108 protein-coding genes, 1 pseudogene and 1 other annotated feature (1 of these 110 running past the window's edge) are annotated in these 115343 nt (G+C 27.9%); of the genes and pseudogenes, 36 read left to right on the top strand and 73 right to left on the bottom strand.

The window, feature by feature from the left end; genetic code table 11:
- The 3 genes from KGF48_RS08880 to KGF48_RS08865 form a co-directional block, all read left to right on the top strand.
- Positions 1–40: the end of a LytR/AlgR family response regulator transcription factor gene (locus KGF48_RS08880; RefSeq protein ID WP_227841033.1), read on the top strand. It extends 671 nt beyond the left edge of the window; the window shows 40 of its 711 coding nt (coding positions 672–711); its start codon lies off the left edge, out of view; it ends in the stop codon at positions 38–40.
- Between the two features lie 20 nt (positions 41–60).
- Complete coding sequence (locus tag KGF48_RS20635) at positions 61–1395, top strand: GHKL domain-containing protein (RefSeq protein ID WP_413894792.1); 1335 nt, start codon at positions 61–63, stop codon at positions 1393–1395.
- A gap of 295 nt (positions 1396–1690) precedes the next feature.
- Positions 1691–2074: a GNAT family N-acetyltransferase gene (locus KGF48_RS08865; RefSeq protein WP_227841030.1), complete on the top strand. Its 384-nt coding sequence runs from the start codon at positions 1691–1693 to the stop codon at positions 2072–2074.
- 252 nt (positions 2075–2326) lie between these two features.
- Here KGF48_RS08865 and KGF48_RS08860 read toward each other — a convergent pair whose 3' ends face one another.
- The 11 genes from KGF48_RS08860 to KGF48_RS08810 form a co-directional block, all read right to left on the bottom strand.
- Entirely contained in the window at positions 2327–2896 is a 570-nt protein-coding gene (locus KGF48_RS08860; protein WP_227841029.1) for a GrpB family protein, read from the bottom strand.
- Between the two features lie 110 nt (positions 2897–3006).
- Positions 3007–3735: a HEAT repeat domain-containing protein gene (locus KGF48_RS08855; RefSeq protein WP_227862028.1), complete on the bottom strand. Its 729-nt coding sequence runs from the start codon at positions 3733–3735 to the stop codon at positions 3007–3009.
- 86 nt (positions 3736–3821) lie between these two features.
- Positions 3822–4376, bottom strand: coding sequence for an aminoglycoside 6-adenylyltransferase (locus KGF48_RS08850; RefSeq protein ID WP_227867939.1), 555 nt, complete (start codon positions 4374–4376; stop codon positions 3822–3824).
- Positions 4377–4530: 154 nt separating this feature from the next.
- Positions 4531–4869, bottom strand: coding sequence for a winged helix-turn-helix transcriptional regulator (locus tag KGF48_RS08845; protein ID WP_227867938.1), 339 nt, complete (start codon positions 4867–4869; stop codon positions 4531–4533).
- A gap of 460 nt (positions 4870–5329) precedes the next feature.
- The gene (locus KGF48_RS08840) at positions 5330–6688 is read right to left on the bottom strand and encodes an ATP-binding protein (RefSeq protein WP_413894791.1); all 1359 of its coding nucleotides are present in this window, start codon (positions 6686–6688) and stop codon (positions 5330–5332) included.
- A 127-nt stretch (positions 6689–6815) separates the two neighbouring features.
- On the bottom strand, positions 6816–7508 hold the full coding sequence (locus tag KGF48_RS08835; RefSeq protein WP_227841026.1) for a response regulator transcription factor: 693 nt from the start codon (positions 7506–7508) through the stop codon (positions 6816–6818).
- 113 nt (positions 7509–7621) lie between these two features.
- Entirely contained in the window at positions 7622–8389 is a 768-nt protein-coding gene (locus tag KGF48_RS08830; RefSeq protein WP_227841025.1) for a lantibiotic immunity ABC transporter MutG family permease subunit, read from the bottom strand.
- Positions 8386–9156, bottom strand: a complete 771-nt coding sequence (locus KGF48_RS08825) for a lantibiotic immunity ABC transporter MutE/EpiE family permease subunit (RefSeq protein WP_227841024.1) — start codon at positions 9154–9156, stop codon at positions 8386–8388. Before KGF48_RS08825 ends, KGF48_RS08830 begins: the two co-directional genes overlap by 4 nt.
- Position 9157: 1 nt before the next feature.
- Positions 9158–9856 (bottom strand): lantibiotic protection ABC transporter ATP-binding protein, encoded by a 699-nt coding sequence (locus tag KGF48_RS08820; RefSeq protein ID WP_227867937.1) that lies wholly within the window; start codon positions 9854–9856, stop codon positions 9158–9160.
- A gap of 387 nt (positions 9857–10243) precedes the next feature.
- Positions 10244–10771 carry an IbrB-like domain-containing protein gene (locus tag KGF48_RS08815; protein WP_227828789.1) on the bottom strand — a complete coding sequence of 176 codons (528 nt, stop codon included), beginning with the start codon at positions 10769–10771 and terminating at the stop codon, positions 10244–10246.
- Positions 10768–12102 (bottom strand): DUF3440 domain-containing protein, encoded by a 1335-nt coding sequence (locus KGF48_RS08810; protein WP_227841019.1) that lies wholly within the window; start codon positions 12100–12102, stop codon positions 10768–10770. Before KGF48_RS08810 ends, KGF48_RS08815 begins: the two co-directional genes overlap by 4 nt.
- Positions 12103–12738: 636 nt before the next feature.
- Here KGF48_RS08810 and KGF48_RS08805 point away from each other — a divergent pair.
- The 4 genes from KGF48_RS08805 to KGF48_RS08790 all read left to right on the top strand — a co-directional run bounded on the left by KGF48_RS08805 (position 12739) and on the right by KGF48_RS08790 (position 15337).
- Positions 12739–13458, top strand: a complete 720-nt coding sequence (locus tag KGF48_RS08805; RefSeq protein ID WP_227841522.1) for a CPBP family intramembrane glutamic endopeptidase — start codon at positions 12739–12741, stop codon at positions 13456–13458.
- A gap of 330 nt (positions 13459–13788) precedes the next feature.
- The gene (locus KGF48_RS20630; RefSeq protein WP_227840420.1) at positions 13789–13998 is read left to right on the top strand and encodes a Type 1 glutamine amidotransferase-like domain-containing protein; all 210 of its coding nucleotides are present in this window, start codon (positions 13789–13791) and stop codon (positions 13996–13998) included.
- Between the two features lie 155 nt (positions 13999–14153).
- Positions 14154–14783, top strand: coding sequence for a TetR/AcrR family transcriptional regulator (locus KGF48_RS08795; protein WP_227840403.1), 630 nt, complete (start codon positions 14154–14156; stop codon positions 14781–14783).
- A gap of 152 nt (positions 14784–14935) precedes the next feature.
- Entirely contained in the window at positions 14936–15337 is a 402-nt protein-coding gene (locus tag KGF48_RS08790) for an FMN-binding protein (RefSeq protein WP_227840404.1), read from the top strand.
- Positions 15338–15466: 129 nt separating this feature from the next.
- Here KGF48_RS08790 and KGF48_RS08785 read toward each other — a convergent pair whose 3' ends face one another.
- Entirely contained in the window at positions 15467–15628 is a 162-nt protein-coding gene (locus KGF48_RS08785; RefSeq protein WP_227433577.1) for a type I toxin-antitoxin system toxin, read from the bottom strand.
- A gap of 731 nt (positions 15629–16359) precedes the next feature.
- On the opposite strand from KGF48_RS08785, the gene KGF48_RS08780 reads away from it, so the two are divergent.
- Positions 16360–16758 (top strand): DUF6110 family protein, encoded by a 399-nt coding sequence (locus tag KGF48_RS08780; RefSeq protein WP_227840405.1) that lies wholly within the window; start codon positions 16360–16362, stop codon positions 16756–16758.
- A gap of 86 nt (positions 16759–16844) precedes the next feature.
- Positions 16845–18944, top strand: coding sequence for a heavy metal translocating P-type ATPase (locus tag KGF48_RS08775; RefSeq protein WP_227840406.1), 2100 nt, complete (start codon positions 16845–16847; stop codon positions 18942–18944).
- Between the two features lie 308 nt (positions 18945–19252).
- On the opposite strand, the gene KGF48_RS08770 is transcribed toward KGF48_RS08775, so the two are convergent.
- The 6 genes from KGF48_RS08770 to KGF48_RS08745 all read right to left on the bottom strand — a co-directional run bounded on the left by KGF48_RS08770 (position 19253) and on the right by KGF48_RS08745 (position 31261).
- A complete protein-coding gene (locus KGF48_RS08770; protein WP_227867936.1) occupies positions 19253–24457 on the bottom strand; it encodes a GTPase in 5205 nt (1734 codons plus the stop codon).
- A 14-nt stretch (positions 24458–24471) separates the two neighbouring features.
- On the bottom strand, positions 24472–26973 hold the full coding sequence (locus KGF48_RS08765; protein ID WP_227867935.1) for an ATP-binding protein: 2502 nt from the start codon (positions 26971–26973) through the stop codon (positions 24472–24474).
- A gap of 430 nt (positions 26974–27403) precedes the next feature.
- Positions 27404–28639: an MFS transporter gene (locus KGF48_RS08760; protein ID WP_227840409.1), complete on the bottom strand. Its 1236-nt coding sequence runs from the start codon at positions 28637–28639 to the stop codon at positions 27404–27406.
- A 280-nt stretch (positions 28640–28919) separates the two neighbouring features.
- Positions 28920–29402 (bottom strand): MarR family transcriptional regulator, encoded by a 483-nt coding sequence (locus tag KGF48_RS08755; protein ID WP_227840410.1) that lies wholly within the window; start codon positions 29400–29402, stop codon positions 28920–28922.
- 392 nt (positions 29403–29794) lie between these two features.
- Positions 29795–30439, bottom strand: coding sequence for a hypothetical protein (locus tag KGF48_RS08750; protein ID WP_227867934.1), 645 nt, complete (start codon positions 30437–30439; stop codon positions 29795–29797).
- Between the two features lie 30 nt (positions 30440–30469).
- Entirely contained in the window at positions 30470–31261 is a 792-nt protein-coding gene (locus KGF48_RS08745; protein ID WP_227867933.1) for a tetratricopeptide repeat protein, read from the bottom strand.
- A gap of 162 nt (positions 31262–31423) precedes the next feature.
- Between KGF48_RS08745 and KGF48_RS08740 the strand changes: the two genes are divergently transcribed.
- The 5 genes from KGF48_RS08740 to KGF48_RS08720 all read left to right on the top strand — a co-directional run bounded on the left by KGF48_RS08740 (position 31424) and on the right by KGF48_RS08720 (position 34369).
- Positions 31424–32158: a response regulator transcription factor gene (locus KGF48_RS08740; RefSeq protein ID WP_227867932.1), complete on the top strand. Its 735-nt coding sequence runs from the start codon at positions 31424–31426 to the stop codon at positions 32156–32158.
- Positions 32159–32162: 4 nt separating this feature from the next.
- Positions 32163–33260 carry a sensor histidine kinase gene (locus tag KGF48_RS08735; RefSeq protein ID WP_227840413.1) on the top strand — a complete coding sequence of 366 codons (1098 nt, stop codon included), beginning with the start codon at positions 32163–32165 and terminating at the stop codon, positions 33258–33260.
- Between the two features lie 300 nt (positions 33261–33560).
- Complete coding sequence (locus KGF48_RS08730) at positions 33561–34031, top strand: helix-turn-helix domain-containing protein (protein ID WP_227828802.1); 471 nt, start codon at positions 33561–33563, stop codon at positions 34029–34031.
- A gap of 39 nt (positions 34032–34070) precedes the next feature.
- Complete coding sequence (locus KGF48_RS08725; RefSeq protein WP_227840414.1) at positions 34071–34208, top strand: hypothetical protein; 138 nt, start codon at positions 34071–34073, stop codon at positions 34206–34208.
- 5 nt (positions 34209–34213) lie between these two features.
- Complete coding sequence (locus KGF48_RS08720) at positions 34214–34369, top strand: hypothetical protein (protein ID WP_227840415.1); 156 nt, start codon at positions 34214–34216, stop codon at positions 34367–34369.
- A gap of 350 nt (positions 34370–34719) precedes the next feature.
- Here KGF48_RS08720 and KGF48_RS08715 read toward each other — a convergent pair whose 3' ends face one another.
- A complete protein-coding gene (locus KGF48_RS08715) occupies positions 34720–36171 on the bottom strand; it encodes a GntR family transcriptional regulator (RefSeq protein WP_227840416.1) in 1452 nt (483 codons plus the stop codon).
- Positions 36172–36590: 419 nt separating this feature from the next.
- Between KGF48_RS08715 and KGF48_RS08710 the strand changes: the two genes are divergently transcribed.
- The 3 genes from KGF48_RS08710 to KGF48_RS08700 all read left to right on the top strand — a co-directional run bounded on the left by KGF48_RS08710 (position 36591) and on the right by KGF48_RS08700 (position 41201).
- Complete coding sequence (locus KGF48_RS08710) at positions 36591–37769, top strand: GGDEF domain-containing protein (protein WP_227840417.1); 1179 nt, start codon at positions 36591–36593, stop codon at positions 37767–37769.
- Positions 37770–38334: 565 nt separating this feature from the next.
- A complete protein-coding gene (locus tag KGF48_RS08705) occupies positions 38335–38991 on the top strand; it encodes a GGDEF domain-containing protein (RefSeq protein WP_227840418.1) in 657 nt (218 codons plus the stop codon).
- A gap of 125 nt (positions 38992–39116) precedes the next feature.
- Positions 39117–41201: an EAL domain-containing protein gene (locus KGF48_RS08700; RefSeq protein WP_227840419.1), complete on the top strand. Its 2085-nt coding sequence runs from the start codon at positions 39117–39119 to the stop codon at positions 41199–41201.
- Positions 41202–41703: 502 nt separating this feature from the next.
- Here KGF48_RS08700 and KGF48_RS08695 read toward each other — a convergent pair.
- The gene (locus KGF48_RS08695; RefSeq protein WP_227841174.1) at positions 41704–43164 is read right to left on the bottom strand and encodes an NADP-dependent glyceraldehyde-3-phosphate dehydrogenase; all 1461 of its coding nucleotides are present in this window, start codon (positions 43162–43164) and stop codon (positions 41704–41706) included.
- Positions 43165–43617: 453 nt separating this feature from the next.
- Here KGF48_RS08695 and KGF48_RS08690 point away from each other — a divergent pair, with 453 nt between their 5' ends.
- From KGF48_RS08690 to KGF48_RS08675, 4 genes are all read left to right on the top strand, one after another.
- Complete coding sequence (locus KGF48_RS08690) at positions 43618–44196, top strand: TetR/AcrR family transcriptional regulator (protein ID WP_227828809.1); 579 nt, start codon at positions 43618–43620, stop codon at positions 44194–44196.
- Positions 44197–44368: 172 nt separating this feature from the next.
- The gene (locus KGF48_RS08685; RefSeq protein ID WP_227828810.1) at positions 44369–44602 is read left to right on the top strand and encodes a hypothetical protein; all 234 of its coding nucleotides are present in this window, start codon (positions 44369–44371) and stop codon (positions 44600–44602) included.
- Positions 44603–44610: 8 nt separating this feature from the next.
- On the top strand, positions 44611–45873 hold the full coding sequence (locus KGF48_RS08680; protein ID WP_227828811.1) for an MFS transporter: 1263 nt from the start codon (positions 44611–44613) through the stop codon (positions 45871–45873).
- A 300-nt stretch (positions 45874–46173) separates the two neighbouring features.
- Complete coding sequence (locus KGF48_RS08675; RefSeq protein WP_227433591.1) at positions 46174–46743, top strand: hydrolase; 570 nt, start codon at positions 46174–46176, stop codon at positions 46741–46743.
- Between the two features lie 458 nt (positions 46744–47201).
- On the opposite strand, the gene KGF48_RS08670 is transcribed toward KGF48_RS08675, so the two are convergent.
- Positions 47202–48539: an ATP-binding protein gene (locus tag KGF48_RS08670; RefSeq protein WP_227841175.1), complete on the bottom strand. Its 1338-nt coding sequence runs from the start codon at positions 48537–48539 to the stop codon at positions 47202–47204.
- A gap of 370 nt (positions 48540–48909) precedes the next feature.
- Between KGF48_RS08670 and KGF48_RS08665 the strand changes: the two genes are divergently transcribed.
- The 3 genes from KGF48_RS08665 to KGF48_RS08655 are packed head-to-tail and all read left to right on the top strand — an operon-like array spanning position 48910 to position 50862.
- Positions 48910–49230, top strand: coding sequence for a PadR family transcriptional regulator (locus KGF48_RS08665; RefSeq protein WP_227841176.1), 321 nt, complete (start codon positions 48910–48912; stop codon positions 49228–49230).
- An 11-nt stretch (positions 49231–49241) separates the two neighbouring features.
- Positions 49242–49919 carry a TMEM198/TM7SF3 family protein gene (locus KGF48_RS08660; RefSeq protein WP_227841177.1) on the top strand — a complete coding sequence of 226 codons (678 nt, stop codon included), beginning with the start codon at positions 49242–49244 and terminating at the stop codon, positions 49917–49919.
- The gene (locus tag KGF48_RS08655; protein ID WP_227841178.1) at positions 49912–50862 is read left to right on the top strand and encodes a DUF4097 family beta strand repeat-containing protein; all 951 of its coding nucleotides are present in this window, start codon (positions 49912–49914) and stop codon (positions 50860–50862) included. Before KGF48_RS08660 ends, KGF48_RS08655 begins: the two co-directional genes overlap by 8 nt.
- A gap of 249 nt (positions 50863–51111) precedes the next feature.
- Here the strand turns inward: KGF48_RS08655 and thrS are convergent, their stop codons facing one another.
- The 12 genes from thrS to queG all read right to left on the bottom strand — a co-directional run bounded on the left by thrS (position 51112) and on the right by queG (position 64903).
- Positions 51112–53031 carry a threonine--tRNA ligase gene (gene thrS / locus KGF48_RS08650; RefSeq protein ID WP_227830306.1) on the bottom strand — a complete coding sequence of 640 codons (1920 nt, stop codon included), beginning with the start codon at positions 53029–53031 and terminating at the stop codon, positions 51112–51114.
- 63 nt (positions 53032–53094) lie between these two features.
- Positions 53095–53332 (bottom strand) — a binding site (T-box leader).
- 207 nt (positions 53333–53539) lie between these two features.
- Entirely contained in the window at positions 53540–54142 is a 603-nt protein-coding gene (locus KGF48_RS08645; RefSeq protein ID WP_227867931.1) for a DUF445 family protein, read from the bottom strand.
- A 249-nt stretch (positions 54143–54391) separates the two neighbouring features.
- Positions 54392–55210: a putative sporulation protein YtxC gene (locus tag KGF48_RS08640; protein WP_227842745.1), complete on the bottom strand. Its 819-nt coding sequence runs from the start codon at positions 55208–55210 to the stop codon at positions 54392–54394.
- Between the two features lie 2 nt (positions 55211–55212).
- Entirely contained in the window at positions 55213–55974 is a 762-nt protein-coding gene (locus tag KGF48_RS08635) for a DUF6873 family GME fold protein (protein WP_227830309.1), read from the bottom strand.
- Between the two features lie 161 nt (positions 55975–56135).
- Positions 56136–56723 carry a hypothetical protein gene (locus KGF48_RS08630; protein WP_227867930.1) on the bottom strand — a complete coding sequence of 196 codons (588 nt, stop codon included), beginning with the start codon at positions 56721–56723 and terminating at the stop codon, positions 56136–56138.
- Between the two features lie 67 nt (positions 56724–56790).
- A complete protein-coding gene (locus KGF48_RS08625) occupies positions 56791–57900 on the bottom strand; it encodes a BMP family ABC transporter substrate-binding protein (RefSeq protein WP_227840918.1) in 1110 nt (369 codons plus the stop codon).
- A 40-nt stretch (positions 57901–57940) separates the two neighbouring features.
- A complete protein-coding gene (locus KGF48_RS08620) occupies positions 57941–58945 on the bottom strand; it encodes a BMP family ABC transporter substrate-binding protein (protein ID WP_227840917.1) in 1005 nt (334 codons plus the stop codon).
- Positions 58946–59216: 271 nt separating this feature from the next.
- On the bottom strand, positions 59217–60065 hold the full coding sequence (locus KGF48_RS08615; protein ID WP_227867929.1) for a DegV family protein: 849 nt from the start codon (positions 60063–60065) through the stop codon (positions 59217–59219).
- 35 nt (positions 60066–60100) lie between these two features.
- Positions 60101–60571: a tRNA (uridine(34)/cytosine(34)/5-carboxymethylaminomethyluridine(34)-2'-O)-methyltransferase TrmL gene (gene trmL, locus KGF48_RS08610; protein ID WP_227840915.1), complete on the bottom strand. Its 471-nt coding sequence runs from the start codon at positions 60569–60571 to the stop codon at positions 60101–60103.
- Between the two features lie 193 nt (positions 60572–60764).
- Entirely contained in the window at positions 60765–61457 is a 693-nt protein-coding gene (gene nth / locus KGF48_RS08605) for an endonuclease III (RefSeq protein ID WP_227840914.1), read from the bottom strand.
- A 188-nt stretch (positions 61458–61645) separates the two neighbouring features.
- Positions 61646–63883 (bottom strand): ATP-binding protein, encoded by a 2238-nt coding sequence (locus KGF48_RS08600; protein WP_227867928.1) that lies wholly within the window; start codon positions 63881–63883, stop codon positions 61646–61648.
- Positions 63884–63988: 105 nt separating this feature from the next.
- Complete coding sequence (gene queG / locus KGF48_RS08595) at positions 63989–64903, bottom strand: tRNA epoxyqueuosine(34) reductase QueG (protein WP_227840912.1); 915 nt, start codon at positions 64901–64903, stop codon at positions 63989–63991.
- Between the two features lie 349 nt (positions 64904–65252).
- Here queG and KGF48_RS08590 point away from each other — a divergent pair, with 349 nt between their 5' ends.
- From KGF48_RS08590 to KGF48_RS08580, 3 genes are all read left to right on the top strand, one after another.
- Positions 65253–65657, top strand: coding sequence for a RusA family crossover junction endodeoxyribonuclease (locus KGF48_RS08590; RefSeq protein WP_227433607.1), 405 nt, complete (start codon positions 65253–65255; stop codon positions 65655–65657).
- A 983-nt stretch (positions 65658–66640) separates the two neighbouring features.
- Positions 66641–66871, top strand: coding sequence for a hypothetical protein (locus KGF48_RS08585; protein ID WP_227830318.1), 231 nt, complete (start codon positions 66641–66643; stop codon positions 66869–66871).
- Positions 66872–67113: 242 nt separating this feature from the next.
- Complete coding sequence (locus KGF48_RS08580) at positions 67114–67350, top strand: hypothetical protein (RefSeq protein WP_227854898.1); 237 nt, start codon at positions 67114–67116, stop codon at positions 67348–67350.
- 192 nt (positions 67351–67542) lie between these two features.
- Here KGF48_RS08580 and KGF48_RS08575 read toward each other — a convergent pair whose 3' ends face one another.
- From KGF48_RS08575 to KGF48_RS08555, 5 genes are all read right to left on the bottom strand, one after another.
- Positions 67543–68844 (bottom strand): lanthionine synthetase LanC family protein, encoded by a 1302-nt coding sequence (locus KGF48_RS08575; protein WP_227854899.1) that lies wholly within the window; start codon positions 68842–68844, stop codon positions 67543–67545.
- The gene (locus tag KGF48_RS08570; RefSeq protein ID WP_227867943.1) at positions 68825–69547 is read right to left on the bottom strand and encodes a flavodoxin family protein; all 723 of its coding nucleotides are present in this window, start codon (positions 69545–69547) and stop codon (positions 68825–68827) included. Before KGF48_RS08570 ends, KGF48_RS08575 begins: the two co-directional genes overlap by 20 nt.
- A 154-nt stretch (positions 69548–69701) precedes the next feature.
- Positions 69702–69911 carry a hypothetical protein gene (locus KGF48_RS08565; protein ID WP_227830321.1) on the bottom strand — a complete coding sequence of 70 codons (210 nt, stop codon included), beginning with the start codon at positions 69909–69911 and terminating at the stop codon, positions 69702–69704.
- Between the two features lie 64 nt (positions 69912–69975).
- Positions 69976–73050, bottom strand: a complete 3075-nt coding sequence (locus tag KGF48_RS08560) for a lantibiotic dehydratase (RefSeq protein ID WP_227830322.1) — start codon at positions 73048–73050, stop codon at positions 69976–69978.
- The gene (locus tag KGF48_RS08555; RefSeq protein ID WP_227842751.1) at positions 73028–74806 is read right to left on the bottom strand and encodes an ABC transporter ATP-binding protein; all 1779 of its coding nucleotides are present in this window, start codon (positions 74804–74806) and stop codon (positions 73028–73030) included. The genes KGF48_RS08560 and KGF48_RS08555 overlap by 23 nt, the downstream gene beginning before the upstream one ends.
- A 619-nt stretch (positions 74807–75425) precedes the next feature.
- Here KGF48_RS08555 and KGF48_RS08550 point away from each other — a divergent pair.
- The 3 genes from KGF48_RS08550 (at position 75426) to KGF48_RS08540 (ending at position 76686) form a co-directional block, all read left to right on the top strand.
- Complete coding sequence (locus KGF48_RS08550; protein WP_227829965.1) at positions 75426–75737, top strand: DUF6442 family protein; 312 nt, start codon at positions 75426–75428, stop codon at positions 75735–75737.
- Positions 75738–75741: 4 nt separating this feature from the next.
- Complete coding sequence (locus KGF48_RS08545; RefSeq protein ID WP_227829966.1) at positions 75742–75948, top strand: helix-turn-helix transcriptional regulator; 207 nt, start codon at positions 75742–75744, stop codon at positions 75946–75948.
- A gap of 570 nt (positions 75949–76518) precedes the next feature.
- Entirely contained in the window at positions 76519–76686 is a 168-nt protein-coding gene (locus tag KGF48_RS08540; RefSeq protein WP_227829967.1) for a hypothetical protein, read from the top strand.
- Positions 76687–77430: 744 nt separating this feature from the next.
- Here the strand turns inward: KGF48_RS08540 and KGF48_RS20295 are convergent.
- The 12 genes from KGF48_RS20295 to KGF48_RS08485 all read right to left on the bottom strand — a co-directional run bounded on the left by KGF48_RS20295 (position 77431) and on the right by KGF48_RS08485 (position 88658).
- On the bottom strand, positions 77431–77754 hold the full coding sequence (locus KGF48_RS20295) for a transposase (RefSeq protein ID WP_255287876.1): 324 nt from the start codon (positions 77752–77754) through the stop codon (positions 77431–77433).
- Positions 77755–77867: 113 nt separating this feature from the next.
- Positions 77868–78032 (bottom strand): transposase, encoded by a 165-nt coding sequence (locus KGF48_RS20290; RefSeq protein ID WP_413894793.1) that lies wholly within the window; start codon positions 78030–78032, stop codon positions 77868–77870.
- Positions 78033–78323: 291 nt separating this feature from the next.
- Positions 78324–79319 (bottom strand): aldo/keto reductase, encoded by a 996-nt coding sequence (locus tag KGF48_RS08530; protein WP_227829968.1) that lies wholly within the window; start codon positions 79317–79319, stop codon positions 78324–78326.
- Positions 79320–79663: 344 nt separating this feature from the next.
- Entirely contained in the window at positions 79664–80500 is an 837-nt protein-coding gene (locus KGF48_RS08525) for a deoxyribonuclease IV (RefSeq protein ID WP_227829969.1), read from the bottom strand.
- 299 nt (positions 80501–80799) lie between these two features.
- Positions 80800–81363 (bottom strand): ArsR/SmtB family transcription factor, encoded by a 564-nt coding sequence (locus KGF48_RS08520; RefSeq protein ID WP_227433610.1) that lies wholly within the window; start codon positions 81361–81363, stop codon positions 80800–80802.
- A 97-nt stretch (positions 81364–81460) separates the two neighbouring features.
- A complete protein-coding gene (gene glsA, locus KGF48_RS08515; protein WP_227840910.1) occupies positions 81461–82390 on the bottom strand; it encodes a glutaminase A in 930 nt (309 codons plus the stop codon).
- Between the two features lie 345 nt (positions 82391–82735).
- Positions 82736–84403 carry a nucleoside kinase gene (locus KGF48_RS08510; RefSeq protein ID WP_227829971.1) on the bottom strand — a complete coding sequence of 556 codons (1668 nt, stop codon included), beginning with the start codon at positions 84401–84403 and terminating at the stop codon, positions 82736–82738.
- Between the two features lie 73 nt (positions 84404–84476).
- Positions 84477–85232, bottom strand: coding sequence for a TIM barrel protein (locus KGF48_RS08505; RefSeq protein WP_227839714.1), 756 nt, complete (start codon positions 85230–85232; stop codon positions 84477–84479).
- A 9-nt stretch (positions 85233–85241) separates the two neighbouring features.
- Positions 85242–85778: a signal peptidase I gene (gene lepB, locus KGF48_RS08500; RefSeq protein WP_227829973.1), complete on the bottom strand. Its 537-nt coding sequence runs from the start codon at positions 85776–85778 to the stop codon at positions 85242–85244.
- 174 nt (positions 85779–85952) lie between these two features.
- Positions 85953–86489 carry a signal peptidase I gene (gene lepB, locus KGF48_RS08495; RefSeq protein WP_227829974.1) on the bottom strand — a complete coding sequence of 179 codons (537 nt, stop codon included), beginning with the start codon at positions 86487–86489 and terminating at the stop codon, positions 85953–85955.
- A 100-nt stretch (positions 86490–86589) separates the two neighbouring features.
- Positions 86590–87900, bottom strand: a complete 1311-nt coding sequence (locus tag KGF48_RS08490; protein ID WP_227867927.1) for an RsmB/NOP family class I SAM-dependent RNA methyltransferase — start codon at positions 87898–87900, stop codon at positions 86590–86592.
- Between the two features lie 41 nt (positions 87901–87941).
- Positions 87942–88658, bottom strand: coding sequence for a PrsW family intramembrane metalloprotease (locus KGF48_RS08485; protein ID WP_227829976.1), 717 nt, complete (start codon positions 88656–88658; stop codon positions 87942–87944).
- A gap of 286 nt (positions 88659–88944) precedes the next feature.
- Between KGF48_RS08485 and sleC the strand changes: the two genes are divergently transcribed.
- The gene (gene sleC / locus KGF48_RS08480) at positions 88945–90216 is read left to right on the top strand and encodes a spore cortex-lytic germination protein SleC (protein ID WP_227839712.1); all 1272 of its coding nucleotides are present in this window, start codon (positions 88945–88947) and stop codon (positions 90214–90216) included.
- 219 nt (positions 90217–90435) lie between these two features.
- Here the strand turns inward: sleC and KGF48_RS08475 are convergent, their stop codons facing one another.
- From KGF48_RS08475 to KGF48_RS08375, 21 genes are all read right to left on the bottom strand, one after another.
- Positions 90436–91092 carry a hypothetical protein gene (locus KGF48_RS08475; RefSeq protein ID WP_227867926.1) on the bottom strand — a complete coding sequence of 219 codons (657 nt, stop codon included), beginning with the start codon at positions 91090–91092 and terminating at the stop codon, positions 90436–90438.
- 187 nt (positions 91093–91279) lie between these two features.
- Entirely contained in the window at positions 91280–91855 is a 576-nt protein-coding gene (locus KGF48_RS08470; protein ID WP_227867925.1) for an indolepyruvate oxidoreductase subunit beta, read from the bottom strand.
- Complete coding sequence (iorA, locus tag KGF48_RS08465; RefSeq protein ID WP_227839710.1) at positions 91855–93636, bottom strand: indolepyruvate ferredoxin oxidoreductase subunit alpha; 1782 nt, start codon at positions 93634–93636, stop codon at positions 91855–91857. Before iorA ends, KGF48_RS08470 begins: the two co-directional genes overlap by 1 nt.
- A gap of 426 nt (positions 93637–94062) precedes the next feature.
- Positions 94063–94458 (bottom strand): hypothetical protein, encoded by a 396-nt coding sequence (locus tag KGF48_RS08460; protein WP_227839709.1) that lies wholly within the window; start codon positions 94456–94458, stop codon positions 94063–94065.
- 411 nt (positions 94459–94869) lie between these two features.
- Positions 94870–95286 (bottom strand): hypothetical protein, encoded by a 417-nt coding sequence (locus KGF48_RS08455; RefSeq protein WP_227867924.1) that lies wholly within the window; start codon positions 95284–95286, stop codon positions 94870–94872.
- A 213-nt stretch (positions 95287–95499) separates the two neighbouring features.
- Positions 95500–96840 (bottom strand): M56 family metallopeptidase, encoded by a 1341-nt coding sequence (locus KGF48_RS08450; protein ID WP_227839707.1) that lies wholly within the window; start codon positions 96838–96840, stop codon positions 95500–95502.
- A gap of 10 nt (positions 96841–96850) precedes the next feature.
- Positions 96851–97210, bottom strand: coding sequence for a BlaI/MecI/CopY family transcriptional regulator (locus KGF48_RS08445; protein ID WP_227839706.1), 360 nt, complete (start codon positions 97208–97210; stop codon positions 96851–96853).
- A 204-nt stretch (positions 97211–97414) separates the two neighbouring features.
- Positions 97415–98194: a DUF975 family protein gene (locus KGF48_RS08440; RefSeq protein WP_227839705.1), complete on the bottom strand. Its 780-nt coding sequence runs from the start codon at positions 98192–98194 to the stop codon at positions 97415–97417.
- Positions 98195–98481: 287 nt separating this feature from the next.
- Positions 98482–99093 carry a hypothetical protein gene (locus tag KGF48_RS08435; RefSeq protein ID WP_227433627.1) on the bottom strand — a complete coding sequence of 204 codons (612 nt, stop codon included), beginning with the start codon at positions 99091–99093 and terminating at the stop codon, positions 98482–98484.
- 92 nt (positions 99094–99185) lie between these two features.
- Complete coding sequence (locus KGF48_RS08430) at positions 99186–100175, bottom strand: ornithine cyclodeaminase family protein (protein WP_227839704.1); 990 nt, start codon at positions 100173–100175, stop codon at positions 99186–99188.
- Positions 100176–100282: 107 nt separating this feature from the next.
- On the bottom strand, positions 100283–101146 hold the full coding sequence (locus tag KGF48_RS08425) for a DUF3298 and DUF4163 domain-containing protein (RefSeq protein WP_227839703.1): 864 nt from the start codon (positions 101144–101146) through the stop codon (positions 100283–100285).
- A 119-nt stretch (positions 101147–101265) separates the two neighbouring features.
- Entirely contained in the window at positions 101266–101847 is a 582-nt protein-coding gene (locus KGF48_RS08420; protein ID WP_227839702.1) for a CheB methylesterase domain-containing protein, read from the bottom strand.
- A gap of 39 nt (positions 101848–101886) precedes the next feature.
- A complete protein-coding gene (locus KGF48_RS08415; RefSeq protein ID WP_227839701.1) occupies positions 101887–102690 on the bottom strand; it encodes a CheR family methyltransferase in 804 nt (267 codons plus the stop codon).
- A gap of 35 nt (positions 102691–102725) precedes the next feature.
- The gene (locus tag KGF48_RS08410) at positions 102726–103166 is read right to left on the bottom strand and encodes a chemotaxis protein CheW (protein WP_227839700.1); all 441 of its coding nucleotides are present in this window, start codon (positions 103164–103166) and stop codon (positions 102726–102728) included.
- Positions 103167–103178: 12 nt separating this feature from the next.
- On the bottom strand, positions 103179–105305 hold the full coding sequence (locus KGF48_RS08405; protein ID WP_227867923.1) for a chemotaxis protein CheA: 2127 nt from the start codon (positions 105303–105305) through the stop codon (positions 103179–103181).
- 61 nt (positions 105306–105366) lie between these two features.
- Positions 105367–107070, bottom strand: a complete 1704-nt coding sequence (locus tag KGF48_RS08400; RefSeq protein WP_227867922.1) for a methyl-accepting chemotaxis protein — start codon at positions 107068–107070, stop codon at positions 105367–105369.
- A 41-nt stretch (positions 107071–107111) separates the two neighbouring features.
- On the bottom strand, positions 107112–108071 hold the full coding sequence (locus tag KGF48_RS08395) for a diguanylate cyclase (protein WP_227839697.1): 960 nt from the start codon (positions 108069–108071) through the stop codon (positions 107112–107114).
- A gap of 135 nt (positions 108072–108206) precedes the next feature.
- The gene (locus KGF48_RS08390) at positions 108207–108725 is read right to left on the bottom strand and encodes a chemotaxis protein CheW (RefSeq protein ID WP_227839696.1); all 519 of its coding nucleotides are present in this window, start codon (positions 108723–108725) and stop codon (positions 108207–108209) included.
- A 41-nt stretch (positions 108726–108766) separates the two neighbouring features.
- On the bottom strand, positions 108767–109252 hold the full coding sequence (locus KGF48_RS08385; RefSeq protein ID WP_227829996.1) for a chemotaxis protein CheD: 486 nt from the start codon (positions 109250–109252) through the stop codon (positions 108767–108769).
- Positions 109249–109833 carry a chemotaxis protein CheC gene (locus tag KGF48_RS20625; RefSeq protein WP_227839715.1) on the bottom strand — a complete coding sequence of 195 codons (585 nt, stop codon included), beginning with the start codon at positions 109831–109833 and terminating at the stop codon, positions 109249–109251. Before KGF48_RS20625 ends, KGF48_RS08385 begins: the two co-directional genes overlap by 4 nt.
- Before the next feature lie 97 nt (positions 109834–109930).
- Complete coding sequence (locus tag KGF48_RS08375; protein WP_227839695.1) at positions 109931–110293, bottom strand: response regulator; 363 nt, start codon at positions 110291–110293, stop codon at positions 109931–109933.
- A gap of 565 nt (positions 110294–110858) precedes the next feature.
- Here KGF48_RS08375 and KGF48_RS08370 point away from each other — a divergent pair.
- The 4 genes and pseudogenes from KGF48_RS08370 (at position 110859) to KGF48_RS08355 (ending at position 113985) form a co-directional block, all read left to right on the top strand.
- The gene (locus KGF48_RS08370) at positions 110859–111554 is read left to right on the top strand and encodes a response regulator transcription factor (protein WP_227839694.1); all 696 of its coding nucleotides are present in this window, start codon (positions 110859–110861) and stop codon (positions 111552–111554) included.
- A gap of 2 nt (positions 111555–111556) precedes the next feature.
- Positions 111557–112499: pseudogene (locus tag KGF48_RS08365) on the top strand (sensor histidine kinase).
- A gap of 156 nt (positions 112500–112655) precedes the next feature.
- Complete coding sequence (locus tag KGF48_RS08360) at positions 112656–113579, top strand: ABC transporter ATP-binding protein (RefSeq protein WP_227867921.1); 924 nt, start codon at positions 112656–112658, stop codon at positions 113577–113579.
- A complete protein-coding gene (locus tag KGF48_RS08355; protein WP_227867920.1) occupies positions 113572–113985 on the top strand; it encodes an ABC transporter permease in 414 nt (137 codons plus the stop codon). Before KGF48_RS08360 ends, KGF48_RS08355 begins: the two co-directional genes overlap by 8 nt.
- Here KGF48_RS08355 and KGF48_RS08350 read toward each other — a convergent pair.
- Positions 113971–114213: a hypothetical protein gene (locus KGF48_RS08350; RefSeq protein ID WP_227839691.1), complete on the bottom strand. Its 243-nt coding sequence runs from the start codon at positions 114211–114213 to the stop codon at positions 113971–113973. The two genes, KGF48_RS08355 and KGF48_RS08350, sit on opposite strands and share 15 nt — an antisense overlap.
- 24 nt (positions 114214–114237) lie before the next feature.
- Between KGF48_RS08350 and KGF48_RS08345 the strand changes: the two genes are divergently transcribed.
- Positions 114238–115017 (top strand): ABC transporter permease, encoded by a 780-nt coding sequence (locus KGF48_RS08345; protein WP_227839690.1) that lies wholly within the window; start codon positions 114238–114240, stop codon positions 115015–115017.
- Between the two features lie 228 nt (positions 115018–115245).
- On the opposite strand, the gene KGF48_RS08340 is transcribed toward KGF48_RS08345, so the two are convergent.
- Positions 115246–115343: zinc ribbon domain-containing protein (locus tag KGF48_RS08340; RefSeq protein WP_227867942.1), on the bottom strand; the 98-nt coding region annotated here is incomplete at its 5' end.

The raw sequence follows: 115343 nt of genomic DNA, 5'->3' as shown, positions 1-115343 counted from the left end.
AGTTGTAGGAAAATTTGCAAGGCATATGCTAGAATCTTAATTTTTAGAAAGGTTTTTCAAATGGATACTTATTCAATAATATCAAACGCTACAATTTATATTACAGTTTTAATTAGCATTTTTATAGCTTTTTTTCTTTATAAGCTAACATCTTATTTTATAGACTTTAGGAAACACTGGATTTTTAAAATAATATTGATTTTGGGTTATTCTATTATCACTCAAATGATAATATGGCTTTCTGACCCTGTAAATATCCTCTTTACACTACTTGGATATTTTATACTCCTTATAGTCTGTAGTAAAAGTAGGTTGATTCCTATAATATCAGTTATAATGATACTCTATCCTATTATAGTTGGTATTAATTTTCTTTTTATAAACAATCCTCTATATAGAGAACTTGTAAGCTCAATTGAGTATACTGCAATACTTTCAATTGTTAAGATAGTTTCTGCCATAATTAAAGCATTTTTATGGTTTTTGATACATTTTTTCTTAAAAAATAGATTAGTTAATATAAAACAGTACCTTACAAATCGTATATGGATTTTTATTGATGTTGTATGTATGTCTTCGTTTTTATCAATACTAATCGCCATTATTTTACCACCTACTAATTTAATTCCTATGGGTAAGGATAATATTATTTTAGGTAACTTGCCTTATGGTACTTATCTAATTATTTTATCTGCAATTATAGCTAATATTGGTGTAATACTTCTTTTAAATCCACTAATTGAAAATGTAAAGATGAAGTTAGAAAATCAATCGAATCATATAAAAGAAGAATATTACGACTTACTAGAGAATCAACAGGTTCAGATACGCAAAATACGACATGACATAAATAACCACTTCCAAATGATTGAATCTTATTTAGAGGTTGAAGATATTGATGGAGCTAAAGATTATTTTACACAATTAAAACTTGGTTTTGGAACTTTAAGTGGTAAGCAGTTTTGTAAAAATCCAGCCCTTAATTCAATTTTAAATCTTCGTCATGCAAAGTTGGAAGAAAATGGTGTTGATGTTCATTTTAATATAGATATAGACAATCACTTTGGTATAGAGCCAATGGATTTATGTACTATTTTTTCAAACTCTTTGGATAATGCCATCGAAGCATCTTTAAAGATTCCCGACTTATCCAATAGAAAAGTGATATTAAAAGCACGTTGTGAAAATGAATATTTTAGTTATTTATTGACAAATAACAAGGTAAATACTATCACTAAAAAACATGGCTTATTTATTTCAGATAAAGATAATAGTAAATCTCATGGATATGGGGTTGAAAATATCAAGGAAATTGTTGATAAGTATAGTGGAGAGTTGAATATTTCTTATACTGATACAGATTTTTCTTTATTTCTTTATATTAGGTTATGTTAGTATTAAGCTGAAAATCATATTATATAATAAGAGGGCAGGACATTGTTTGCACCCATGAAACTATACACCAGCTTTTCAATCTCACTGCCCACATTCTCAAGTTCCACTTGCAGGTCACTGATTGCCAGACAAATTGGACAGGTCATGTCGATGAACGAGAAAACTTCTGAGAAGTTTCAGCAGATAGCGAAAAAGATTATGGATAAGGTGTGAAAATAGAGTTTTGAATGTGATTGTTATTTCATAGCTTGAATGATATAATATTGAAAATAAAAATTTTTTAAGGAGAATAATCATGGAATATATTGTTGATGATTATGAATTGGATGCTAAGGTCTTCCTATCTTTGGCCAACAGTGTTTGGCCTGGCAAATATGATGTTGAAAAAACACAGAAGGCATTGAAAAAAACAATCAATATTACAGCGTATGAAGAAAACCAACTTATTGGGTGCATCAGAATATTATCTGATGGATATTATTTTGGTACAATCACAGAACTGCTGGTTTTACCAGAGTTTCAAAAGAAAGGTATTGGAAGCAAATTGTTAAACCTGGCCAAAGTCCACACACCGACATCACTATACTTCGGTGCACAGCCAGGAGTAGAAGAATTTTATGAAAAGAACGGTTGTCAAAAAGATATGCAATCATATATGATTAAAAAGGAGAGTCTCTAAAGAAAGCCCCCTCCACGTCTATACATGAAATTGAATTGACAAATCCTAATTTGTTAGGAGTATAGTAAAGCCAGTCGAGCCAGCCAACGGTTAAGCCCATTCATTTAAGCCTTGATTGGTTGACTACTCCCCTCTCTAGGAGCATACGATATTTGTTACCAACAACCTGCTTCACTGTCTACATGTACTTCCTTGTAAACTTATCTAAACTTAAATTTAAATATATTAAACTTAAATATGGCAAATAATATCCTAACTATATCTATTAGAATACAATTCCCTAGCCTTTTCAGTAACCTCTTTAACAAAATCTGATTTATTATCTGTATAAGCATCACGATTATGCTCATGTTCCTTCCATAATTTCAACTTAAGACTTTCATATTCCTTCGCAACACTTGGATTATCAATCAAATAATCTCTAAAAAATAATTCATCATTATCCCCTGCACACCTTATATGTAAATGAAAAACTCGTTCTGCAAACCCATCTACTGTATATCCTTTATTAAGTGAAACCCTCTCACCACTTTCAGACATGCAAATATAGCCATTTGACTCAGTTAATTCTTTAATCTTTTGCATGTTGCAGTCAGGCTTTATCTCAATCAATATATCAACAATCGGTTTTGCATAAATTGTATTTACAGAAGTACTTCCAATATGACTTATTCTCACAATTTTTTGCATAGGAAGTAGTTCAGTTAGTCTAGATTCTTCTTCTTCAAACCAATCTTTCCAACATTCCCTATGATTAGTTAAAAATATAGGAAATAGCTCCCATAATTCTTCTAATGTCATATCTGACAGTTGTTTTCTCATAAACCAGTTCTCCCCTTTTAGATTAGTAAATTTAATTGTTCTTTATACAATTTTATTGCTTTTGATTTTATTACTTTCTACGATTTTATTAATTTTGATTTTATTTCTTTCTACAACTTTATCTCTTTTTTAATCTTACTTAGAGAACACTCAGCTTCATTTTTTATTAAATCATTTTTATCACTATATGAAACTTGCTCAAGAATATCTATACTTTCTTGAGTCTTAAAAGAAGAAAGGCTCATTACGCATTTCCAAATAATTAAATCATCTTCCGAATACTTTTCCATTACACTTACAATCTTTTTAAAATAATACTCACTAGCTATTTCTTGATTATAAAATATCATAAATCCTATAGCATCAATTACTTCAGAAATCTTAATCCTATCATCACTCTCTAAAACATCAAACAATGCAGGTAAAACCTCTACATTCATCCTTGCTAAACTTCTCGCAATTATATCCCTTGCCAATGGGTAACTCTTCTTTTTAGAAACCCTGTCTGGCAAATATTTATGTTGATTGTTTCCTATTATTCCAAGGTATTTAATCATCTGTTTTGCAGTATAAGTATTACCCTTTTCAAGGGCATTACAAATCTCAATCTTCGTATATAGCGATTTTTCACCACAAAGCTTTCCTAACAAAAATTCTACAAATTCTTTATTTTCGACTCCATATCTTTTTGACATTAAGTTTATAGAAACTGACCTTTCAACTGCTTTTGATGAATTTGCTAGTTCTAATAACTCTTCATCTGAATAAGATTGAAATTTATTGATATATTCTGCTGTAATAAAACCTCGCTTTATCCAATCTTCATTATTACTTTTCATAAATTAACCTCATATTATTAATAAATTAAATTCCATCTTATAGCTAACAAGTTTTAATTTAACAATTTAATGTTACTTACAACAAGCTAATATACTTTCTTTGCATCTCTCGGCAAACTTCTCACATGCTCCAAAAAACTCCTACTAGCATCTGCTTCCTCCTGGTTGTATTTGTATCCTAATTTTTTGGACACCTCAACAGCAACCTCATCAAACAAATCGCACATTAGTAATGTAGCATTCCATATATTCTCTACTTTCCCATCAGCATATGTACTCAAAAAACGATTATACATGTCTTCCTCTAAAAAATTACACATATATTTTCCAGACTTCCCAACACTGCAAGTATATTGTATCAACCATCCATAAGTTTCATCAAAATTATGATTATTCCCTCTTAGAAAGTCCATTTTTCCTAGCATTTGCATATATAGCCTTGAGCCAAAATAATCAATCCATAACTCATCTTCATAAAAATGTTTTGTTTCTGATACAACATATAAAATATCATAATCCTGAAAAATATCTTTTGGCACATTTTGATTTGTACGAGAGCCATTCATATAAACGGCTCTAATAAGTTCATTTTCTTTTGCTATATTTATAATTAAATCAAGCATTTCTTTTTCAGTACGCACTTTCCACCCCCATGAAACAATCCTGTAAACAAGGTATTATCTGATAAATTTCATATATAATCAAATAAAAAACTACTATTCCTCAAACTTCTTCAAACAAATAGTTGCATAATTTCCAATAGGGGATACTACCCCAACACCAGTTATTACAACTCTATTCATGTTTACTCTCCTTTTTGTTATACTCTTTATACATATTACCCCATTCAAACAAAGAAACTAATATTGGGCGCAAAGTCATACCTAATTCAGTTAAAGAATATTCAACTTTAGGTGGAACTTGTGCATAGGATTCACGATGCACCAAGCCTTCCTCCTCCATACTCTTTAGATTCTGTGATAACATTTTTTGACTTATATTTTCAATTGATTTACTTAATTCACCAAAACGCTTTTTTCCACTTATTAATTCTCTTAATATTAAAAACTTCCATTTATCACCTATCATTTGCAATGTGATTTCTACTGGACAAGCAGGTAAATATTTTTTCATATTATCCTCCTTAACTAACTTAAAGTTATATACTTACTTTTAGTTAGTATAATTATATGATACTATATTTACTACGTCAAGGTAACAAATTTTATTTGTAAAAAGCTTCTGTATTTATTGTAGAAGCTTTATATATTCATTTAAAAAACTCTTTGTATTTATTTGTAGAAACTTTATATATTCATTGTAAAATCTATTTATATTCATTTAAGAAGCACTTTGTATTTATTCCACAAATTTTCTATATTCATTTAAGAACTTATAAGATATTTTTTTCAATACTCCAATACAACAAGAGGTATCAACATATTGCTGATACCTCTTTTATATACTTAACATAATCACTTATTAATATATTTACCCAATAAAAAATTAAAGATGAATGATTAGAGATTAAGAATTTAACCATCATGGAAAGTATTACCGACAGTATTTTCAAATCTAAGTAAGTGTAGGAATATTAATCTTCCACTTCCCTTTCATCAAATATTTTATGATGAAATATCACACATGCACCACCATATTCCGCATTTTCTATTCTGATTGAACCACCAAGCATCTCAACTAATTGCTTGACAATGTACAACCCCAAACCAGAATGTCCACCTTCAGTTTGTCTAGCCTCATCACCTCTATAAAATTTTTCAAAAACTTTATGCATATCTTTAGCACTGAATCCAGTACCAGAATCACAAATCTCATATGAGATATATTCTTTTTCTGCCTTTGCTGATATTTTGATTTTTCCACCTTCTGGAATATGTTGAAGACTATTGGATACGATATTATCAAAGATTCTTTCTAATTTCTCTATATCAACCAAGATAGGTTCTTCTACATTACTTTGAATATTTAAAATAATAGATATTTCTTTTTTTCTAGCTTCTAATTCATAGTAATATACTTTTTGCTCCAAAAACTCAGTCAGATTTACAGGAACTAACTGTAACTGAATACAATATTTTTCAAGCTCAGAAGTATATTGCATTTGCTGAACCAATGAGACACTTTTATCTACATTTGCTTCTATAACTTCAAGATATTGACGTTGTTCTTCACTAATCTCAGTATCATCAATCAAAGCTTCTGAATATACCTTTACAATAGATAATGGGGATTTCAGGTCATGTGCCAAGGCCTCCACCATCTCTACTCGTTCCTGTTCTATTTTCCATTGTGCAGATAAAGATTTTTTTAATTCGTCTTTCATTTCTGAAAAGGCACTACATAACTTTCCTAGTTCATTATCTGCATAATAGTCTATTTCAAAATCAAGGTTCTTTTCTTTAATCTTATGTGAACTATCCATCAAAAGTTTCAATGGTCGATTGATATTCTTAGCAAGAATTCGAGAAAATAATATTGTAAATCCTATAATATATATAAAAGGAGATAGCAGAGCAATAATAATAACCCTATCGTCTCTCCACTGTCTATTTTCCTTTCCATTTGCATAAGTAAGTTTCAACTGATAAGCAAGAAGGACAGCCCCTTCGATTTTTCCACTATCATCAATAACAGGAACAATCTTGACAAAATTTCCCGAATCTCCAATTGTTGTATTTAGTTTATTAAATAGCTGTTCCTTCGTTTCAAAAATTTGTTTCTTATACGTACCATATAAAAAGTTACTGTCATTATCTACAACCTGATAGAATAATCCGTCGCCATGAATCATATTATTCAAATCTTCTGCACTTGAAGGAGATAGAATAGTCGTATTTTGTTTATGAATATATTTTTCTATTTCTGGTATCTGCTGTTCATAATAATTTTCTCCATCTATGTCATTATTATTTAAAGCTCGAATAAACAACATAATGACTCCAGCATAAGTAATCAGTGATGCCAATACGCTAGTGATTATAATTAAAAAAAGTGTTCTCTGAAACTGTGCTGAAAGCGACCGATTCTTTATGCTCTTCATTATATACACATCTCCTTCTCTAAAATTTATTCCATTTATACCCGATTCCCCAAACGGTAGAAATATATTCAATTTTAGGTGTTACTACAGAAAATTTAGCACGAATCTTCTTAACACGCTCAACAACTGTTGAATCTTCACCTTCTGAATCATATCCCCAGACTTTTTCATAGATTTGTTCTCTAGAAAAAACCTGTCCCGCATGCAATGCAAGTAGTTCTACAATGTCATATTCTCTTTTTGTCAAGTGGACATCCTCACCATCAATTTTTACTGCACGCTCTTGTATATCCAAACATAGTTTTCCAAAATACATTTTTGGACGTTTGTTTTCAGTATTAATATATTGTGACCTCTTTTCACGGCGTAGATTAGCTTCAATACGTGCCATCAATTCTCGTAACCCAAAAGGTTTCACTATATAATCATCTCCACCAAGAGTTAATCCCTTGATTTTATCTGTTTCTGATTGCTTTGCACTTAGAAAAATGATAGGGCACACTACATCGTCTCGTATAGTACTACAAACTTCAAATCCATCAGCCCCAGGCATCATAATATCAAGTATAATAAGGTCTGGCTGTTTCTTTGCTAATTCAATTCCATCATTTCCATTATATGCGATAAGTACTTCATGCCCTTTTGACTTCAGTTTTTTTTCTAATAAGGCCACCAATTCCCTTTCATCATCAACAATCAATATTTTGCTCAATTTTAATTATCCTCCAATACTTATGCATTATTAACAAGCTTGTATTGTGACCTGCTCATATATTATCTGATAATTTTTATCATTAGTCAAATTTACGAAAACATCTACAATTATTAATCATTGCACGCTCTACCTTCCCATCTGTTAAACCATAGAATTCCACCAACTAGAAAAATGATAAGCCCAATTCCTGTCAAATCAAGTGCTCCTATTAACTGCGACTCTGCTCTTGAATAAATTGAAGTTGATGAGACAGCCTGAAAATAAATAGATGGAAACATTGACATCTTTACTGGCCAAGCCCAAGGAACAAACATCCAGATTTTATTCCCAAGACTTGTTCCTCCAATCAAAGCAGCCATTAAAATACCACCCATGCTTATTCCTATGGATGCTCCCATACCCCATAAAAAACTTACCCACAAGTGAATAGCTAGAATTGGAAGCGTCCCTATTACTCCAAGTAAAGAGGCCATCATGAATAGGGAAATGCTACCTCCATCAGGTATTACGATATTCATTCCTACACAGATTATAAGTGATGAAATAAAAGTGCTGACTGCCATACAGAAAATCAATATAAAAAATTTGCCTAAATATAACTTAGTTCGGGAAACTCCTGTATTTAAAAAACCATTGAATTCTCCAGCAAGTTCCTCCTCATGTATAATAAAACTTGATATAAGACTTACTCCTACTGGAATTATAATTGCTGTCCATACTATAAAATAACCTTCAAAAACAAATTTATATGTAACTTCAGACCTAAGTGCCAGATAAGCAACAACACAAAGTGCAATGACTATAGGCATAAAAAATGTAAGCCAACGAATTGCTGTACGTTTTGTTTTTAGCCACTCTGATGATAATACTCCTATCATTTTACTTCCCTCCTATTAAACCAAATACCTGTAATTACTGTAATTACAACAAATACAACCATGGATACGATAATTCCAACAGGAATCACAGATGAATCTAAAAGGGGATTTCCAGTCTCCAAAATAGCTCCATTTGGATGCACACCAACAATAGGACACATCAGCCTCATAGCCCAACTCCATGGTACTGCAAACCATAAAGATTTTATTGCTGTAAGAACACTTACCATCATACCTACAAGTGCAATTCCCATACTTGAGAATGTTCCTTTCCATGTAGCTACCCACAACTGAATAGGAATAAGTGTAAGAGAAACAAACCAACAAACAAAGCCTCCAGCAATAATCTTTCCAAATGGGATTGCTCCTTCTGATAAAAACAAACCACTAATGATTGTTGCAACTATCAAAACTAGTGTTGAAAGCAGAGTGTAAACTGCCATAGCCATAACCTTATTAATCCAAAGAGCCATAGGTGAAACATTATATGCACGCAAAGTGCGATAATTCCCAGCTTTTCTTTCCTGCCCAGCTACCAAAGTAGCAAATAATCCCATACCAAGAGGTAAAAATACAAGTGGCCACGTATTAAAAACCAAGGCTAGAAGGGTGTCCCATGACCAAGAGCTACTTTGAGATAATGGATTTTTCATGATTGTTGATTGTGTTATCCCTGAATACAATGCAAAGAATATAGGAATAAAAACAATCAATTTCCCCATAAATGTTCTTTTGTATTTTAGAAGTTCAGATTTAAGTCCATTCATTTTATTTTCCTCCTTTTAGGATTACACCAGAGAAGAATTCCTCTAGATTTTCATTTGGGGCTGGTATCCCTTGAAATAATAGCCTTCCTCCACTAATAATTCCGATTTTATCAACTACTTGAGCAACCTCTGATAATATATGACTTGAAAGAATTACTGTAATTCCTTTTTTAGGAAAAGATGCAATCAACTCACGTAGTTCTTGAATCCCAAATGGGTCAAGCCCGTTGGTTGGTTCATCCAAAATCAACAGCTCTGGATTATTCAAAAGTGCAATAGCGATTCCAAGTCGTTGTTTCATTCCCATAGAAAATTGTGAAGCTTTCTTTTTTCCAGTATTTTTTAAATCAACTGTGTCTAGTACTTCATGAATTTTTTCATGTGGAATACCTAGAAGTCTTGTGTGAACTAGTAGATTTTCCTCTGCTGTAAGATTTCCATACAAAGCAGGTGATTCAATTAAAGAACCAATTTTTGTAAGAGATTCTCGTTCCCACAACTTTCCATTAAAAATAATCTGTCCTCCTGTTGGACGAAGAAGTCCAACAATCATTTTAAGTGTTGTCGATTTTCCTGCACCATTTGGTCCAAGAAGCCCGTATATGCTATTTCGTTCAATTTGCAGTGAAATATGGTTAGCTGCCATTTGCTCTGCATATCTTTTTGATAAATTTTTTGTTTCAAGAATTAAGTCTTTCATGTATATTCATCCTTTCTTGTAATAATCTAAATTTCTTTTCTATAAAAAGATTAACACGAAAAAATAACAATTTTATAACACTTATAATTTTTTTATGAAAATATACTATTTATTTATAAATGAAAAAACTTAAGCAGTACTAACAAAGAAAAAGAGCAGGATATCATCCTACTCTTTTTCTTTGTTAATATTATGTATTTATATCTTACTCTACTCTATTCTCAATACTTGTATTTATTCAAAAGCTTTAAACTCAAGTATATTTTCTTTAATATACTGCTTCATATTTCTTTAAAACACTTCTTCATAGTTCTTTAAAACACTGCTCCAAAAAGGTTAATAGTATTTCTATAGTATTTAGACTAAAAACATATCTTTTTAATTATCTTATTTAGTATCAGAATCAAAAGGAATCCATGCACGTCCAAACTCTTTATCTTTAAATAAATAGGATAATCCAGTTATTTGCTTTAATCTAAGAATCTCCTCAATATCCATCCCTAAGTGCTTTGATATCCATTTATCAGATTTTCCAATATCACAAAGTTCCTTTATAATATTGCTCATTAAATCCACATTATGTGAACCTCTTGCACGATTGTGACGAATAGTACTTGCCATTCTCTCATCAAGTGATTTATCAATTACTGAAACAGGAAGTACTCCACCTTCTCTATCATATATATCCTTATTTTCAAGCATTATTCGATATCTATGAAAACCATCTACAATAACATATTTGTCATTTTCTGGATTATAATAACAAACAATCGGCATTGTATATCCATCTTCTTTTATACTTTTATACAGTAACTGCATTTCTGGTGGAGCCACTGCATTTGGATTATAGTCGTTAGATTCTATCTTTTCAATCGGGACTGCGATAATTTCATATACAGGACTTTTATACTTCATAGCATATTAACTCCTATCTTAAAAAATTTTTCATACTTTTTCTTAATGTACTCTGTTTTCATTCTTTGCTCTTTTGTAGGACTAAATCCCATAAACTTACACATATGGTCATTTTTCAAAATACAATAACACATTCTTTTCCAACTTGGTATATCTTTAGTAAATTTAATATCATCTGTGTCATCAGGTATATCCCCTAAGAATATAACTCTACTTTTTTTATCTTTTGTATGATTAGAAATTCCATTTCTTTCTATATTATACCCTTTTCTTATCAACTCACATATAGCGATTTCTGGCAAACCTCCGCCTTTATTATTCCAGAAGTCAATAGATGTTGAAAATTTTTTAATATAATTATTTCTTATATTTTCAGGTAGAGTATCAAGCAGAAAATAAGTGAAACTTTTCCATGTATGTCCTTCTGGCAACTTTACACTACGATACCCCATAGCTTTTGTTTTTCCATAAATAGAAGTAAAATTAGCCCCTTGTACTCTAGCAACCAATTTCACCCATACTTCTGGGTCCAATATCTTATATAAATTTAAACTCTCTTTTGCTGAATCATTGAAAGGAGATGCTACTCTCATTTTTCTTGGAGGCAATCCAGCTTTATAGAACAAATCATAGATTTTATTGTATTCATAGTCGAATTTATAATTGGCTACCCAAACATCTTCTAGTCCCCAGTCATATAAAGGAGATGCTGTCCATACATTTTTAAACTCCTTTGTTATCCAACACTTGCCTTTATATCCATGCTGTTTATTCACAATAGCACAATAACGTTGTAAGGATTCCGAGGCTCTTGTTCCAAGTAAACAAATAACTTTTGCACCCTTATGCTTGTCTCTCATCCACCTACCAAATTGCTTTGCCAAACTTTCCTGCTTCATCTTATATTTATAGTAGGTAAAAGGATTACTTTCTTGATTTATTACGTATTCTTTGTCTGGCATTCTTCTTACCCATAATTCTTCTTTCTCATCATCCCATGGATACCAAAACATTTCATGATTACCTACAGCTGTTCTCGTAGCCATTGGCAGACATACCCAATATGGTTCAATATCTTCAAGATTGTCTTCAAACATTTTTTCAACATATTCTGTTGTCATACTATATTGAGCCTCAAAATCTTGATGAAATACTCCTATTTTGGATTTTATATTATATTTTCTTTTATAATCCAAAACTAAATTCAATAATAGACCACTATCTTTTCCTCCACTGAAAGATACATAGATATAATCAAATTCACTGAAAACATAAGAAAGTCTGTCTTGAAAAGCTTCAAATACACTGGATTCCAAATATCTTTTATCCATTTGTAATCTCCCCTTTCAAATAGAAGTTCATGAAAACTTATAACATAATATTATATATGCACTTTTAGTAGTAATCAGCATAAATTATGCATCCTCTAAGTGCATAAATCCAAAAAAATAAATATAATTATAATATAAATCAATTTTTCTATTATAAACTATATTTTACCATTATTTTACATAATTTTCCAACAGCATAATTATCATTATTTCTTCAGTATTTAGCCCAATATTTTGTATTTTACATATTTTTAAAATCAAATTTTTATTTTCCAAGTTTATAATTTTTTAGATTATATATTTCTTAGGTGAATTTTAAAAATGTCTTTGCTTTTTTTATTGTTTTATAAGAAAAATAATATAAACATATATCATATTTAAAATAATATAGACATGTATAGTATTTAAATATACTATTAACTTATAAGGTCGTAATTTCATACATCAATAATTTTTATAAAAATCAACTATTTTTAGATTAATTATTTCATTGATTAATTTTTAAATTGATTGTTTCATTGATTATTTTCAAGGTAATTATTTCATTGATTGTTTTCAAGTCAATTATTTTATTGATTATTTTCAAGTTAATTATTTTTAAATTGATTGTTTTATTAATTATTTTTAGGAGGATTTATGAATTTTTCAAACATAAAAAAGTATTTTTTAAATTTTTGTGGAGCAATACTAGTATCTTTATTGATAGTTTTCGTATATCTTATTGCTTCAGCCTTTGAATCAACCAATAAATTATTCTCAAATCAAACGATTAATTCTATGTCAACTTTTATAATTTCTTTTATAATCGTATTCGTATTAGCTAAAGTATATAATGAAGGTATACTAGAGGATTCATACAAAAAACTTTCTATAAAAAGTTTTTTAAACTATGACAAAAAATATATCTCATTGACATTATCACTATTAATAATATCTATAGTATTTTGTAAAATACTAGCATTAATTATATATGACTTAACACAGGAATATGGTTCTGACACAGAGCTTAGTCTTGCCATTTTTATAAGTTCTTTTACATATGTACCATTTATAGAGGAATTAATATTTAGAGGTATGTTTTTTAACATTGCTTCTAATTTACTAGATATGAAAAATAACACTGTAATTAAGATTACAATTATAGTTAATCTCATAACTTTTTTACTTATGCATTATACTAGTTTTGGTTTTCCAAATTTTAATTTATTTTTATCCTTATTAGCGTCTATTCTTCCAAGAGTAGTGATTTCAGCATCACTTATATATATTTACATTAAGACTAAAGACATTAAGTACAATATTATTTTGCATATGTTATATAATTTTATTATTATTATCATAAATTCAATTTTCTAATTATCATCACAAATTGTACTCTCTTTTACATATGTTATATTATTTTATATCTCATCATAAAACACACTTTTATGACCTAATTACAAATTATCCCTTATAACTTAATTAGTATATATTTTTAGTTAAATTGGGTAATAAAAAATAAAAGGATGGTGATTTGATTGAAACTTAATAAAGGTATCAAATTTACAATAGGATTGCTTATGGATATAGGAATTAGCTTAGTTCTAGGTCTCAATCCTCTATTAACAACTTTATTTGCTCTACTATATATAACACTCTATATTCCAGATATTTGTAATATTATAAAAAAATAAATATTCATCTGAAATAGACTATATAGAAAAAGCTCCCTACTTAAAAGACTACTCTGGCTTGAATTTAATTGATTTTTATGTAGTACCACATTCCCAAAATTGGGAATTTGGAAAAGCTGTAGAAAAAATAGTAAATGCGTATTCTAAAACTTTAGAATTAAAAACCATTAATGATAATCAAGCAATATTAATTGAAAACGACAGTGTTAGAATTTTAAAATAATTTAATATAAATAGCACCAAAGAATGATAAACACTGGCTTGTCATATCTTTGGTGCTTTTTTATGCAATACGTTTTAGAATACTAATTGACAAAAAAAATAAACCTCATTATAATTAAACTACTAGTTTAATTAATTTCATGAAAGGAATATGATATGGGAAGAAGAAAAAAAGAGCCAAAAAGTGTACACCGTGAAAACATTGCTTCTGCTGCTCAAATTCTATTTATGCAAAAAGGAATTGAAGCAACATCAATGGATGATATTGCAAAAAAAGCTGGTTACAGTAAAGCAACCTTATATGTATATTTTAAAAACAAGGAAGAAATTGTTGGTGTATTAGTACTTGAAAGCATGAAAAAACTGCATACATACATCACTTCTGCTTTAGAAAAACAAACAAGTACAAAAACAAGATACGACTTTATCTGCAATGCACTATTAAAATATCAAGAAGAATTTCCATTTTATTTTAAAATAGCTCTCGATGAAATCAACATTGACTTTGAAAATACCGACTACTTACCTGAGGAAAAAGAAACCTTCCGTGTTGGTGAAGAAATCAATGAGAAAATAAAACAGTTGCTAAAGGCTGGTATCTTATCAGGTGAGCTTAGAGAAGATATTGAAATTATGCCTACTATATTTTCACTTTGGGGAATGTTATCTGGCATTATACAGACAGCAGCAAATAAAGAAGCTTATATCAAACAAGAAGTAAAACTTTCTAAACAGGAATTTCTTAAATACGGATTTGATATGCTTTATAGCTCTATTTCTAAATAGATAAGATAAATCTACAAATATACAACTATACAATTTCTTATAATAGACATTATTACTTTATATATTTGAATATATCTGAAATTCCATTAAAACAAAAGATATTCAAAACAATTACCAAATACTCTAACTAAAAGGATTGAGAGGTATTAGAAATGAAAGTAAGCAAGAAAAAAATCATTTATCGTATTATCGTTATAGTTTTGCTGATAGGACTAGCATGCCTTGGAATATATTTAAAACAAGTTAAAGATTATAAAGAAACAATAAAAAATATGACCTTTAAAAAAGTAAATATTTCCGATATTGCTGATGGAACCTATGTTGGAGAATATAATGTAAATATCATATCTGCTAAAGTAGAAGTCACTGTAAAGAGTGGTAAAATTTCAAACATTAATCTTTTGGAACATAAAAATGAACGAGGAAAAACAGCAGAAAAAGTTATTGATAAAGTACTTAACAAGCAAAAAGTAGATGTAGATGCTGTATCAGGTGCAACAAATTCAAGTAAAGTTATAAAAAAAGCAATCGAAAATGCACTCATAAAAGGATAACTATACTTAACAAATTTTTATAAGAGTAAAAATATTGTTTTTGAATATCTGTACCAATTTGTGGTATAATAAAAGCAAGAAGAACTACAATCTATTTCGTCGTAGAGTGAAGTTCATAATTAAATGAAGCTATTTGAACTTATGGAACTTGATTTTAAAATCAAATTCCCAGCCACTTTTACTCTTGCCACGAGTTGAGTGGCTTTTTACTTTCGTAAATACTTTACAAATTAAGTAAAATATTAAACTAGCAACAACGCCAGCTATTACATTAAGTAAAAAGTTATTCATACTTCCCACCTCCTTTCATTAGGAAGTAGGTTTTATCCTAGTATGAACTCCACTCTTAAATTATAGGTTACATCTTCTTGCTATAAATATTATAACATATACTTTCCCATATTTTACCTGTGTTTTTATTCTAATAACTCCTTTTTCTTTTCAGCATCATATGTACCTACTATCATCAAATATTATTTAGAAATTAGATTTAATATAATAAAATCAACTATAAACAAGAATAAGTTTGTTTCTCTAAACAATGTGATACTTATAGGAATATGTTACAAATAAAACTTTCAATAATTGAGCCTTGAGTAGTGATAAAATAATATTTTTCATAAAATAAGCAAAATAATTGATACAAATTATCATTTTCTGTTGAAAATTACATTCATGCGTGCTATACTTAGTTGCATAAATGGTAATAAATGTCATATGATTTTACAATTCTATTAATAATAATTATTATTAATTATTAATTTTTAAATTTTGAAATGAATATCAAGAATTTTCTAAATATAGAATAATTCTCTAAAACACAAGAGAATTATTAAAATATAAAAGAATTATATAGGCTATATAAAAGACACATAAAACTACACAAAAACATATAGTACGCTTAAAAATATAATAGAACTATATAATACTACTTTTGTAAAATCATACTCTATTTTTAGCATTTATTACTCTATACATAAGATATATAAATAAAATTTAACTTAATGAAAGGATACGATAAAATGAATATTTTAAAAATGAAAAAAACAGGGATATTTTTAGGAGGAGTACTTTTAGGTACTGTAGGTGTCAAAATACTTTCAAGTGATTGTGTAAAAAAATCTTGTACTAAAGCAACTGCTGGAGCATTGAAAGTTAAGGATTCTGTTCTTGAGACAACTACTAAAATCCAAGAAAATATGGAAGATATTTTAGCTGAAGCAAAAGAAATCAATGAACTAGAAGAATTATCTTCATCTAAAGTAAAAAAAGTGCAAGAAGATGCTGAAGTTGTACAAGAAGCTCTTAAAACTGAAAATGTACAAACTGTAGAAAAAAACACTGATTCTAATAGCATTAAATGTGAAGACATCAAGGAAAATGGTACTGAAGAAAAAAATAGTACTTGCACAGCAGAATAAATTTAACTATTATTATGGTTAATACTATCAGGTGTTATGATTAATAATATCAAGTATTATGATTAATAGTATCAGGAGGAAGTAAATTGAATCTTTATATAAAGCATGAAATCAGAGGTCGTATACGTTTTGATTTACAGCTTGGTAAATTGAATAACAAGCAGGCAGATACTCTACTATATTATTTGACTTCTATAAATGGTGTTACCAAAGCAAAGGTTTATGATAGGACCGGTGACGCTGTTATTTATTACACTGGTGAAAGAAACTCTATAATAAAAGAAATCACTAAATTCAGTTTTAATAATAGTGAAATAGAAAAATTAGTCCCTGAACACACTGGTAGAGAGTTAAATAATTACTACAGAGATAAATTAGTAAATAAGCTATTGGTAAAGAGTGTATCTAAGATATTTTTCCCAAAATCTTTAAGATTTTTTTTTATAGGACTTCACTCTATAAAATATTTCAAAAAAGGTATCTCTTCTTTATTAAATAAAAAGATAGAAATTTCTGTTTTGGATGCAACTGCAATAGGTATCTCCATTTTTAGAAAAGACGTAAATACAGCTGGGTCAGTGATGTTTCTTCTTGGTATAGGCGAATTACTAGAAGAATGGACTAGAAAAAAATCTATAGATGATTTAGCACAAAGTATGTCGTTAAATATTGAAAAAGTATGGTTAAAAAAGGATGATACTGAAATTTTAGTTCCAATTTCAGAAATAAAAGAAAACGATTTAGTTAGTGTAAATATGGGAAATATGATTCCATTAGATGGAGTTATTGAATCTGGTGAAGCAATGATTAATCAGGCATCTCTTACAGGTGAATCTCTTGCAGTTAATAAAAGACAAGGCTCTTACATCTATGCTGGAACTGTGATAGAACAAGGTAATATCGTAATGTGTGTCAAAGAAAAGGCTGGTACTACCAGATTTCAAAAAATTGTAACTATGATTGAAGAATCTGAGAAACTTAAGTCTTCTGTCGAAGGAAAATTTGAACATTTAGCAGATACCTTAGTTCCATATAGTTTTTTAGGAACTCTATTTACTTATGCAGTTACTAGAAATCCTATAAAGGCACTTTCTATTTTGATGGTAGATTTTTCTTGTGCATTAAAACTCTCTATTCCTATTTCTGTATTATCAGCTATGAGAGAATGTAACAATTATAATATTGCTGTAAAAGGTGGGAAATTCCTTGAAAATGTTGCATATGCAGATACTATTGTATTTGATAAAACAGGCACATTGACAAAGGCTCAACCAACTGTTTCAGATATAATTACCTTCCAAGATTATAATAAGAAAGATATGTTAAGACTAGCTGCTTGTTTAGAGGAACATTTCCCACATTCTATAGCTAATGCAGTCGTGCATGAAGCTGAAAAACAAGGTCTCAGTCATAAGGAAATGCATACAGAAGTAGAGTATATTATTGCACATGGTATTTCAACAAAAGTTGATAATAAAAAGGTTATAATAGGTAGTAAACACTTCGTATTTGAAGATGAAAAATGTATTATACCAGATGGCGAGGAGTATAAATATAATAATCTTTCAGACGAATATTCTCACCTATTTATGGCAATATCGGGGAAATTATCAGCTGTTATTTGTATCAGTGACCCTTTACGAGCAGAAGCTAAAGATGTAATTTCAAACTTAAGACAATATGGACTCAAAAAAATTGTAATGATGACTGGTGATAGTGAAAAAACAGCTAAATCTATAGCCAGCAAAATTGGAGTGGATGAATATTATTCAGAAGTCCTACCAGAGGACAAAGCTAATTTTATTAAAGATGAGAAACTAAAAGGTCGTAAAGTTATTATGATTGGAGATGGAATCAATGATTCTCCTGCTATATCTGAGTCAGATGTTGGAATTGCAATGAGTGAAGGAGCTGAAATAGCAAGAGAAATTTCAGATATTACTATATCAGCAGATAATTTAAATAATTTAATTACTTTAAAACAGATTAGCAATAAACTTATGAAAAGAATTGGTTTAAGTTCTAAGTTTATTATTGCTTTCAACTTAGGTTTGATTTTTCTTGGTGTAGGTGGATTTATTAGACCAAGTACATCCGCATTTTTACATAATGCTTCTACTGTTGGAATAAGTTTAAACAGTATGACAAATTTATTAGATAAACCTAATACTTATAACTACAATTAACCCCCATTGTATAACACATTTCTATCTAAAAAATTTATAATTCATATTAAAAAAAGCACTTTTAAACAATTAAGCAATAATATTTAAAAGTGCTTTTATGACTAAATTTTATAACTAAAATCAACCTACTTCAATATTACTTCTCAATAATATTCAATATTGCGTAATACCATTCAATATTACCTCTCAACACTACTTTAATACTATTCAATATTACCTTTCAATACTACTCAATACAAAAGGTAAATTTCCATAATAGTTCTACTTCACTACTAAAAACACCCTTCCTTAAATCTCACTTCAAACTGCTATATTTCAATCAATCTCTGTTCATAGCATTTTAGCTCATTTTGTTTTAGATAGTTAAATTCAGACTCTACATAAATACCACAACCAATAAACTCAATTGTTAGATTTGGTATATTCTCTTTCAATATACTCATCTGTTCATATATAATTTTTTCCCACAAATCAGCCTGTAATATAGAGAAATACTTCATACTTTCTCCATTGTTATCCATATCCTTTTTGATTTCAGACCAGTTTTTTAGCAAAACGCCTCTTTTATCAATATATCCAAGTTTTTTAAAGCTCTCTATACTCTGATTCCATGCATCTTTACTACTCTTCTCAAAATATGACTCTAGCTTTTTACTTTGCTCATTTGTCAATAAGTCATAAGAAAGCTTCTTATTAAAATGTGCTTTCAAGGAAAGTTTAGCCATAGAATACGGGCTTCTACCAGAGTTTAATCCCGCATTTTTAAACTTTTCTATTCCTTTATCTTCTATTGAAGACCAGATAGAGTTTACTGAATCTGAATCATCATCTTTTCTATATTTAACATCCAAACCATGTGTAATATCGATATAATTTTGTGGAAATACATATTGATAGTACATATCTTTGTTATCATCATATAGAGAAAAATATCCTTTATCATATAAATGCATATGTACATTTATTTTTAAACTATCATCTAAAATATTTCGTCTAAGATTAGGTATATTTGCATAAATAGTTACATATTTCATTGCATCATAGTTTTGATTTATTGGAATTTCAAAGCTAATTTCTTCTCCTGTCAAAAGCTTTTTCACTTCTTCTTCATTACAATCATATAAAGAAAATGTATTTTCAAATCCCACACGTGATTTTCCAGCCAAACTTCCTGCTAATGGTATTTTCAAAATATGATTGTCTGTTTTTTGCCATTGATAAGTATCTTGAGCTAAAAACTCTTTAATTTGTCTATTTTGTTCCTTTGCCTGCTTTAACACCTCATCTTCATTTTCTGTTATTCCTACATGGCATCTATTTAAGATATTTACTATATTGCTTCCAAATGGAAACGTCCATAATTGAAAAGCTGCTGCCTCCACTTGGCACAAATATCTAATCTGATTCAATTCAATTTGATGAATAAGCTTTTTCTGATACTCATTCATTTGGTTACCACTGTCTGACATGTGATAAATCAGTTCTCCCATTGCAAGATTGTCTTTTTTCTTGTCAATCTTGTCAGTAATAATAATCTGAGCATACATCATGTCCTGTACTTTTTTGAAAATTCCCGAAATATCCTCTGCATTTTCCATTTTCAAGCTTTCAAACTTCTTAGTTAATTCTGTTAATACATCTTTCATTTTTAATCTGCTTATCTCATTTTCAAAAATATCCTGATTTTTAACTATAGTATCAAATCCGTCTACAAATGGTATAATAGATTCTTTCAATGTTTTATCTTTGAACTCTGCCATCTGAGTATTTAAACTATCTAGTTTTTTAATATTATCTTCTTTTGTCTTAATCGCATCTTTGACTACTTTTATTTTATCTTCAAAACTAGCTTTTACATTTAGACAATTATTAACACTACTAATTGCTGTATTGATAAAAGAACAACTTGCACTACCAATACTTAATACATTTTTAATAGTTGCTGTTCTTTGCTGTCTTTCAATAGATGCTTTACACTTCTCTAGTGCAGCCAACTTATCTTTTTGTTGTTTATTACTATAATTTGCTTCCAACATACCCATTTCTTTTTTCTGAATGTTTGTGTATATCTTTTCATACTCGCCTTCATCCAGTCCATTTTTTGCTGCTGCAATGTCATTATCTTTCCCTTGATAGTCATTATTATCTAAAGACTTAGTCATAATCTCTTTAATTTTATTAAAATTATCTATCTTTCCATCATCGACACCAACTAGTTTATTTGTCATTGCTCCTAAAGCATTTTTTCTATCTTCATTTAACTGAGTTCCAAGGACAAAACTCATACCTTCAGAATCCATTTTGAAATCTGAAAAACTAACCATTCTGTTAGTCCATTGGTACTCTTCTTCCTTAGCTGAAAGATTTTCTTTTAAAGATTTTGCACTATCAAAAGCTCCCAGACAAGCTTGACCAATACCACTTAATGATGATAGTAAGCTCAACGCACTCTGTATTCCAGAAAGAATTAGCTGTGTTTTCATTTGTTCCTGAAGTTTTTCCTTCTTTTCTTCTAATTTCTTTATGTCTCCTTTTTCATCTTCTTTTATCTTTAGAATTTCTTGAATCAAAAGATTCATTTTTGCTCCAACAGAAAGCATTTTATTTTCAAGTTCTTTTTTCAAAACTTCTATTTGTTGATTTCCTGAGTCAATTTGAGTTAAGACATTTTCCTTATATGTATTGAAATATGCTTCTTTTAATTCATCTTTTTTTCCTTGTTCCAATTCTTTTAAAGTCTTCTCTAGATAATCTGTCAGAGTGCGAATATCTGTAACACGATTTCCTCCAATTTCATCTTCCTCTATCATCTGCATATAAAATGCTGCTTTCTGTTCTAATGCAAATAAAATCATACTCCATTCACTAAAACTCTGATTTTCTTTTACAAAAGCTTCTATTCTATTAGACTGCATCAATTTATTTATAAGATAGTCATAAATCTCTTTTGCTTCTTGGTAAAACTCTTTCTTTGTATGCATATCATCTAACGAAATTACTTCTTTATTTTTCTTATCAAATTTATAATATTTCTGAAGAATTTCTCTATTTAACTGCATTTCCACTTTCTCAACTGCATTAAAAATCTCATAAATATGTGAAATTTCTAAAATATCTGCTTCTAAAATTCCTACTGAACATAAAAGTTTAAGGTTTCTATATCCTTTACTTCCAGAAAAACCAAATCTTTCAAAGAATTGATAGAAAAATGTATCCATTGATAGAGAATACTCCTGCTTTAGCAATGCGTTTTCTACTAATGATTTTCCAGGATGCCCTTCTTTTCCATCTGCTCCATCTAGGCCTGAATCTGCAAGTTTTTTAATTGTCCAGTCCTTGTGTTTTGCATAAAGAGCATCTAGTGCCTTTCCATCATCTGCTGTTTCCTTACTGTCTGAACCACGACCTATCACATATCTATCAAAATAGTAATAGTTTCTGTCACTATCATCTATTGGAACAGAAGTTCCTATATATCTTATTGTTTCTTCAAAAATTCCTCGGATTCCTCCAAAACCTCCAGCTCCACCTTTTCCTCCAGAACCGCCTTTTCCTGCTAAGCCATGTCTTCCGTCTCTTTGGTTTATAGAATTTTTTAGTACTGTTGCTTGTCCAAGGAGATAAATCTGTCCAGCCTTACTTCCAAGACCAGCATTTCCACCATCTCCACCTGTTCCTCCAGTATTTCCTTGTTTTCCTTTTTCTGCTTCTACTATATAGTATTTTGTATCTTTCTCCTTAGTAAACTCTTTTTTCTCTGGCTTAGAACCTAGTTTTGCATTTGCTCCAGCTATTCCGTATGCTCCTGTTTCTCCTACTTTTCCATCTTGGCCGTTTCCACCTTGTCCACCATCAGCATAAAGCTTAAGTTCGCCTTCTTTTTGTATATGTTTAAAAGATATTAAAATATCGCCTGAAGTTCCTGCATTATTTCCAGCTCTTCCATTCATTCCGTTATAAATAGAACTTTCTCCATCCAATTTTTTTGCATCATTTCCAGAAACATTAATTGAATAAGAACCTTTTGGTATACATAATTTTTCAACCAATAGAACTATGTTTTTACCTGAGAAAACATCCTTCTTCATATCACAATCTATTTTTAGCTCACACTCTCCATACATATATATAGATGATAATTCATTAAGTTTATATCCAGATATGATTTTAGTCAAATCTGATAAATTCACTTTAGGTACAGGAATATATATAGAAAGCACTTTGTCTTTTTCATATGATTTTATATATGTACAGTTTTGAATTTTTTCTCTTCTATATTCTTCATCTAGAAGTTTCTCAGCTTCTTCCTCTTCCAATTCCTTCTCTGCTATCCAGTATTTAATACATTTTAAAGTGTCTTCTAGCGTTGTATTTAATAATGATTTTAACAATTCACTTAGACCGACAATATTAGTTTCTCTACAATAACTATTTAGCTCTAAAACAAGGCGTATTTTTTCTAATATGTTTACTTTTTGTACACCATCACCATAGAAAAGTTCTTGCACAAATCTCATGAGTCCTTCAATACTATTTGTTTTTCCTAAGCTCTGACTCATTTGTTCCAACTGAGCTTTTTTCTCTTTTAAATTTTCTATAGAAGATAAAATAGAAATAGAATCTTCTAACGCCTTTTTTACACTTTCTATATAAGAAGGTAAAAGTTTTTCTAGTTCTTTATATGTTATATCAACAGCTTTTTGTACCTCTATTTTACAAGAAGCTGTAAGCATCAATCCCATATCAGTTTTTTTGAAAGTATTTGGAAGTTTTTCTAGTTCTCCCAATAGATTTTCTGGCTTTGTATCTAGTGGATTACACAATTCTATAGACACATTATCTGATAGTATCACATTTAACAGATATACCAGTTCTTTATAACCTTCATAATCTTTTTCTTGATTATCTAGGTCTTCTTTTACTTTTTTCAGTATATTTCTAACTTTTTCTTTTGTTACACTACTACTAGGTGACTTAGGTATTTTATTGATAAGAAAGAAAAAATTTTCCTTATACTGTGTATATTCATTAAACATATCTTTTAAGTTTTTAGCTGTATCAATTAACAGTGTATGTCTAGAGTCCAGTAAAGACTGGTAGTCTAAAATGACTACTATCCCTTTTACCTTTAAAGATGCAGAGATAGTTTCTCTTACAAGCATTGCTCCTGCAATCATATACTCTGCTCCACGATTATCAAAAAATCCAGGGCAATCGCATAAGGAAAATGCTTTATTTTCAATATCTACAACTTCTGGGCATAAAGTCTTAGAATATACACCATTTCCAATATCAACTGCTGAATCTTTAGCTGTGATGTATACTTGTCCAGTTTCCGCATCTGTCTTTTCTTCCATCTCACAACCTTTTAAATAGTTGATACAAGTACTTTTTCCAACTCCTGAAGCACCCAGGAATAACAAAATCGATTTTTCTCCTAAATTGTATCTTTCCAGTTCATGCCTTCCATCTTCTAAAAGATTTATGATTCCATTGTACAATTCATTTGCCATGTGTTCATCCCTTTCTATACTTCAGCACAATAGTTTTGATATTTCTCTTTAACAAAACTTTCTTCTACTTTTAAAACTGCTGTTGATACTTTAGAATTTGGATTATTATATCCTCCAGATTCTCCTCTATCTCCATAATCAGCATACTCTCTTGATGGACCTTCTTTTCCTTCTTTCCAACTTCCACCTTCAAAAGTTATACGATAACTAGCAATACCAGTTAGCTTATAATCCCAACTTGTAAAATATCCTGTATAGTATACAGTGGAATCTATAGCACTTGGAGAAAATGAAAGTGTATTATAACCATGATAACCACCTTTTCCTCCATTTCCACCAAATCCTGGTCTTCCATCTGGACCTCTTTCTCCATCTCTTACTGTTATATCACAACAGCTGATTAACTTATCTCTCTTTTCATCTGAATCTGCCAAGAAGTAGATATTTCCTTTACTTCCTCCATTTCCACCTCTTCCAGCATTTCCTCCTTTTTCTCCATTTCCTCCTTTTGCACCACTTGTTCCTGATGCAAAATAACCTTTAAACATTTGTCCATGGAAACTACTTGTATATCCTGCATCACTTCCATTTCTACCTGTGCTTCCAGTCTCACCATCTTTACCATCTGTTCCTCTTGAACCATTTCCTCCATTTGCTATTAGTGTAAGGCGATAGTTTTTAATTTCTTCCTTAATATATAAATAAATATTTCCTGCATCTCTACCATCTTCACCATTTCTTCCATATATAGAATTATCTATAATATTTCCACTCTTTCCACTTACATTAATCTTAGCATTACTACTTACATCAAGATTCTTACAAGAAATAATGCTATTTTTTTCTGATGCAAAATCCATTCCAAGATTATCATCCATATAGATAGTATCTTTAGCTGAAAACATAATTGTAGAGACATCCTCTCCCACTTTTCTATTTCTAAAAGCCTCTAGAACACTACTTATTACTAAGTTTGGAATTAGTGCCTTCACTTCTATGACTGTCTTGTTTTTAAGTTCAAATGTTTTTATTATAAATGGAGTTAAAATATATTTACTTACAAGATTTCTAATTATTTCATTACCTTTTTCTCCATAGGTATTTAATCTTGTTATATTTTCTCCTAATTCTTCACTATTTCTATCTGTAAGATTCTTTAAAATAGGCTCAAAATCACGTTTACTATATATGTAATCTGTTTTATTTGCAACTTCCATCAATTTATCTCTATTTGATAATGTCCATACCTGTTTTTGTACCTCATAAGAAACTAAAATCTCTTCTACTTTCTTTCTTATAATAATAAATTTTTGTTCCATTATACTTTTACTTGTTTTTTCTATAATAGATTCCATATATACAGAAGATAGTGAAATTTCAGCATCTCCATGGTCTGTATATTTATTTAAGTCTTTAATTATACCCAAGTTTCTCTTTATCTCATTTTGTAACTTTATACATGTGTCTTCCAAGAATAATCCACTTTCTCCTGACAATAAATTGATAAATTTATCTAAAGTAATACTAGCTGTATTAACTGAACTTTCTAACCAGTCTTTAAATATGTCTACTACTCTATCATATTTTGACATTTCTTGAATCATTGTTACTCTTTCAACCTTTTCAATAAAGTCTTCTGTATATTCCTTAACATAAACTTCTAGTCTAGATACTATACCACCTTGAATATCTTTTATTAATGTATCTAAAACTAATCTTGCATCTGCACTGATTGGATATTGGAATGCTGATGTTTTATCTTTTACTTCTTCTAAATTTATTACTTCTTTTAATAATCCTTCTCTTTGCTCTGCTTCAAGTGGTTTACAAAGATGAATATTTTTTCCTTCTCCTTTTAGCAATTCTTCAAATAACCAAGCTTTATCTTGTATATTATTTTCTGGACTTTCACACAATTGTTCGTATTTTTTTCTAATCACATTATATATTTGTTTTTCTGTTCTTCCTAAAAAGCTTTTAGAAACAAAGAAAGTAATACTTCCTCTAAAATTCTCTTTATGAAGACACATATTTAATTGTTGAAATAAATCAAGTACTTTTGTAAGTCTAGCCTCTAATATATCTGCTTCTGGTATTAGTACAACTACGCCACATATAGATGCAGAATTTCTAAACACCTCTCCCAACGAAACTGCTGCACTAATGTCATGTGCTACACCTCTGTTATCACTGAATCCTGCAGTATCACATAATTTTGCATCCATTCCTTCTACTTCTCTTCTCATATCTACAATATTGGGATACAAAGTTTGTGAAACAGCTCCTGAACCAATTTCTGCAACAGGGTCTACACATTCAATATATGAGATACCAGTATCTTCATCTTCTACTTCCTTCATTTCACATCCTGCAAGATAATTAATTGCTGTACTTTTCCCACAACCTGTGCCTCCAAGAATCAAAATTAGATTCTTATTTATAGCCTTATCTATTGCTACTTTCCCTTCATCTAATAGGATTTTGATTTCTTCTAAAAGCTGATTTTTTTCTTCCATGTATCTTCCCCCTTGTTTATAAAATTTTTTAATGTTAAAATAACTGTGCTTGTAAAATATAGCCTTTACTAACACAGTAATTTTATTTTATATATCTAATTATACTTTTTATTTTATATCTAATTACATTTTCTACTTTATATTATTTTTTCTACTGCTCTAAACTTTGACCATCCTCCACAATGAATATTCATATAAAAAACCTCCTTATATGTTTAAATTTATTTATATAATAGTACCAATTTTCTAAATATTCAATACAATTCGTGTAACTAGTCGATAAAAGTGCATAACTGGACAAATAGTTTGTATAAAAAACTTTGAAAGTCAAATTTATTTAATTAAAAATAATATAATACAAAAAAACAGTCAATCTATTAAAATCAACTGCTCCATAAATTGAATTTTTACTTATTAGATTTTACAAAGTTTATACATTTGCATGTGTTCCCCTATACAAAACTGATATTGCCACTGCTATAAGTATCATGCCCATAAAAGCAGGTGCCGCATGACCAAGAGACACATAGATTTGACCTCCAATGATAGGTCCAATTATTCTCGCTAAAGATTGAATAGATTGACTACCCCCTTGAATCCTTCCCTGTTCACTAGAATCGACAGACTTGGATATCATCCCATTGAATGAAGGTCCAAAGATAGAATCGCCAAAACCAAATATAAACATTCCAACAATAAAAATAGGATAGAATGAAAACAGTGCCGATGCTGCAATAAAACTGTAACCTATAATCTCCGAAATCATTCCAAGAATGGCTATCTGTGCATCACTGAGTTTTCTCAAAAGCTTTGGCATTATAAAACCTTGTGAAATGATGTCTTGGATACCCATAATTGAAAATACAAGTCCAATTAGTGCGGGTTTCCAATTGAAAGTATCTATTGTAAATTGTGAAAAGACAGACTGTAAAGACCCATTTGGTATCCAAAGTAAGAATGCTGATACAAGTAGCCTTTTTAAGTTTTTTACAGAAAGTACATTTGCAAGCTGTATAAATGGATTTAGCCTTGCAAGTGTAATCTCCTTTAATCTATTCTTCTTATCAAGGCTCTCAGGCATATATAAGAATCCATAAATAACATTCAATAAAGTTATTATTGCCCCAAAGTACATTGGTACAGAATAACCAAACTTAGCAAGTAATCCACCTACAGTTGGACCAATAACACAGCCTACACCTGAAAAAGCACTCACCCATCCAAAGTATTTGCTTCGATATTCTCTAGGAGTGATGTCTGCAAAATATGCGAAGATAGTGCTTATGCTACCACCTGTTATACCTTCTATTATACGTCCAACAAATAGTACCCATAGAGCTCCTCCTATTCCAAAAACTAAGTACCCTATTGCAGAACCCAAAAGGCATGATAAGAGTAATAGACGACGTCCATATCGGTCGCTCAAAGCTCCAAGCCCAGGAGCTGCAAAAAACACGCAGATTGCATAAACAGAAGTTAGCATTGTAACAACTATAGTTTGTTCTGATGGACTATTTGTATAAGGTTGCACTAAGAATGGAACAACAGGTGCTATGATAGTGAACCCGATTCCGCAAAGAAACGCAGATATAAGACCAAATATCAAAGCCTTTTTATTTACAATTTGTTCTGTATTCTGTTCATTATTTGATTTAAATATAAACACTTAAATCCTCCTCTCAAAAAGTATAATTTGGTTTCCTTCAGAAACACATTCCTTCTATTTCTTTTTTACTTTTTTACTTTTTTCATTATTATAATTCCTTGAAGACATATTCTTTTTTTTATTACTTCAACTCCTAGGGAATATATTTATCTCTTTATTATTTTGATTCCTTGGAAACATATTTATCGTACCACCATTTTGTTTCCTTGTCAACAAAATAATAGCAATAAAAATACAGCCCGTTCTCAATAGAGTTGGGCTGTCTATAGTTTCAATTTCTTTATTCTAATTTATTTTGACTTAATATTATACCTTGTTTCTTTATTTCTGCATCCAGATGCCTATTGTAATTTTCCGCAAAGCCAATCATAATATCAAATTGTTCGTCAGTTACCTGCTCAAATACAGCTTTATCACGTTCTTGAAACTCATTGTGCAGTCCCTCATGAATTTTATAAACTGCTTTCCCCTGTTCAGTAAGTCTAAAATAAATTTCTTTCTTGTTATCAGACTTCTGGTAGCTTTCGATAATTCCTTTTTTTATGAGTTTCTTAGTTAGCTTACTTATTGCACCTCTAGTCATATAAAAGTGCTCTGCAAGCTTTGTCACGTTGCAATCTACATTTCTTTCAATGTATTCGATACAATGTACTTCAGAAGATTTATAACCTTTAAGACTTTCTTCCATCTTAAATTTATTAAGCCAAACCATCTTGTTTAATAAGTCCCTGAAACCCATTATGACCTGTTCTTCTTTATTCATAGCCTATCCTCCCACCTGTTAGTGCATTAACAATATTATATTAAACTTTTGTTTCTATTTCAACAATGTTAAAATAATTATTTTAGAAATCGAACTATATATAAACATAAAAAAAGGAAAACAGAATCATCTAATTTAAACCTACATTCTTTTAGATTTAATCAATATCATATAAGTGTTGGCAACTATACAAGTAAACATAAATTTGAATGATGATTAAGATAATTAAATGGTTTACAAATAATTTATATTATAAATAAAACAACACGACAATACATCTCTTGTACTGTCGTGTTGTTAAAATACATGTAATGTTTTAATAATAGTTTTTATAATAAAAGGCAGTGTTAACTAAGTTTTATTTATATACTGTTTAGTCTTTAGTCTATGTACTATTTCAAATTACTGAATGTCATCTTCATAGAATCAAAATCCATTGTCCATTTGTAATTCTTAAAATAATTATGACCTATCAAACCATCTTCAAAGAATCCAACCTCCTCATAATATCTAGATTCCTCACCTGTTGTATAGTTCCCAAATCCATTTTCCAGTTGCAAGCTACCTAGACTATATGATGAGATTTCAAAAGTACCGTCTTTATAATCACTTCCTCCCATTCCACTACTTTGTCCTTCAGAAGCTGACTTTAACTCAGGCATTGGAATCCCAGCTAAGTCCATTGTTTCTTTAGGTAGTTGCATTCCAGCACCTTCTCCATTAGCAAACCCTGAATCCATAAAGAAGTTCATTCCACTTTTCTGATTTATTGAACCTTTAGCATACATGTAATGAGTAGAAGCAAGCGTGAATGAAATCTCTTCTAATACTTTATCGTTGGCAAGCATTTTATTGGCATTGGCCATACCTACTTCATTTCTAGGTCTTAATACCAACTGGCCACTAGAATAATCAATTGTAGGTATAAATTCCTTCAATACACTTATACCAATAACGCCATGAACATTTGACGCATTACCTTTAAATGCTTCTTCAAATCCCTCAAATGAACCCATCATTACAGGGACATTCTTCATGTTTACATCTCCTATAGTAAGTGAGTCAACTTAACCAAAACCAACTTCGGTGGTATTACCTCCTTGGAATGTACCTTCTTTCTTTGAAGCTGTTTTAATACCAAGCTCTTTTGCAAGTTTACTATCCGCAACAAACATTGCACCACCAGTATCAATAAAAGCATTTATTCTTTTTCCATTTATCTCAACTGGAACAACAGGTAGGGGTTCACTTGTTACAAATGGAATAGCACTTTCTTCTTTTCCATTCCAGTTAATTTGGTTTGCTTGTTTATCTTCAAAAGATTGCATCATTTCTAGTATGGCATTATTCTGTTTTTCTTTTTCTAAAGATAACTTGCTAGCTTTTTCATATTGATTTGTTTGGTAATATGTCAATACTAATCCATCTTCAGCTTTTGTTTTAAATTTATCAGGATACTCTTCTATTAGAGTCTTGTATAATTTTTCAGCTTGTGTATAATTTCCATTCAGATGTTCTATTTGCGCTGAAAGATAAATAACCTCTGGTGAGACCTTTTTTAAACTTGCTAATGGCTTTAATATCTCTTGTGCTTCTGCAAAATCGCCTAATGTAAATAGTATTTGAGCATACTCTAATCCTATAACCTCATCATTTGGTTTCTTGGCATATTTTTCCTTAAATTCTTTCACCTGTTTTTCATAATTTACACGGGTAACTTCTTGTGTTTTTTTAGGTGTTGATTTAACTTTTGAACTTTTTGATGATGTATTTTGAGATGCACATCCTGTAGCTACACCAACAATCAAGACCCCACATAATAGAACACATAATCCTCTTAATTTCAGTGATTTTATCATCTTTTACCTCCTATGTTTATCTTTATCCTTACTAAATAAGATACAATATGAAAGTAAAATAAAAGTAAAGTGAGGGTAAAAATAAAAGAATATTTGTTGATTACATTTTGTATGTATGATATTATGATGATACTATTTTTGTATACTGGGAGATGAAATATTATGAATGACAGATTGGAAAACCCCGAAAGGATACTTATTGTTGATGATGAAGAAGGGCTTTTAACACTAGTGAAAATTACCTTAAATAAAGAGCAATATCATAATATTACTTGTGTATCAACAGGCAACGAAGCTCTTGAGTGCATAAAAAACAATCAATATGACCTTATCATTCTTGATGTAATGCTGCCAGATTATTGTGGATTTGACTTATGTACAAAAATCCGCAGACAAACCATAGCACCTATCATATTTCTAACTGCCAGAACTGGTGATTACGATAAGTTATCAGGACTTGCCATTGGTGGTGATGACTACATAACAAAGCCATTTAATACAATGGAACTTGTAGCAAGAATCAAGGCTATTTTTAGACGTCAACAACTCGAACGTTCAGCATTAAATACTCATTCAGAAAGTATTATGATTTATCGTTATGGCTATATAGTCCTTGATATGACACGTGGTATACTTACTGTAAATAATCAGGATGTCGAATGTACAGCCAAAGAACTTGAACTGATGGAATTCTTTTGCCAAAATCCTAATAAAGTCTTCACCACATCACATTTGTATGATACAATTTGGGGACTACAAGGATATGGAGATGAAAAGACTGTTACAATACATATATCCAAGCTTAGAAAAAAGATACTAGATGATAATAAACCATACAAGGTTATTACAAACCTTCGTGGAATTGGCTATAAGTTCATACCACCAGATGGGAGTTGATATATTGAAAAAACTATATTTTCGTTTCATTGCCTACTTTACAGTAGGTCTCTTTATATTCCTAGTGTACTTCGTAACATTATTTATGTTACTTACTCAGTTGATATATTCTGAAAGCGCATCTAAACCTTTATATGTAATTAATTCGTCCATTGACTATTTTCCAAGCATACTTATAATTGCTTTTTGCTTTATTACAGGAGGAATACTTTTTTGTTTATTTCTTGTTAGACCACTTTACTTGATAATTGGTTCAATAAGCAAGTTATCAAAAGGAGATTATATAATAGCTGAAAAAGCTTTTACCAAAAATGGAAAGTTAAAATGGTACCACTTTATGTATAAGGAAGTTATTGTAAATATAAAAGCTTTAGGCAATAAGCTTCAAGAAACTGAGATTGAACGAGAAAAGCTGGAAATGGCAAAAACTGATTGGCTTGCTGGTGTATCACATGATTTGAAAACGCCACTGTCATATATCAATGGGTACTCTTCTCTACTGCTTAATAAAAACCACAATTTTAGTGAAGAAGAAAGAATGACATTTCTGAATAATATATATAAAAAGGGAGTATATATCGAAAAGTTAATAGATGATTTAAGCCTGACTTTTTTTATAGATTCCTCTGGGAAGATACAGCTTAAGCACACACAAGTTGAAATGGTTGCCTTTCTTCAAAAACTCATTGCTGATGTAGCAAACAATCCAAAATCAGAAAATCAGATATTTGAATTTCATACAGACTTGAGAAGGTTGCATTTAGTTATTGATGAGATGCTAATGTACAGAGCCATTTATAACCTTTTAATAAATTGTGTTGAACACAATCCTGATGGAACAGAAATAAATGTTGTTTTAAAACAAACATCTAAAGGAACTTGTATTGATATTACTGATAATGGTATTGGTATGGATGTAGAGATGACAAGTGACATCTTTGATAAATACTATAGTAGCAAAAACCATCATATACAAGGTAAAGGATTAGGTTTATTTATCTCTATGCAGATTATTGATGCACATGAAGGTAGTATTTCAGTTTCTAGCACTATTGGAAAAGGTACATCATTTCAAATCACATTGGGACAACATAAAGTCTAGTTTTGCAATAAATAACTCTCAAATTCAAATGAACTTGGGAGTTTTATTTAGTAATTAGTAATATTTTAAGCTTATACCAAAATATTCTTTCCTCTAATTTTATCCCCTGTACTATACTTAGATATTAAAATTTTCTTGAATTCATAACTTTAAGCTACTTTATCAAATAATAAAATTTATATAAAATGCCTATTATTACAAAGATGCAACTCAAAGTTGACAAAAAACATAGTAGGATTGATAGTGTGCAACTTGTATATTTGTTAATATTTTAGAATAAAGATTGAGGAGGAAAATAAAATGGATATATCTGAAAAAATTTTAAAACTAAGAAAAGCAAATAATCTATCTCAGGAGAATTTAGCAGAACAACTTAATGTATCAAGACAAAGTATATCAAAATGGGAAACAGGTCAATCTGTTCCAGAAACAGAAAAGTTAATTGCTTTAAGCGAAATATTTAATGTTACAATAGATTATCTTTTGAAGCCATCTGAAATAGATGAGATATCAATTAGAACAGAAATTCTAGAAAAACAGCAACAGCAGTTAGTTGAAAAGGAAATAAAAAAGGATAAAATCTTATTTATTGTATTAAGCTGTCTAGCCACATACTTAATTGCATTCGCTATATATATTATTGGGCACTTCTATTTTGAAATTTGGAATCCAGGTGTAATATTAAGCGAGTTTATAATAGCAACAGCAATTGCTATTACTATTAATTTAAAGCATAAGTATAAAGTTGATAAAAATTCTATAAATAATTAAATCGTAGGATAATGTAAAGTTATTTGAGATGGAAAACAAATGAAAAAAACTAAATCAAAGGTATTAAGTTTAACACTAGCAACTACTTTTTTCGTAGCAACAACAGCAAATTCATATGCTATGTCAGCAGCTAGAAAAAATCAAGAGGAGGAGCTCCAAAATACAATGATGAGGTAGTATATATGTATTTATCTCATTTTGTAGATTTTGAAGGAGATAATTATGAAGAAGGTTTATGTACATATATAACTAAATACGATAGAGAGGCTTATGATAGATATTTAAATAGAGGTTGTGCTTTTAGAAGTGCTAATTCTATGCGTTTATTACAAATCTAATAGCATTGAAGGGAGATTTACCTTCATTTTAAAGAATATTGGACTGTATATGGAGTTGGAAATTTTATAATAATTTTAGAGTGTATGTTAATTATTTTTGATGACAGTTACTATTTATCCCATATAAATAAAAAATCTAATTCTGATAAATAATAAAAAAGGTTCACCATAATTATAGTGAACCTTTTTTTATAGTAAAATATGTATTGTTGTTAAATAAACATTTAAAAATTAATAATGGATGCTTTCAACTACTCCACCCATAAAAAATCCACTATCTAGCCTATTATACGTACAAGATAAATAAAATTTATACTATCTCTATATTGTCTTTAATGATACTTTTAACTTTACTCTTCTATTATACTTTCTATATAGACATAACATTTTTTCAATTGTTGAAAAGACTTCTTAAAAAGATTTGAAAATGCTACTGAAAATCCTTTAACATCACCTTTTTTTAAGTACATCAATATTTCAAAACATATCCCGAAACGTGTTTTTAAAATTTCGGGGTATTTTTCAGGAAAAAATCGCTCTATATAAATCCCAAATACAATATATTGCTTTAAATGCATAAATATTTCTTGCATTATATAAATTTCTGAACAGTCCACTATTTTACATAGCAAAACGAAATCTGGATAGATATTACATTCTTCAGAATTCTTTTGTAGATGTCTTAAATGAGCTTCTATATTTTCTATCATCACAGAATCTATATTCTCACCCACTAAAAGCACCACATCTTCTAATGTAATCGTAACAAACTCCATAGCATCTAAAAGCAATTTTAATCTTTTAGCTCCTTCTTTTGTTTTAATATAATCATCAGTATACTCAGAAAAAAGAGTTATATATGTTCCCTTTCCATTAATTGTTTTAGCAATTCCACATTCATTTAATTCATTATATGCACTTCTAACTGTTGGAAGAGATATATTATACTTACTAATTACAGAATTAATAGATGGTAGACAATCCCCTGTTTTAAGATTTCCTTCAAAAATTTGAGATATGATATCAGAAACAATTAAATCATATAGATAACAATTTTTTAATGCCATAGAACTAAAATCATCTCTAGCTTTCTCCTGTGAAATATGTTTTTTTACAATTTCTAAAGTAAATTCCCTATTTTTTTCATACATATAAATTAATAATTGTTTAAATTCAGTAAAATTTCTATTTAATGCGTATAAATAAACCTGCTTTATTTGTTCAATATACTTATCTCGAAAAAAATCTACAGAACTATCATCTAATTTATCAATACTATAGGTTATTTGTGAAACCATTATATTACTCTGAATAATATCACAAAAAGAATGAATAAGTAAATTATTTGACTTGCTGATTAGTTTATTTATATATTTTAGTTTTTGCTCTCTAAATATAAAATGGTTTGAATTATTTTTTTCCATATAGCTGATAATATCATATAATTCTTGCAAGTCTTTTGATGTAAATCGCTCTATATTATAAACAGCAAGCGCAGGAAATATTAAGCTAAAAACTTGATACATATCTGCTATTTGCAAAATTTTCTCATACACCAATTCAGATTCCACTAATTTTTCACTTACATTATGAATCAATACTGGTCTAGCACCAGCTTTTGTTTCTATAAAACCTTCTTCTGATAACATTTTAATTACTGTTTTTATGGTATTTTTTGATACCATATATTCTTTAGACATTTTTTGAATGGAGCCGAGTTTATCTCCAACTACAATTTTGCCTGTATAAATTTGCTGAATTAAGCATTGAAAAATAATTAAATACTGTGGTTTTTTTTTCATATTTTTTCCTCTTTAATAATTTAAAATAGTTGCTTATTTTTATGCCATAAACTATAATTATTATAAACCATTTATATATATGGTCTAAGTTTTATAATCTTATAATACTTTAAAATATCCTACCATTATTTATAAATGAGTTAGAAAATTGTCAATAATGCAAATTTCTAATGAATATATACATATATTTAACAATGAAATGGTTTAACTTATTTTACAGAATAAACAGATAGAATTATGGTAGTAATATAAAATGGGTGAACAAGATTGAAATACTCTATAACATAAACACATATGATAAAAAAATATAATCATATTAAAGCAATTTGTAGATATACAACTAAAATTCGCAAAATTTGAATACATTAGACTTATTCTATTTTAATTAAACACAACTTCACTTTAAAAGAGGATTTACTATGAAATACTATATTTTTTTAGCTATAGCTATTATATCAATAATTGAATTCTGTAATATTTATATATGCAGAATATTATCTGCCCAAAACAAAACTATATCACCATATAAAAATTATAAATCAATATTTTTAATAAAACCATTAATTTTTTTGATAATGATGTTTACAAAATTACCATTACCACTATTTTATATATTATTTCATCTAATGAATCATAAGGTATTTTTAATAAATAATAAAAATGCTAATAAATACTTTATATCTAATATGTCAGTAATAAGTTTTTGTATTTTTCACCTTATTACTTTAAGTGTAATGTCACTATTGGAAAATACAAGCTTATATACCCTATATATGGATACATACTATAGGTTAATTAGTATTTTAATAGCTTATACTTTAAATTTTATCTTGTTGTATTGTATAGATAAAATAAAAGAACATGTTTTTATATTGGTTCAAAATAATATAGAACTTAATTTGTTTTCAAAGTTTATTTGGTTTGCTATAGGATATATCTTGTTTGACAGCATACAGGTTATACTTTCACCTCCAAAGGCTTTAACTTCCTACTTTATAATTGGAAGTAATATATTATTAGCTTTACAAATAATTATATTTATTAATCATATATATTCTATTGAAAAAAATATTTATTTAGAAAAAGAACACCATAAATTAGAAATAACAAAATATGAACAATTATTAAGAGTTGACTTATTAAATAAAAAGGCTAATATTGATGATTTAACATCAGCATATACTCGAAAATTTGCTTTTGAAAAAATGCAATCTTATATTGATAATAAGTTATTATTTTCATTAGTATATATTGATTTGGATAAGTTAAAAACAATAAATGATACATATGGACACTTGGCTGGAGATAGCTACATTATTAGCTTCTCAAATATAGTTATTGACAATTTAAGAACAGAAGATATATTTGCTAGAATAGGAGGAGATGAATTTATAGTGATTATGCCTCAATATAGTGAAAATATTACAAAAGAAGTCATGGATAAAATACGTAATACCATGAAAAATCAGATATCTTTTAGTTATGGTATTGTAGAGGTATCTAGTAAAAATAAAATGACTCTAGAAGAAATTATTAATACTGCAGATATTAGAATGTATACTGATAAACAAAATAATCATAGAAAGAACAAAAACTAAAATGAAAATGTATATGATAATTATCCTAACAACGTTGCCATGTTATTTATCTTATTATCTTTATCACTATAATTTTTTTAAATATCTTGATACTATAACTGATAACTCTAAAAACAAATATAAAATATATATTATATATTCTTTATTTAATTATTCAATTTTTTTAATCTGTACCTATCTAAGGTTAAATTTAATTATAAACTGGACAATTTTTATGTTAGTTTTATTTACACAGATTAAAGTAACTTACTCCATGTCTAACATAAAAGCCTTTTTTTATTCATTAAACTGTACTATTATTGGTCTGTCAATAAATATATTTTTCAGGTCATTAATTTCGATAGTCTTAGATATGCCATCATATTTATTTGATAGTAACTCTATTACAAATATTTACAGAGTATTTCCTATAGCATTTAGTTTTATTGTTACAGGATTATATTTTTATTATAAAATTTATAAAAATACTCAGATTAGCTTTGAAAATATCTTAGAAGATAAAAAAAATTTAATTTTTTTACTGAGTCTTATGTTTGTAATGTATCTATATTTGTGCCTGAGTCTAATGGTATACTATACTGTTGAAAACACATTAATTTTAAAGTTATATGGAATTAAATCATCCATAATGGTTTTAATAGGTAACTATATTGCAGAAAAATATAGCTTTAGAATCACTCAAATTAAGGGCTATGATATTAAAAACCAACTAGATTATTTGGAAAGTCTAAAAATAGAAGATGAAATTAAAAGATTGAGTGATACTGTATATACAGACTTATTGACTGGTTTTTATAATAGGCCTTTTGCAAATAAAAAGCTATCAGAATGGAGATTTAATAACTATGAATTTACTTTATGTTTTGCAGATTTAAATAATTTAAAAATTGTAAATGATAAATTTGGACACCAGTTTGGAGATAAATACATATCCACTACTGCTCAAATAATAAAAAAATGTATAAATATAGAACAATCTTTATTGTTTAGGTATGGTGGAGATGAATTCTTATTTCTTTTATACAAGATAACTACTTCCCAAGCAGAGCAAATAATGATTGATATTAACCATGAACTATCAAAATTAAGTAACACTGAAGATTACCCTTATACACTTTCTATTAGTTATGGACTAGTTGAATGGGACGGAATATCTGATACTGAAACTTTAATAGCAAAAGCAGACTCCTTGATGTATGAAAATAAGCTTAAAAATAAGTAACAGTCAAATAAAACTATTATTATATCTCTAGTTATAATATATAAATTATTAATAATTTATATATTATGTTTTTGCTTAATTGAAATTAATCTATAAAAAATGTATATTGTGGAGGAGGCCCGATAATGTCAAAAGACACAGACTTTACAAATATTGAATACGACTTCTTAATGAACGCATTAGATGTAAGCGTAAGTAAACATCTAATTGATGAACACTACACTGTGGTTTGGGCTAATAATCGTTATTATGAAATGTTTGGTTATACAAAAGAGGAATATGAATCTCTTTTTCATAACCAGTGTGACCTTTTCTACAAAGAAAATCCAGATGATTGGAATGAACTTGTGAATAATGTCGCAAAAGCTTTCTCTAAGGGAGAGAGAAAATACGAACACCTTGGTCGTATGAGACATCGTAATGGGAAAAAACTTTGGATAAAATTAATGGGGTTTTTAACTGGAGAAGTTGTTGATGGATTCCCTGTTTCCTACTCTGTTATGGTTGATATTACAAGACAAATGCTGGCTCAAATAGAACAAACTGTAACTTACAATAATTTTCCAGGTCTTATTGCTAAATTTAAAGTTACTGATTTTGGTTTCCAACTATTAGATGCAAATAAAAAGTATTTTGATATGTTTAAAAACAAAGTAAATTTTTTAATAGAAGATATAAATTCAGAAATTTACCTCGACTCTATTTATAAATATTATGATGATTTTAGAAATGGAAAATATATTTGCTTTCCAATTTCTCCACAGAATCTTAAAGGTGAAATTGTCCATATGCAAGTCATAGCTGAATGTATAGATTGGGAAGATGATAAACCTATCTATCTTTTGATATACTCAGATGTTACAAAATTAGTTGAGCAAAACAAAATTATTGAAGAAAATAATAAGGAACTAGAAAAACTAGCATTTACTGACCAGACTACAGGTGGAATGAATCGCACACAGTTTAATATAATAGCAAATGAAATCATAAGTTTGTCACCAGCTGGCACATACACTCTTGTTTGGCTAAATATGCAAAAGTTTAAATTAATAAACGATTTAGCAGGAAATATTGCTGGAGATAAGCTTTTAAAATATATCTACAACTGTATAAAATTACATTTAAATGAAGGTGAATTTGTTACTAGAATTTTTGCTGACAACTTTACTCTTCTTCTAAAAGAAGATAAAAAAAATATCAACTCCAGATTAAACGCAATAGTTACACATATTAATAGATTCAATGATAACAAAGATTATAAATATATGCTCTATTTTACTGCTGGTGCCTATATAATTAATGACACTTCTTTGGAAATAACAAAGATTCAAGACAGAGCAAATGTAGCTTCTAAATCTATTAAGAATATTGAAAATCATGAGCTATGTATTTTTAATTTCTATAGTAAATCAGATAAAGAAAAACTTATACTTGAGAAGAATATAGAAAACAGAATGTATGAGGCACTTGAGAAAAAAGAATTTCAGGTTTATCTACAACCAAAACTAGAATTATCCACCCAAGTTATATGTGGTGCAGAAGCTTTAGTAAGATGGGTTCACCCTGTTGAAGGAATAATGCCTCCTAATGAATTTATTCCCTTATTTGAAAAAAATGGATTCATTGTACAATTGGATTTATATGTGTTTGAAGAAGTTTGTAGTACTTTAAGAAAATGGATTGATAGTGGATTAAATGCGCTAAAAATCTCTGTGAATATGTCTCGCTATCATTTTTCATTCAAAAATTTTATTAACGCATATAAAGAAATAGCTGAAAAGTATTCTATCCCTCCACATCTTATAGAAATTGAAATTACAGAAACGATTGTATTTAAAGATGTTAAAGTGTTTAGTGAAATAATAAATGAGATTCATAAAAATGGATTTAAATGTTCTATTGATGATTTTGGAAGTGGTTATTCTTCAATTAATATGCTTAAAGATATCTATGTTGATACTATAAAATTAGATAGAGCATTTTTTAAATCAGAACGATTAGATTCTCAACGGGAAAGAGATATAATTGTTTCTATAATTGATTTATCAAAAAAGTTAAATATGACCACTGTAGCTGAAGGAATAGAAACTAATTTTCAAAAAAACTTTTTAAGAGAAATAAACTGTGATATGTTACAAGGTTATGTATTTTCTAAACCATTACCAATAAAGGATTTTGAAAAACTTATGTTTCAGAAATATACTAATTAGTGGTGTAAAATGATTCATTCTAAAAGATATTTATTTTAAATATACTAATTAGCGATATGACATGATTCATTCTAAAATAAAGAATAAATAATAGAAATTATTTTATATAGCTTTGTACTTTTAAATGCACATTTAACTATAAAATTCTTATATTAATATTCTTAATGATATGAATATCTATACTTTGTAAAAATAACAGATAAATTTAATACTTTATAAATTAAATTTTAAATTTAATTTTTTGCTAATATAAAAATGTATCGATTTATCTTAAAAAACAAAATATAAAGTGGAGAAAATTAGTACCTCCACTTTATCCTGCCTTTATATTAATTTTTATATATTTATACTTTTATCTTTATATTTCTAGTTATTTATCCATATCTCTAGTTATTTTTTTACATTTCTAGTTACTTATTTTATTTCCTTTATTTGTTCTATTTATTCTATTTCCTTTACTTCTTTTACTTCTTTTACTTCTTTTACTTCTTTTATAAGCAGTCTACAGCCCCTTAACATTTACTACTACTGCCTTAGGTCTAGTCATAGCCTCAATTGAATACTTAACGCCCTGAGTTCCCATCCCAGATGCCTTCACACCTAAAAATGGGAAGTGGTCTGGTCCTCTCTCAGTCTTATTATTTATTTGAACAGTACCAACCTCAAGCTTATCAGCTATATAAAAAGCCTTATCAATATCACTTGTAAATACTGATGATTGAAGTCCATACTCTGATTGATTGGCAATTTCAATTGCTTCATTTATATCTTTAACTCTTATAATCGGAAGTACTGGTCCAAAAGGTTCCTCCCAAGCAATTTTCATATCAACACTTACATTATCTAACAATGTTGGATAGAATAAATTATTTTTTCTAACATTACCTGTTATTAATTTTGCACCTTTATGCAATGCATCATCAACTAATCCTTGAACAAAATCAGTTGATTTGTTATCTATAAGAGGCGTAATAACTACTTCATCCATTGGATTTCCAACTGTTAACTTCTCTACTAATGGTTTTATTTTTTCAACTAGTTTATCTGCCACACTCTCTTGAACCAAAATTCTCTTTACTGCTGTACATCTTTGACCTGAATATGAGTAAGCTCCAGCCACTATATTTTTGGCTGCAAAATCCAGGTCTGCATCTTCTAATACAATAGCGGCATCTTTTCCACCAAGTTCCAATAATAATGGTACCATTTTAGATATTTTGGATATATGTTGACCAACTTCAGTACTACCAGTGAAATTTATAAAGTTGATTCCCTTATGAGTTACAACATAATCTCCTATTTCGCTACCTCTACCTGTAATTGTGTTAAGTACACCATCTGGTATACCAGCCTTTCTCATAATTTCTACTAAATGAAGTGCACTAATAGCTCCTTGTGTAGCAGGCTTTAGGACAACTGCATTTCCACCAATAAGTGCTGGTGCAATCTTTGACATGGATAAATTTACAGGATAATTAAATGGAGATATAGCTAAGACAGTACCTAATGGAACTCTTGAAACATAAGACATCTTATTGCGTGTTCCTCCAGGGAAATTATCACCACTAATAGCTTCACCTTCCATATTCTTTCCTACATCTGCTGTGTATCTTAAAAAATCTGCTGTTCTTTCAACTTCTGCTCTTGCAGATTTTATATCTTTAGCTATTTCAAGTACCAATATTTTAGCTATTTCATCCATATTCTCTATCAATAAGTCAGCTGCTTTATGAAATATATTAGCTCTCTTATATACAGGCATATCAGACCATACCTTCATACTTTCTTTTGTATTTTTAATAGCTTCATCTACTTCATGCTTTGTCATAGATTGTACTTTTCCAACAAGTGAATTATCTATTGGCGAGTAAATTTCTATTGGTTTTTTTGAATTGGATTCTACCCATTTTCCATTTATTAAATTTTTATATACATTTTCTTCTGTTCTAAGTTCATTAAACATATTTTTATTCCTCTCTGTGATATAACATTATGTATTTAAATTATAGCCATTTATTTGTTATGTAAACATTTCTTTTTTTCATAAACGTTTACCTCAAAAAAAAATTTATAATCAGTATTTTTTGTAATTTAAGTATCTTTGTAATTCATGTGATTTTATCTTAATATATCCCTGCAATTTAAATACTTCTCTCTTAAGGTATCCTAACTACTTTTGTTTACTACTTCTCTTTTTATCTATTCATTAAATTAGTTATCTTTATCAATTTATATATGATTTATTAACCTATTTAACTGAAAAACAATCTATAGTTTAATTTGTTAAATTAAAAATAACATAAATATAAATAGCTTTATACTTGACAAATTTATAAATGGACAATATCATATATATATGACTAAAAAAACTTTTTAAGTCATACATAATACATGCTTATGGAAAGGATTGATAAATATGGCTAAAAGCTTTACAGAAGTTGAAAAAAACAATATAAGAGAAAGATTAATTTTAGAATGTGAAAACCACTGGTCTAGATATGGATATAAAAAAACTAATATTGACGAACTTTGTTCAAAAGCAGGAATTGCAAAAGGTTCTTTTTACACATTTTTTGACTCAAAAGAAAAGTTATTTTTTGAAGTATTAAATGGAATTCAAAATAGACTTATATCATCAATATACGAAATATTGAATAATATGCCTGCAAAAGAAGGATTTGTAGCATCTTTAAAGATGTTATATCGCTTATATGACAAAAACCCATTCTTATATTGTCCTAGAGATTCTGATTCTATTGCTTTTTTAAATAAATTACCTAAAGATATGGTTTCAACGCTTGAACATAACAATATACAAAGCTTCTACGATTTAATTGAAAAATATGATTTTAAACTAAAAATAGAGAAAGAAAAAGCCTTTGGTGTTTGTAATGCTCTATTATCAAGTCTACTGTTAAAAGAAGATATTGGATATAACTATTTTGAAGTATTTGATTTCATGATAGATAGTCTTGTAGATGACATGTTTGAATAATATGATGTGCTAATTTTGCTAGATTATATAAGTAAAATAAATGATTATGTAGAATAAGTAACTATAAAATTAAATAAACAAATTAAATAAACAAATAAATTGAATTACACAGCAAAATAGCAAATTTTGTTTTTCTGTTAAAATTGCTTTAAAATTCTTTTAGGAGGTCTCTATGATTGAACTAATACAAAAACTAAACGATGCTATATATAAAGTAAATGAAAAATTAAACATACATACAAAACTTGTAGACCCTGGTAGTGAACTTATGCCTTTTTACTCTATTCTATCTATAATATTTTCTATATTTTTGATAGTGTTAGGAATTAAGATAAAAAGAACATTTCCAATAGTAATTGGTGTTATAACAATTATTATAAATATTTTAATAATTTTAGATAGGTAGGTGTATATATGACAAAATCACTAAATACTTTCAACAGAAACTTCAACTTAATGGTATTAGGTCAAATAATTTCGCTGTTTGGTGCCTCAATACTTAAATTTGCTTTATCTCTATACATACTTGATATAACAGGAAAAGCAGGAATATTTGCCACAATACTTGCAGTATCTTCAATTCCAATTATAATATGTTCCCCTATTGGTGGAGCTATTGCAGATAAATTTAATAAAAGAAATTTAATGGTTATTTTTGATTTTTCAAGTAGTTTAACTGTTCTAGTCTTAGCATTATTTTTATTTAACAATAAAGGTTCAATACTGCTTGTAGGAATTATCATGACCCTACTTTCAGTAATAAGTACGATGTATCAACCCACTGTTCAGTCGAGTACACCTATCCTAGTTGATAGTAAAAATTTAATGAATGCAAATGGTATAGTAGCTGGAGTTGCATCTCTTACAAATATCGCTGGACCTGTGCTAGGTGGTGTTTTATATGGCATTCTTGGAATTAATGCTATTGTAATTATCAGTTGTATAAGCTTCTTTTTATCAGCGATTATGGAAATATTTATTCAGATGCCTTTTGTTAAACAAGAACAGTCTGGTAATATCATAAAATCTATCTTTAATGATATAAAAGATGGTGTTATCCACATATGTAAAGAAAATCCTACTCTATTGAAAATATTATTTATAGCAATGGCATTAAACCTATTTTTAACTTCAATGCTAATTGTAGGTATCCCCTATATAATAAAAATAACAATGGGTGCTAATGACACCTTATATGGTACCGCACAGGGAGCAATATCATTTAGTTCGCTAGTAGCTGCTATAAGTGTTGGCATGTTCTCTAAACATCTAAAAATTAGTAATTTATATATATATCTTTGTGTATGTGCACTGATGTTTATTCCAATGGCATTTTCAGTATATCCATCTATATTAGAAACAGGGTTGGCAGTACCATTTTTATTTCTTGTAATATCTTCTATGTTAATATTTTTCATGACAACAATTATCTCAATATTTGCCATAACAATCACTCAATTAGAAACTCCAAATGAACTGTTAGGAAAAGTAATGGCAATACTTTTTGCAGGAACAGCAGCCGCAATGCCTCTTGGTCAGGTCATATATGGTAAACTTTTTGATTTATTATCAGATAGGGTTTACATTATTATCATAGGCGTTGGTGTAGTTACATTCTTTATAGCAATTATTTCAAAAGTAATGTTAAAAGACAAAAGTGCAAAGTACAACAAATAGAGATTTTATTATATATCTAATTGTATTTTTCATAAATAATATCAGTATAACATTTATATTCATAGATGCATTACTATGTTTAATTTTAGTATTAACTTTACAAAACATACAAAACTATATAACTGTAGCATAATATACGAATGTGTCATATACACTGATAAAATTTTAATTTTCACTAATTTCTGAATTTAAGCGCAAAATTATGTATTAGTGTGTTGACGTATTGGAAATTGATTGATATAATCAATTAAAAACAAGCTTTATAAAAATTCAAAATATTCAGCTAGAGGAGTGATAGTAATGAGTTACATGCCAAATTTAGAACAAGCATGGGAAATCTTAAAAAAATACAATAAGGAAGAATTTCATATAAGACATGCTCAAATTGTATCTGGTGTTATGAGATATTATGCAAAAGAATACGACCCTGAAAGAGTAGAATTTTGGGAAATCGTTGGACTTTTACATGACTTAGACTTTGAGATGTATCCTGAAGAACATTGTGTTAAGCAAAGAGAATTAATGACTGAACTTGATTTAGATAAGTCAATAATCGATTCTACTGTAAGTCATGGATATGGATTAACTGGCTCAGATGTTAAACCAGAGCAATTTATGGAAAAAGTTTTATTTGCTGTAGATGAACTTACTGGATTAATTGGTGCTGCTGCAATAATGCGTCCTTCAAAAAGTGTATCTGATTTAGAATTAAAGTCTGTTAAAAAGAAATTTAAAGATAAGTCTTTTGCTGCTGGCTGTTCTAGAGACGTTATAAGAAGTGGTGCAGAAATGCTTGATTGGGAACTTGACAAACTTATACAAACAACTATAGAGGCTATGAGAAGCCTAATTCCAGAAATGGAAATATAGGCTATCATACATATAAAGTAAGTATAATAAAATCAAATTAAATACTAAAACAACTTTATTTATATAAAGTATCTGATTATTTATTTATCAATTTAATAGTTTCATTAATAAGCAGTTACCTTGATACAAATATTTTGTTAATTTAATAATTTTATCAATATAACATAACTTTAATTGCAATAGAAGTTACATCTCTAAAGAGTTTTTCTCCTTTCGATGCAACTTCTTTTTTATGTTATGTTATCTACTGATTCTACCCCTGTTATCTACTTCTAACCACATCATCTATAAATCTAAGATTTTATATTTTAAAACTCATTATATGTACGACACACTATATGCAAACTCATTATATGTATAACTCACTATATAACACACTAATTTAAATAGATTCTTATAAGTAATAATTAAGTCCATTATATTTATAAAATTATATTATTTACTCATGACAAATCAAATTATATATTAATTGCTTTTTTTACATTTCTAAGTGGTATAGCAATCTTAACTACAAATTTTTTATCATCATACTCAATCACAACATTGCCACCATATTTATTTACAGCGTTTTTTATACTTTTTATTCCTAATCCATGAAGTGTACCTTTTTTATCTGTTACAATTTTCCCATTCTTTGTGATAATTTCATTTACTTTAGTGTTTTCTACTCTTATAAGATAAAAATTTTGTAAAACATCACCTTTAACACAAATTACTTTACTTCCCTCATCAATTTTTTTGCATGCTTCAATTGCATTATCTAAGACATTTGAAAATATATGGCATACATCTATTAATTCAATAGCTTCACAGTGACCAAAATTTATTCCTATTTTAAGTTCTATATTATTTTTATCACAAACTTCTTTCTTCTCACTCAATATAGCATCCAAGATAAAATTACCAGTATTAAATGAAATGTCATTACTTTGAATCTCCATCTGTAAGTCATCTAAATATGAGGTAACATCAATACCTTTTTTAACCATAGTTTTTATGCATAAGATATGATTTTTCATATCATGACTTAATAATCTAGTTTTTAAATGTTTCTTTTCTATATCCTCATAATATTCATTTTTAGTGTGTAAAACGTTTTTAATCATATTATTTTCTGCTATCAATGCATTATACTGTTGTAGTTTTTTAGCAATTAAAATCAAGATAATACTTGATAGAAGTAACATGATAGAGATAATAAGTAATTGATAATTATGTATTAAACCACCACTAGTTTTAGGATTAAATATGTATTTAAAAATAGTAAAAAAAGATGCTATATTGGCAATTATAGGTATAATTACATATGTTAATGTCTTTTTATTTATTTCTATATTCAATTTTGTTTTTAATGTCTTATATAAAAATAAAATTAAAAGCAAAATTGTCTTTCCAGATACAATCGACTCAATTCTGTATATATTTTCTGTTAACATTTTGCTCATATCATCTATAGAATTAATCCAAATTGTTAAAGACATACTCAAAGCATCTATACTCATTAACAACATCCAATACATTAAAGATATTAGTATGGCTTTTATAAGCCTTACTCTATATGAAATTTTGTAAAATACAACCATAATCATCATAGATATAATTACTCTTATATTTGGAAGTACATCAAAGAAATAAAATAGATTAGCAAAAATAATAATACCTATCATGTAAATATTTATTCTTTCATTAGAAATTTTTTGTATACTTGTGTAATCTAGTATTTTTTTACAAACAAACCATTCTATGATAAAAGACATAGCAATGAAAATATTCCAAAACAAATTTGACTTTATCATAATATTTTCTCCTAGTGTATTAATAATTTAATTTTTAAAATTTTCCATATAACTTAATTATATACGACTCTACACCTGTAGTAAATACCTTGATAGAATTATCCTAAATAAATTAAATTTTATTTTATTTTTTAATCATATCATTACATATGCTAATGTATTTAAGCATTATTCCTTCTTCCAATTTAATAACAACATCATTTCTCTATAAATAACTATAAAATTACGTTTTTTATATAATTTAGTATGTAATTCTTCCCTAAAACAGCATAAAGCCGTAAGAATTATAATAAAATAAATTTTATCACACGAAATACATTGACAGACGAAGTATATAAAAGTATTATATACTTAAACGGAGGTGATGTTTATGACAATCGCATCTGATATGATAAGAGGTCATACAGAAACAATTATCTTAAAGCATTTACTTGAAAAAGATAGCTATGGTTATGAGATTAATAAATCTATATTAGAAAAAACACAAGGCTTGTACGAGTTAAAAGAAGCAACTTTATACACAGCCTTTCGTAGACTTGAACAATCTGGTGCAATAACATCTTATTGGGGAGATGAAGTTACTGGTGCTAGAAGAAAATATTATTCTATAACAAACGAAGGTAGAGAAAAATATAAAAAAAGCCGTAAAGAATGGGATAATACAAAATTGTTAATAGACACATTAATTTAGGAGGTGAAAATATGTTAGATAAAATACATGATTATATTGAACAAAGCTTTACAGAAGTTAAAGAAACAAGAAAGGTCAAAGAACTTAAAGATGAACTATTCGAAAATCTAAAAGAAAAATACAACGACCAAATACAAAATGGTAAATCAAAGCAAGAAGCATATAATTCAGTAATATCTGGGATTGGAGATTTATCTGAATTAATTGAAAGTGTTAAAGATCCATATTTTATGCCTTCTGAATTAATTGAAGAAAGAAAGAAAAGAGCTTTGAGAGTATCAATAGCAATTGCTCTTTTTATAATAAGTCCATTTTTAACTGCAGTTTTAATTGTAAGCTTTGGTATCCAACCAACTCTGGCTAGTCTTGCAATGTTTATACTAATAGCAGTTGGAACAGGTCTACTAGTCTACAATGGAATGACAAAACAAAACTATAGTCCATCTGATGATACTATGGTAGAAGAATTCAAAGAATGGAGAGTAAAAACTAAAAGTACAAATCTTGCTTATAAATCATTTATGAGTGCATATTGGATGATAATAGTTGGTATTTTTTTAATTGTTAACATATGTTTTGATGCTTGGAGCTTTTCATGGATAATATTCATAATAGGTGCTGCTGGAATTCATATAGCTGAAGGGGTACTACAATTAAAAGACGCGGAGGATGATAATAAATATGAATAAAAAATTTTTAAAAATAAAAATTATTGTTTGGAGTATTGTAGCTATAGTATTTTCTATAATATTTATTGTTTTCCTTACAAATACTATAACTTCGTCTGAATATGATGTCAAAGATTTGATTAAAGATTCAGTTAAAAATGAAAGTTTTTTATCCTCTAATAAAAATTATGATAAGTATCTAACCGTTAAAAGCGAGAGTTTTTCAAACAAAATAAATAATATTAATGTTGACTGGATTTCAGGTGAAGTTAGAGTTTTAAAGAGTAATTCTAATAAAATCAAATTAATTCAAAAAGCTCCTTCTAATTTTTCAAAGAAAAAGATTGCAAAAATAAGGGTTGATGGCAATACTCTTTCTATCATTGATAATTCTGCAAAAAAATTCTTCATTGGAATTGGACTTCCAAAATCAACAGTACTTGAACTATATTTACCTGAAAAATTATATAACAATATAAATGTATCTACTACTTCAGCAGATATATATAGTACTTATCTTAAAAGTAACATGACAGATATTGAATCAGTTTCAGGTAATATAGAAATGTCTGGTAAGATTGACAAAATTACTTTGGAGACAACTAGTAGCAATATCAACATAAAAAAACTTGATAGTAAAAGTGTTATTTGTAATTCAGTCTCTGGTAAAATTCAGCTTTCTGGTAAAACTGACGATTTGAAGATAAATACAACTAGTGGGGATATAAAAATTAATTCAAGTGAAATGTTATCTTCTTTCAAATGTGATACTATTTCTGGTGATATTGATTTGTATATTCCTGAAAATTCAGGATTTACTTTAGATTTTAGTAAGGTATCTGGTAATTTAAATAGTAGCTTTAAATTACTTCAGGATGGCGATTCATATATTTATAAAAATGGGACTGCAAAGATGTATGTAGATACTACAGGTGCCAATTTAAATATTAGAAAAAACAACTAACAAAAAATAGCTATATTAAAGCGTTATATAAATTACATAAAGATAAATATATATTAAAAAGTTATATAAATCACATGAAGATAAATCTTTATATCTTAGAAACAAAAATTAGAGGCACATTATCATAAAAAATATGACTAAATGTGCCTCTAATTATACTTATTTATTCATAAGATACTTATCTATCCAAAAAATACTTAGCTATACACAAGTTAATATTTTATATATCAATTAACTTTATTTTATATATTAGTTTTGGATAATACTTTCTCTTGATTCAATTTCTTTTGAGATACTAGCTATAAACTCATCTAATTTAATGCTACCTATTTCACCTTTATCTCTTGATCTTACAGAAACATTATTTTCAGCTACTTCTTTTTCACCTACTACTAACATATAAGGAACTTTTTCAAGTTGAGCTTCTCTTATTTTAAATCCAATTTTTTCAGCTCTATCATCTAATTCAACTCTTATGCCTTTATCAAATAATACTTTTTTAACTTCATTAGCATAATCCATAAACTTATCAGATATAGGAAGTATCTTAACTTGAGTTGGAGATAACCAAACTGGGAATTTACCAGCATAATGCTCAATTAATATACCTATGAATCTCTCTATACTACCAAAAGCAACTCTATGAATCATAACTGGTCTATGTTTTTCACCATCTTGTCCAATGTAAGTATTATCAAATTGTCTTGGAAGTTGCATATCTAATTGGATAGTACCACATTGCCAAGTTCTTCCTAAGCAGTCTCTTAAATGGAAGTCTATCTTAGGACCATAGAATGCTCCATCACCTTCATTTATAGTATATGGTAGACCTAACTCTTCTAAAGCTTCTCTTAATCCATTTTCAGCTGCTTCCCACTCTTCTTCGCTTCCCATAGAATTTTCTGGTCTTGTAGATAATTCTAGATTGTATTCAAATCCAAAAGTCTTGTAAATACCATCTATTAGATTAGCTACACCTTTTATCTCATCTTTAATTTGTTCTGGTAACATGAATATATGTGAATCATCTTGAGTAAATGCTCTAACTCTCATTAACCCTTGTAGTGCCCCAGATAACTCATGTCTATGAACTCTACCAAGCTCTGCAACTCTCATTGGGAAATCTCTATATGAGTGTAATTGAGAATTGTAGTAAATTAATCCACCAGGACAGTTCATAGGTTTTATAGCATAATCCTCATCATCTATTTTAACTGTATACATATTCTCTTTGTAATGATACCAGTGACCTGAAGTCTCCCATAATTTTCTGTTTAATATAATTGGAGATTCTATTTCAATATATCCAGCTTTTCTGTGTATTTCTCTCCAGAATTTTAATAATTCATTTTTAAGTTCCATTCCTTTTGGTAAGAACATAGGGAATCCAGGACCTTCATCAGGTATCATAAATAAACCTAATTCTTTACCTAATTTTCTATGGTCTCTCTTTTTAGCTTCTTCTAATAAATGTAGGTACTCTTCTAAATCTTTATTTTTTTCAAAAGAAGTTCCATAAATTCTTTGAAGCATTTTATTTTTTTCGTCACCACGCCAGTATGCACCTGCTACACTTTGTAATTTAACAGCTTTAACCTTTTTAGTAGATGGTAAATGTGGTCCTCTACATAAATCAGTAAAATCACCTTGTTTGTAGAAAGATATTATTTCACTTTCAGGTAAATCAGATATAAGTTCTACCTTGTAATCTTCTCCTTGTTCTTTCATAAGCTCTAAAGCTTCATTTCTAGGAAGTTCAAATCTTTCTATCTTTAAATCTTCTTTAGCTATTTTTTTCATTTCAGCTTCTATTTTTTCCAAGTCTTCTGGAACTAATCTATGTTCTAAATCTATATCATAGTAGAATCCATTCTCTATGCTTGGCCCTATAGCAAGTTTTGCTTCTGGGTAAAGTCTCTTTATAGCTTGAGCTAACATATGTGCTGATGTATGTCTAAAAACGTCTTTTCCTTCTTTATCCTCAAATTTAAATAAGTTTAAATCACAATCACTATCTATCATGTGGTCCAGACCTACAACCTCTCCGTTCACAGACGCTGCTACCACATTTCTAGCTAATCCTTCACTAATGGATTTAGCCACATCCATAACAGAAAGAGCATTTTCAAATTCTTTTATTGAACCATCTTTTAAAGCAACTTTAATCATTGTTTTTTCCTCCTTATTGAGATAATTTTTAAATTTTTTGTAATAAAAAATCGCCCCAAAAATATTTGGGACGATATTAATTCGCGGTTCCACCCAAGTTGGCGTATACAAATATATACAACCCTCTTGATGACTATAAGGTCGTCACCCGAGCACTTTCACAAATTGTATAAAACAAATACTGCTAATAAGCTCAGCTCCAAGGTAGTTTTCAAATAGACCTATTACATGGGTTTTCAGCCATAGACCCAGACTCTCTGTGAATGGTTTCCACTTTACTCTTCCTCTTCAACACTATAATTTTTGATATATTTTCATTATAACAGATAGTTATACATCAATCAACATTAATGTAATATATTAATTACCCATTATTTTTCATTTCAATCAATTGTAAACTAATATTCTTATATTTTGTATTAATTTAATCTTTTGATTTATAGTGACATTATAATATTTTCACTAATTTTAAATTTTTAAAACGTATCTACATGCATGATAGATATAACTAGATAAATATAGTCACTACTCCTTGAACTATACCTATTAAGAAACCTAATACAAGACCTAAGATTTCTATGTGTTTTAATTCATTTTTAGCTATTCTAATGATTATTTCTTCTAGTTCATATAAATCTAGTTCATTAATCTTATCTTCGACCATTTTTTGTATATCTATACGCTCATTTGCTTTATTTATTATATTTTTGCTCAATTCATCTATACTTTGTTTCACTTCAGATTCAATTATATCTCCTAAATAGTCCTGAATCATGTTCTTTATACTACTTGGTATAAATGAAACTTTCTCATGTATGATAATTTTTACCCTTGCTTTTATGTATCTTACAACTTCTTCCTTATCTTCGTCAGTAATGATATTTGCAAGTATTTCGTCCATTGAAAGAAATTCGTTTTGAATTATTTCACCTACATTTGCTGCTATTTCTGCTCTTCTCTTTGGTATAAGACCTACTATCTCTATATTTAAAACAGGTATCTTAATAGGTATTATTGGTCTAAATATCAGTCTTATAGCAACTACATTTGTGACATAACCTATAAATCCACCAATAACAGCTAATATTAGTATCCTAATTAAATTATCCATTATAAAACTTCTCCTTATCAATTGTATATTTGTTAGCTATATTTTATCTTTAATAACTCTAGTTATATCATAGCTTTATATACAATTATAAGTCTTTCGTGTCGATTTCAAAAGAATTTTTTTAATTTCTAATTTTTATTTTTACTATTTTAGTTGTATTTTACTCTCTTTTAACTTCGATTCACCTTTAATTTGAATATATTTTTATTTTTAGCTTTCTTTTCAACTCTTAAATTATATCTTTCAATTCTAATTTTCCATAATTATACTAACTTTATTTTCAAAAATTGCTTCTACTGTATCTATGATTTCCTTTGAGCAATTGTTATTTAATAAATCTAATATTTCTATCTTCTTAGGACATAGAGTCAATAAGGTACTTATTAAAAAGTCCTCATAATTTAAATTTTCTCTTATGACCATATTTATAATTTCTTCATCATCTATACTATCTATTTTATTTCCATTTTTATCGTATAAAATAAATGTATTATCTTCCATTATATGAACTTTAAGCAAATCTATCTTTTCTTCTTGAGTATCTATAAAATATTTTAAAACTCTTATAAACTCATCTTGGTCTCTTTTTATTAAATACTCTTCAACTGCAATATCACCTATAGCAGAAATATATTTCATAAATTCTCTCATTCTAAATCGAATAAAACCTTCCACATTTATAAAATCATTTTCCTCTATATAGTTCCTAACCCTTGTAAATACTGTTTCTCTCATAAAAATCTCTTTTTTAGCAAATATGTTCAGTGAATATATGTATATATTATTTTTATCTTCAGGATATGTACGCCCATAGTATTTTAGAATGTATTCTTTTAAAAGTTTCTCTTTCATTATACTTATTATCATACTAGTTATTTCTGTAGATATTTCATCAATATTTAGAGCTCTTTGTTCAGTTTTAGTACCATTAAGTATTTTCTTATTTAACACTTCTTGCTTTGCAGAATCAATTACGACTTCTACAATGTCATTTGTATATATTAATCTATCGTTTACGTTATTATTCCTCAAAAATTTCATAGAAGAAATATTATCCTTCTCAACCAAAGTTATCGCTCCTTTCTTGTCATGAGAGGAACTATAGAACCTATATCGAGTAAATTTTCACTACTAAGTGTAACTATCTCCTTGTTTTTACTTTCTATAAAACTTTTTATACGTTCATAGTCAGGATGTTTTTTAACATCTCCACAAAAAGCTAGCTTATCCTTAGAAATTAACCCTGTACATCCACCTATAAATCCATAATTCATCTCAAATAAATTTATATGACCTTTTTCTATTAATAAACACTCTATTTCTGTATTCTTCATGCTTTTCCAAATACCTTTATCTGATGTTATTATAGATGTTCTATCTACTATACAGATTGAGCATTTAGAATAGCCCTGCTCTATATTTATCTTTTTAAGTTTATTATTTTCAATATAATCTAATATTACTCTATCAGTGTACTTAAAATTGTGTATGGCATAATCACCAACTATAGCAATATTGTAAGGTATATCATAAGGATATTTATTTGATAAATTAGCTTCTCCCTTAATTATATTAAATTTATGTTTACTTAATAACTCTTTGTATTGATTATATACATTCGGCGCAACAATTATATCTCCTTTTCCTAAATTACAAATACATATATCTGGGTGATATTTTATACTTTCATATAATTCTTTACATTCTATTGTTTTTATTATCTCTATATTTCTTAATTTTAATTCATTTTCCATTAGATAACTAATTCTTTTGTCCACCAAAGCTAGACATAAATCGTCATCTAGTATAAATGGCTCTCTTGTAAATTCCATTTTTTACTCCTTTTTATTTTTTTTGATAAATTTCTTATTTGAATATAAATAAAGTGTGCAGTAGATTTTTTCTACTTACACACTTATTATTGGACTTTTATGTAATTAATCTAAATTAATTAATTTATTTTTTTATAAATTCTTATAAAAACTCTACTTTATCATCTAATTGATTTTAATTTAGCTATATCATTCCAATTGCTTGCTGTTACTATTTCAATTTTATTTAAGTCTCTTTTTATCTCTTGTGTGTCTCCCTTAACAGCTACAACATGTTTTTCTGTATATTCTAATTCTATCTTTGTGTCTTTTAAATCTTTTTTAATTTCTACTAGATTATTTTCTATCTTATATAATCTAGAGTCTATTCCATTAAATCTAGCATCCATTTTATCTAGTCTTATGTCCACTTCATCAAATCTAGCATCTACTTTATCTAATCTTATGTCCACTTCGTCAAATCTAGCATCCATTTTATCCAGTCTTATGTCCACTTCATCAAATCTGGCATCCATTTTATCCAGTCTTATGTCCACTTCATCAAATCTAGCATCTACTTTATCTAATCTTATGTCCACTTCATCAAATCTAGCATCCATTTTATCTAGTCTTATGTCCACTTCATCAAATCTAGCATCCATTTTATCCAATCTTATGCCCACTTCGTCAAATCTAGCATCCATCTTATCTAATCTGTCGTTAATACTGTTTTGCATTTTATCCAGAAATTGCAAAATTTTACCTTCCATATGTATCAACTCCTCTACAGATAATTATAACATTTCACATAAATATTATACATATCTTCAGCAATAATTAGTATGTATCTTTCACCTTATTGTACTCTTTTTTTACATATTCCAAAACATCTGGTGGTATGTTTCTACTGCTATTTGGAGTAAGTCCAATTTCTCCATCTTTTATCTTAAACTCCATGACTTTACTTCCCTTAAAACCATCTTTTACAACATTCTGTATCAATTCATAAACAGGCTGTTCTATATCCTTTACAATTGAACTTATTACATTATCTGGAGCCATCTCATATTGGTCTTTATTAATAGCTATAACTTTACCACCATTTTCTCTAGCTACCTGAATAGCTCTTTTCCCATCATCTTCTGTGGCTGAAAATACAACATCTCTATCAGAATCTCTCATTTCTTTTGCAATAGTTCTAGCTGACTCAGGATTTTCAAATACATTTGCATACTTTACCAATAAATCAGCATTTTTATTTGAAGTTTTAAGCCCTTTTCTAAATCCAGATTCATATTTATCTCTACTAGAGCCTTCAACTCCTCCTATAAATCCTACTTTACCAGTGTCAGTCATTTTTCCTGCAATAAGACCTGCCAGATATCCAGTAGAATTATCTTGAAATGATACAGAAATTACATTAGCTGGTTGAACCTTATAATTATAATCAACTATCGCAAATTGCTGTTTTGGATATTTTGTAGCAGCTTGTTTAATTGGTTCTGCAAATCTAGCTCCAACTGCTATTATCAAGTCTGGTTCATATTTATATAATTTTTCTATGCTATTTGCAAAGTCATTAGAAGTCTTTGGTCTTTCAATCTTCTCTCTAATATCAAAATCCTCATCAGCTGTTTTTAAAGCTGACAGTACATGATTATTATACGATTCATTCCCTAAGCTTTGAGTATCTAACAATACTCCAACAGTTTTTCGTACATAAGAATCATCTTCCAATTCATCTTCATTATTGCTACTTGTACTATTTGACTTATCTTTATCGGACGAAGTTGACACATTTTTAGATTCACTTTGTTTAGACTTATTATTATTTATATTAAAATTATTATTTACTCTATTAAATCCAAAATCAAAATTACAGATAACTAGTATAAAAACTGTAAAGACCACGACAAAACAAAACATCAATATCCTTTTTATTTTCACAAAACTCACTCCCTGATATAGAACATGAAGTCTCTATAGATTATTTATTGTTCTTATTTACATATTCTAACACATCAGGAGGAATATTTTGAGAACTATTTTGAGCAAGTCCAGTACTTCCAGACTTCATTGTATTTTCTATAACTTTACCACCCTTATATTCTCCTTTTACAAAGCTTTGTATTAAGTCATAAGTAGGTTTTTCAAAGTCTTTTACAATAGAACTTATAACATTTTCTGGGGCTAACTCATGCTGATCTTTATTAATTGCTATCACTTTTTTATTCTTTGCTCTAACTGCATTTATTACACTCTTTGAATCATCCTCAGTATTAGAAAAAATAATATCTACTCCGCTATCCATCATTTTTTTAGCGACAGATTCAGCAGATTTACTATCCTTAAAAATATCTACATACTCAACTGAAACATCTTTTATATTGCTATTAGAAAATTTAACACCTTCTTTAAATCCAGATTCAAATTTGTTTCTACTGGATCCCTCTACACCACCTATAAAACCAACCTTATCAGTTTCTGTCATCTTTCCAGCAACCAATCCAGCCAAATATCCAGTCTTATTATCCTCAAAAGAAATTGAAGTTATATTAGATGGTTGTTTGTCATACTCATAATCTACAATGGCAAACTGTTGCTTTGGGTATTTCTTGGCTATCTTTTCTAGAGGCTTTGCAAATCTAGAACCAACAGCTATAATCAAGTCAGTATTATCATTACATAAAATATCTATGCTATTAGAAAAAGTTGATGAATCATCTGATTCCACTTTATTTGTATCTATGTTAAGATTTTTTTGTGCAGTATTTAAAGCTAACAAAGCTGAATTATTCATAACTTCATTGTTTGACCCTTCAATATCTAATATCATAGATACAGATTTTTTTGAATTTTCTTTATCATTTAGCTTATTTTTATTATCTTGATTAGAACCAGAACTATCACTTGAATTACTGCTACATCCAACTAATATTCCAGTACTCATTGCCACAGTTAACATTAATACCAACAATTTTTTTAAACGCATCAAAATTCACTCCTTATATTTTTGTGATATTTTTACATCCTATTTACTAATTTGCTATACCTCATTTGCAAGTATTTCTTTAATTTTTTCAATAAACTTACCATAAAAAAGTGTGTAATAGATTTTTATCTATTTACACACTTCCCTAAAAGCTCAACTTAATATATCAACACTTAATTATATCTAAAACAAATAATATCTAGTGTATCAATGTTTAACATATCTTATCATAATTTAATAAAAAAATAAATAATCCCAATATAAAAAATTGTTATTTATTTTTTATACATATAATTCCAGTTACACCAGGACCAGCATGTGCACCTATACACACACCAATTTGGAAAAATTTAATTTCCTTAGGTCTCAGTTCATCCTCCATAACTCTAGATAATTGTTCTTTTTCCTTAATGTCATCGCTATATCCTATATATACAACTTGGTCTGATAAATCATCCCCACAATTCGATTTTATCAAGTCTATCATCTTAGAAATTACATTCTTCTTACCTCTTACTTGAGATAATTGTGAGACTAACCCACCTTTTATTTCAAGAATAGGTTTTATATTTAATATACTTCCTATTGCCGCCTTAGTAGATGATATTCTTCCTCCCTTTTGTAAATACTCCAATGTATCCACGGAAAATATGACAAAAGCTTTTTCTTTTAATTCATCTAAAACAGGTAATATTTCATTAATAGATTTTCCTTCACTTGCAAGCTCTCCTGCTTTTATTACAAGCAGACCAGTTCCCATACAAAGTAAGTTAGAATCATATGTATATATTTCACCTTCTACATCATTCTTCGCCATTACAGCACTTTGATATGTTCCTGTAGCTGTAGCCGAACCAGCTATATAAAGTATTGCTCTACCTTCACTCGTGTATTTCTCAAAAACTTTCTTAAATTGGGCATAAGTAGCTTGAGAAGTTTTTGGATATACATTTTCTTCTCTAAGCTTTTTATAAAATTCATCTCCAGATATATCAATCCTATCCTTGTATTCTTTTTCTTCTAATATAACTGTTAATGAAACAATATCTATATCATATTTATCTAACAAATCTTTTGGCACATCCGATAAACTGTCACAGATTATCTTTAGATTTTTCATTAAGTATGCTCCTTTCTAATTTAGGATTATTTAAACTACCTCATATTAGGGTATCCTATTTGTCTTAAAGCCTCATATACTACTATAGCGACTGAATTTGATAAATTTAACGACCTAGCTTTTTCAACATCTAACATAGGTACTCTAATACAAGTATCCATATTTGCTTTCAACAAAGGCTCTGGTAATCCCTCTGTTTCTTTACCAAATACTATAAAACAATTTTCTTCATATTTTACATCTGAATGTGATTGTTTAGCCTTTGTTGTAGAAAAAAAGTATTTACTGTTTGGATATTTTTCTTGTAATTCTTCAAAGCTATCATAATATTGTATATCAGCTATATCCCAATAGTCAAGACCACATCTTTTCAAGTGCTTATCATCCAATGAAAAACCTAATGGTTTTACTAAGTGCAAAGTTGAACCTGTTGCCGCACAAGTTCTTATTATATTTCCTGTATTTTGAGGTATTTCTGGTTCTACTAATACTATATTTAATGACATTTTTATCCTCCTAAATATCGTTCTTGTTTACTAAACTTTATTTTATAAATAGAATAACAATAATATTATACTATTATATATAATAATTTTAATAATAATTTTTATTTTATTATACATAATAGTTTTCTATCTAACATTTTCATAAGTATTATTATATCAGAAAATCACTCTTGTACAACTTACTTTGGAAAAGTTATTTCATTTCTTTAAGTTCTTGATAATAATTACAATCATCTTTTATTGGACAGTTTTCACACTCTGGATTTCTAGCTTTACACATTCTTCTTCCATGAAAAATCAATACATGATGTGAGTGTGACCATCTTTCTTTTGGTATAGCTTCCATAAGTGCAAATTCTGTCTTTTCAGGGTTTGGCTCGTCCACTATTCCAATTCTATTGCTAACTCTAAATACATGAGTATCTACTGCTATTGCTGGATGATTAAAAGCATTACTAAGAACAACGCCTGCTGTCTTTCTTCCAACTCCAGGAAGTTTTACAAGCTTTTCTAAAGTATCTGGTACCTCACCATTATATAATTCACACAACTGTTCAGATGTATCTTTTATTTTTTGAGCCTTACTTTTATAAAGACCACAACTTTTTATCTCTTTACTAATTTCTTCAATACTTAAATCTGCAAAATCTCTTGCTGTATTGTACTTCTTAAATAACTCTGATGTAACTTTATTTACTCTTACATCAGTACATTGAGCTGATAATATAGTTGCTATTAAAAGTTCAAAGGCTGTCCCATAATTTAGTTCACATGTAGCATCTGGATACAATTTTTCTAATTCATCTAAAATTTTATTTACATCTTTTTGAGTTTCAATTTTATTTACATCTTTCTTACTTATATCTTTCTTATTTACATTTTTCATAATTATCCCCCTTAAAATACCAATTTATAAAACACTATTTATATATAGTTTAATCATATCAACAAAAAATAAACATCAACATACAAAACAAAACTTACTCTACAGATATTTCACAAAAAAAGCAAAAACTTATTAAAGTTCCTGCTTTTTATTATACATATAAATACCCATTAAATTCTATTATAAACTTATTCTTTTGACTCAATTTGTATCTTACTAAAAGATAGTAATTTTTCTTTGACCAATTTTTTTATTTCTTCAAATTTAACATCTGTCAATATCTCTATAGCTTCTTCCACTCTTTCAACTGTATATATTTTAAATTTTCCACCTTTTATAGCATCATTAACTTTATCTGATAAAACAAGATTTCTCTGATTTTTCTTAGGAATTATTACACCCTGTTCATTGTTTAAGCCTTTAGTTTTACATATAGAATAAAATCCTTCTACTTTTTCACTTATTCCACCAACTACTTGTATATCTCCCTTTTGATTTATAGAGCCTGTAACCGCAATATTTTGCTTAATTGGTACACCACTAAGAGATGATAACAATACATATAACTCCGCAGAAGATGCACTATCTCCATCTATACCTCCATAATTTTGCTCAAAACAAATATATGCATTTAGTGACATCAATAAATCTTGTGCAAAGTTTTCAGAAAGATAGCCCCCTAATATAAGCACTCCTTTATTATGTATTGAGCCACTCATATTTACTTCTCTTTCTATATTTACTATACCATTACTTCCTGGACTAGTAGTGGCTGTAATTCTTGAAGCCTTACCAAAAGAATATTCTCCTGTACTTAAAACTGATAGCCCATTTATTACTCCAACTTTTTTTCCTTCTGTTTCTATTAGAGTAAAACCATTTTCAATTGATTCATCCATGTGTGTTTCTACTCTATTAATACGCTTTTTCTTTTCACTTATTGCTTTTTTAATATCATCTCGCTCTGTATAATTGGAACTTCTAAATTCTGCATATGCACTTCCTTCTATTACAACTTCCATTATTTTATTAAACTTAGTTGATAGCTTCTCTAAATCACCAGACAATTTAGTACTAAACTTAACAACTTCGTCAACTGCATCTTTCGTAAAATGTTTTAAGCCATTTTTATTACATTGATATGCTATAAATCTAGCTATTCCATCTTCATTATTTTCATTCTTATCCATTTCGCTATCAAAATCTACAAATATTTTAAAATATTTTCCAAAATCTTCTTCATATCTATATAAAATATCATATATATAATGACTTCCAATCAGTATCACTTTGACATCTAATGGCATATTTTCTGGTTTAATTGCTGTCTGTGTTTCTAAAATTACTTTTTTTGTTTGCAATGTCTTTTTAAGAATTTCCCAAGACATAGTATATTTTAATAACTGGTCTGCATAAAGCACCAAATATCCGCCATTAGCTCTATGAAATGCTCCTGATAATAGTTTTGTAAAATCAGTCTTTATATTTCCATTTGCATAATCATATTCTGCTTTTCCAAATAGGTTTGATGGGCTTGGATTTATCTCCACTATGACAGGTGCTGATTCCTTATTTTTTGAACCTCCATTATCTACAAATAAATTAATTTTATATTTTATAAAGTGTTCTTTATCATACTTATCTTTCAATTCTTCTTCATCTAAATAAAATAAATACATGTATTCTATGATATCTTTTTTTATATTTTCCAGATAAAGTTGAATTTTTTCATAACATTCATATTTTTCACACAACGACTTAATATGAGGTTCTACTACAAGCTTAGCTATCTCTTCTTCAAGCTCTAACACAGCCTTTTCAGCTTTTTCTTCCAAGTTTCTAATTTTATATACAACTTGTATTGCCATGTTTTCGAGTTCTCTTTTAGCCTTATAAAACTCTTCATCTGATATATCACTTTCTTCTTCATCTTCCTTCAAAGGTATGAAAACTATTCCCATTTTACTTTGTTTTAGTTTAAATCCTTTTTCTTCTCCATATTTTTTAATCTGCTTTAGTAACATATCTTTTTCTATTTCATATTCATCCAAAAGTTTATTTTTCTCTATTTCAAAATCTTCACTTTCAAATGCATTTTTAAAATCTTCTAAAAGACTTTCAACTAACTTTTCCATGTCTTTCTTAAGTTCTCTTCCAAACCCTTTTTCTAATTCAACTATCATAGGCTCTCTAGGGTTTTCAAAATTATATATATAGCACCAATCTTTATGTGTACTTTTTTTAGATGCATATTCATTTAAAACCTTTAAGGCATAAGTACTTTTACCTGTTCCAGATTCCCCAGCTAGGTATATGTTGTAGGCTGGATTATTTATCTTTAAACCTAACTCCATAGCTTCTACTGCTCTTTCTTGACCCAATATACTATCTAGTGGACTTATTTCAGATGTATTATTATATTTCAATACTCCCCCACCTCCCCATATTTAACTTTAATGATATAATATGACTTTTACACCATAAGTGTTAAAGTAAATACACATTAAAGTATATGAAATAGACTCTTATTATTAGTCATCATACTTATCTAAAATTATTTCCATATTTCTCTTTATTATATTTTTACCCCTCCAGCTAAAAGCTCTATCTCCATATCTCCTCTTAAATTCTTTATTTGATATATTTTGTATCTCATCATAATCCAAATAATCTATTATATCTTCCTTAAATTCCAAGATGTGAGTTGTTGGTATTTCAATATTATGCGGACATACTTCCTGACAAATATCGCATCCAAATATCTTTTTACTTTTCTTTAAAACATACTTTTCTTCCTCTGACAAATCTCCCTTTTTTTGAGTTATATATGATAAACATTTTTTAGGATTCATATCATAATTTCCCAATATAGCATTTCCCGGACAATATTTTACACATTTTCCACATTTAAAACAGCTTTTTTCTAGTGGTTTATCTTCTTCAAACTTATAATTATTTACTATATATCCAATAAATATATAAGAACCATATTCATCAGTTATAATATTATTATTTATTCCAAAATATCCAATACCTGATAAATAAGCTAAATATCTGTCAACTAATGGTCCATTATCAGCAAATATCTTATATTTAAAACCTTCTACATTTTTGGAAATATAATCACAAATTTGTTGTAAAAAATCTTTTACTACAATATGATAGTCTTTTCCATGACAATATTTTGATAAATTTGAATTTTTATTCTTTTCTTGTCTATTTATATGGTATGGAAAAGCGCACACTATTATGGAGTTAGCATCTTCCATTATATTTCTAGGATTAATTCTATTTTCAATTATAGGTTCTTCCATACCTGTTAAATAGTCTTTTTTCTGTCTATCTTCAAGTATATCTCTTAGATTTTCATACTTATCTACTCCAGCTATTCCTACACACTTTAATCCTATAAGATTACAAAATTCTTTTACTCTGTTATTATCCATAAAATTATTCCTTCTCAACTTAAATTCTAAAATTACAATTATGCTACTTCTGTTTCTTTGTTTAGACATAACAACATTTGTATAGTCTAAAAATATATAGTCTAAATAGTCTAATTTTTTAAATTTACATATTTATATAATTTATTTCCTATATAATTTGACTTTTATGTACTGTTGTCTTAGTATAATTTAATATTTATCTATTTTAAATTTTCAGCTATTTTGCTCTTATAACACTACTTATTTTTCACTATCTATATTTTGTTATTCATAAAAGCACAACAAATAAGAATTTGCTTTTAAATCATCCACAGATTATAATAAATACTGTATAAGGATGGTGAATAAATTGATTAAAATAACAATACCAGGTAGACCCATTAGTAAATCTAATTTTAAACTTCATAATATAAATGGTCAAGCATGGATGCCTTCAAAGGGAAAATATTCTAAGTATTTAGCATATGAGAACATGATTGCAGGTTTTATAAATCAACAGTATCAAGGAGAAACTGTTGAAGAAAATTTAATAACAGTGTTAAAATTATTCTTCCCTAATAAGAGAATGGGCGATTTACATAACTATCCAAAGAGCATTTGTGATGGTATTGAAAAAAGTGGAATAATAAAAAATGATAAGCAGCTTAAGCCAGTACTTTTATTTGATTTTATAGATAAGGATAACCCTAGAGTTGAAATTGAACTTTATCCAATATCTAAATATGATATATCTTATAATATTTTTGAAAAATAAAAATCTGTATGTGATGATAAAATTATACTTATACAAAAACAATATTTATATAATAATTAGTACTTGTATAAATACTGGACTTGCATAAATTAAATATCTGCATGACATTTGTACTAAAAAAATAATTTATATATAATGATAATACTTACAAAAAAAGAAATCGGTGTAAATTTATTACACCGATTTCGAGACTGTAAATTAATTTGTGCTTTTAAAGATAATTTTCACTTTATAGCAACAATTGTTTATTTACTATTAATGTTTCCCAATATATGAATTTTATTTTAATAAATTGTAAAATATATATATTTGGATATTCTTAAATATTTTTGGAAACCATATCTATTATGGCAAATTTTTAGAATATGATTAAATCATTGCCACAAAGAAGCTTTTTATTAATCTTGAAGTACAAATTATTTTACATTACCCATTTTTAAAAAAATAAATTATTTTAGGAGTTATAAGTAGATTTGTGTAAAAACAAATTTCCCTATAGCTCCTCTTTTAATTATAACCCCACTTTCGTATCAACTTTACATTCTTTTATTAATATATTTATTATAGTATTCTTCAAAATTTTCAATCACAATATTTTTGCTTCCTTTGTGCTTACCTTTCTGTTTTGCTATTATTATACATTCCACTTTGCGTTCCAGTAGATTAGTTCTTTCAAACTCATTTATAGCCCCAATCATAGTCATCAGTAATTTACAATTTAATAGCAGAAAAATATTCTGTTTCATACAATTAAGTTAGAAGATAGACTCTTAAATATAAAGAAAAAGGTATAGATGGATTAGAAAATAGAAGAGGTAAAGCAAAAAAGAAGATGCATTAACTCAATTAGATGAGATAAAGCTGGAATTGAAAATTGTAAAAGCAGAAAACACAAATTATAACTGAAAAATGAATTCTTAAAGAAGTTAAAAAAATAAAAAGATGGTGGTAATTACACTTCCCAGAATGAAGATAAACATAAAGTGATTCAATATTTATTCAATGAAAAAAAAGCTTCGCTTATCCAATTATGTGAAATTGCTAAAGTAAATCGTTCTGAATACTATAAATGGCTCAATCTAGATAAAAGTAATTTAGAACTTGAAAACATTAAATTAACAACATTGATAACTAAGATATATGAAGAGAAAAATGTTGTCTTTGGTTCATTAAAGATGACTCTACAGTTAAATATAGAGTATAAACTTATGTGAGTCACAAAAGAGTATACAAACTAATAAGAGCACAGGCTTAAGATCTATTTATAGAAAAAATAAATTTAGTTATGTTAAATGTATACCAGAAATTATTGCTGAAAATGTATTAAGTAGAAAATTTAGTGCAGATAAAACCTGTCAAAAATGGTTAACAGATGTAACTGAATTTAAATTAACTAATGGGACTAAGGCTTATTTAAATGCGATTTTGGATTTAGATGATAGAAGTATATTTTCATATGTTATTCGAAACTTTTGATAAAACAATAGAAGTATATCCATGTGAAAAACCTATCTTTTATAGTAATAGAGGTTACCAGTATACTAGTAAGGTATTTAAATCAAAGCTTTTAACACAAGTCATGGTACAAAGTATGTCAAGAGTTAGTCGTTGCATTGATAAGTCTCCTATGGCATGTTTTGGGGAGATTTTAAAGATGGAAAGGTATTATTTGCAAAAGTTTGATACATATTAACAATTAGTTAAAGCTACAGATGACTATATATATTACTATAATAGTTTTAGATATCAAATGTTCAGAATAAATATTTAAATTTGATTTTTAAATATGCCATAGAATTTAGGGCTACTGGTTTAGTTGATAAAGCAGTAAAATATCATATAATAAAATTGTTCATGCTGTAATTGAAGTAGCCCTCATATCACTTTAGACTAGAAATAATAATTTTTCATAATCTGATTCATTACTTATTATTGAAATTAATGATAAAATTATACCTGTTGTTCCTTCTAAAAAGCTTGTATTTTTAATTATTTCTGCGTCTCTAAATGTTTTAAAACCAAATCTTAATGATGGATCAAATAATAGGTATATTTCGTCCAAAGTTTTTTCAAGATTGTACAGATAAACTTTGTCATTAGTTTCTTTATATATTGATGTCATTATAGATAAAACACTACTATGTCCATGACAAAGAATTGGTGTGTACAAATCATATTGCTCAAAATTTTGAGTTAATAAGTTTTTTAACATATCATTGCTTTGAAATACTAAAGTATCATTTTTTAAGTTTATAAATACATTTTTCAATCCTTTAGCTATGCTCATTCCTCCATAACACCAACTCTCTATCTGCGAGCGATTAACATCGAAACTTTTTTTCATATACTCATCAGGGGATATTTGTGTTGGCCATCTATAATAATCTTTTTCTTTATTTACAAACACCTTATATAAATTTAAAATTTTATCTATAGCCTTATCAATATCTTTTATATTGTTAATCTTTTTCTTTAATTTAGTTATTGAAATTAAAGGTGCTATCATACCATGAGCCATTCCAAAATTTAAATAACCTTCTGGAAATCTATCTTTATCAATTTCATTAATGATATACTTAGATTCCATATGGAATCTTGGAATTATATATTCTTTATATTCATAATCAAAACAAAGTGATATAAGATATTCGCCAATTTTCATTATTTTACAAATATCTTCATCAGCCCACTCAAATTCTAAAAGATAGTACAATACACCAGATACTCCATATATTAAATCATAATCAGTATCTTTAGAACCTTTAAATGTTATATTTTTTGTTAAAATTTCAACTTTCTTATAACACTCACTCAATAATAAATTATTTAATGAGTATAAAAAGTTTCCTAAAAGACCTGTTTTTTTATTAAATAAATATACTGAAAAAGCTGAATAACCTAAACCAATAAACATAGAAGGCTTTTTATTACTTTCAAAATCATGTTCTAGTTTATGTTTTATACCTCTTGCTAAACTATATCCTATTTCTATATATTCTTCTTTTTTCTCATTATTTACCAAAAGAATAAATTCGGATATTGTAATTAAATAATCTTCATATCTAAATGGTGGTATGTAATCATTTCTATATTCTTGTTTTATTGATATTAAATACCATTCAATAATAACTTTAATTTTATCAAAATAACTTTTTTTCAATTCAATATTACTTTTCATAGAGATCATAATTTATGCTCCTTTTTTTGGCAGCAAATTCTTGGAAAGAATCAGTATTTTTTATCCAATTTTGAGACCAAAATTTTAACTCATTTTGATGAGACACATTTTCAAAATTCACAGCATCCTTTGGTAATGTTTCAGATTTATACATTCTAAATAAATACTCTAAATAATAGTTTGAATATCCATAGTTTCCTTGTATCTTTCTAAGCATATCTTTAGCTATTAAAGTTGGCTTTTCATACATTGAATCATTAATATAAATAAAACTATAGTTAGATAAATTTTTAATTCCTAAATGAATAGATAAATGATCAAGATATTCAATAACTTTTTCTGACCCGCTGTGATCAGCAACAGTTAAAGTAAATCCTAATTTACCTGAAAAACTTAATAGATGAAATTGATAAGATATCCTATCTATAAATGTCTTCATTATCCCAGATACATCATTGGCATATACTGGCGATGCCAAAAGTATAATATCTGCTTTTTCCATATATTCACGAATTAAGACCATATCATCTAATTTATCTAATTCGCAAAAACCATCATTAAAACATTTTTGACATCCTATACAATACTTAAGATTTAATTCTCCTAGAAAAATACCTTTGTAACTATAAGCTTGATCTAGTTTTATCAACTCATTAAGTATATTCTCTGTAATTGCTTTTGTTTGTGATCTATTATTATTAGAACCTATGATAGCTACAATATTTTTTTTAATAATACCCCCCCCTTAATTATATATCTACTTATTAAGCATAAGGTAACCAGTATAATTTTTTAATTAAAACTTATGATTTATCAATTCATTTCTTATATTAATAACAAATGCTTTATAAAATTTATTTAATTAACTACTTCTTTTTACCACATATACTAATTTTCGTCATATTGCAATTGCATGAATCACTTCCTCCACAATAAATATTTGTACAAACTTGTATTGATATTTGTACTGTAGTAATAACACATCCCCAAGTAGATGGAGGTACTGCTTTTGAATCAACTAAAGCATCATTTTTATTCTCTCTTAAATCAATATTAAAATCATCAAATTTTCCCATAACTAACCATCCTTTCAATTTTTTATGTAACCATTTTATTATAAAGCATTTGCTACTTACCAAGTTATTGTTTATATTTGCTCTGATTAATAATTGTTTTGACTGATAAATGAGCTAAGGATAATATTCTTTCTTCATAGTTTCTATCACCATGTAAACGATTACAGAACATGTGTGATATTGATAAAAATAAATTTTTATTATCTTCAGTATTGTTGCATGACTTCTCATTATTAGTTAATACTTTAAATTCAGTTAATTTATTTTTTCTAGATAAATAGTTTTCTAAAACAGTTTTATCTTTTACAAAGGCTTCAAAGTTGTCTTTTAAAACATTCTCTACAAAGCTAACATATTTGTTATTTGATTTATGAAATTCCTTCCTATATTCTAACTTATCAAAATCCATTAATATTTCATTTAATTCATCTAAATCTTTAGTTAAAGTTTTTAAAATGGAAATAACTCCAAATAAATATATCTCATCCAACACTTCTTTATTTTCGATATTATAAGAATTTAACAGTGATATGACAAACTCACTATCAGATTCAAATAATTCTTCAGCTTTACTTATAAGATTTAGACCTCCATATCTATTTGTTTCTCTTTCATAAACATCAAAAATCACTTTATTAACCATTCTACTATTTTCTATTTTTTCTAACCACTCACTAATTTTTCCTATATTTTTTATTGAACTTTCTTTACTCTCAAATTTAAATCTTATTCTCAAATGATATCCTGTATGGTCTAAATATCTAATGAAAAAAAATAAATGTTTATCTAGATTAAACCTTAACTCATTTTCTATAGAGTTTAATACATCTAAATTTCTATCTCCCACACCATAAACTTTTATATATACCCAACCATCTGAAAATAAATTAAAGCATCTATTTTCACTTATTATTTTTCTACCTTTGTTTATTTGCATAGCTTTTTTATAGTTTTCTATAATAAAAGTAAAAACAAATTCTGATATATATTTATTATTACATTCATCTACCACCATACTTCCATCAATTAAATTAGTTTCAACTTCAGAAAGCTCTACAAACCTAGATTTCTTTAATGAGGCCAATATCAAATTACTATACACATCTTTTTCCAAATTAATTAACAATCTATTATCAGCACTCTTTAAGTAAACATATTTATCAATGGAAAATTTATTAATATAATTTTTTAATTCTAAAATAAATTTTGAGCTATCATTAACTGTAAAATCGTCAGAATCTAATATCCAAGTTTTTGGAAAAGCCGTAACCTTTCCAATTTTTACTCTTGGGATATAAACACTACTTATATCATTAAACATAAATATTCTATGTATCAAGCATTTATTGTAATTACTAGAAATACGATACAAAATATATGCTACATCATTTATTACGCTAGGATTCAACATATTATCTAGTACAAATTTTATCTTTTTATTATTTTTATATTTAATATAAAATTGAGCGTTGTCATCTAAGCCTATTGATAAGTCTTCCACATTAATTTCTCCAACACTATCATTAGAAGGAAATCCAAAATTAATATAATTATTATAGTTTGTTGTTTTATTAAATATATTAGTAATTCTACCATTTGAGCTTATCTCTCTTATTTCTGATACTATATAGTCATCATCTATTAATTTATTTTTTTTGTCATAGATGTCTAAATACTCTTGGAAAAGCTTCTTATCTAATACCTCTTCAAATCTTTGGAATGTAGTTCCACCATCGTCACTTCCTACATTAGGTCCAACGAAATAATTATAGTTATTCATTTCATCTTTAGTTATAAAAACATTTAAATCAAAAGATATTGGCAGTTCAGTTTTAGGCTTAATTTCATCTTTTATATCTTTTTCCTCTATTATTATTTCGTCACTATGATTAATCTGAGATAAGGTTAACTTTTTCTCTAATAGTCGTTTGATCATATCCTCTCTTTCATATATTAATTTATTATGCTCATTCACATGTTTAAATCTTTTAATTGCATCAAAACCATTAGGATCAATAAAGTCAACAAATGGTACTTCTATATTCAGTCCATATTTTTCTATAAAATCATCTTCCACAGATTCATTATCATATTTTTTCTCAATAAATAAATTTTTAAAAATATTTGCAAATTCTTCTAAGTCTTTTTTTATATTAATATCAATTGAATTATTATTAAATTTTATACCAGTGTTTAACATTAAATATGTATTTGACTTATGGATACTCTCCATAATAGAAGAGATTTTCTTAATATTATTAACATCATAATTATAATTATTATAAAAAAATATTAAAGAATCTAACTCTTTTAATTTTGATAAGATTTCTTTGTTTTTTTCATCTAATTCTAGAAATTCAAGTTTTGATATTAGCTTTTTTAATGGTTCATGAGTTAATAAATTTATTCTTAAATCAGTTAATATAAACTCACTTTTTATTAACTTAAGTATAGTGTCATTAACAATATTTATATTAATTCCTTCATACATAGATACAATTGCTAAACATAATTTTTCGTAACTTTTAAACGTTTTTAATTCTTCTTTAATTAACTGTATCAAGTTTGAATATTTAATATTATTTTTATTTGAAGAAATTTTTTCATTACCTAAATTAGAACAAAAAGGATTTTTAAATCTATCTCCATATTTATAACATAAGGGATTAATTTTTAAGTTTAATTGCTTTAAAATTATTATATTATTTTCAAAAGAATTTATTATAAAATGAAGCCAAGAATTGTCAACATTAACTTTTTTAGTTACTAAATCCTTAGAAATATTTATTCCAATATCACTATTCCTAAATTGTGCTAGTCCTACTTTACTAAAACCACCAAATGGTGTTGGTCTTGATGATGATCTTATTATATATTTCAAAAGACTTTCTTTGTAGTTCTTTATTTTTTTTATTTTGCCTTCTTCTTTTTTTATAGTATACTTTTCAAAAGAGTCATATAAATTTCTACTTGATACAAGTAAATTTTCTTCAAAAAAATTATATAAATTGTATTCTTGAATTAAATTTTCAACATTTTCATTATAGTATCCATCTAATGCTGTATATATATTTATGGGTAAAGATGGTGTTCTTACCATAAAAATATCATGACATTTATATCTGTTCACATTCTCCATCAATAAACTCCCCTTCTAGTTGTATTTTATAAAGTTTTGAATATAATTTTCCTTGTTCAAATAAGTATTCATGTGTTCCTTTCTCTACAATACTTCCTTTCTCTATAACAATTACTTCGTCAACTTTTTTTACAATATTTATAAATCTATGGGTTATTATTATACCTATCTTATTTTCGAAAACCTTTGTATATAAGTTTGATAAGTTGTTTTCTGTAAATGGATCTAGGCTTGAATTAGGTTCATCTAAAAGGTATACATCTGCATTTTTGACAAAAGTTCTTGCTAAGGCAACTCTGTGCCACTGTCCCATTGAAATTTGTTTTCCAGAGTCAAACCAATATCCCAATTGTATATCATATTTATTAATTTCACCTTCTATAATTTTATTTAAATCAAACTTATTTATTATTTTTTCTAATTTCATATCATCATTAATTAAAGTAAGGTTACCATAATAAATATTTTCTCTAAGTGTTGCTTCAAACCTTAAAAAATCTTGAAATAAAAATCCTAACTTTTCTCTATATGAATCCATATCTATATTTTTGATATCAACTCCATTGATTAAAATATCTCCTTCATAATCAAAATAGTAACCCATTATTAATTTACCTAAAGTAGTTTTTCCACTACCATTTAAACCTACAATAGCAAAAGAAGTACCCTTTTTCATAACTAAATTTATATTTTTAAGTATATAATCTTGACTACTTTTATACTTAAAAAATACATTTCTAAATTCAATCTTTTCAATAGAATCTACCTTTATTAATGTCTTTTTTGTTTGAAGTTCAACTTCATTTGTCATATCTAAAAGTTCAAATAACATGTTGATATATAAACTGTTTTGCTTTAAAATTGAAAATAAATTCAAAATATTTTTAATATTATCTTTTATATTCATTATCAGTTTTGTATATGTAATAACATCACCTATTAATATAACTTGAACTATACCAAAATATATTATTATTCCAAATAATATGCCATCAATAAATTCTTCTAAAAAATCTAATAGTGATATTTTAGTCAGTCTTTCTTTCTCTAATGTTAAGTCTTGTTTATTAAATTTATTTATGTATATATTATATTTTTTTATAAAATATGAAAATAAATTGTTAATTTTTAATTCTTTGAAAGCATCTCCATTAGTAATTAAATAACTGTAATACCATGATTTTCTAGTCTCACTTGTCCTATTTCTAATGATGTTATATTTCTTGATATTGAGTTTATTTATAACGAAAAATTTTATTATAGGTATAATTATAATAAAAGGTATCATCCAAATATTAAAACCTATAAATTTTATAATGTATAAAATAGTGGTTATTAGTAAAGTCATTATTTGAATAATTGTGCTTATCATTAATATAATTTTATTATTGATATCTCCTTGTGCTCTATTAAATCTATCATACACATCACTATCCTCAAAATCTTTTAAAGAAAGATTAGATGCCTTCTCTAAAATTAAGTTATCTAAACATAAATTGAACTCTAATTCAAATTTGTTTTTATAATAACCTATAAATGTTTCTATTATTAAGAGTAAAAAGTTTACAAATAAATATAAAAATACAATAACAAATATTTTTTCAATATTTTTATTACTTATTTGCAAAGAATTTATAATTTCTTGCATTAAATTAAGAGATAACAATGGTAGAATTGATAGTATTATTGAAGAAATCAAGCTGATAAAAATAAATTTTTTATCAGTATCTAATATTAATTTTATTATTCGCTTCATTTTTAAGATTTTATTATTTTTAATAATTATCACTTCCATTTTAATTAATAATTGCAGTTACATAAAGTTGAATTATAATTGAGATAAATCATACATGTAGATTACTTTTTAAAAAGTATTAATGATTTTTTGACATTTGCAAATGTGATATGGGATTAATTTATGTTTATGAATAATATATATTTTATTAATTTTCTATTTATTATTAGTATATTAGGTGTTTTTCCTAATTTCAACACTTATTTTTATACATAATAGTACACAAACTTTACAATAAAATTTATAATAAAATTTATTATTTTATGTTATTAATATATATTTCAAAAAATTATTGCTATTAAATTTATAATTTTGTTATTTAAAATAACAAAATTATAATATTTTTTTAATATAATTTATTTTATCATTTAACATAAATTAGTAAAATACTATAATTTTTATACCTTCTGATTAAATTGTACTAGTAAATAGATGTCTATCTACTAATTCCTTTCTTCTTCAAACACTTAATATCTTAATCTATATTTTAATTTATTTTCAGTCTTGACAATAAAACTTGTCATGCTATAATAATATTAATACCAAGTAAACTTGGCATATATAAAAGGAGGTTTATTAAATGAATAAAGAGGAAATTTTAAAAAAGAGCCGCCAATCAAATAATGATGAAGGTATAAAATATATACAAAATAAAGGAAGATCTGTAGGATATTTTGTATTCTGTTGTATATACGTTTTTATCATTCTATTCAATGCTTATGTAGGACAAGAAAGTTATGCTGCATCTTCATTATTTTGGGCATTTTTAGCTGCTGAGACTATTTCAAAATATCCATTTACACATAAAAAATCTTATATTATTGTTGGAATTATAGGTACAATCGGTACTATTTTTTCATTAATTAATTTTGTACTATTATCATTGAGGTAGTCAAATGAAAAAAGAATTAGTATTAAAAAATAACTTAAAAGCAGCTAGAGAAGAAATAAATTTATCTCAGAGCCAATTAGCTGAATTAGTTGGTGTGTCAAGGAACACTATTAGTTCAATAGAAACAGGAAAGTTCAATCCAACAGCAAGACTAGCACTTATTTTGTGTATAGCTTTAGATAAAAAATTTGAAAAATTATTCTATTTTTAATTATAGTAAAGCTATATTATTACCAAAAATTCTATGTAATATGTGTAATTTAAATAAAAAGGTTATATAGTTGTATATATAAGGAATAATAAAAAATAGGCTGTGAAGAATGATTATGAGATATTTGAGAATAATATATTCCATAAAGAATTTGAAAAAATTACTTAAGCTTGTTATATGGAACAAATGAAATCTTTCTCTAAATTATTTAAGAATAAAAACTTCTATAATCTATAATGTAAAACTTAGCCAAAGAATTGTATAAAGATTTAAAGAAGTAAAAAAGATTAAAGTAAAAAGCAACTATAGCATCTAATTACCTATACTCCATTTTTACACATATGCACTCTATCTTATATATGATTAAACACTGTTTTCTCCGAACTGTAATATTATTAAATTTCAATCTGTTCATTTTATATTTTGTAAATTAAGCGTTCACAGGATTATGGTAAAATAAACTATTTTTATTTTGCAAGTGTGATAAACTACCAAAAATAATAATCTGTATCTTTAATAGGGAGATTTCTTGACTATTCTTGAAAAAATATAACAAATGAGGAATTTTGTATGGAAAAATGTGAGATTGACTTTGTAGAATATAAATCATCAGATACTATTACGAAACAGTGTAAGCGTTCAGATATTCGAAAATACACTGATATTGGATACTATGTAGATATGCATAAAAATGGAAATTGGTTTTTAAAAAAGATGCAAAGGTTAGTTTTACAATAAAAAATTCCTCACATACTGAAACTCTTGACAAGAAATATGATATAGTAAGATTTTATTCTAGAGATCGAATTTTCAAAGCTTTAGTTTACAATTTTAAACAAGACATAAAGAGTGGGATAGTAAGCATTTATATGGATAAAAACGAAAATATGAAATAAAGTCTAATTAGTATTAACACTAAAATAGTAGTTATTTTATATATCTAAATATTTTTTTATACAGATTAAGAAAGTAGATACTGTATACTCTCTTAATCTGTGCCTATTTATTTTATAAGAAAATTGACTATCTTTCAAGTTCATTATTTTTTTGAATAATATTTTCGTCATTTTTAAATATAAATGTAAGATCTTTTGAATAATCACTGATTTTAAACGAAATTGTAAATTAATTTGTGCTTCTAAAGATAATTTTCGCTTTATAGCACAATTGTTTATTTACTATTAATGTTTCCCAATATATGAATTTTATTTTAATAAATTGTAAAATATATATATTTGGATATTCCTAAATATTTTTGGAAACCATATCTACTATGGCAAATTTTTAGAATATGATTTTTAAAAATTATATTCTATTATCAAAAAATATGGATAACTGATTGTATATACCATCCCAGTTATTTCTCCAAATTTTAATTGCTTAAGGATACTGCTTACCACCTTTTTCATCTATTTTATCTAAAGTTGACGAAGCTTCTTGTTCATTAACTGCCTTATATACAGATTTAAAATCACTTATTAATTATTTTGAATCTTTGTATGAAATATATTTAAAAGTGTTTCTTATCTGATGGATTATACATTTTTGTATTACAGAATTAGGATAACTTGCAACTATCGCCTCTTTAAAGCCATTTAATCCATCAAAACTGAAAATCAGTACATCTTTAACTTCTCTATTTTTTGAATCCGTTAAAACACTATACCAAAACTTTGATTTTTCGTTTTCACCTATCCATATTCCTAAAATATCTTTGAAACCATCCTTATTTACTCCTAAAATCACATATGCAGCTTTATTTTTTATTTTTCCATCATATCTTACTTTATAATGAATTGCATCCATAAATACAAAAGGATAAACTTGTTTAAGGGGTCTATTTTGCCATTCTTTAGTTCTTGAATTACAACATTTGCTGTATTATCAGTTGAAATTTCTATACCACATAAATCTAATATTTAGTCATGTATATCTCTTGTTGACATACCTCTTGCATAAAGTGATATTATTTTTCCTTCGATTCCTGAGGTATCTCTAATGTTTTTAGGAACGACTATTAGATTAAAGTAATTATCTCTGCCTCTTGGAACATCTAGTTGTAAATCTCCAAATTGTGACTTTATAGTTTTTTGCTATATCCATTTCTTCTGTTACTTGTATTCTTATTATGGTTGTCACCATTTTCATAACCTAGTTCTAATGCCATTTCTTGCTCTAACATCTCTTGTAATATATCTCTAGATTTTATAAATTCTCCATATGGTATAATTTATTTGACTAATTGTTTTCTAAAGTATTCATAAAAAAGCTTCTTTATGACATTTGATTATATTTAAATCATTGCCATAAAGAAGCTTTTTATTAATCTTGAAGCACAAATTATTCTACATTACACCGATTTCAATAAGTAAAATCTATCCTAACTTTTCAACAACAGTCTTTAGCATTTCTCTTATAGGAAGTTCATATGGACATCGACTCTCACAAAGCCCACAGTCAATACATTCAGTAGGTTTAACATCCATAACCTCGTATTTTTCCTTAGCCCACTCCTCTAATCCATATCTAGTGTAATATCCTTCACATAAGAAGCTTAAAGGTATATTTATTCCAACAGCACAAGGCATACAATATTCACATCTTCTACAGAATTTTTTACCTAGAGAATTTCTTATTTCTTCAATTGCTTTCTCATCATTCTCATCTAATACAAGATTTTCAAGCACAGCGACATTTTGTCTAACTTGCTCAACACTATCCATTCCTGGTATAACCACATCTATATGGTCCTTAGACAATATATATTTAATAGCCAATGTAGCATTATCTAAAGCTCCACCAGCTAAAGGTTTCATTACTATTATACCAATTCCTTTTTCATGAGCTTTCTTAAATACCTCGTCTGCTTGTCCTTCAACTATATTGTAAGGAAACTGTATAGTATCAAATTTGCCACTTTCTAAAGCTTTTTCTATAGTATTTAAGTTATGACTAGTTATACCAATATGTTTTATCTTACCTTGTTCTTTTGCTTCTAAAAGAGCATTATAAGCTGTTTTACCTTTAAAAAGATTGTCATACTCTTCTTCTTTAACATTGTGGAATTGATATAAATCTATAAAATCAGTTTTAAAGTTATTTAAACTTATTTCCACATCTCTCTTCATTGAATCATAATCTCTAGACATACTTTTAGTAGCTAGAAAAAATTTATCTCTTTTTCCTTCTATAGCAATTCCAATCGCTTCTTCACTTATTGTATATCCCCTCGCGCTATCAATAAAGTTTATGCCTTGTTTTTCTAGCTCATTTATAACTAAATTAGTATCTTCTTGTGTAATTCTTTGTATTGGAATTCCCCCAAAACCGACTCTTTTTATCTTCATACTAGTTTTGCCTAAATTTCTCATAACCTTCCCCACCTAACTTTTAATTAATTTTACACATTATCAATATGTTACTTTTAATTATACAACAAATTATGAGAATTTTTGCAATCTATTTATATACTATTCACAATATATACACATATTATCAAGTTCATTTATATAGTTTATAATATACTCTTTTATATTAAATCAAAATTTCATTTAATATGCTTCATAATATACCAATCTATATTTCACTAACTTCTAATCTAAATTTAATCTACATAGCATCAAAATATTATTTATATCAAATCAAAATACTATCTACATCACATTAAAATACTACCTACATCACATTAAAATACTACCTACATCACATCAAAATATTATTTACTAGATAAAATTTCTTTAATCATCTTAATCTCTCTCTTATGACCTTCATCATCAAAAGGTGTTTCTAAGAAAAATGGCAAATCTTTAATGCTTGGATGTTCCATAAAATCAGTTAAAGCTTTTAGTCCTATCTTACCTTCACCTATTGCAGCATGTCTATCTTTTTTATCTCCAAATGGCATCATACTATCATTTAGATGTATAGTTTTTAATCTATCTATACCTATAACCTTGTCGAATTCCTCTAAAACTCCATCCAAATCATTAACTATATCATAACCAGCTGAAAAAATATGACATGTATCAAGACACACACCTATTCTTTCTTTATGTTCGATATTATCTATTATGCTCTTCAACTGCTCAAAACTAAATCCTATTTCAGTTCCCTTTCCTGACATTGTTTCAAGGAGTATAGTTATATTTTCATCTCCTTTAATAGCATTGTTTAGCCCTTTTACTATTCTATCTATACCAAAGTCTACTCCACCGCCTACATGACTTCCAGGGTGAAAACACATGTATTCTATACCTAGTGAGTCCATTCTTCTTATGTCTTCATCTATTACTCGTGTTGCGAATTCATAAACATCATCCTTCACTCCACCTAGATTCATAGTATATGGAGCATGTGCAAGTAATGGTGCAAAATTGTTTGCTTTTCTAATCTCTTGAAATTTAGCTATATCTTTTTCATCAAATTCTTTAGCATTTCCTCCTCTTGGGTTTCTACTAAAAAATTGAAATGTATTTGCACCAATATACACAGCTGTTTCAGCTGCCTTTGCAAATCCTTTTGCTATTGAAATATGTGTTCCTAATTTAATCATATTAATCTCCTTTTATTTGTATATAATTTTAATTTTTGAACTTTTAATAATTAAGTATTAATTTTAGTATAACTATAATTAATTTCGTATAGATTAATTATAAATTTTAATATTTATAGTTTAATTATACCCATTTTGATAAATTTCAAAGAGCATATTTATTCACTCTAATAGCATAAAAAAATAGAGACTAAAAATCATTATTTTACTCATGCTCAAAAGTATTTTTTGATTATTAAGTAAATTCTGATGTTCAATCTCTAATCTTATGTTTTATAATTAATACATAATTAATGATTCTAATTAGGACATTCTTCTTCAACTGTAGGAACTACAACCATAGCTATATCATACTTAGAACCTTCAACGCTGTCTTGTCTTTTATTTAAAATTTCATCTATCTTTGATTTCATAGTGTCATTAAGTTCAACTAATTCATCATGAGTAAGAGAAATATCATGATAATCAACTATATTTTCATTTTCTAAAACATCTTCCTCTGCTGCTTTATAAAAAACTTCACTCATATTTTCAAATCTTGATATGTACAATTCTTCTTTTTCTTCCCCATTGTCTAAAGAAAAATTAAGTATCCTGTTCCCTATAACCACATTTTTTGCACTTGGATAATAATATTTTTCCACAATCCCCGACTTTATTTTTTCCTCAACTAATTCTAAAATACCAACTTTGTATAACATTTTTATGTGGTAGTTTATTTTTGCATGAGGTTCTTCCAATAATTGAGATAATTGTTTTGCTGACAATGGCGATTTGTCAAATGCTTTTAGAATATCTATTCTACGTGGATGTGCAATAGCCTTTATGCACTCCAAATCTCGTAATACCAATACCTCTTTCATTGACCCCTCCTAAAAAATTTATTTAATTCATATTTCTTTACAATTTAATTATATATTAAATTATATGTTGTTGTCAAAAAAATCCTTTCTTAAAATTTTAAAAAATATTTAATCTGAGTTTATTTGACAACTCCTCTAAAACTTTAACTCCTGCGACACTGTTACCTTTTTTGTCAAGTGCAGGTCCATAAACACCAATACCCATACGTCCTGGCACAGAAGCCATTATACCACCCCCAACTCCAGATTTTGCAGGAATTCCAACTTTAATAGCAAATTCCCCAGAAGCATCATACATTCCACAAGTCATCATAAAGGTTTTGACAATTCTAGATACCATTTCACTCATTAAATGCTCTCCATTTTCTATATCTACTCCATAATTAGCAAGATTTATACCAATTCTCGCTAAATCTATAGAATCCACTTCAATTGAGCATTGTTTAAAGTAAAGGTCTAAAACATCTTCTACATTACCTCTGATAAATCCATCACTTTTTAACAGATAAGCCATAGCTCTATTTCTATCTCCAGTCATTTTTTCAGACTTATAGACATCATAATTTATTCCTATATTATCATTTTTTGCCAACTTTCTAAAAAAACTAAGCATTCTTTCTTCTTTTTCTTCCAAACAGCTCCCATTTATAAGAGAAGTGGTAACTATTGCTCCTGCATTTATCATTGGGTTACAAGGCTTTTTAGTATCATTAATCTCAAGTTTCATTATAGAATTAAATGGGTCTCCACTTGGCTCCATTCCAACATTTGAAAAAACGTCTTCCCAGTCATTGTCCATAAGTGCCATTGCAAGCACAATTGGTTTTGAAATGCTTTGTATAGTAAATTTCGTGCTACAATTTCCAGCACTATAAAGGTTATTTTCACTATCTATAATACAAATTCCTAAATCATTTCTACGAGCATTTTTTAATTCTGGTATGTAACTAGCAACTTGTCCATAATTTGTATATTTTTTATTAGAACTTATAATTTCTTTTAATAATGTCTCATCTAACGTATTCATATGCACCTCATCATCTTATGTTATATACTCTATTTTAGCACAAGTTTATACTATAATAAAACAGTGTTAAAAAAAATTATACTTTAAAACTATTTTTTACAAACTTAACTTTATTTTTCAAACATATTACAAAAAATATCATAATATTATAAAAGGAGTATTAAAGTTAAACAGTATTTATTATCTATACTAATTCTCACAAAACAAAGAATTTTTGATAACTAAATAGAATTTTCACTTTAATACTCCATCAATATTATTTAAAATACAAACCATAGATTATTCAGTATCTCTAAAAAAATATTTAGTTCAATATGAGTACAATAAAATAATCAATAATACATGTTAATCAACTATTTTACTTCCTCCAATAAATTCCCTAAGGATTGAAGTTCCTGGTATATCAGAAATATCATCTAGTTCAACAAAGTACTGTAAAAACTTTAATAGTCTAGTAGCTTCAATATAAGCAGGATTATCTTCATCTATTTCTTCCAATAGAGGCTTAGCAAATCGCTTTAAAACCGCTAATTCATACACACAAGCGGAATTAAATATAGCATCTGCTTCATCTTGATAAGGGAATATGTTTTTCTTTTCTCCTCTTCTAACTGATGCCCATTGCAAAATAGTATTATCAGCACTATATCCTCTAAAATTATAATCTCTAACAATTCTTCTTATCATTCTCAAATCAGCAGTAGGAATTCTATTATGGTCATCTAAATTTATTTGAGTAAGGGCACTTATGTATATCTTAAATTTATCTTCATCTGGTATAGATGCTGTTAAAATAGGATTTAGCCCATGTATACCTTCTAATATAATTGGTTGATTTGAGTCTATCTTTATCTTTTTGCCAGTATACTCCCTTGCTCCAGCTTTAAAGTTAAACCTTATATCCTCAATTTCTTCACCTGCTAAAAGTTTATTTAAATCTAAGTTGAATCTCTCTAAATCTATAGCATAAATTGACTCAAAATCATAGTTTCCATATTCATCTAAAGGAGTATGTTCTCTATCTATAAAATAATCATCTAAAGATATTGAAATCGGATTTAAGTTATTTACTCTAAGATGTATTGATAGTCTATGAGCAAAGCTTGTTTTTCCAGATGAGGATGGAGCTGCTATTAAAACTACTCTCTTATTGTTATCTTTTATCATATCTGCTATTTGAGATAGTTTCTTTTCATGTAATGCTTCAAATGTTCTTATTATATCTCCATATTCATTATTTTCTATTATTCTGTTAAGTGATACTACCTTATCAATTCCCATGAGTCTTGACCATTCTTCTGCTTCATAATATACATTTGATAGCTTAGGTTGAGGTATAAATTTCATAGGAAGAGTCTTATCTTCTTCACTAGGACCTAAAATTATAATACCTCCATTGTAAAGTATGATATCAAACGATTTTATATAACCAGTTGATGGCAACATATATCCATAAAAATGGTCTATATAGTTTCTACATTTATATACTTTAGCGCTATCATATTCCTTGTATTTCAAAAGCTCTGCTTTTTCATACATCTCATTATTTTCAAATATAGAAATAGCTTCATCCCTCGTAACTTCTATTTTTTCTATAATGTAGTCATTATTTATTATCTCTTGCATTTTATTTTTTATATTTTCAATATCAACTTCTTTAAGTTTTCTCTCTATATGAACTTCACAATATAGTCCACCAGATAGTGAATGTTCTATTGTAACTCTGCTGTCCCAAAATATCTCTCTGCAAGCCATCACAAACACAAATGACATGACTCTAAAGTAAACTCTTTCTCCATCTTCATTTGTAGTATCTAAAAACTCTATCTCACAATCCTTATTCACTCTACAATTTAGCTCTTTCAGTTTATTATCTACAACTGCAAGTGTTATATATCCTTTATGTTCATCGCAAAACTCTTTTGCTATATCTCCTAGTCTAATTCCCAAAGAATTTTCGTCTAATGAATACTCCTTATTTCTTCCGTCTATTTTTAAATTTATTTTCTTCACTTCAACATCTCCTTCCTTTTGATGAATATACATTTTAATCAACGAGGCATATCAACAAGATAAAGAGAGGTATTTAACCCTCTCCTACAATATGATTCAATTTACTTATAGTATCTTCAATGTCTTCATAATTTATTTCTAATACTAAATATTCTGCATCTAATTTTAAAACCTCTTTAACACTCTCTTCAGATAAAATACCTCTTCCTATACCAACATGTATATCATTGATACCATCATTATCACTTAAGTGTATCAATTTTATCTTATCTTTCAAGTTATTTAAATAATCATCCTCATCAATTAAACAGTGTCCAGTATCGTAACAAAAACAAATCTTAGAATTTTTAATCCTCTTAAATATATATTCAAAATCATAGGATATATTTCCAATATTTGAAAAATCCCCACCTTTTGAATAAGTATTCTCTATACAAATATATGAATCTGTATTTATCTTATTTAAAAAATCTACACTATTATCTAAATACTTGTCCCTATTCTTTTTAAGTCTATTTGTCATAATATAACCCAAATGAAGATTAAAGTACCTTATATCAAATCCTTTTAGCTCTAATTCTATCGTCTCAATAAAACTTATCCACGAATCTCGTATATATTCTATATTTTCACAAGTGTTTAATTCCATAGGTAAGTGTATTCCTATAGACAACCCTAGTTTAGAAATTCTCTGCTTATATTTACATAACTCACTACATTCAGATATATTATCAATACCAATTTCCAAATGAGTTATTTCCTTTGTACCTTCACAAAGCTTTAAAGCATCTTCAATATTAAACAATAAAGATGCCACACCAACTGCCATACAAATCACCTACTCAAAAATACCTATTTGTGTAAAAGGAAACACTCTTACAATAACTTTTCCTTTAATATTCTGTTCATCCACTAATCCCACTTCTTTATACCTACTATCTAAACTTACTTCTCTATTATCTCCCATAGCAAATACTTTACCTTGAGGAATCACCATATCAATATCGCCTTCAGTATAATTATCATGTATATATGAAACTTCATTTAATAACTTACCATTTATATAAACCTTAGAATCTTTAATTTTTAAATGGTCCCCTGGTACACCTATAACCCTTTTTACTAGCTCTTTTTTTCTTCCATTATCTTGCAACAAATCAGTCTTAAATATCATTATATCTCCACATTTTGGTTCTGATAATTTATATGTCATTCTATTTGCCACTAAGTAATCGTGTGGTTTAAGTGTTGGGTACATTGATTCTCCATTTACTAATGTTGGTTTTATAAAGCGAGTTATAATAAATGCCAAAAAAAGTGCAGTAATAATTATTTTTATCCACTCTACAATCTCTTCTTTAATAGTTTCATTCATTCACAAATTCTCCTTTATAGTTATATTATCTTTATTGATAATGCTACTTTTAAACACTATCTTTTAGATAAGTCTACTAAATAAGGTGTTGTCTTTTTTATATAGACAACTATTGTGTATGGTCTGGTGATTTCAGTTAATCAGCGATTGCTCCAAATTTTATATTTATAATGTTTAGTCAATAGTCCCTATCTTAGAAAATGGATACAATCTGACTAGAACTTTTCCTAAAACGGTGTGCTCGTCGACCAATCCAACCTCATCGTATCTACTATCTAAACTTCTTTCTCTATTGTCTCCCATCGCAAATAATTTTCCTTCTGGAACTACGATATCAATATCTCCATCAGTACGATTATTATGTATATAGGAAGCCTCATCTAACAATTTATCATTTACATATACCTTGGAGTCTTTTATCTTTACATGGTCACCAGGAACCCCGATAACTCTTTTTACTAAATCCTTTTTCTTTCCATTTTCTTCTGTTAAGTCGGTTTTGAATACTATTATATCTTTGTATTTTGGCTCTCCTACTTTGTACGCAATTCTATTGACTATCAAATAATCGCGTTCTACAAGTGTAGGATACATTGATTCTCCTTTAACTATTGTTGGCACTATAAAACGCGTTATTGCAAATGCCAAAACAAGAGCTATGACAATCACTTTTATCCATTCTACAACTTCTTTTTTAACTGCTTCACCCACTAAAATCGTCTCCTCTGTGTTCAATATTAAGTCAATCTACAGCAAAACTAATCTACCATAAACTTACAATATAAATATTATACTTCTTTTTTCTAATAGTTTAAAATACTTTTCTAAGACCTTTAGGGTAATGATTCTTAATTACTCCAGCAGATTCTTTTCCCCAACCTAAAGGTATATCTTCAACCGAGACCAAAACCCACCCTCTACTTTCATTAGAATTTATAACATCCCCTTTTAAATATTTAAGAATTGATTCGCTTTGTACACTAAAGTTTTCAACGTTTTTTACATCTTCAACTTTTAAGTAATGAGATAATGCATGAGAAGGCTCAAATCTATTCTTCTTTAAAACCCCTAAATGCAAACCGTATCTCAATACTTTTAGTTTTTTTGTATCTGGATATATTTCAGGAAGTAGGTACAAGTTTTCCCCTCTTAAATAAAATTTATTTTTTTTATTGCTATAAAAATCAGTCTTTAAAAATTTCTTTTCAAACTCCCTATAATCCTTTATTTCTTTATCTAAATTTTTTATTTTTAATTCTTTTACATTACTTTCTTCTTCTTCTAATTTTTTTATCTTGGCTACAAAATGACCTTCTCCCTTTATTTTATGAGGCCATAGCCTTTCCATCTCAACAAGTTCTGCATGTGGATGTTCACTGATAAACTCATTTATAACATGTTCATTTTCCTCTTTTGAAAAAGTACATGTTGAGTAAATTAAAATACCATCTTTCTTTAACATTTTATATCCATCTCTTATAATCTCTTTTTGAATAGATTGGCATTCAAGTACTTTTGCATGACTCCAATCTAAGATGGCCACTTCATCTTTTCTAAACATTCCTTGACCAGAACAAGGTGCATCTATAATCACCTTATCAAAATACCCATTAAATGTCTTTCTTAAGCTATTAGAATCAGTATTTGTTATAATACAATTTCTTGCCCCAAATCGTTCTAAGTTTTCTCCTAGAGCTTTAATTCTACTCGCATTAATCTCATTAGAAACCAATAAACCTGTGTTGTTTAATTTAGATAATATATATGTAGACTTACCACCAGGTGCAGCACACATATCAAGTACCTTATCTCCTTCTTTAATATCTGCTTTTGGTATTACACTCATTGCAGAAGGCTCTTGCAAATAATATGCTCCAGACTCATGTAATGGATTTCTACCAGGTCTATTAATTTTATCATCATAATAAAAACCTTCATCTGCCCATGGCATCTGATATAAATCAAATAAATCTAAATTCAACAATTTTTCTTTGTCAATTTTTAATGTATTTATTCTAAGACCAGTAGTCTTTTCTTCATCATAACTTTTTATAAAATCATCATATTCATCTTGTAGTATTTCTCTAATATCTTCTAAAAATTCTTTTGGTAAATTTGCCAAATTTATAATCCCCCTTTTTATCTGCTTTGCTTGTTCGTCATTTATTTTCTTTTCTTTTTCTTTAAGTTTCCAAAAAACACTTTTTTAGAGTTATTCATATATTTTTCAAGTTTATCGAGATTTATCTTCCACAAAATTATTACATAAACTATAAATAATATAATAGCCCATCTATATTCTATCATCAATATAAAATCAAAAACTCCATGTAATAAAATCGGAATTAATACAGCCATAAATAAGTATTCACGTTTCTTACTTTCATTCCCCTCAAACTTATACTTAGAAATATAATATCCCATAGTAATAGCAAACATTACATGTGCTGGAATGGAGATAACTGCTCTATTAATACCAACCTGTAGTGCTAAATTTCTACTTTCAGAGAAAATATAAACTATATTTTCAATTGTTGCAAATCCTAAAGATAAAAATACAGAATAAATAATACCATCTAGTTTTTCAGTAAAATGCTTTTCTTTAATCAATGAAGGGATTAGTATTAAAGCTTTTACACCTTCTTCCACAAGACCTGCAACTATAAATGATACATATAATAATTCTGAATATCCTTCAAATACATTAAATTTCATTAATAGATTTTCTAAAAGAATAATTATAACACTTAAAAAAGCACCTATCATAAAAAATTTAATTAAATGGATTAACGGTTCTCTACAATATTTATCTTTAGATCTTATCCAAAACATACCTATTAATATAGGTACTACTGCCAATAAAAATAAATCCAGCTTCATAGGTAATTTTCCTTTCAAAGTTTTTAATTCATTTATGTTTTATAATTACTTCTTATTTTTAGTTTATTTGTGTTTTAAATATACACTTACTTTTAATTTATTTTATTTCAGCTTTTATTTTAAATTTTTCTACACTCAAATTTATATACTAAACTCTTTATCATTAAATAAGTTAAAAACACTCAAAAAAATTTAAATTTATATCTATATTATTTAACAAATCTCAAGCTATATTCATATCTTGAAATATAAGGGAACTAAATTCATTTAAAGAAAGGGTGATTTGATGCAAGATGGTTTCTTAACAGTAAGTATAATTGATGCTACTAACAATAGACCCATTCAAAATGCAACAGTAAACATATATTCAATGTCTAATGGTAGCCAAAGCTCATCCACTTTATACCAAAACCTAGTAAGTAATGAATCTGGTCAAGTGACTGGATTAGTATTACCAGCACCAGATGTAGATTACTCTCTACAACCATCTGATGTTAGGCCTTATAGCCAGTATATAGTAGAAGCTATAGCAGATGGATATGAAACAGTTGTCATAGAAGGGACACAATTACTAGCTACAATTGAAGCGAGACAAGGAGTTCCCATGTTTCCTAGAACAAGAAGTAAGCGTTCCTTCTCAAGACAAAGTGAGTTGATTTTTGATATAGGAGAACATACTTTATATGGTACTTATCCTCCTAAAATTCCAGAAAGTAACTTAAAACCATTGCCACCGCCTACTGGTTTCGTTGTATTAGATAACCCTGTAGTACCTGAATTTATAGTAGTTCATGATGGTTTGCCAGAAAATACATCAGCCGCGAATTATTGGATTCCATTTAAAGAGTACATTAAAAACATAGCTTCATCTGAAATATATTCAACTTGGCCTGAGCAGACAATCTACGCAAATGTAATAGCTATAATATCATTTACTTTAAATAGAGTCTTTACTGAATGGTACAGAAACAAAGGATATAATTTTACAATTACCTCATCAACAGCATATGACCATAAATTTATAAATAATAGAAACCTATTTGAACCAATTAATGTGGCTGTAGATGCTATATTTAATACATTTATAAAAAGACCTCCTACATCAAGACAGCCATTATTAGCTCAATATTGTGATGGTCAAAAATCTCAATGTCCTGATCAAATGACTCAATGGGGTAGTAAAGACCTAGGTGACCAAGGATACGATTATGAGGCAATCCTAAGATATTTCTACGGAGATGAAATAATATTTGAAAAAGCTCCTGTAGTTAGTGGTGTACCAGTATCATTTCCAGGAACTACACTACAAGTTGGTTCTTCTGGACAATATGTTAGAACTATACAAAACCAGTTAAATGCTATATCTAATTCTTATCCCGCTATACCAAAAGTGAGAGAGGATGGCATATATGGAACAGATACAGAAAACTCTGTTAAAATATTCCAAGGAATTTTTGGTTTACCTCAAACTGGAGTAGTTGACTTTAAGACATGGTATGAAATATCTAGGGTTTATGTAGCTACAACTAGAATAGCTTCTTTAAATCCTCTAATTTAGATTTTAACTAACCTATTAACTTAACATAAAAAATGGCTGTTATAAACTAATATATGTTATAAGTTTTTTTAACCTATAATCATAATAGTCCCAACAGCCATTTTTTGTAGTTATAACTTATTATTTTAGAACTTTAAAACTCTTAAATGGGGGATTTTAAGCTTCTTAAAAACAGCAATCAATAATTTTAACTTAACAATTCTAACTTTATTAATAATATTAATTTACAGCTTTAGATTTATTGGCTAATGCTAAAATTAATCCTAGAGCTATAGATGCAAAAGCAGAGGCAATTACTCTATATTCAGCAGGGAATAAGAATACAATTGTATGACATGGTATCCAGAAAAATGGTATAGTTTTCAAAACACTAAAACCAAGATAGGCATTCCAGTCTACAACATTTACTACATCTTTAAGAGCTACCTTAACGCCCTTTCCAACTTCGTATTTTTTATCTATAAGACAATCCATAACCTTATGGAATAAAAATACAGTTGGTGACATTAATATATTCATAGTTGCACTCTTAAATAGAGCATTTGCAAAAGCTATTCCTTCAAATGGAAGCATACCATCTACTTGTGCTTGCCTTACACCTGCTGAGTAAATTGACATAGCATATGTTGTAATTACACCTATAATTCCCCAAACTACAGCTCTGTAAAAAATTCCTACTGGTATTTTCCAGTCTTTATGCAAAATTCTAGCACCAAGTAAGTCTCCCATTGTTGCTAACACAGCAAACTTGAAAAAACCTCCAATATATGGATGTGCACCTGTTGCTTCCATAAATACCGCTCTACTACTTGGTATCACTAAAATAGCAATAAGACAAATAAGAACTCCACTCCATATAAAATCGCCTTTTTTCATATTATAAATACTATTTAATAATCTAAATAGCTCTCCTTCCTTTCAAGTATTTATTTTATTGTTATCTCTATATAAATATATTTATTAAATATTGCTTATTTAGGTATTCATTCCTAACCCTTTGTATATTATATATAATTATTTTTTCTAACTCTTTATATAGTTTTTTATCTGTAATTTTTATTTTCTAAACATTCATTCCTTCTCTTAAAGCTTTTATATTAATTTCTATAAACTTAGGCTTAACCTGTTGTGACACTATCTTTTCCCAATCTATGTCATTTTCTAGCTGTAAAGCCTTAATCAATGCTCCTAAAAGTACTACATTCATCACCTTCTCATTTCCAAGACCTCTGGCAATATCAACTGCCTTTATCACTGTTACATCCACTTTTACTTTAATATCGTCTATTATATTTTCAGGATAATCCACTCTTCCTGTTAAAATTGGTGCTGAAGGCATTTCATAATCATTTACTACTAATTTGCCATCAGGTTTAAGGAAATCAAGATATCTTAAAGCCTCCATAGTCTCAAATGAAACTAATACATCAACATCTCCTTTTCCAAGTATAGGAGAATGTACTTTTTCTCCATATCTAACTTGTGTTGTTACGCTTCCACCCCTTTGAGCCATACCATGAACTTCTGACATCTTAACATCATATCCAGCATCTATAAGCCCTGCAGAAAGTATTTTACTTGCTAAAACAGTACCTTGACCTCCTACTCCTGATAGCAATACATTTTTAACCTTTTTCATTATTTTTCACCAACCTTTTTTATAGCATTTACTGGACATACTTGTGCACATACTTTACAACCTACACATTGAGCTTGATTTATACTTGATTTCTTTTTAGATTTATCAAATCTCAAAGCAGGACATCCCGTTGTAAGACATTTCTTACATCCAATACACTTCTCATCATCTACGCTACAAATTGATGGTGTAAGGTCAAATCTTTGCTTATCATCTTCTGTAAATTTTTTTAATGCACATGGCCATCTAGTGATTATTACTGAAGGTTCATCAATTGACAAAGCCCAATTTAACGCTTCTTTAACTTCATTCAACATGTTAGGATTAACTACTTTTACGTTTTTACAACCCAAAGCTTTTACTATAGTCTCAATGTCCATCATTTCAGTAACATCACCTTGTAATGAAAATCCAGTTCCAGGATTTTCTTGATGACCAGTCATTCCAGTAATTCTATTATCAAGAATACATGTTACAGTATTACTTTTGTTGTAGATTATATCTATTAGACCATTTATTCCTGTATGGAAGAATGTTGAATCTCCTATTGTAGATATAGTTCTCATGTTAATATTATTTTTAGTAAATATCTTTTGCGCTCCATGAGCTACACCTGGCCCTCCTCCCATACATATACAAGTATCTTTAGCATTTAAAGGCTCTGCTCCTCCTAAACCATAACATCCTATATCTCCACTTATAAGTACATTTTTAACCTTTCCTAGTTCATAGAAAAATCCTCTGTGTGGACATCCTGCACATAATGTTGGAGGCCTACCAACTATTTTTTCTTGGCTATATTCTATTAATTTTCTTTTTTCTCCTAAAATTGATTGCGCTATAATATCTGGATTTAACTCACCTATATTAGGTATCTTTTCTTTTCCAATACATGGTATGTTATTTTCTTTAAGATGTTCTTCTATATAAGGTTCTAATTCTTCAATTACACAAACAGTTTCTACTTGTTCTGCAAAATCTCTTATCTTCTTTGTTGGAAGAGGATATGTAAATCCTAATTTTAAATATGATACAGTATCTCCAAACACATCTTTAGCATACTCATAGGAAGCTCCTGAAGTTATCACGCCTATTTTCTTATCATTCCATTCTATAAAGTTTAAGTCAGTTTCATTAGAAAACTCTTCAAGCTTTTTTAATCTATCTTCAAGTTTAATTCTCAATGCTCTTGAAGTTGCTGGAATAGCATCAAACTTAGAAAGATTTCTTTCATATTTTTTTACAACTGTTTCTTCTTTTTCTCCTAACTCGACAATTCCTTTACTATGACATATTCTCGTCACCATTCTAAATAAAACTGTTGTATCATATTTTTCACTTATCTCAACAGCAGCCTTTATCATATCCTTGCATTCTTGACTGTTACTTGGTTCTATCATAGCTATCTTTGCAAATTTAGCATAATGTCTATTATCTTGTTCATTTTGTGATGAGTGCATTCCAGGGTCATCTCCAGATATAATAATCATTGCACCATTTACTCCCATATATGCATATGTAAATATTGGGTCTGCAGCAACATTTACTCCAACATGCTTCATAGCTGCGATAGCCCTACCTCCTGCAATAGACGCTCCTATTGCTGACTCTACTGCTACTTTCTCATTTGGTGCCCACTCTGCAATTATGTCATCTTTATATAGTGCTATATTTTCCAATATTTCAGTACTTGGTGTTCCTGGATAAGCAGCTGCATAAGATATGCCTGCTTCATAAGCACCACGTGCTACTGCCTCATTTCCTGTAAGCAATTGTTTCATGCCTTTCCCCTCCTTAGAAATAATACCTTTTTGATAACTTAGTGTATTTGTTAGTGATACATTTTAGAAGCTATCAACTATATAATTTATTATCAATAAAGTTTAAATATTGATAGTAAATAATAATATGAATCCATAAATTTATAATATTGTTCTTATTTTATTTACTAAGCAATTTTCATGCCAATAATCTTGGTTTTTTTAAACCCGCTTTTAAAATACCCATTTGGATATTTTCTTTAAATTTTAATGAATTTAATAACTAGCATTTAACTTTCTTTAGAATTTTCACAATATTTCCAATATTATTCCAAACAAAAAAAAGTAATGTTAACATTTCTTAACATACATTAAAAAAAGTTAACATTACAAGCTGAATTAATACTTCTTACTTTGACTAAATTTACTTTTGTATCATTTAATTATTTAACGACCACAGAAACTTATCAATCCATTTCCATTATCTATTCTAATAGGTTTCATAATCTTTAAACCTTCACTTTTTATCTTTTCTAAATCTTTTTCCATACTCTTAATTGTATTTTCAAGGTCTTGTGAACTTACATCTTTAACTTGTGTAGTGTCTTTAGCATATGCTTTTAACTCTTCAATACGCTTAGTATACTCTTCATAAGTGTAATACTCAACTCCATATTTTTCTAAGTCAGCAGGCTCAGTTATTCCTGATTTTATTAGAGAATCAAACTTCTCTAATGTAATATTAGATACATCACTACTTCCATCTGCAAATACTGCTCCTGTTCCTCCTAATACTATAGCAGAGGCCATCATTGTACTTATAAGGGATTTTTTTATCTTCATAACTCATCTTCCTTTCTTAGAGATTTATTTGGGTAGTGTAGCTTCCAATGACTATTGCAATAGTTATTAACTACACTTTTAGACTATCACAATAGTCACTTTTATGTCAAGTATTTCTATAAAGTTTTTTAGTAAAAATCCCTATTCTAAATAAAAAAAGTAATGTTAACATTTATTAATACATATAAAAAATGTTAACATTACAAACTGGGTTTAATACTTTTACTTTGACTAGATTTACTTTTATATTATTTAATTTGTTTATTTTTTACTTCTCTATCTTCATGTAGACTTTAAGTCTTTTGTTATTGTTTATTTATTGCTTTTTTTATTCTTGTTTGCTATGTTTAATTACGCTTATTTAGTTTTTTAACTACTTTTGATACTTATCACTAAAAAACTTAATATTAATTATTCAGCTATAGCAGCTCTAGATAAAGAAACTGCCAATTGAGTCCCATCTTCATTATCTATTACGATAGGTTTCATAATCTTTAAGCCTTCAGTTTTTATCTTTTCTAAATCTTTTTCCATAGTCTTAATTGTATCTTCAAGGTCTTTTGAACTTACATCTTTAACTGCTGAATGGTCTTTAGCATATGCTTTTAACTCTTCAATATGCTTAGCATACTCTTCATAAGTATAATACTCAACTCCATATTTTTCTAAGTCAGCAGGCTCAGTTACCCCTGATTCTACTAGAGATTTAAACTTAGATAACTCAATATTAGATACATCGTCATTTCCACTTGCAAATACTGCTCCTGTTCCTCCTAGTACCATAGCAGATACCATCATTGCACTTATAAGGGATTTTTTTATTTTCATAACTCACATTCCTTTCTTAGAGATTTATTTGGGTAGTGTAGTTCATAGTGACTATTGCAATAGTTATTAACTACACTTTTAGACTATCACAATAGTCATCATTATGTCAAGTATTTCTATAAAATTTTTTAATAAAAAATACTATCTCAAAATAAATTTAATTATTTTAAGATAGTATCACTAATTATCAACTCATCTTTATTTATAATATATCTAGTTACTTTTAGAAGCTTTATATTGTATTTTATTAGTTTCTGAAGTCTTTGTAGCTTCTGAAATCTTCGTACTTTTCATTATAGATATATCATTATAAACAGAATCTCTTTTTACAATTGAATACTTTGATATATTAGAATCAACTTCTTCACTCTTAACCTCTGAACTAATTTCCTGCTTTTTATATAATTCTGATGCACTTAACGCAAGTCTTCCATTACTTTTTTGTGATAATGTTACTGAAATATCTGAATCACTTTTTTTAGCTTCTATGTTTAATGATTGACCTCCTATTGAAAAGTCATTTTTATTACCTTCCTCATTTTCTATTAGATTAAAAGATTCAACTTCATCAATTTCTTTATTCCCAGTTGCGAAAACAACACTAGTTCCACAAATTAACACAGCTGAAACTAAAAAAGTAATATAGGTTGATTTTTTAAACTTCATAACATTGACTATTCTTTCTTCTATCTTTGTCTTTCCAAATCCATTATAAAGTGTCATTGGAAATGTATTATGTTCCTCTGCCAAACTTATAAGCGCAGTTGCATAATCAGCTCTATATTCTTCACCAACTATACTCATTACTTTTTCATCACAACTAAATTCTATATCTTTATTCAATAGAAAAAGCATCGCCCAAACCAAAGGATTAAACCAATGTACAGCAAGAGCTACAAGCATAAACAACTTCAATATATTGTCAAACCTATTAATATGAACCAATTCATGAGTTAAGACAAAGTTTAGAGTTTGGTTATTGCTATAGTCCATTTGTTTTGGCAAAATGATATTTGGTTTTAAAATACCAGTCGTAAGTGGTGTTTTAGTAAATTCAGATATACAAACAAAAAATTTTCTAAGACGCCTATTATCATATGCCCACTTTTTAATAAATTCATGATTTTTTATATGTATCGAAGTTTTAAAAAGATTAATCGTCCTGATATACTTAAAGCATAAAAACATAATAAAAATAATAGAAATTCCAAACGTTAAAATACTTGAGATTTCCAATGCTGTAAAATTCTCAAGATTAAATAAAGCCTTAGAATCTCCAAAATTTTTCTTGCTTATAAAATTATTATTTTTCTTAATTGAATAATTTACGGCTGACGTATTTCCCAATTGGGCATCAAAATTTGACTCAATAATGCTATAAATACTAAAACTAGAGTTTAAACTTACTGGTACTAAAAGTTTAAACAGAACAACTAGCCATAATAATACAAATACCTTTTTAGGCAATTTTTTAAACAAACATGCTCTTATAAAAATAACAATTAAAATTAAAACTCCAGAAGTAACACTCATTTCTAATAATTTAGTGAACATTAATCTTACCTCACTTTAATTTCTCAACAATCTGTTTAAGTTTTGTAATCTCATCACTTGAGAGATTTTCTTTATTAATAAAAGCTGAAAGAAATTTTTCTGAAGACCCTCCAAACATTTTATTAATTAAGCTTTCTGTTTCATGCTTTTGAACTTCTTCTTTGCTTATTAAAGGTTTACAAACAAAGTTTGGTTCAATTCTTTCTATTGCACCTTTTGATACTAATTTTTTTATAACTGTATACGTAGTGTTTCTATTCCATCCTGTCTCTTCCTTTAAAACTTTTACTAATTCCCCTGCCTTACTTTCTCCTATCTCCCATAGAACTTCCATCACTTTAAGTTCTGAATCAAATAATTTTATTTCCATATAAAATCGCTCCTCAAATATGGTTATCACAATAGTCAATATTATAATTAAAAACTATCACAGTAGTCTATGTGATGTCAACCATTTATTTTTTTAACAACAAAAACTGTCTTTTAAAGAAATAGTTCTTGTAAAAGACAGTCTTGTCATTCTTATACTTTAATATCTAAATAAAGCTTTATTTTATTTAACTATAAAACTATCTTAATACATAGAATAAGATTTTTCCTTATCTAGCAATATATCTTCTACATCTGGATTATCTTTTAATAATTCTCTATAGAAATTACAATTAGTAACTCCTATATATGGAATTAACCATAACAAACCTATTCCTAAAGTGAATATAGTCAATATATACCATCCTATAAAGCTAAGATTTAATATAAATAGTTTAAGTACATTGCCCTTCATCATATCTAAACTAGCACCCATTGCTTTAAATACACCCAGATTATCTTTGTCTTCACATATTAAAAAAGCAGCTTGAGAAATGTATAATAGCAATATATAAACTGGCAACATCAACACCATTACTATAATAACTAGAGTTATAGCAGTAGAAATTACAGTTCCTACTCCAACGTTATTACTTGATAGATATTCAATTGCTCCACTAGTAAGTAAAACTCCAAATGATAAAAATGCTCCTATAATTGTGATTATAAAAGAATAAATATAAACAGCAATTGATTCTAATATATAAAGTCCAAAACTTCTTAAATAAATTCTTCCATTTACGAAGATATCTCCCATCTTGACTTTTTTATCTTTAGTAATCTTTAAAAACATGCATGTAAATCCTGCTGCAACTAAAAAACCTATTATAGCTACTATGATAGTAGTTAAAGGCTCAAAAGGCAATCCTATAAATGATATAACTAATATCAACGCAATATATATTGCCATATTAATTGCACATATTCCCCAGTTTCCAGATAACTGAGCTTTTGATACTCTTTTTAATTCTTGCCTTGATAACATAAAAAACACCCCTTTCATTTTATATAAAAAATCTCCCTAAAAGCATATAAATAAACTTTTATCATATAATATAATATTAATATATCATATTTTCGACTATATAACACACAATTATTCACCATGTTTTATCAAGATATAGCATAATTGTATTGAAAGTTTTATATAGTCAAAACTGCCAAGTATATCAAATAAATTTGAAAGGTAGTGTTCAATAAATAATAAAATAAACTATCTTCCAAACAGTTTATTATATGTTTAAAAGATAGTTTTAGTGTCTTTAAAATAAATTAAATTGTATATATTCCTTCACATAATTTTTGTATATTGCTAGGTGGTTGCCATTTACCATCTTTTTTGGTATATGTAATTGAAGTTGTAACATCCTTAGTTGGCTTTTTGTTGTAAAGGTCGATAATCATTTTTGCCATATCGTCTTGAACTTCTTTTTCTGCTTTGTTGTAATTATTTTTATCAGTTACATATGATTTTACTAAATCATTTGCCTCAGACATTACTTTACTAGTATCCAATGCTTTACTTACAACTTTTAAAGTTATCTTATCCTTACTAGAAGAATCTACTGTTACTGTCTTTTCAACACCTTGTATTAATTTAACAATTGTGTCATATATCTTTTCAGCATTCTCTTTTCCATAAAGAGGTGTTAATTGAGCAAGCATTGAAACTTTATCTGTGTTATTATAAGTTTGAATTTGTTTATATTCAGCTTCTGTTAAGGCATCAGAAATACCTTTTTCATCGTATTTATACATTTCTAGTGCTGCTAAATTAGCTTCAAAATTCGACTTTACTTTTTCTTCTGCATTAGAACAGCCTATAGTTAGAACTAAAACTAAAGCCATAATAGAAGATAAGATTAATTTTTTTACCATTTTCATACAAATATCCTCCCTCAGTTAATTGAATAAAAAAATTTATTTATTAATATTATAGCATAATTTTGTCTAATTATAAGTTTATTTTGAAAATTTTACCATTGCCAGTCTGTTCCAATCCCTCTATCTTTTGCTTTATCATATATTCTTTTTGCTGTTACGACATCTTGTACACCTATTCCGACACTTTTAAACACAATTATTTCATCATCATTTTCTCTTCCAGAAATAGTTCCGTTTATAACATTTCCTAAATCACCACTAAAATCAGCTTTACTTATTTTACCTTCTTCTAAAGGAATCAATATATCTCCTGATTCTGATAAAACTGCATCTGTTGATTCAAAAAATATCTTAGATGCTCTAATTAAACAAGTTGGGCACATCTCTTGCATATCTGGTAAGTATGAACCTACAGCACTTACTAATGCTCCCTTTTTCACTAAATTCCCATCAAATACTGGTTTTTTTGATGTAGTTGCTAAAACTATTACATCAGCATTATCTATAGCTTCATCAGATGACTCAGCTGCAACTATTTTAGTATTATATTTGCTTAGCTTTAAGTTCATCTCTTCTGCAAATTTTTCTCTACTTTCTTTATTTCTACTAAAAACTCTTACTTCATCTAAATTTCTAGCTTCTAACATAGCTTCAAGTTGTGACTCGCCTTGTCCTCCTAAGCCTATTAAAGCCCCTATCTTAGAATCTTTTTTAGCCAAAACATCTATAGCTGCACCAGATGCTGCACCAGTACGAACCTGAGTTATATAAGTACCATCTAAAGCAGCACATACTTCTCCAGTCTCCCCATCTAATAATAATACTGTTGCTGGAATTACTGGTTTGCCTTTTTGAGCATTTTTAGGGAATACAGATACAATTTTTATTCCTGCGCACCCTAAGTCTTCTACATATCCTGGCATAAATAACATACTAGCATCCTGACTTGGAACTGGTATATTAGTTCTCAAAGGAGTTACACTTTTTCCTTCACAATAAATTTTAAAAGCTTCTTTATCAGCCTCAATTGCATCTCTCATAGTAAATACTTTTTTTATGTCGTCTTTTTTTAAAAGTAGCATTTTACATACCCCCAATTTTAATAAGTTTCTATGCTAGATATTATAACATAACATTTTAATACAAATTCTATTTCATATTAAATAAATATATTTCATATTAAACAATCCTATTTCATATTAAACAAATCTACATACTCCGATTTTAACATATAGCTTATTAGTTTTTTATTTATTGAAAATTCTGGTATTCCCGCTGCATATGGAGTTATATCATATAAATCAAAATATATAACTAAGTTATCATCTTGCAAATAAAAATTTTGATTTTCTTTTATACCCTTAAAATTATATATTCCTACATTTTCTTTATCTTTCTTTTCCAAATCAGTTATTTGTTGTTTAATTTCCTCATCTATAACTTCTTTATATTTAGCATTATCTTTAAATAAGTCCATTAATTCTAAAAACTTACCTGTTCTCATATCTACATTATAAGCTATATCTTGATAATATCCATGTGCTCCACCACTATAAGTATAATATCTTACCTTTATACTAAGAGCAGAATCAGTATTCTTTTTAAGTTCAAAGTCTACATTTGCAACAAATTTATTTTCTTCATCAGGATTATCTTTAAGGTATTGTTTTGCCTCTTTATACGATTTGTTATAAAATTCAAATATATCATTTTTTATTCTATCATTTGTAGACCTTTCAACAATCTTATTTGAATTTGTTATTATAGGCATATTTATAGTGCTTTCTATATATTCATCATTTTTAACTATTGTTTTACTTCCTATTGTACTTACTGATAAAGTTTGTTTACTATTTGTAGTATCTTTTGGCAATGATTGATTGCTCATAACGCTTACAGCTTCTTTATCTTTATTTAGATTAAGTAAAGCATCTTTCCCTAAATTATTATATCTATAGTCATGTTTAATTGCTAAAACAGCTATTATAGTCAAGGATAAAACAAACACATATCTTAAAACTCTAGCTTTCGTATTTACTTTAAAAAATTTCATCTTATCATTTTCCTCCTAAATATAAATCTCTCTTATTATATTTGGAGTTTCTAGGGTTTTTTATCCATATATTTTAATAAAAGATTAATTTTTATTTATAAAAATTAATCTTTTGCTTTTCAAATATTAAGATGACTTATCAGACAACTTGAAATTTTATCAAGTGGTAATTGGATTACAACAGAACCTCTATCAAACGCTACCATTGGCATTCCGTATACAATGCAAGAGTTTTTATCTTGTCCAATTGTAAATGAACCTTTTTCTCTCATTTTCAAAAGTCCAGTTGCTCCATCTGAACCCATTCCTGTAAGTATTATCCCTATTGAGTTTTTACCTGCTACTTGTGCTACTGAATCAAATAAAACATCTACAGATGGACAATGTCCACTTATTCTTTTACCTTCTTCACAAGTTACATAATACCCATCTTTATCTAAATGTAATTTCATTTGATATCCACCAGGTGCAATAAGTACATTTCCTTGCTCTACTCTATCATTATTTTTAGCTTCTCTTACATTCATAATACACTGCTTATCAAGTCGTTGTGCATACATCTCAGTAAATATAGCTGGCATATGTTGAGCCACAACAACCCCTGGTGTAGATTTTGGTAAGTCTTTTATAATCTCAAGTATTGCTTCTGTACCACCTATAGATGCGCCTATAGCAATGACCATGTTATTAATATTTTCCACATTACCGCCCCCACAAAATCATATACCCAAAATATTATTCTATTTTTTATAAACAGCAGGTTTTACATAGTTGTATTCTGTATTTCTTCTATTTACTATCTCTGCATGACCTACAAATAAAAATCCATCTTTTTTAGTTACATCATAAAATTTATTTATAAGCTCTTCTTTTGTTTTTAAATCGAAATAAATCATAACATTTCTACAAAAAATCAAATCAAAAAGTTGATGTGAGAAATCTTCAATTAAATTGAATGGTTTAAAAAATACACTTTTTCTAATCTTATCACAAACTTTAAATGTACCATCTTTATTATCTATGAAGTATTTCTTCTTCCATAATTTTGGAACATTATCAACATTTGCTTCTGTGTATATAGCTCTTTTAGCTTTTTCAAGTGAATTCATTGAAATATCTGTGGCTATAATTTTAATATTCCACAAATCTTTCTTACTTCCAAAATAATCATCTAAAATCATAGCTATTGAATATGCTTCTTCTCCGCTGGAGCAACCTGCACTCCATATATTTAAGTTTCTGAGTTTATTATTTTCTTCCCAAAAAGGAAGTACATTATTATACATATACTCAAAATGCTGATGTTCTCTCATAAAAAATGTATGATTTGTGCTCAACCTATTTATTAAGTTTATAGCTTCATTTCCTGTCTTATCTCTAAATAATAGGTTCATATATTGACTAAAAGAACTAAACTTTCTCTCTCGCATTGTATTATATAGTCGTCCTTCAATTAATACCCTTTTTTTGCTTAAATCAATTCCATACTCTTTTTTTATATAGTTTACAAGAATTTTAAATTCTTCATCAGTAAGTTTTATCATACAAAAACTTCCTCCTGCTAATTTGTCAAATCTAATTACATGCTGCCAATTAGAAACTTTCGAATATCTAAAATTAGTATAGAATTATCTCCAACTTTTACAATCTCTTTTATAACTTTATTTATATTTACGTTGTTAGAAATAGTTGTCTCTAGTAAGTTTAAGTTATCTATAAGAACAACATCAACAACTTTATCTACAATAATTCCAACTTGATACTCATCAATTTTTATAATTATTATACATGTTCTCTCATTATAATCAACTTCAGGAAGATTGTATCTAATATGCATATCAATAACTGGTATAATTCTTCCTCTCAAATTAATAACTCCATTTATATAATTTGGAAGACGTGGTACATATGTTATTGGTTGAAACCTTATAGTCTCAATTACATTTTCTAATTCTATTCCATAAATAACATCATTAACATAAAATGTTAATACTTGTTTTATAATCTCATCTGTAGACATACTTTAAATCCCCTAATATATTTCCATAATGTTATCTGCATCTATAATCAGACTTATACTTCCATCACCAAGTATTGTGCATCCTGAAAAGCCATTGTTTTTCATATTAAACCTGTTAAAATAAACTGGAAATGGCTTTACTACAACCTGTTGAGTTCCTATTATTTCATCCACAAAAATACATACTGCTTTATGCTCATTTTCTATGATTATCATATTCCCATTTACTAATTCAGTTATATCTGTATGAATATCATATATTTTATGTAATCTTATAATAGGAATACATGCTCCATATATTGTAATTAATTCTGTCCCACTTCCATCTTTAATTACTTGGCTTAAATCTGCAAGTTTAAATGTACTTCTTATTGATGATATTGGCAAAGTAAACATCGAGTTTCCAACTTTGAACTCCATACCTTCTACTATAGAAAGTGTCAGTGGTATTTTTATAGTAAATGTTGTTCCTTCATCTTTTGTACTTTTTACACCAATTGAACCGCCGACTTTTTCAATACTTTTACGAACAATATCCATCCCTACTCCTCTACCAGAAAATTCAGTTATAGATTCCTTTGTAGAAAATCCTGGAGTCATAATTAAAGAATTAATTTCATCATCAGTATATTCATTAATTTGATGTTTAAGAAGACCTTGTTCTTTAGCTTTTTCCAAAATCTTATCTTTCATGAGACCTCTCCCATCATCTGAAATACTTATGACAGCTTCTCCACCTAAATTTTCAGCAGATAAAATTATAGTTCCTATTTCTTTTTTACCTTTAGATATACGTTCATCAGCAGGCTCTATTGCATGGTCCATAGCATTTCTTATAATATGCATAAATGGTTCTGCTAAATTATCCATTACATTTTTATCTACTTCTGTTTCATTTCCTATAGTTATTAGTTCAACATTTTTTTCTAATTTTTTATTCATATCTCGTACAATTCTATGCATTTTTTGAAATACACCTGCACTTTTAACCATACGCATTGACATTACTATATCCTGCAATTCATCTGTAAGCTTATGTAATTGTCTTGTTGCTTTATTGAAATTATCTATATCAACACCTTTAGAATCTACACTATTTACAACCATTGATTCCATGATTACAATTTCTCCAACTATATTTTGAAGTAAATCTAGTTTTTCTAAATTTACAGTCATAATATTTTGTTTACTTATTGGCAGATGCTCATTTTCTTCAATTAAACCATCTTTCTCTAAGTCAATTTCCTCATTTAAAACATTTTCTTGTAATACACTTTTTTCTTTTACAAAATTATTTTCATCTTTGGAATTTATCTCTAAATTAGTTTTTGGCTTTTTAGCCAACATATTATCCTGTTTTTCACTTGTATATATATCATCTTTATCAACATTTAAATACTCTTTTACATATAGATTATCTTTTATTGTTTTATAAATTATGTTCTTATCATCTTTAGCGATAAATTGTATATAAAATCCATATTTTTTAATATATTCTGCTGTATCCGTATTTTTTTCTACATCCTCAGGATAAAATGCTAGAAATTCACAGTAATCTTGCAATTCAAATGTAAGCATAAAGGCTCTTACATTTTCCATCATACAATCTTGTTCAAAAACTATTTTAACTATGTCTGAGCCTTCTTTATATGAAAAATTTAAATTAATTATTTCTTTTTCGTATGTGTCTTCTAAGTTCAACTTATCTTGTAAATTTGTAGAACTTGATAGTTCTAGAGTACTTACATAATCTTCAATATCTTTTATAAAGCTAGAGCAATCAGAAGTTATACAATCCCCTGATTGTAGTTTCCCAACATCAGATTTTATAAAATCTAATGCTTGAAAAACTAAATCAAACAATAAATCATTATCTATAATCTCTATTTTTCTTTCACGTATAATATAAAATAGGTCTTCTACACTGTGTGCTAAAGCAGACATATTGTCTAGACCCATCATAGAAGCTGAGCCTTTTATTGTATGCATAATTCTAAAAGTTTCATTAATATTACTGTTGCTAAATACTCTTTCTTTTTCTGTCTGAATCATAATTTCATCTAATTGCTCGAGTAATAGACTTGTCTCAAAGATAAACATATCTAACATTGGTCTCATACTTGGTTCAATATAATTCATATTTATCACCTACAGTCGACAAATAAATTTCTATTTTTCATTATATATAATATTCTATAATCTAAATCCACGATGATTTTCTTATCTCACTTTCTTTTAGATGAAATTTTTCTACTAATTCTTTTAAAATTTGCGCTTGAGCAGACATTTCTTCTGAAGCTGCAGCACTTTCCTCTGCTGTTGCAGAGTTCATTTGAACTACTATTGAAATTTGCTCTATTCCAGATAAAATCTGTGTAATTGCTATCTCTTGACTATGTACAGATGAAGAAATTCCATTAATATAATTAGTAGTTTTTTCTACACCATTTACAACTAAGTCTAATGCTTTTGCAGTTTCTTCTGCAATTTTGACACCATTTTCCACTGTTTTAATAGCTTCTTCTATAAGAATTGCTGTATTTTGAGCTGCTTTAGCACTTTTTCCTGCCAAAGACCTAACTTCATCTGCAACAACTGCAAATCCTCTACCATATTGACCTGCTCTTGCTGCTTCAACAGCTGCGTTTAATGCAAGAATATTAGTTTGAAAAGCTATCTCATCTATAGTTTTGATTATCTTTGATATTTCATTTGATTTTTCACTTATTTCCCCCATTGATGTCATCATATCATCCATACATCTACTTCCAAAACCAACTTGTAGTGCTGATTGGTCAGATACTTCACATGCAAGACTAGCACTATCTGCACATTGCTTAATTCCATCAGATATTTCATTAATTGTAGAGGCTAATTCTTCTACTGAACTAGCTTGTTCAGTAGCACCCTGTGAAAGAGCTTGTGCGCCTGCTGATACTTGTTCTGATGCACTTGCAACTTGCTCAGCTGATAGATTTATTTCATAGAAATCATCATTAAAAGAATTTATTATACTTTCTAATGATGTTTTGATTGATTTAAAATCTCCTATAAATTCTTGTTCTATGTCTATTCTTAAATCCCCTTTTGCGATACTAGTCAATGTACTATCTATAAGGTCTATATAATTTAACAACATATCTTGCATCTTTTTAACAGAACTTACTAACATTCCTATTTCAGATTTACTTTCTTCAACATCTATGCTTGTTCTTAAATCCCCAGATGCAATTCTTGAAAAGTGTTTTTCTACTTTATTAATAGGAATTACTATCTTTAGTTTTATTACTGTATATTCTATCATTGTTAATATGATTAATAGTGAGAGTATAAATATCGTTCTTAGTATCAAACTTTGTAATTCTTTTTTGACTTCCACAATTTCAGCATTTGAACGAGTAACTACATCCTCTTGAAATTCATCTATTAAAGAATCCATTTTTTCTTGAGATTCTACATATTCCCTACTAAAAATTATGCTTTGAGCTAAGCTCTTGTCATTACTTTCAACTGCATTTATAGCACTTTGTTCTTTTGGTACCAAAGAATCAGATATCTCTTTAGCTTCCAAAATTTTATTTGACTCAGTCTTTGTAAGACCAATTTTTTCAAGTTTATTTAAAGCGGATTCTCTTGTTTTTCCATATAGCTCTTTTTCATAGACATCCTTATTCTTTTTTTCACCTGTAAAAACGTATCTTCTTAACATGTCACAAACTTCTCCAGTTGTGTCTTTTATATACTGACTTTGATTTCTCAAATTGTTCATGTCATTGATACTTTTTTCCACTTTCTCAAATGCTCTATAAGATGAAATTGAAGAAAAAATTCCTGCCATAACGGCTAGTACTATAACAATTAGCAATACTATTGCCAATTTGGAAAGCTTTACTTCTCTTTTCATATCTATACTCCTTTATAAAGTAAGTTTATCAAGATATCAATCTATATCTTCTGTAGTCCATTCATTGTACTTACTACACTGCAATCTTTTCCTAGATTTTTACCCTCGTACATTGCCTTATCTGCTAGGGATATATTTTCTTCTAATGATATAGTTGAGTTTACCTCTACTACTCCTAATGTAATAGTACATTTTATTTCATTTCCTTTATAGTTAAATTCAAATTCCTTTATTTCTTTGCGAATTCTCTCTGAAAGTATTTTTGCTCCTTCTATTGAAGTATTAGTGAGCATTATCAAAAATTCTTCTCCACCCCATCTTGATACAGTATCAATTTGTCTACAATTCTTTTTAATTATACTTGAGATTACTGTTAGCACAAAATCTCCTGCTTCATGACCATAAGTATCATTAATAACTTTAAAATCGTCAATATCTCCAAGAATAAGAGACACTGTTTCATGACTATATCTATTAATTTTTCTTTGTTCCATAAGCTGATTAATTATATGACGTCTATTATAAAGACCTGTAAGATAATCTCTTACAACTAATCTATTTAATTTTTCAAGAGAAGATTCCAGCTCATTATTTATTTTTCTTAATTTATCTTTAGATTTTTTAACTTCAATGTGAGCCATAACACGAGCTTTTAGTTCTGTCATACTAAAAGGTTTTACCATATAGTCTATCGCTCCTACTCCAAAACCCTTTACTATATCTGTGTCTGTATTTTTTGAAGTTATAAAAACTATAGGTATGTCTTCTGTACGAATATTAGATTTCATTTCTCTACACAATTCAAACCCAGAGTTGTCTGGTAAAATTATATCAAGCAGAATAATATCTGGTGTACAATCTTTAATACACTCTTTTGCTTCTATTGCATTAAATGCTTTTATGACTTTAAAATTATCTTTTGTAAGTGTTTTATCTATTAAATCGCACATTAGAACACTATCATCAACGACTAAAATTGTTCCTTGTTGCTTATTTTCCATATCCAAACCTCTCTTAAACATAATATATTCAAATTCTTATAATTTAAAATTCTTATACTTAATAATTATACCACTATAGTTCCAAATGTTCCCATTATAATATAATTACAATGCCACTATAATTATATATATGTGTTACATGATAGTGCAATTGTATTTACAAAGCAATTCATCTATTAAAAGTTCTTCTTCATCTGTCAAAAGCTTCTCCAAATCTAACAAGGCAATTATTTGATTGTCTATCTCTCCAATACCGCTTACAAAATAATCTGAATATTCAAGAGTAACTCTTGGTGGAGGTGATATTTGATTTTCTTCTAAACCTATTATCTCCTCAACTTTATCAACTACAAATCCAACTACTAAACTTTCCAGCTCAACTATTACTATATATACATAATCAGTAGTATTTAAATTATTTTTCCTCAGTCTTAAATGCATATCTATTATTGGGATAATTTTTCCCCTCAAATTTATTATTCCTTTTGAATAGGTTGGGAGTTCTGGAATAAATATGATTTCCTGATTCCCAACAATCTCTATGACTTTTTCAAGTTCAATCCCAAAGTTCTGTCCATCTACTTTAAATTTTATGTACTTAATCCCCTCATCGACTAACTCATAACCTAAATATGGGTCATCTGGAAATCTCATTTAATACCTCCCCCTTAAACATATTCTACATAAAAATATAGCTATATTTTCTTTTTTCCTTTATTTATTGAGTCTACAATTAAATCGCCTGTCTCAGTATAAAAGCGTATTGTTCTTCCATAATTCATTCCTGTATCTTCTGCTATTATAGGAATATTTAAGCTTAAAAGAGTTTTTTTTACTGCTTCAACATTCCTATAGCCTATGCTTGCAATTGATGAATTACTATTTCCTAAAAACATCTGGGCTCCTCCAGCTATTTTTGCTTTTATATATGTCCTATTTGCACCTATATGCTCCATAGACTTAATAAGTTCATTTATTCCTGTGTCAGCAAATTTATATTTATTTTCAATGTGAATAGCATCTTTACTATATGGCAACATAACATGTAACATTCCACCAATTCCCGCTATTTTATCTATCAAGCATACTCCTACACAAGAGCCAAGTGCATAAGTAACCAAAACATTTGGTTTATACACTATTTTCATATCTGCAATATTTACTATTATCTCTCTACTCATACTGCTAATCCCAATCTTACTAATATTTCTTTAAGCGAGTCCATTTCTGGAATCATCAATATGTGGCTAATAAAATAATTATCGCTATTTTTAAATTTATTTTCTATAAATAAAATTTTGTCCCCAACATCAGAAAATCTTATCATAGGGACATTTAACACAGCTCCAACCATATCAATACACATATCTGGAACTGAAATACTTATGTTCATATTTAGCATAGATGCAATAGCATTTACATAAGAACTTGCCATAATATTGCCTATTTCTTTGATTGCAGAAATTTCAATACCTGTAATTTCGTCTAAAAAAGCTTCATCTTTATTAAAAAGAGAGTTAAGCATAAGTTGAGTGATTGATTCATCCAACAAAAACATAAACATCCCATTAATATCGCCCTTCATATCAAGTAAAATGCATACAACCTTGTTTTCTGGACCTCCAAGTAAATTTGTAGCTTCATTATATTCAAGTATCTTGACCATAGGTATTAATACTTCTATCTTACTATTTATCATGGATGCAAGTGCAGTAATTGCATTCCCAGAGCCTATATTACCAATTTCTCTAAGAGCATCTATATGGACATCATCAAGTTGTGAATAATTTATAATATAAACCCCTCCCTCTATTGTTACATTTATGTATTTTTACTATATAAAGGTGTATTTACAGCCTTTATTTTAAGGCATTATTTACAACTTTAATCAATGTTTCTGTTTTAAATGGCTTTACTATAAAATCTAGTGCTCCAAGCTTTACAGCTTCCACAATCATATTTTCTTGCCCTATTGCAGAACACATCACCACTTTAGCATTTGAATCCAACATTTTTATTTCCTTTAATACCTCTAGACCATCTTTTTTAGGCATTGTAATATCAAGTAGTGTCAAATCAGGCATTTCATCTTTAAACATATTATAAGCTTCTTCTCCATCACTTGCTTCTACTAAATTATCGTACCCACTTTTACTCAGAGCTTCTTTAATCATCATTCTCATAAAAATAGCATCATCTACTATTAAAATTTTATTTCCCATAAAACTAACTCCTCCATACTTGTAACAATAAATGCTATTATTTTTCAGTCATTGTCTATACTTACCGACTTACTTTCTCTACATAATAAATACATTTCATTTATAAACAAAAGTAAATATTCATGCTATATTATATTCAACTTTATTAATACAGTTTGTCAATTAAAAAACTTATATCTCTATTGTAATATATGTTTGGCATTTTGACGAGTTATTAAAAACATAATCACATAAAAACATAAACAGTTGTCAAAAAATCAATTATATGTTAAAAAAAATTATATTTTTAATACTTATTGCAATTTTATATAATATAATTTTTATATTTTTGAAAAAGTTTTTTTATATTTTATTAAGTATATATTATAATATTATTTAAAAGTATTAAAGCTAAAGTTTACTTGTTTATTTTAAATATAATCACTTGCTTATTTAACTATGTAGAAATATAATAAATTAAAAATATTTGTATAATATATATATATTATTATTCAAATTGAATTTAAATTTATAGTCTATTTATAATTAATAGAATCTTATGTATCACTAAAGGAGGATTTAGGTTATGAACAAAATATTGATTATAGATGATGATATAGAACTTTGTGAGCTACTCAAAAAATGTGTAAGTAGAGAGAGTATACATGCTTATACTTGCCATTGTGGTAAAGATGGTTTAAATGCAGTTTTAAATGATAACTTTCAATTAATTGTATTAGATGTTATGATGCCAGAATTAGATGGATTTGAAATTCTTAAAAAAATACGTAAAATCAGTTCTGTCCCAGTATTGATGCTGACTTCTAAGACTGAAAATAGTGATAAGATTCATGGTTTACGTTCTGGCGCTGATGATTACTTGACTAAACCATTTAACATTGATGAATTTATTGCTAGAGTTTTATCCTTGATTCGCAGATATACCACTCTAAATCATTCTCATACTGAAAAATCATCTATACTTTCCTTTAAGGGATTATCTATTGACTTAGATAATTGTGTTGTGACTGTTAGTGGAAAACAAATAGAACTTCCAATAAAAGAATTTGAAGTACTTAGGTACCTAGCAGAAAATCAAGGGAGAATACTTACAAAAAAACAAATTTATGAAGAAGTGTGGAAAGAACAGTATGCTTATGATGATGCAAATCTCATGGGGTATATAAGCCGACTAAGAAAAAAGATTGACTTTGATGCTGATAATCCAAGTTATATTCAAACGGTAAAAGGTATGGGTTATCGTTTTAATCGTGAGGTGTAATTATGAAAAATATAAATACTGAATTATATCCTGATGTTGTTTCAATAATTGCAATTATATCTACATTTATTGCCATATTACTATTTATAAAACTTCTAAATATAAAACATCGATTAAATAATGTGGTAGAGATTCTAGATGATATTTCTCAAGGCAATAATAATCATAAGATTCTTGCCTCTCCAAATGATATAACGACTTCTATCTGCTATAAGATTAATGAAATTGTTCATAATTACTGTGAACAAATTATTTTTCTAAAAAAAGCAAATCAGGCTAATAAGGAACTAATGACTAGTCTATCTCATTGATGTACGTACACCCCTAACTACTCTAATTGGATACTTAGATGCTTCGCAAAAAGGCTTTGTACTTGGAGAAGAACGTGAACAATACATTGAAATAGCTAGAACAAAATCACATGATATGAAGGAATATATAGACAAAATATTTGAATGGTTTAAACTTAATTCAAATGACGAAATCTTTATTATTGAAAAAGTTGAACTATCAGAATTAACTCGTGATATTCTAAAAGACTGGATACCTATATTTGAAGATTATAATATGAATTATGATATTGATATTCCTGAAAAACAAACTTTTATTTGTGTTGATATTGAAGCTTATTCTAGAATATTAAATAACTTAATTCAAAATGTTATTTATCATAGTAGTGCAAGTTATATCGAAATTAGTATTGTATTGCAAGACTTAAATGTAACAGTTACAGTTAATGACAACGGTAAAGGTATTTCAAAACAGGACCTTCCATATATTTTTGACCGTCTTTACAAATGTGATAAATCACGATCTCAAAAAGGTAGTGGTCTTGGACTTTCTATAGTTAAGCACCTTGTTCAGAAGATGGGAGGAAATATCATGGTACAAAGTGAACCAAATAAAAAGACTTCATTTTGTATGTGGTTTCCATTATTCAAATAAAGTATTCTACAAAGTCCTTACAGATGTATGGGCTTTTTTATTTATAAATCCAGATTTATTTACAATTCTAGGTTAACTCTAGGTTCAAATGTTATAATCAAATGTATAAATAAATACAATATAAATTTGATAATGCAAATGGGAGTTTTTTATAACATGAATGATTTTATAATCAAAACAACCAACTTAACAAAACAATATGGGGATCAAAAAAGTGTCTCTAATTTAAATATGCATATAAGAAAAGGTAGAATTTATGGCTTACTTGGAAGAAATGGTGCTGGAAAAACCACAGTAATGAAAATGCTTTTAGGTCTTACAAAACCAACATCTGGAGAAGTACATATCTTTAGTAAAAATATCTACACTAACAGTAAAAAAATCTTGCCACGTATTGGTAGCCTTATAGAGTCACCTGGATTTTATCCAAATTTAACAGGTACAGAAAATTTAAAACTTTTTGCTGAACTTAGAGGTATACCAAACAGAAATGCAATCAAACATACATTAGAATTAGTTGGATTACCTTATCGTGATAAAAAGCTATTTTCAAAATATTCTCTTGGTATGAAACAGAGTCTTGCAATTGCTTTGGCGGTAATGCACGACCCAGAAATATTAATTTTAGATGAACCAATCAACGGACTTGACCCTATAGGTATATCAGAAGTAAGAACATTTATCCGTGACCTTTGTACAGAAAGAGGAAAAACTATTTTAATTTCAAGCCATATTCTTTCTGAAATTGCTCTACTAGCAGATGATATAGGCATTATAGATAATGGTATACTTTTGGAAGAAGAAAGTTTAGAGGAATTAGAACAAAAAAATAGAAAGTATATTCATTTTATTGTAACAGATACAGCACAAGCTTCTCGAGTTTTGGAACAAGATTTCAAAACAAATAATTTTAGAGTTGAAGATAATAATAGTATTCGTTTATATGAAACTACCATACCTGTGTCTAAAATAACAAGAGCTTTTATGGAAAGTGGTGCCTATGTATCAGAAGCTCATACTTGCGAAGATACACTAGAAGATTATTTCAAAAAGGTAACTGGAGGTGCTGGAATTGCTTAAATTAATAAAGTGTGAATTTTGGAAATTAAAACGTAAAAAGTTTATTGTATTTACAATTATTAGTGCTTTTTTATTTCCAATTCCAATTACTATTATAATTATGAATCAAATGTCTGAAAATACAAGTGAAATGTATTTGAGGTCAGCTTATGACAATATTTACAGTATGATTTTAGGTTATGGAATGTCTTTTTTACTACCTTGTATTTTGGGAATTATCTCAGCCTTGCTATTTTTTATAGAAAGAGATAATGATACTTTTAAAAATTTAAAAACAATTCCTATATCAGCTACTAAGCTTGTTCTTACAAAATTGGCTATATTGTTTATATTCGGAATTATTTTCTGTATTGCGTCTACAATATATTTTTTCAGTGTTAATTTGCTTTTTCTACTCCATATTTAATTTATCAATGTTGTTTATATTGGGAGCAAATTTGTCATCTGGTATGACTACATTTTTACAATGTATGCCTATTACTTCATTTTTACTTTGGTCTTCAGGAGAGTTAACAGATAAACTTATTGTATCTCCAATGTCTCCAGAAATAGAAGCTTTGCTACCATCATTTACACAAACATTTACATCTATTTTATTGATTGCAGCAATATCTACCTTTTTAATTGCTAGCATTTATAACAGGAGAGTGAAATAAAAATGATTGGAAAAATTATCAAGGCTGAAATGCTTAAATTAAAACGATATTCTATTATATGGTCAGGCATTGTTATGATATCTCTATCTGTTCTCTTAACATGGTTTACTTCGACAGCAAATGATAGTGTATTATGGGACTTCGAATACTTTGTAAATTCTGTAATAATGATTAATTGCACTATGATTTTTCCTGCAACTATTACATTGATTGCTGGTTATATTATTACACGTGAACAGACTGATGATACCCTTAAAAATATTTTGGTAATTCCTATTACTTTTCGTGAAGTACTTATAGGTAAATTACTTACTATTGCTCTACTTACAGTACTTTTAAGTCTGACAAGCTTTTTATTTGTAATAGTTGTTAATACTATTGCTAATTTTCCAGGTATGACATTCTCACTTGCTATAAAAGCTATGATTCAAATTATTATTATGAATTTTTGCCTTTATATAGCAGTTATGCCAGTTATTATACTAACAAGTCATTCACAAAATATTTTTCTTGCTGGAGTTATATTCACATTTTTTTATGGATATATTGGAACTTTCGCCTCTAGCCATGAACTCTTAGTAAATTTATATCCAACAACTGCTGGATTAGGGATTATTCAATATAATACTCCATCTGCTTTGTATAATACTTCATACTGTTTTTTTGTAATATTATTTATGCTAATAATTTCAGCATTTTTAATAATGTTTACTGGAAATCATGTAAATAAATTGAAGCCCATCAAGAAAAATAAAGCTAAAACATATAAAAAAGGATGGTAATAAATTTATCATTTTTAAATATAAATTGTAAAATAAAAATTGGGAGTGTATAATACACTCCCTCATGATTATCAACTTATTTATCCCTATAATAAGTTTTATCTAGTGAACTACCATCCACTTAACTACCTACGGTAATGTTTGAAGTGGTGGCTTCTTGGTCAAGATAACTATTGTTATCAGTATCTCCAAGCTATTAGGCTAGTTCCTAACCCTTATGATTACCATTTATATGGCTAAGTTTAGTAGATTGATACTTGCATTGATATCTCTATCGTGGAATGCTCCACACTCTGGACATTCCCATTCTCTTAGTCCTAAGTTCT

The sequence above is a fragment of the Clostridioides sp. ZZV15-6388 genome, from assembly GCF_020657755.1.
Classification (GTDB): Bacteria; Bacillota; Clostridia; order Peptostreptococcales; family Peptostreptococcaceae; genus Clostridioides.
The sequence above is the reverse complement of the archived record's forward strand: the minus strand, read 5'-3'. Positions and strand labels throughout refer to the sequence as shown.

Coding starts and splice junctions, on each gene's coding strand:
- KGF48_RS08445 (WP_227839706.1), bottom strand. CDS start 97,210: ATGGAAATAAAATTATTTGATTCAGAACTTAAAGTGATGGAAGTTCTA.
- KGF48_RS08430 (WP_227839704.1), bottom strand. CDS start 100,175: ATGCTACTTTTAAAAAAAGACGACATAAAAAAAGTATTTACTATGAGA.
- nth (WP_227840914.1), bottom strand. CDS start 61,457: ATGAAAAATGTAAATAAGAAAGATATAAGTAAGAAAGATGTAAATAAA.
- KGF48_RS08400 (WP_227867922.1), bottom strand. CDS start 107,070: ATGAAAAGAGAAGTAAAGCTTTCCAAATTGGCAATAGTATTGCTAATT.
- KGF48_RS08530 (WP_227829968.1), bottom strand. CDS start 79,319: ATGAGAAATTTAGGCAAAACTAGTATGAAGATAAAAAGAGTCGGTTTT.
- KGF48_RS08440 (WP_227839705.1), bottom strand. CDS start 98,194: ATGTTATCAAGGCAAGAATTAAAAAGAGTATCAAAAGCTCAGTTATCT.
- KGF48_RS08740 (WP_227867932.1), top strand. CDS start 31,424: ATGAATGACAGATTGGAAAACCCCGAAAGGATACTTATTGTTGATGAT.
- KGF48_RS08550 (WP_227829965.1), top strand. CDS start 75,426: ATGAATAAAGAGGAAATTTTAAAAAAGAGCCGCCAATCAAATAATGAT.
- KGF48_RS08475 (WP_227867926.1), bottom strand. CDS start 91,092: ATGAAAAAAGGCGATTTTATATGGAGTGGAGTTCTTATTTGTCTTATT.
- KGF48_RS08395 (WP_227839697.1), bottom strand. CDS start 108,071: ATGGAAAATAAGCAACAAGGAACAATTTTAGTCGTTGATGATAGTGTT.
- glsA (WP_227840910.1), bottom strand. CDS start 82,390: ATGAATACGTTAGATGAGACATTATTAAAAGAAATTATAAGTTCTAAT.
- KGF48_RS08485 (WP_227829976.1), bottom strand. CDS start 88,658: ATGAAGCTGGATTTATTTTTATTGGCAGTAGTACCTATATTAATAGGT.
- KGF48_RS08635 (WP_227830309.1), bottom strand. CDS start 55,974: ATGGAATTTACAAGAGAGCCATTTATACTAGATGACGATTTATGTCTA.
- KGF48_RS08620 (WP_227840917.1), bottom strand. CDS start 58,945: ATGCGTTTAAAAAAATTGTTGGTATTAATGTTAACTGTGGCAATGAGT.
- KGF48_RS08795 (WP_227840403.1), top strand. CDS start 14,154: ATGGGAAGAAGAAAAAAAGAGCCAAAAAGTGTACACCGTGAAAACATT.
- KGF48_RS08665 (WP_227841176.1), top strand. CDS start 48,910: ATGACAATCGCATCTGATATGATAAGAGGTCATACAGAAACAATTATC.
- KGF48_RS08555 (WP_227842751.1), bottom strand. CDS start 74,806: ATGAAGCGAATAATAAAATTAATATTAGATACTGATAAAAAATTTATT.
- KGF48_RS08770 (WP_227867936.1), bottom strand. CDS start 24,457: ATGGCAAATGAATTGTACAATGGAATCATAAATCTTTTAGAAGATGGA.
- KGF48_RS08345 (WP_227839690.1), top strand. CDS start 114,238: ATGATTGGAAAAATTATCAAGGCTGAAATGCTTAAATTAAAACGATAT.
- KGF48_RS08745 (WP_227867933.1), bottom strand. CDS start 31,261: ATGATAAAATCACTGAAATTAAGAGGATTATGTGTTCTATTATGTGGG.
- KGF48_RS08780 (WP_227840405.1), top strand. CDS start 16,360: ATGAATATTTTAAAAATGAAAAAAACAGGGATATTTTTAGGAGGAGTA.
- KGF48_RS08415 (WP_227839701.1), bottom strand. CDS start 102,690: ATGATAAAACTTACTGATGAAGAATTTAAAATTCTTGTAAACTATATA.
- KGF48_RS08695 (WP_227841174.1), bottom strand. CDS start 43,164: ATGTTTAATGAACTTAGAACAGAAGAAAATGTATATAAAAATTTAATA.
- KGF48_RS08470 (WP_227867925.1), bottom strand. CDS start 91,855: ATGAAAAAGGTTAAAAATGTATTGCTATCAGGAGTAGGAGGTCAAGGT.
- lepB (WP_227829973.1), bottom strand. CDS start 85,778: ATGAATGAAACTATTAAAGAAGAGATTGTAGAGTGGATAAAAATAATT.
- KGF48_RS08860 (WP_227841029.1), bottom strand. CDS start 2,896: ATGAGAAAACAACTGTCAGATATGACATTAGAAGAATTATGGGAGCTA.
- KGF48_RS08520 (WP_227433610.1), bottom strand. CDS start 81,363: ATGAAAGAGGTATTGGTATTACGAGATTTGGAGTGCATAAAGGCTATT.
- KGF48_RS08815 (WP_227828789.1), bottom strand. CDS start 10,771: ATGAAGTATAAAAGTCCTGTATATGAAATTATCGCAGTCCCGATTGAA.
- KGF48_RS08360 (WP_227867921.1), top strand. CDS start 112,656: ATGAATGATTTTATAATCAAAACAACCAACTTAACAAAACAATATGGG.
- KGF48_RS08700 (WP_227840419.1), top strand. CDS start 39,117: ATGTCAAAAGACACAGACTTTACAAATATTGAATACGACTTCTTAATG.
- KGF48_RS08830 (WP_227841025.1), bottom strand. CDS start 8,389: ATGATAGGAGTATTATCATCAGAGTGGCTAAAAACAAAACGTACAGCA.
- KGF48_RS08545 (WP_227829966.1), top strand. CDS start 75,742: ATGAAAAAAGAATTAGTATTAAAAAATAACTTAAAAGCAGCTAGAGAA.
- KGF48_RS08565 (WP_227830321.1), bottom strand. CDS start 69,911: ATGGGAAAATTTGATGATTTTAATATTGATTTAAGAGAGAATAAAAAT.
- KGF48_RS08840 (WP_413894791.1), bottom strand. CDS start 6,688: ATGTTGTTTATTCGAGCTTTAAATAATAATGACATAGATGGAGAAAAT.
- KGF48_RS08580 (WP_227854898.1), top strand. CDS start 67,114: ATGTTATTCGAAACTTTTGATAAAACAATAGAAGTATATCCATGTGAA.
- KGF48_RS08350 (WP_227839691.1), bottom strand. CDS start 114,213: ATGCTAGCAATTAAAAAGGTAGATATTGCTGCAATCAATAAAATAGAT.
- KGF48_RS08655 (WP_227841178.1), top strand. CDS start 49,912: ATGAATAAAAAATTTTTAAAAATAAAAATTATTGTTTGGAGTATTGTA.
- KGF48_RS08845 (WP_227867938.1), bottom strand. CDS start 4,869: ATGAAAAAATATTTACCTGCTTGTCCAGTAGAAATCACATTGCAAATG.
- KGF48_RS08865 (WP_227841030.1), top strand. CDS start 1,691: ATGGAATATATTGTTGATGATTATGAATTGGATGCTAAGGTCTTCCTA.
- KGF48_RS08785 (WP_227433577.1), bottom strand. CDS start 15,628: ATGAATAACTTTTTACTTAATGTAATAGCTGGCGTTGTTGCTAGTTTA.
- KGF48_RS08685 (WP_227828810.1), top strand. CDS start 44,369: ATGATTGAACTAATACAAAAACTAAACGATGCTATATATAAAGTAAAT.
- KGF48_RS08750 (WP_227867934.1), bottom strand. CDS start 30,439: ATGAAGAATGTCCCTGTAATGATGGGTTCATTTGAGGGATTTGAAGAA.
- KGF48_RS08630 (WP_227867930.1), bottom strand. CDS start 56,723: ATGGAAGGTAAAATTTTGCAATTTCTGGATAAAATGCAAAACAGTATT.
- KGF48_RS08405 (WP_227867923.1), bottom strand. CDS start 105,305: ATGAATTATATTGAACCAAGTATGAGACCAATGTTAGATATGTTTATC.
- KGF48_RS08390 (WP_227839696.1), bottom strand. CDS start 108,725: ATGAGATTTCCAGATGACCCATATTTAGGTTATGAGTTAGTCGATGAG.
- KGF48_RS08660 (WP_227841177.1), top strand. CDS start 49,242: ATGTTAGATAAAATACATGATTATATTGAACAAAGCTTTACAGAAGTT.
- iorA (WP_227839710.1), bottom strand. CDS start 93,636: ATGAAACAATTGCTTACAGGAAATGAGGCAGTAGCACGTGGTGCTTAT.
- KGF48_RS08725 (WP_227840414.1), top strand. CDS start 34,071: ATGAAAAAAACTAAATCAAAGGTATTAAGTTTAACACTAGCAACTACT.
- KGF48_RS08670 (WP_227841175.1), bottom strand. CDS start 48,539: ATGATAAAGTCAAATTTGTTTTGGAATATTTTCATTGCTATGTCTTTT.
- KGF48_RS08410 (WP_227839700.1), bottom strand. CDS start 103,166: ATGTCTACAGATGAGATTATAAAACAAGTATTAACATTTTATGTTAAT.
- KGF48_RS08765 (WP_227867935.1), bottom strand. CDS start 26,973: ATGGAAGAAAAAAATCAGCTTTTAGAAGAAATCAAAATCCTATTAGAT.
- KGF48_RS08435 (WP_227433627.1), bottom strand. CDS start 99,093: ATGAAAATGGTAAAAAAATTAATCTTATCTTCTATTATGGCTTTAGTT.
- KGF48_RS08425 (WP_227839703.1), bottom strand. CDS start 101,146: ATGAAATTTTTTAAAGTAAATACGAAAGCTAGAGTTTTAAGATATGTG.
- KGF48_RS08855 (WP_227862028.1), bottom strand. CDS start 3,735: ATGAAAAGTAATAATGAAGATTGGATAAAGCGAGGTTTTATTACAGCA.
- KGF48_RS08820 (WP_227867937.1), bottom strand. CDS start 9,856: ATGAAAGACTTAATTCTTGAAACAAAAAATTTATCAAAAAGATATGCA.
- KGF48_RS08680 (WP_227828811.1), top strand. CDS start 44,611: ATGACAAAATCACTAAATACTTTCAACAGAAACTTCAACTTAATGGTA.
- KGF48_RS08460 (WP_227839709.1), bottom strand. CDS start 94,458: ATGAAGATAAAAAAATCCCTTATAAGTACAATGATGGCCTCTGCTATA.
- KGF48_RS08450 (WP_227839707.1), bottom strand. CDS start 96,840: ATGTTCACTAAATTATTAGAAATGAGTGTTACTTCTGGAGTTTTAATT.
- KGF48_RS08705 (WP_227840418.1), top strand. CDS start 38,335: ATGGTATACTATACTGTTGAAAACACATTAATTTTAAAGTTATATGGA.
- KGF48_RS20295 (WP_255287876.1), bottom strand. CDS start 77,754: ATGGATGCAATTCATTATAAAGTAAGATATGATGGAAAAATAAAAAAT.
- KGF48_RS08720 (WP_227840415.1), top strand. CDS start 34,214: ATGTATTTATCTCATTTTGTAGATTTTGAAGGAGATAATTATGAAGAA.
- sleC (WP_227839712.1), top strand. CDS start 88,945: ATGCAAGATGGTTTCTTAACAGTAAGTATAATTGATGCTACTAACAAT.
- KGF48_RS08375 (WP_227839695.1), bottom strand. CDS start 110,293: ATGGGAAATAAAATTTTAATAGTAGATGATGCTATTTTTATGAGAATG.
- KGF48_RS08730 (WP_227828802.1), top strand. CDS start 33,561: ATGGATATATCTGAAAAAATTTTAAAACTAAGAAAAGCAAATAATCTA.
- KGF48_RS08790 (WP_227840404.1), top strand. CDS start 14,936: ATGAAAGTAAGCAAGAAAAAAATCATTTATCGTATTATCGTTATAGTT.
- KGF48_RS20635 (WP_413894792.1), top strand. CDS start 61: ATGGATACTTATTCAATAATATCAAACGCTACAATTTATATTACAGTT.
- KGF48_RS08615 (WP_227867929.1), bottom strand. CDS start 60,065: ATGAAAAATCTAAAGATAATCTGTGACAGTTTATCGGATGTGCCAAAA.
- KGF48_RS08690 (WP_227828809.1), top strand. CDS start 43,618: ATGGCTAAAAGCTTTACAGAAGTTGAAAAAAACAATATAAGAGAAAGA.
- KGF48_RS08810 (WP_227841019.1), bottom strand. CDS start 12,102: ATGGATAAAAGATATTTGGAATCCAGTGTATTTGAAGCTTTTCAAGAC.
- KGF48_RS08575 (WP_227854899.1), bottom strand. CDS start 68,844: ATGATCTCTATGAAAAGTAATATTGAATTGAAAAAAAGTTATTTTGAT.
- KGF48_RS08710 (WP_227840417.1), top strand. CDS start 36,591: ATGAAATACTATATTTTTTTAGCTATAGCTATTATATCAATAATTGAA.
- KGF48_RS08675 (WP_227433591.1), top strand. CDS start 46,174: ATGAGTTACATGCCAAATTTAGAACAAGCATGGGAAATCTTAAAAAAA.
- KGF48_RS08455 (WP_227867924.1), bottom strand. CDS start 95,286: ATGAAAATAAAAAAATCCCTTATAAGTGCAATGATGGTATCTGCTATG.
- queG (WP_227840912.1), bottom strand. CDS start 64,903: ATGGATAATAACAGAGTAAAAGAATTTTGTAATCTTATAGGATTAAAG.
- KGF48_RS08825 (WP_227841024.1), bottom strand. CDS start 9,156: ATGAATGGACTTAAATCTGAACTTCTAAAATACAAAAGAACATTTATG.
- KGF48_RS08645 (WP_227867931.1), bottom strand. CDS start 54,142: ATGGATAATTTAATTAGGATACTAATATTAGCTGTTATTGGTGGATTT.
- KGF48_RS08715 (WP_227840416.1), bottom strand. CDS start 36,171: ATGAAAAAAAAACCACAGTATTTAATTATTTTTCAATGCTTAATTCAG.
- KGF48_RS08370 (WP_227839694.1), top strand. CDS start 110,859: ATGAACAAAATATTGATTATAGATGATGATATAGAACTTTGTGAGCTA.
- KGF48_RS08560 (WP_227830322.1), bottom strand. CDS start 73,050: ATGGAGAATGTGAACAGATATAAATGTCATGATATTTTTATGGTAAGA.
- KGF48_RS08385 (WP_227829996.1), bottom strand. CDS start 109,252: ATGAGTAGAGAGATAATAGTAAATATTGCAGATATGAAAATAGTGTAT.
- KGF48_RS08540 (WP_227829967.1), top strand. CDS start 76,519: ATGGAAAAATGTGAGATTGACTTTGTAGAATATAAATCATCAGATACT.
- KGF48_RS08525 (WP_227829969.1), bottom strand. CDS start 80,500: ATGATTAAATTAGGAACACATATTTCAATAGCAAAAGGATTTGCAAAG.
- KGF48_RS08505 (WP_227839714.1), bottom strand. CDS start 85,232: ATGGCAGTTGGTGTGGCATCTTTATTGTTTAATATTGAAGATGCTTTA.
- KGF48_RS08805 (WP_227841522.1), top strand. CDS start 12,739: ATGAATTTTTCAAACATAAAAAAGTATTTTTTAAATTTTTGTGGAGCA.
- thrS (WP_227830306.1), bottom strand. CDS start 53,031: ATGATTAAAGTTGCTTTAAAAGATGGTTCAATAAAAGAATTTGAAAAT.
- KGF48_RS08755 (WP_227840410.1), bottom strand. CDS start 29,402: ATGAATAAAGAAGAACAGGTCATAATGGGTTTCAGGGACTTATTAAAC.
- trmL (WP_227840915.1), bottom strand. CDS start 60,571: ATGTCATTAAATATAGTATTAGTAGAACCAGAAATACCTCAAAATACA.